Raw genomic sequence first — 90,218 nt, 5'->3', positions numbered from 1 at the left:
ATTACCGGATGATACATGATTCCCTGTTACAGACCGGGCATGAAAACCCCGTTGTCGAACTGAAATATACCAACCCTATGATACTGATGCAATATCCGCTGAATTACAGTCAGTCGATTAGCTCGGATTATACCTCTAAAGGTTTGTATTCTGGTACAGTGGCTATACAGACCCATGGCACAATGGTTACCGCAGCTGATGCTTATGGTAAGATGATACTGCCTTCGGGAGATACGTTAAGTCCTGTACTTCGGGTAAAGACAATACAAACCATCCTGAATACCCCTGTAGAAGGTTCATCTGGCATAGAGACGGGCGATCAGGGCAAACAGCTCGAGACCTGCCGCTGGTACAGTAAAGGCTATCGTTATCCGGTATTTGAGACAGTGAGGAATATTAACATAAATGACAGTACGGAAATCTTTTCTACTGCATTTTTCTATCCGCCACAAGATCATCTTTATCTGGATACTGATCCTGAAAATCTTGCTTTGCAGGAAGAGGTATGGGATATGGATAAGAAACAGGAGGAACTGCAAGAACAGGTAAAAACAATTTCTATGGAAGATATAATGACCTGTAAGATATATCTCAATCCTGTAATATCGGTTATGAATCTGGAATATGAGTTGAAGACGGACGCTAATGTGTCTTTCGAGCTATACTCGATCGATGGTATGCCTGTAAAGAAGATAAAGACACAAAAGAAGACAGTAGGGAATTATTATGAAACGATTGATTGCTCGGGTTTGTTTCCGAAGAATTATGTGTTGAGGATTACAGCAAATGGATTGAGTGTTAATGAAGTGATTATTAAGAAGTAAAAAGAAAGTGTTATGAAAAAATATAAATTGATAATTTTTATAATCTGCATTGCATATTATCAACTAAATGCGCAAACACCCACTCCGGAAGAAATACTTCGTTCATATTCCATTCAACCTGTAGAGCCGACAACATCGTCATTAGGAAGATACGGTGAATATCAGATGGATTATTCCAATGGATTACCTGACATTTCGATTCCGTTATATGAAATCAAGAGTGGGGATCTAATCGTTCCTATAACATTACGATATCAAGGTGGAGGTATCAAGGTGCAGCAGGAAGCTACCTGGGTCGGCTTGGGTTGGGACCTGTTTTATGGCGGACAGGTTACCCGTGTAGTGCATGGGTTTCCGGACGAAGATGAACCTGATGTATCGCAATGGCCTACGGCTAGTCAGATACGCGATTATATGGACCAATATAAATCAGATATGGACAATAGTTATCTCAAATATTTAGCAGAAGGTAAAACTGCGGGCTATTCCTTTATGCCGGATGAATATTATTATAATGCAGGTATGGAAAGTGGCAAATTTGTAGGAGAAGCAGAAAAAGTATTGATACCTTACAAACCCGTAAAAATAAAAGGAGGATCAACGGGTTGGAGTATCACTAATTCAGAAGGCATCACATACTCTTTCAAAAAAAATGAGACATCTACTTATACCGCTCAACATGTGATATCTCGTTATACATCGGCATGGGGCGTCGAAAAAATAACATCTCCTCATAATCACACCATTACTTATGAATATCAAACCGATGGTAATTATGTACCCGATAAGGCTTCGATGTATCAAGGTTATTATCATTCTTATATTGATATATCTGCACCTTGGTATTCAGAATCTAATATTAATCATACTATTCCTTTACAAAAAACAATCCTCGGGATGAAAATAGAAAGTACAAAGCCTCAATATATTTATTTTGAAGGAGGCCGGGCGACATTTATATTATCACCGCGAACTGATATAACAAACAATGACGGTTCGGCTCCAATTCAAAAACTGGATAGAATCCTTATAGAACGCATACAGGAAAATGGTTTATATGAACCAGTCAAATACTTTCAGCTCAATTATTTCTACAGAGAAAACCGGCTGTTTTTAAGTGGCGTTGATGAAGTCTCTAAGGGTGAAAGCAAACAGGTTGCTAAATTTGAATATGATACGACTCCTTTACCTGATAAGGGCAGCTATTCATATGATTATTGCGAATATTACAATGGTAGTATGAACATAACTCCAATACCACGCTATAATATTCTCACTAGAGGAGGAGAAATTATCTCATTTGGAGGAGCCAATAAAAATGTTGTGGAATCATATACAAAGGCCGGAACTCTTATCTCGGTAGTATACCCGACCAAAGGAAGAACAGTTTTTACATGGGAAAATCATCGTTACGGATCGGCACAGCCGATATATGACAGGCAATATACAAAAGAAGAATCGGTTAGGGTGGCTGGAAGTAGCGATATCACATGCTCCGACAATCATCCTCCCCATAAAGAAGATAATTATATAACTTTTACAAATTATGTGGATCAAAGTATAAATGTATCAGGGTTAATAAAGTTAATCAATACAACTGATTTCCAACATGAAAAATATGATTGGGGAAGTATCACGTTTACAGACCTAACTTCAGGAAGAGTATGGCTGAGTAAATCTTTAAGTAAATATACTACCATTTCTATTAATGAAGTAATTAGCCTACAAGCTAACCACACATATTCTGTAAGAGTTATGACTAATTGTTCTAATGTAACTGCCTATCTCGGATTTACTTATAACAATTACGATCCTAATACTGATAAGTATAATTATCCTTATGGCGGTTTGCGGATTAAGGCAATAACCAATTATGATGCAGATGGAAAGTTCCTGGATAGGAGCAAATTCACTTATACAATTCCGGATAATCCAAATAAATCCAGCGGATATATAACTAATACGGCAGATGTTTTGCTCTCAAAGCATACAAAAAGTGTAGGATGCGTCTATAAAAATCCAGGTTATCTCGATCCTGATTATACGAATGAATATACTGAAACTCATTTATATTATGATAATCCGACTACAGGAATCTATTCGAATAATCTGAGTTATCAATATGTACAGGTGCAAAAACTGGGACCGGATAATAAAAATAATGGGATTACCAAGTATGAATTTAAAACATATTTGGATCAACAATTGGATAGTGAATTACCTGTCATCTCCAATTCATCATTGCGCGGCCAATTATTAAAAGAAAGTATTTATGACAGTGAGAATAATCTAATAAATGAGACGACTAATTATTACAGTAATCACAGGGGAGTAAACCGATCGAGTCGCGGATTAAAAGTAAAACAGGGTACCCACATCTCATCAGTAGGGCTATGTCCGGCGGGTCATGAAGGAATATATTTATTAGAACATTTATATATTCCCTATGATTATACCTACTATTCCGAATGGTGTAAGATGGATAGTACCGTAAGTACCAACTATTACGGAGCCAGCCCAGTTCGGCAAAAAAGTGAATATGTTTATAATGACCTGGCCAGTTGTCGTCCTACCCAAATAACGACAGCACTGAACAATGGTAAGAAAAAGATAACTAATATCACCTATCCTCCCGCAATAACCAAGGAACTGCAATTTGATACGAAAGAAGAAAAAATAGATAATACTGTTATTTATAAACAAATAAATAAATATAGTAGCACTCCATCCGTACCTATAGGTTTTTCTTTTCTATCATTGGATAGTGTTCGTATAAAATATGGAACGTTGGCAGAAGAGACTGAAGTAAAGATGAAGCGTGATGCAAAATACAATATCGTTGAACTTTTAGCACGTTCAGTAAGCCCTACAGTCTTTCTTTGGTCTTACTCCGGCCAATACCCAATTGCCGAGATCAAAAATGCCACCTATCAGGATGTAGAAACAGTATTGGGTAAAGTTTTGATAGATCGAGTTTCCACTGCAATAATGCCATCCGAAGCTGACATGAAAGCTATAAATGATTTGCGGAAGAATACGGCAGTTCTTAAGAATGCCCATATCACCACCTATACCTATAAGCCCCTTGTCGGCATACTGACAACTACCGACCCATCTGGCTCCACCATTACTTATGAATACGATGCTTTCGACCGCTTGAAACGTGCCAACGATGTAGACGGGAAAACTGTTCAGGAATACGATTATCAATATAACGGGGGGATATCAATGCCTCCTATAGAACCACCAATATCGCCTGTGGAGCCACCTATAACTGAAGATGGCGCGATTCAATTCTCAGATATACAGACAAATAATACAACGGGGGTTGCAACAGCAAAGATATCTTTGTCTAAAACTCAGACGATCACTTTTAAAGCAGAACTATTTGGCGCCCTGCCTAGAGCTAGGATCGCTATACCTATAGATGGTTGTGGCGCAACCTTTAGAATTGGGAATCAAAGCTTTTCTTTATTAGGCAATCAAAATGAAGTAAAAACATCTGAAAAAACAATTACATTGGGTGCAGGGAATCATGATGTAGTGATTGGTTTAGATATTATGAAGCCTAATATTATGGGCGTGTCAGCTTCTATAGAAATAATAAGTGTGAACGATGTAAAAGCAGAGATAGGAAGTAATAAAAGTATATCTGTTTATATGATGCAATAAAAAATAAATGGCTATGAAGAAAATACTATTATATATATATTTATGTATAAGTCTGGGGACTTATTCCCAATCAGCAGATCAAAACTATGTTCGTACGCGTACTTATACCAAAGAAAATCAAAGTAATTATTTAGATCAGATCCAATACTTCGACGGCCTAGGCCGCCCCATGCAAACCGTAGAACGGGGTATCACTCCCAATGCCGCCGATCTGGTCACCTATCAGGAATATGATGCCTTCGGACGTGAAGCAAATAATTGGCTACCAGCAGTTGCGACTAGTAATAATGGAGCTTATATGCCTTTAGTCTCTTATAAAGCAAAAGCAATGGCTACTTACGCTAATGATTCGGCCTACAGCAAGCCTGTCTATGAAGCCTCACCACTTAACCGTGTACTGGAACAATATGGTCCGGGTAAAGAATGGAGAAGTGATAAAAAAGCTGTAAGAACCGGATACCTGACTAATAAAAGCCGTACTGGAACTACAATTTTCGTTGCTGCTGATTCCCTAGCATGTGGCTTATATAAAACTGTTGATGATGTAAAAACCATCAGTTTATCACGGACTGCCAACTATAATGCGAACGAGCTGTATGTTACTCGGTTGAGCGATGAAAATGGAAATATATCTTATGAGTTCAAAGATAAGTTAGGACAAGTAATATTGACACGTCAAATAAATGCGGGAGGCGTGTATGATACCAATTATATTTATGATAGCTACGGCAATCTCCGGGCAGTTCTTCCACCCGAAGCATCGGACAGACTGCTGAGTTCGTCAGCATGGTTGGAAACAGATGCGACTCTGAAGCAGTATGCCTACCTATATAAATACGACACCCGCAACCGCTGCATAGCAAAGAAAATACCGGGCTGCGAATGGGTATATTATGTCTACGACAAGGCTGACCGCCTGATATTCACTCAGGACGGCGAGCAACGTACCAAAGGAGAGTGGCTTTTTAGCATCCCTGATGCGCTCGGCAGAACAGTACTAACGGGTACTGCGAAGAATATATTTGATTATACAACGAATCCTTTGGGAACTATGGTTGTAAATGCGACGTGGGCGAAAGCCAACAATGCATATAAAGGTTATACTATTATAGGCGTGACCATAACTAATCCGACTATTTTATCTGCCAACTACTACGACAATTATGAGTTCATGGGTTTGAATACTATACCTGAAAATACAGATAACAATTTCAAATATATAGCTGAAGCAGGTTATGGCACATGGTATGGTACAGACTATACCGATGCTAATAAGTATAAAAACAAAGGGATGCTGACAGGCACATTGACAGCACAGATGAATTTTGACGGTACTGTATCAACGGCTTATCTCTATTCTGTGATGTACTATGATACTAAAAAACAACTGATTCAAACCAAATCGAACAGCCATCTGACGGGAGGAATTGAAAAGGAATACATTGCCTATAACTTCACAGGACAACCGACGCAAAGGAAGCATATACACTCCGCCACAGGCAAGAATACCCAGACAGAAGTCTATACTTATACTTATGACCATGCAGGCAGGTTATTGACCACTACCCACCAGCTGACAGACGGCACAACGGTAAAACCTCAGGTAACACTCGCGGAGAATACCTATGACGAATTGGGAAGGCTAAAGACCAATAAGAAAGGAGGAGTGGCTGGTACATTGGCAACCTATGCTTATAATGTGCGTTCGTGGACTAAATCCATAACTAGTCCATTATTTAGTCAAACATTGTATTACAACGAATCGTATGGCAGTAGTACCAAACAATATAACGGTAATATTTCGGCTATGAACTGGTTAGTGCAAGGAGAAACCATGCTAAGAGGTTATACTTTTACTTACGACAATCTATCGCGGCTGACGGTAGCTAACTATTTAATTAATGGTACAGCCAATACGAACTTCAAGGCAGCCTACATATACGACAAACATGGCAATATGAAGACACTGCAACGATACGGAAAAACGGCAGCTTCGACTTACGGGCTGATCGATAACTTGACCATGACCCATACAGGCAATCAGTTGCTGGCAGCTAATGATGCCGTTGCCAATATCACCCTGACCGAGTCTGCCGATTTCAAAAACTACAGCAATGTGGCTACCGAGTACACCTACAATGCCAATGGTGCGATGAATAAAGATTTGAACAAAGGTATATCGGAAATCCAGTATAATTCGTTAAATTTACCACGTCAGATGGTGATAAACAGTCCGATAGCCAAGGCCAAGAACTATTACACCTATTCGGCTTCAGGCGTGAAGTTGAAAACAGAGCAGCGTTATGATCCCAGCCTGAATGCTTCACCTATAGGCACTACCACTCCGATCAATGATGGACTAGCTGATTATAAGAATACCGATTATGTAGGTAATATCATTTATGAAACCACCAAGACAGGTTCTTCAGTAATCAATAAGACCCGTATACAGGTTGAGGGGGGATATATCGAAAACGGAGTATATTACTATTACCTGACCGATCATTTAGGAAACAACCGTGTTGTTATAAATGCAAGTGGAACGGTAATCCAACGTAATCATTACTATCCATTCGGTATGGCTTTTGCTGAGAATACGAAAGCTGAACAGGGTTTACAGCCTTACAAGTATAATGGTAAAGAGCTGGATCAGATGCATGGGTTGAATATGTATGATTATAGTGCGAGGTTTTATGAGCCGGGTATAGGGAGATTTAGTACGGTAGATCCATTGGCGGAGAAGTTCTATTCTTGGTCTCCATATACATATTGTTATAACAATCCTATAAAATTTATAGACCCTGATGGAGAATTTCCTATAGTTCCCATAATAATATTTGTTGCATTATTTCTCAATTCTGATGCGGTAGTAGCTCCTACGGGAAACCCTTCCGATGGATCCCAAATACAGGAAGCGAGAGATAATTACAATATGAATAATCTAGGTATTCTTGTTCCATTACCTGGAGGATCTGGAGCAAGTACGCTATCTGGTACGGTCGGAAAACAATTTATTAAAGAAACAGGAAAACAAGCTGAGAAGCAAGTAGCAAAAGAAGTCGAAAAACAAGTCGGGAAACAGATTGGGGATGAGATTATTAGTGCAGGTAAAAGAGTGGATCCAAAGACTGGACAAAAATTGGGACCTAGTGGCAAGCCGATGGTGCATACAATTCGTAAATCCTCACAAAAAGAGGCAAAAGATGCTGCCCGAAATGACAAATCAAATGGAGCAAAAGGAACTCCTCCTAAACATACAAAGGATCAAAAAGGAGGTAAACATTTTCATAATGGTTCTGGAGTGGAAGGAAAAGGTAAAAAATCAAAAGATTATGGTTCAAATGCGGGAAAAATAAGCAATAATGTACATTATGAATATCCAGAATAAAAAATTATGGCTAGCTCTTGCAACAGTAGCGCCATTTATAGATAATAATGATTTAAATGGAGCTAAAGGTGCTGTTTTCAATGTACTTTTTGTTGCAAAAACAAAAAAAGAATTTAAAGAAAAGGTAAGGTTTAAATTATTAGAATTTGGCTATGTTTTAGAGAATTTGGAGGATATAGAACCTTTTGACTTTAAAAAAACATATGGTGATAACTTAAATAATTTAGCAGAAATTGCTTTGCAGACAGAAAATATTCAATGGGGAACTTTCTATATATATGATTAATTGTTATTTCCTGTTGCCACGATTTTGTAAACTGTGTCTTGCATAGCAATATATAGATTATTTATCCTGCCGGTGTCATTATCGGCAGGATTGTTTATCTAATTTTCTTTTGGTCATAAGAGCCAATTCAAAATATTTTATTATTTCTGTTTTTTTAATATTTACCGATGAAAATAATTTTAACACTAACATTTGCAGTTTTACTTAATTCATGCATAGTCCTTGAATCTATGCTGGGTCTAGATAGGTGTAATTATACTGATTGTGATAGAAAATGTATTGACAATTGCGACTACTGTGTAATTCACTGCGATAAATTAATGTTCCTGAAGATTTCGATTCAAGAATAGGCAAGTCGATAGATAAACAAATAGACCTATACAAAGAACAAGAAAAGAAGCGTAATTAAAATATTAATTTCCTTTTTTTGTTAAATGATTATAGTGAAGTGGTAACAGTCCGAATATTTAAGAGGTTACTCATTATTATTTATCAGATTGTTGTCATTGAGTCCGTTTAAATTAATACTATCATGCATGTATAGGAAGTAGTGTATTTGAGAAATCACTTTTTTCTTAAATCTTTTCCTTCAAAGTTGCAAATAGCTTCTACCCAATCTTGTGGTACCGGCTTGGACTTATGCTGAATCAAGTCGTAAGTAACCATTGTTGACCGACAAAAACATTTTTCTTCCCCGGTACTAACATCAATAACACGTTGAGCCAGTTCAAAGCTTTTTGTACCAATAGCAGTTACCGCGGTTTGTGTTGCGATATGGTCGGTGCCAAATATCTGAGATTTAAACACTACATTGATTTCAACCACAACAATAGCTTCTTCTTCCCAATTCACATTCGGGCAAATAGTTTCAATATAATTAGTTTTTCCCAAATCGTAGAAAGTAAAATAAACTGCATTGTTGATATGTCCGAACCGATCAATGTCATTAGCTCTCAGTTGTAGTGGAATGGTATGCTTAAATGATATTTCATCCATAATATTCATCTTGTTTTTCTGCAAAGTTATGATATTATTATAAAATTGAACTCTCTTCAATAGCCTATGTTTAGGGAATTTTTAGAATGATACAAACTTACATTTATTAAAAAAATGTATCTTTGTCGGAGTTTTATATTATTGCACAAAGAAATAATCAATATATGTTGACATCTCTTTTAGAAAAATTGGGACGATATACGCTTCTGATGCAAAAGGTTTTTACCCGGCCTCAGAAGTGGAATGTGTTTTTCCGTCAGTTCTTTGCCGAAATGAGCAAGCTTGGGGTAAATTCCATCTGGATAGTTATCATTATCTCGTTCTTTATTGGAGCTGTAATCGTAGTACAGATTAAGTTGAATATAGATTCTCCTTTTATGCCACGATATACAGTGGGATATGTATCGCGTGAGATTCTGATTTTGGAATTCTCGTCCACTATCATGTGTCTTATACTAGCCGGAAAAGTAGGATCTAATATTGCCTCGGAAATAGGAACTATGCAGGTGACCGAACAGATCGACGCCCTTGAAATCATGGGGGTAAACTCCGCAAATTATATAATCCTTCCTAAAATCACAGCATTAATGGCTTTTATTCCTGTGCTGGTGGTATTAAGTATGGTATTTGGCGTTATTGGTGGTTTTGCAGTTTGTATAATAGGACAGATAATGCCCGCCGATACATTTCAATATGGTTTGCAATCATTCTTTAAAGAGTTCTATGTCTGGTATGCGATTGTAAAAACAATTGTGTTTGCTTTTATCATAGCATCTGTAGCGTCTTTTTATGGCTATGCTGCCAGAGGAGGTTCGCTGGATGTGGGTAAAGCCAGTACAGATTCTGTAGTTATGAGTAGCATACTTGTACTCGTGTCGGACTTGTTAATCACTCAATTGATGATGTCATGATAGAAGTAAAAAACTTAGATAAGTCGTTCGATGGGCGCGAAGTGCTGAAAGACATAAACATTGTATTTGAAGCAGGCAAAACAAATCTTATCATAGGCCGGAGTGGTTCGGGAAAAACTGTACTTCTCAAGAACTTAGTAGGTCTGATGCGCCCTACCAGCGGGCAGATTCTATATGATGGACGGGACCTTACAAAAATGAAAACTGCTGAAGTGAAAGCATTGCGTCAGGAAATGGGCATGATATTTCAGGGGTCTGCATTATTTGATTCTATGACAGTATTCGAAAATGTCAACTTTCCGTTGATGATGTTTTCTGATATGTCCAGAGCCGAACAGGCAAAGCGTACACAGTTTTGTCTCGAGAGGGTAAATCTGGCGGATTCGGGACATTTATATCCCTCCGAAATAAGTGGAGGAATGATGAAGCGTTCAGCTATTGCCCGTGCAATTGCCCTCAACCCGAAATATTTGTTTTGCGATGAGCCCAATTCAGGACTTGATCCCCAGACTTCATTGGTTATTGACGACCTGATACACGATATCACAAAAGAGTATAATATGACCACGATTATCAATACCCATGATATGAATTCGGTGATGGGAATCGGTGAACGGATCAATTATATCAAAGAGGGAAATCTGGAGTGGCAGGGGACCAGTGCCGATGTGATGTCTTCTACAAACGAAGATTTCAATGATTTTGTCTTTGCTTCGGATTTATTCAAGAAAGTCAAGGCTGCAGAAAACGAAGGTATAAAACTAACATAAAAATTGAGGAATTCGGAAATTAGTAAATTGAGATATAATGCTATTTACTAATTGATAAATAAGCCAATTCATTGGATCAATAAACTATGAAAATAATATCATACAACGTTAACGGTATACGTGCCGCTGTAAATAAAGGGTTATACGAATGGATGGAAAAAGAGTCGCCGGATATACTCTGTTTGCAGGAGATAAAGGCGATGGAAGAACAGATAGATGTATTGACCATTCAATCATTGGGGTATCATTATTATTTTCATTCCGCCGAGAAAAAAGGATATAGCGGAGTCGGTATTCTGACAAAAAAGAAACCGGACTTTGTGAAATCAGGTATGGATATGCCTGTGTATGATAGGGAGGGTAGGGTGCTACGTGCCGACTATGGTGATATGACAGTGATCTGTGTTTATATCCCTTCCGGAACAATGGGCGATATACGTCAGGATGTAAAAATGAAATTTCTCGCCGATTTCACCCATTTTATAAATGAACTTCGGAAAGAAAGGCCTCAGATACTTATCTGTGGCGATTATAATATTTGTCACAAACCAATTGATATCAGCCATCCGGAGCGTCATACCAAAGATTCGGGGTTCTTGCCTGAGGAACGCCAATGGTTCGACGAATATATTGCTACAGGATTGATAGATACTTTCCGTGTATATGACGAAAGTCCCGATAAATACAGTTGGTGGAGCTACCGGGCTGGAGCCAGAGGGAAGAATCTGGGCTGGCGCATCGACTATCATATCATATCGGAAGAAGCCAGACCCCGCCTTAATGGAGCGGCAATATTGAGCGATATAGATTTTTCGGATCATTGCCCGATAGTGGTGGAGATGGATTTTTAGAATAAATAATCTGAATTATATCTTTAGAGATATAGATTTAATAAATAACTAATAGCTTGTCATAAACAAGCTATTTTGCTTTTTATTTATTAATTTTGTGTCCGGAAGTCTTTACGACTTGAACATATATTATTTCTTAGTGTTAAAATGGTTAGTAAACACTAGGATTATTATTTTAAACAATATAAAATTTATAATGGCAAACTTATTAAACATAAAAGACTTGCACGCCAATGTTGAAGGCAAGGAGATACTGAAAGGATTAAACCTTGAAGTTAACGAAGGCGAAATTCATGCAATAATGGGACCTAACGGAGCAGGCAAAAGCACTTTGGCATCTGTACTTGTAGGTAACCCTAACTTTGAAGTAACAGAGGGAGAAATAGATTACAGAGGACACGACTTACTCGATATGGATCCGGAAGACAGGGCGCGTGAAGGCCTTTTCCTTAGCTTCCAGTATCCTGTGGAAATACCGGGTGTAAGTATGACTAATTTCATGCGTGCCTCTCTTAACGAAATTCGTAAGCACAGAGAACAAGAACCGATATCGGCTTCTGATTTTCTGAAAATGATAAAAGAAAAGAGAGAACTTGTAGAACTCGATAAGGATCTTGCCGGACGTTCGGTGAACGAAGGTTTTTCAGGAGGAGAGAAAAAACGTAACGAGATATTTCAGATGGCTATGCTTGAGCCGAAACTGGCAATCCTGGACGAAACCGATTCAGGGCTTGATATAGATGCACTCCGTATCGTTGCAGCCGGCGTAAACAAGCTGAGACGTAAAGATAACGCGACTGTGGTGATTACTCACTACCAACGCTTGCTGGATTATATCAAACCGGATTTTGTACATGTGCTTTACAAAGGACGTATTGTGAAAAGTGCCGGGGCTGAATTAGCTTTGGAGCTTGAAGAAAAAGGTTACGATTGGATTATTAAAGAATTTCAGGAATAATGATAGAGAATCAATATATAGACATATTCAATCAGTACAGGGATAAGATCGATGCCAAATCCGCGCCGGGGCTGAACAGCCAACGTGATAAAGCATTTGAAGCCTTTCGGAAGCAAGGTTTCCCTACAAAAAAGCTGGAGGATTACCTTTATCTGGATGTGGCGGCGGAGTTTATGCCTGATTTTGGGCTCAACTTGAACCGTGTTCCATTCCAGGGAAATCCATATGTGGCATTCAGATGTGAAATTCCTAATATGACAACGAATCTGTACTTTGTACTAAATGATTTGTTTCATCAAGAACATAGCCCTCAAGTAGAATATCCTAAGGGAGTATTTGTAGGTAGTCTAAAGCAATTTGCAGAGGAGAAACCCGAAGTTTGCAGTAAATATTACGGACAAATAGCAGATGTGAATAACAATGGTATCATTGCATTCAATACTATGTTTGCTCAGGATGGACTGGCAATATATGTACCTAAAGGAGTGATTGTTGAGGAACCGATACAGTTAATTAATATACTGAAAAGTGAGTTTAATTATCTCGTAAATCGACGTATATTGATTATTGCTGAGGACGATGCTCAGGTAAAATTGCTTATCTGTGACCATACGGTAGACGAATCCCACTTCCTGGCTACACAGGTAACCGAAATATACGCAGGACGGAATGCTGTCGTAGACTGTTACGACCTGGAAGAAAATTCGGATAAGGTAACCCGGCTGACAAATACATTTGTATTACAGGAGGGATCTTCAAACGTATTGGTGAACAATATGACATTGAATACAGGTGTGAGCCGTAACAATTACAATGTAAAGCTAAATGGTGAACATGCAGAAGCGTATGTATGTGGAATGGTTATTGCCGACAGGCAGCAATATGTAGATAACTTTGCATTCCTCGATCATGCTAAACCACACTGCACTAGTACGCAGTTGTTTAAATATGTATTGCAGGATGAGGCTAAAGGTTCTTTTTGCGGTCGTATTCTGGTAGAGAAAGATGCTCAGAAAACAATGGCATACCAGTCTAATAACAATCTTTGTATCTCGCCAAATGCAAAAATGTATGCTAAACCACAGCTCGAAATATATGCCGACGATGTAAAATGTTCTCACGGTCTCACAACAGGGCAACTGGACGAAGAAGCGCTGTTCTATCTCCGTTCGCGTGGTATAGGATATGATGCTGCGAAACTGATGTTGATGCAGGCCTTTACGGCGGGGGTTTTGGAGCATGTGCGTATCCCGCGTTTGAGAGAAAGATTGCAGGATCTGGTTGAAAAACGCTTCCGCGGAGAAAGTGCACGTTGTGGCAACTGCATGGTATGCAAATAAGATTAGTAGTTATAAACTTAAGTTATGAGTTATAAGTCGCAGGAGCTTATTCTGTTGACTGCTAACTGCTAACTGCTAACAAAAAAAAATGGATATTGAAAAAATAAGAGCCGATTTTCCTATTCTTTCCACTACCGTCTATGGTAAGCCACTTATCTATTTCGATAATGGTGCTACCACTCAAAAACCAAAATGCGTAGTAGAAGAAGTAGAAAAAGTATATTACACCACGAATGCAAATGTGCATCGTGGTGTACATCATTTAAGCCAACAGACTACAGATTTGGCAGAGGAATCCCGTGCTGTGGTGCAGCAATTCATTAATGCAAAGCATAGTAGGGAAATTATCTTTACCAAAGGTACTACAGAATCCATCAATCTGGTGGCACATAGCTTTTGCCAGCAGTTTTGCAAAGAAGGTGATGAAATTATCATTTCAGCAATGGAGCATCACGCTAATATTGTTTCCTGGCAATTGCAGGAAGAAATAAGAGGCATACGGCTAAAGGTTATCCCGATCAACGAAAAAGGTGAGCTGAGGATGGATGAGTTCAAAAAGCTCATATCACCAAAGACTCGCTTAGTATCGGTTATGCATATTTCGAATGTATTGGGTACGGTGAATCCGATAGAAGATATTATTGAGATTGCGCATGGCCACGATATTCCTGTACTAATAGATGCGGCACAGTCTGTGCAACACATGGAGGTAGATGTGCAAAAGCTCGATTGCGACTTTCTTGTTTTCTCGGCACATAAAGTATATGGCCCAAATGGAGTAGGGGTACTTTACGGAAAAGAGAAGTGGCTGAACCATATGCCCCCCTATCAGGGAGGTGGGGAAATGATAAGTCAGGTTTCATTTAAGAAGACGACATTCAATGAATTACCATTCAAATTTGAAGCCGGTACACCCAATTATCCGGATGTAATAGCCTTCGCGAAAGCTATAAACTATATAAAAAATATAGGACTGGACTCAATAAAAGAATACGAAGACCAGTTATTAAGCTATTGTACCGATGAATTGAAGAAAATAGAAAATATCCGTATTTTCGGCACTTCTGACAATAAGAGCAGTGTTATTTCGTTTCTTATAGGAAATATTCATCATTACGATATGGGAATGCTTTTGGATAAAATGGGAATAGCTGTTCGTACAGGTCACCATTGTGCCCAGCCGCTTATGGAAGAGCTTGGTATAGAAGGTACTGTAAGAATTTCGATTGCATTTTATAATACAAGGGAAGAGATAGATAAGCTCATCGAAGGCATAAAACGGGTAGTTACCATGTTTGACTAATGACAGCTATTAATCTCAAAAAAACATAATTGTAAAAGTTTATTTTCAAATTATAAAAGCTTTGTGTAAATTTGCAAACTAATTTTTGAGTAGAATGAAGATTAAAATTCTGTGTACACTATTATTGGCCTTATTATTAGCTTCGTGTGGAGAGTATAATAAAATACTGAAAAGCCGTGATGCCGAGCTGAAATATACATATGCCAAGAAATATTTCGATGAAAAAAAATATGGTAGGACTACTACCTTGTTGGACGAAATTCTTTCTACATACACAGGCTCCTCCAAAGAGCAGGAGATTTTGTTTCTTATGGCGCAGGCCTATTTCTATGATAAAGATTATACTACTGCTACTCAATATTATACAAGATACTATAACAAATTTCCTAAAGGGGACTATACCGAACTGGCAAGGTTTAACGCCGCGTACGGTCTGTATTTAGATTCTCCTGATGCCCGTTTGGATCAGACAAGTACGATAAGGGGGATTCAGGAATTCCAAAATTTCCTTGAGTATTTTCCTCAAAGTGAAAAGGCTCCCGAGGCTCAGGATTTGATGTTCAAACTGCAGGAAAAACTGTCTTATAAAGAGTTTTTGGCTGCCCGCCTTTATTTCAACTTAGGGTTGTATATGGGTAATAATTATGAATCTTGTATTGTTACATCACGTGAAGCGCTGAAGAATTACCCATTTTCGGAGTTCTCAGAAGAATTTCAGATACTTATTGTGAGATCAAGATATGAACTGGCATATTACAGTATTGAAGAAAAGAAACCTACCCGCTACCGTGAATTGATGGACGAACATTTCAACTATAAGAATATGTTTCCTAGCGGAAAATACCTCAAAGAAAGTGAAAGATACTACCGTCAGGCTTTAAAAGCGCTTGGACAGGAAGCCGATCAGATCACCAATGAGGCAGTACAACAAGAATTAAGTAAATAAGCAAAATATTCTACTAATATAAATTAAAGGATTAAAATGGATTACAGAAAATCAAATGCAGCCAGCAATACAGTTACCAGAGATATGATGACTTTGTCGGAAGATACAGGTAATGTATATGAAACTGTGAGAATCATAGCTAAACGTTCTAATCAGATTTCTGTTGAAATGAAACAGGATTTGGATAAAAAGCTGCAGGAATTTGCTTCATATAACGACAATCTGGAAGAAGTTTTCGAAAACAGAGAACAAATAGAAATTTCCCGTTATTATGAGAAGCTGCCTAAAGCAACGCTGATCGCTGCTCAGGAATATACAGAAGGTAAACTTTATTACAGGAATCCAAACAAAGATAAAGACAACTTCTAAAAAATACGAATGATACAACGTATACAGACAGTATTTCTACTTTTGGTGGTGATATTGATGGGAGCCACGGCTTTTTGCCCATTGGTCGAAATCGTAAACGGAACCCCTCAGTTGTCTACCGCTTTCCATTCTTACGGAATAGGAGTTGATTTCCCTACATGGGGAGTTCTGATTTTCGCTGTTGCAAGTGGATTATTGGCATTGGTCAATATCTTTCTTTATAAGAAAAGAAAGTTACAGATAAATATAGGCTATTTGACAGCTATCCTGATAGTTGTGTATTATATTACAGCACTGGTGTATATGAATGCTTTTTTAGGACAAATAGATAGTGCTTATAATATAAATCTCCAATTCGGCATTATATTTCCGGTTGTAGCGCTTATTTTTGATTTGTTGGCTATTTCCCGGATAAAGAAAGATGAAAAGCTGGTAAAATCGTTAGATCGTATACGGTAATAAATAAGAAATAATTAAAAAGGAGAAGATCGAAATCTTCTCCTTTTTTGTATTTATGTAAATGATGAGATATCATTATTTATTCCGGCTCTTCAGTATCGAGACAGAAAGGGTGTCCCGCAGGGTCAATCATCGTTCTTGATGTTCTGAAATATTGCTCTTCAGCAAGTTTAGCTCCATATTTTACAGCGGTTTGTACAGCTTCCTCCAAATTATCTACATAGAAGTCGAGATGTATCATTTGTCCTTGTTTTCCTTGTGTCCAAGGCCATACCGGTGCTTCATAGCCCTCTACTTCCTGAAATGCAATTACTGTACCTGATGGAGATGTAATTGCAGCCCATCCGTTTGCCTGTGGATGTGTCCATTCCCAATCCAATAGCTTACTATAAAAATCGGCCATGATACCTGCGTCAGCGCAATCTATTACAATATTGATCTTTTTTATTGATAACTTGTTTTCAAAACCTGTACTCATATATCCTTGCTTTAAAGTCACTGATATATGATTATTTTTTCTTTACATCTATCCAGGTCAGTTTTTTCCATACATATTCAAGCGGTCCATGTTTGTGGCTTTTCATCCACCAGTAACAGAAGAAATATTGCAATATAAATAGCACTATTCCCAGCAAGAGCGAATAAGTAATTCCCAGTTTATTATGCATACCCAATCCCCAGTTATAGAAAATAAATGAACCTACAACAGATTGCATAATATAATTAGTCAATGTCATTTTTCCATAAGGGCGAAGTTTATCCAACCAGTTATGTCCTTTAACGGTATGATAGTAAACAAGAATTATCAGGGATACCAGAAATGCCATAAAGCCCATATTAGCCAGCGATCTTATAATTAAGTGCAAAGGTGTTAATATTGCCTTGTTCTCTATAAATCCGGAAAGCATACTTACTAACCCGTTTAAAGGGAAAAAGCAAATAATTCCGACTACTAAAACTCTCATCCAGAAGCGGCTGTTCTTTTCATTGTGTAGCAATAGACCTGCTTTACCGATTACCATACCGAACATAAATAAGGCCGGAGTCTGGAAGAAGCGGGCGTTTTCCCATGCCCAAGCGAGGCTGGCTAGCTGCCCGTCCCAAAGATTCATCTTTACTGTTTCAAGGAAAGTTCCATTACTTTGTACCGGATATGCCTGAGCCCAGTAATAATTGGCTAAAGGTTCTGCCGGAATATAATCCGGATTGAATAAGGCGTAAAAGAGTTTACCCCATTCCATCGGCTGTAATATGAGTATTGTAGCAATGATAACGACAGTCTTAATCTTTAGCCGGGCCACAAAAATGAGGGATATGCCGACAATGGAATAAAGCACCAATATTTCCCCTGTGAAGAACATGGCATTAATATTTCCCCAAATGAATAAGAGGAACAGCCGCCACAGGAAACGCAGTCTGAAATCATTTCCTCTTTGCAACTGGTTGTTGTCCTGTATAAAGAAACTGAATCCAAACAAGAGGGCAAAAATGCCATAAGCTTTCCCTCCAAAAATAAAGAAAAGGGAATCCCATATAGATTTGTCAGTAAACTGTAACAAGGGACTGTCGGTCTCCGGAAATGAATAAAAATTGAAATGTTCAATACTGTGAAGGAGAAAAATTCCCATAATGGAGAATCCTCTCAGGGCATCTGCGACATCGATTCGCTGTTGTGTCTTAATCATGATAATCAGTTACAAAATTTAGAGATGCAAGATATTACTATTTTTTCTAAATAAATGTAGAATAATTATTCATTTTGGACCTACGGATTCGTCTTTTTAATATACGGACCCGTTTTACCCTATTATCTCCATCAAAGCCATACAAGCCGTCTCTACATTCGGAATATGCTGAATACTTACCGAGCGTTTACCGTTACGTTCTTTCAGTTCGCAACTGCGCGGATACTTCTGTATATAATCCAGTAGTTTATCAAAGGCTTTCGACTGATAGTAGGGTGACTCCGGATTGGAGATAAGGAACAGACTCATACGCCCGCCTTTCAGTACCACCTTTTCTATACCGAGTGTTTTTGCCAGTATCCGTAAACGAACGACCATGATTAGTTCGCGACCTTCGGGTGGTATTTTACCGAAGCGGTCTTCGAGCCGTAATATAAAGTTCTGCACGTCTGTTTCGCGTTCCATATTATCCAACTCGCGATAAAGTGTGATGCGTTCCGAATCATTCGGAATATATGTGGCAGGGAATAGTAATTCCAGATCGCTTTCTATCTGTACATCATCCACAAAATTATCTCCGGCTATTTTTTCATCGCCATCAGTTTCATGGTAAAGGTCAGCAAATTCATCATTTTTCAGTTCATTAACCGCTTCTGTCAATATTTTTTGATATACCTCATATCCTAAATCGGCGATAAATCCGCTTTGCTCTGCTCCGAGTAAATTTCCTGCACCCCGTATATCCAGGTCCTGCATCGCAATATGGAAGCCATGACCAAGCTCCGAAAAGTTCTCTATTGCCTGTAAACGTCTTCTGGCTTCGGGTGTCAATGTATGGAGGGGAGGAGCAAGGAGGTATGCAAAAGCCTTTTTATTGCTTCGCCCCACACGTCCGCGAAGCTGGTGCAAATCGCTCAACCCGAAGTTCTGCGCATTGTTTACGATGATTGTATTTGCATTCGGTATGTCTATTCCCGATTCTATGATAGATGTGGCGATAAGTACATCATATTCATGGTTTACGAAATCTATAATTACCGATTCCAGTTTGGCAGGGTCCATTTGTCCGTGACCGACTACTACGCGTGCATCAGGAACTTCGCGGCGGATAATATCCTCCAGTTCGTAAATGTTTTTTATACGATTGTTTATGAAGAAGACCTGCCCATTGCGGCTCATTTCAAATTCTATGGCTTCGCGTATGATATGCGGGTCGAATGTGTGCACTTCGGTCTGAATAGGATAGCGGTTTGGCGGTGGGGTAGTGATGGCAGATAAATCCCGTGCACCCATCAACGAGAACTGTAGTGTACGCGGAATAGGAGTGGCTGTCATCGTGAGTGTATCCACATTCGATTTCATCTGTTTCAGCTTTTCTTTTACTGCTACTCCGAATTTTTGTTCCTCGTCTATTATCAGTAGTCCAAGGTCTTTAAACTGTATGTCCTTACTCACTATGCGGTGAGTCCCTATCAGTACATCTACCTTACCCTCCTTCAGATCGTTCAGAGTTTCTTTTATCTGGTTTGCACTGCGAGCACGGCTGATGTATTCTACACGGCACGGAAAATCCTTCAGCCGTTCCCTGAATGTCTGGTAATGCTGATACGCCAGTACGGTAGTGGGTACTAGTACAGCTACTTGTTTGTTGTCTGATACAGCCTTGAAAGCCCCCCGGATAGCCACTTCCGTTTTACCGAAACCTACATCTCCGCATATGAGCCGGTCCATAGGTTTACTGTTTTCCATATCCTGCTTTACGTCGGCCGTTGCTTTCACCTGATCGGGAGTATCCTCATAGATAAAGGATGCTTCCAATTCATGCTGTAAGAATGAATCGGGAGAAAACTTGAATCCTTCTTCCTGACGTCGTTTAGCATATAATTGAATCAGGTCGCGGGCAATATCTTTTACTTTGCTTTTGGTTTTTTCCTTTATCTTGTTCCAGGCGCCGGTTCCCAGTTTATTGATGCGAGGCGGTTCGCCTTCTTTGCCTCTGTATTTAGATATTTTATGCAGGGCATGCAGGGATACAAAGATGGAATCGTTGTTGAGATATATCAGCTTGATAAGCTCCTGCATCTTCCCGTTCATATCGGAGCGGACAAGCCCGCCGAATTGTCCTACACCGTGGTCGATATGAACAATGTAGTCGCCTATCTGAAATTGTTGCAGTTCTTTGAGTGATAGGGCAAACTTACCGGAACGCACCCTGTCCGATTTCAGGTTATATTTATGATAGCGGTCGAATAACTGGTGGTCCGTAAAACAGCATATTTTTAATGTTTCGTCACTGAACCCTTCCGATAATGTCCTTTCTACCGGTATAAAGGTAATATCGTCGCCCCTGTCTTCGAAGATAGATTGCAGGCGCTTGTGCTGCTTTTCACTATCGCTCAGAATGTATATTCTGAAGCCTTTCCCTATATCCTTGTGGAAAGTCTCACTTATCAGGTCAAAGTTTTTATGGAAGGGTGGTTGGAGGTTTGTCTCAAACTCTATGGTTGCTTCAGGTATACCGCCCGCTCTTGCTCCGAAATGAATATGTCTGAATCCGTTTATCAGGTTTGCATATTCTTCCCTGTCGGATAATTTATTCTGTATGTCTTTTTCATATTCGGGATTGTCGAGAATTGCAGAGTCATTGTAGACAGATTCTACTTTTTCTTCGGCCCATGCAAAGTCTTTGAATCCGATTATGCTGTCTTTAGGAATCAGTTTTAATAATGAGTCCCTGTCCAGGTCGGATTTTTGCATATCAGGTATAATCTGTATCTGTTGCAAACGCTCTTTTGACAATTGTGTCTCTATATCGAATGTGCGTATTGTATTCACTTCATCGCCGAAAAAGTCGATACGGTACGGAAATTCGTAAGAGAATGAAAATACGTCGAGAATACTTCCGCGAATAGCATACTGCCCCGGCTCATAAACATAGTCTACATATTCGAATCCAAAGCTATCCAGCATTTCCGATACAAAGTTGCGGTCTACTTCTTCGTTAGCATTGATGTGTATTGTATTTTTTTCCAGGATACTTTTTGCTACAACTTTCTCTGCGAGCGCTTCCGGATATGTAATTATGATCAGATGCTTGTTGTCGGTCTGTAGTTTACCCATCACTTCGGTACGAAGTATTTCATTTGCAGCATCTATCTGTCCGTATTTGATCGCACGTTTATATGCTGACGGGAAGAACAGTACTTTGTCCGTATCGAGTATCTGTATCAGGTCGTGATAAAAATAGCCTGCACTTTCCAGGTCGTTCAGGATGTACAGGAAACAGTTGTCCGTTTTATGATAGATGGCTGCTGCAAACATCGCAGCAGATGAGCCTTGTAGTCCTTTTGCATAAAGACTTTTATGCTTTGGCAAAATATTAACAACAGCAGATATGTTTTTATGAGACTCGAAAACCTCTTGTAAAGCAGCTAATTTCAATGTAGTAAACTTATTTAATTTTCGGGATACAAAAATAGTAAAAACATACCACAAATTTTATACCAATATTTAGTTCTGATTTGAATTAACCAGCTGAATCAATAATAAAAGAGCGAGAACCATAAATTCTCACTCTTTCTACTGGATAAAATACGATATTATTTTCTTAATGTCAGTATTTCTTTTACTGTATCGGCTGTTATATTATGGCATTCGCCTAACTTCCAGCCACGTTCGGCAAGTCGTTTGCTTACCTTTTCCACAGCTTCGTCACCGAGGTTATAATCGGACAAATGTGTTTTAGCATCCATTGTTTCAAAGAAATTTTCTACAGCTTTTATTGTCTTTTCTATAGCTCCGTCACCTTGTATGCCGAATACTTCGCGGCCAAGACGGATTATTTTCTTCGACTTCTGTTCTTTCAGCACGGTCATTACTCCCGGCAATACGATCGCTAATGTTTGCGCATGGTCTAAGCCGTAGAATGCTGTAATCTCATGGCCTATCATATGTGTAGCCCAGTCCTGAGGTACACCGCAGTTTATCCATCCGTTCAGTGCCCATGTTGATGCCCACATCAGGTTTGCGCGTACATCATAATTATGGGGATCGCTCAACGCTTTCGGACCTTCTTCTACCAGTGTTTTAACGATGGCTTCGGCCATATTATCCTGGAGCAAGGAATTACTCTCATTATATGTGAGATATTGCTCCATCACATGTACAAATGCATCTACAACACCGTTCCCTACCTGACGTACAGGCAGACTGAATGTTACTGTAGGGTCGAGTACAGAAAATAACGGATAGGTGAAATCGGAAGAGAAGGCGAGCTTTTCCTCTGTAGATACACGGGTGATAACACCCCCATTATTCATTTCCGAGCCTGTGGCCGGCAAAGTAATAATATCGGCAAAAGGCATCGCCTTTTTTATCTCACTGCCTTTCGACAGGATATCCCAAGGTTCGCTGCCTTCGAAAAGGGCAGCCGCCGCAATAAATTTTGTAGCATCAAGCACCGAGCCTCCACCAACGGACAGAAGAAAGGTGATCCCTTTTTCCTTAATGAATTCCACGGCTTTCATGCAAGTCTCATAATGCGGATTAGGTTCTATTCCTGCGAATTCGTACCATTCAAAGCCTTTGAGGGCTTTCATAGTCTGGTCGTATACTCCGTTCTTTTTGATACTGCCGCCACCATAAGTAATCAATACTTTACTACCCTGTGGTATTTCGTTTGTTATTTCCTTGATTGTATCTTTCCCGAATATGATTTTTACGGGATTTGCATAAGTGAAGTTGTTCATAATTGTATCTTTTGTAATTGGAACAAAGGTATATCATTTGATAGAATATGTAATAGTTTAATTATTAAAGTTGTTAAAAAAACAGTCTAAATGGACACGGACAATACAATATATTTTATCAAAAGGAATAACCCCGATCTTTTTATTTACTTTTATCCATCAAAAAATAGAAGGATGAAAAAACTTTCGGTTTTAATATTTTTGTTGCTCAGCAGTGCCACTATTTTCGGACAAATCAATCCGGAAGATTCTACAGTGCAAGTCATAGCTTACTGGGATAAAGGGGAGACTCACAATTATAAGGTTATCAACAAGAAGACTCAGTTGAAAAATGAAGAAATTATTTCTTCAGATTCTGTAGTTTATAATGTGGAATTATCGGTATTAGATTCTACGGCAAATTCATATAGCATACAGTGGCTTTATAAGGATAATGTAAATAAAGACCTGAAAGTAATATATAAAACAAATGAACTGGGCGAATTTGAGGAAGTTCTGAACTGGGAAGAAATAAGGGATTTTGTAAACAGGACGACAAACAGTATTCTGCAAGGTTTAAAAAAAGGAGAAACGAGTGATGAGTCACTGGATAAGTTGGAAAAAGAAATTACATCAACTTTTTCAACTAAAGAGGCGATAGAGTCGGTAGGAGTGAACGAAATTGTTCAATATCATATGTTTCACGGTGTTACATATAAGTTAGGTGATTATATGGAGGGTGAAATTGAGGTGCCGAATGTATTGGGTTCTAAACCCTTCACAGCCAATACTTATTTCGGACTGGAAGAGATTATGTCGGATGAAGAATATTTGCTGAAATCGGTACAAAGCATAGATAAAGAACAACTGACGGTGGCTACACTTGAGTATTTAAAGAAGCTATCGGAATCGGTTGGTAAAAGTTTTGATACGGAAGCAGTCCGGAATATGCAATTTGAGAATGAAACCACCACTCATTCGGCCCTTCATGATTCGGGCTGGGTTATTTACAGTATTATGCAAAAGGTCGTTACCAATGGCGATATAACTGTAATAAACGAATGTTCCATAGAAATGGAGTAGGCTTTTAAAATTCTGCAAGTAACCTAACATTCAGTTGTCTTCCCGTCAAATAATTAGGTACGGCATGGTGTTGATTATTCACATCTGTTATCCAGTAATAAGTATTTGTATTCTGCATGTCGAAGATATTAAACGCATCCAGTCCCAGCCATATGTTTTTAAAGGCTTTGCAGAATGAATTCCTGTTGCGGATCGCAAAGTCTTCACCGAGTATCAGCCATGAGAAGCCGATGTCGATTCGTTTATAATTAGGCGTACGGAAATATCCGGTTTCATAGCCTTTGTATGGCGCAGATACGGGCAGCCCTTGCGACCATAGACCGCGCAGACTCATTTTTAAACGTTCATATCCTGGGAAATAGTCCTGATAGAAGAGAGCGAAATTGAATCGCTGATCGGTAGGCAGAGGTACTTTTATCCCGTTTATATCCTGTTCGGTCTTCATAAACGACAGGCTTATCCAACTATCTGCCCCGGGAATAAATTCACCGTATAATTTTACGTCAGCTCCCATCGAATAACCTTTGGAGGAGTTCTCGCCTGTGTATCTTATCTTTACATTGTTGACAGTATACGGTACAAGGTCGGATAATTTCTTGTAATATACTTCACCTGATAATTTGAATGGGGGAATATTCTTCTGTATATCCCGTCCGAAGTAATAATCGGCACCCAGTACAATATGTATCGACTTCTGTGACTTAATGTCTTTATTCAGCTCTGTGACATTATTACCATCTACATTAACAATGCGCTGAAATTCTTTATAAAAAGGAGCCTGGTAATACACTCCTCCCGCTACCCGCAACGAAAGATTATCCAGCCCTGCCGGCACAAAAGCCAATGCTCCGCGCGGACTTACAATCAGTTCTTCATTGAAAGTCCAGTAGCTGGCACGCACACCTGCATTGAGTATGAATAAGCCTGCATCTGTACTGAAATTGTAAGTATCTTGTATATATCCCGAAATACGGGTAGGGTTGATTTTGTTATCCGATTTCAGGTTCGAAAATACATTTACATCGGTTCCGGTACTCGGTAGGGAGTAGCCTGCCGAGTCGCGCATTTCCCATTCCTTTATCTTATCGTTTATTTTTTCCTTTTGGTAGCTGATACTCCATTTCAGCATGTTACGGTCTATCTTCAGATTGCCGGAATGAGTGAAAGTATATACATCCGACTTCAACTTATTGCGCGCATGTTCATGGTAGGTGCCTATAGCCAGTTGTGACCCGATATTTTCATCATCGCCTGTCAGACTTGACTCCTGTAAAAGATAGCGTCCGTCTATGTCGTATCGTTCCTGTTCGTCGGATGAAAAAGCGGAGGCTGTAAGCCCGATATTCAGATTGTCTGTGACCTTCCCTCTTAAAGTCAGTGCCCCCTGATAAGTAAGGAAGCTGTCATTTTCCCATCCATTGAAATGGACTGTAAATGTACGGGGAGACGTTAATGTGCCAAATGATGTTTCGCGGGTTTCGGGTGTAAATTCATATTTATTATAGGAATAATTCCCTAAGAAACCGGCTTCCCATTTAGAACCCAGTTTATAAGTGATATATGTCTGGAAGTCGAGAAAAGAAGGGTCATACTCGGCTTTTGTATCGGTAGTGCTCAACAGGGAGCGCAATGTTTTATACCTGACGCTGGTAACCTGTGAAAATTTTTCAGAGGAATTACCTACATATATCTCTCCACCGAGCAGTCCTGCCGAAACAGCGCCTTCGAATCGCTGCGGCCTTTTATAGGTAATATCCAGTACCGACGACATTTTATCTCCATACTCGGCGCTGAAACCTCCGGCAGAAAAGCCGACCGTCTGTACCATATTGGGATTGATAAAGCTCAGGCCTTCCTGTTGCGCCGACCGTACTAGCAGGGGGCGATATATCTCTATGCCGTTTACATAGACAATGTTTTCATCAAAGTTTCCTCCACGTACCGAATATTGGTTACTCAACTCATTTGTAGAGCTTACTCCTCCCATAGTGGCCAGGAGGGACTCTATGCTATTCCAAGGGTTTGAAGGGCGCCTGGCAGCTATATAGTCGATTCGTCCGATTACGGTCGTAACCATGCGTTCACCTTCCACTGTAACAGGAGCCAGGCTATTATCTTCTTCGTACAGTGTAACACTCAGATTGAAATCTTTTGCCAACTTAGGTATGACATAGAGGTGCTTCCGGTAGCCGATCAGTGAGAAAATAAGTTTGACAGAATCACCCGGCAATACCTCCAGTTCGTAGAATCCGTAGTTATTTGTATATACACCATTGCTTGTATTTTGTTGTGATACCGACACCTGTTCCAGCGGACGGAAATCCTTATCTGTAACTATTCCTGCAATTTTTACTTTCTGCGCATAGGAAGAAACCGAAATTAAAAAGAGTAATAAAAGGAATTGTTTTTTAGCCATTGTTTAGCGTTTGGTTTTTAAATAACAAATTTATGGATATATTTCCGGAGGACAAATAATTATTACAGATTATATTTATCTATATCTACGGGTATTAGCGAATATCCGTGATGTTTTTATGTTTGATGAGAGGGTAAAAGGAATAGCCGAAGACCTGTTACTTTTGTTACTTTTTAATGAAGGAGATTCGTACCACTTAGCATTGCAAAATAATTCTTAATTATTCATTCTTAATTATTCATTGTTTCCCGTTACTTCTGTTACCTTTTAACTATATATTGTGAATATAGGTTAAATTTAAGCGGTCTTTGATATATTGATTATTAAATATGAGTTATCCGTTATACCGGAAGGTGTTACTTTTTTTAGGTTTGTCGTATGGGGTAGTATTGCGACTGCTTTCTGTGGAAGGGACAGACATGATATTTGTTACCTTTGTTACTTTTTAAAAAGAATAGGTAGAAACTTATTGTGTGAAAATCAAAAAAGGCTACCCAATATTTGAGTAACCTTTTTAATTCACCTAAAAACCTAAATTAAAACCTATGTAGTTATTGTATTTCTATCTTTTTTACCTTCTCTTCGATAGCCTTATCTTGTTTCGGTAGTGTAATTTGCAGAATTCCATCTTTTTGTACGGCTGAAATATTATCAGTGTCTATATCTTCCGGAATAGTGAAGCTACGAGTAAAAGAAGATTTTTTGAATTCACGGCGAAGTACTTTTTCGTTTTCGTCTTTTTCTTCATTTTTCACTTCATTCTGAGCCGAAATTTTAAGCACATCTTTTTCTATTTCTATTTTAATGTCATCTTTGTCAAATCCCGGAACAGATAATTCAATGTTGAAAGCCTTTTCGTTTTCCGAAATATTAGTAGCCGGAAGATATGCACTTCCCAAGCTATTCAATACTTCATCATTGAAGTAATTAGAAAAGAATGTAGGGAAAAAACTTCCGTTTCTGTCGTACCTTCTAAGTTGATTTCTCATAATGTAGTCCTCCTTAAATTTATTTTAGTTTAGTCTTTATGTTATACATTTTTGTATCTGTAAAGTATATTGCAAAAAGTATGCAAAATGACTTAATGGCAGTTGTTGTCTGTGCTAAAATATTTTAAAAACTCAAATTATGATGATAAATATTTGTTTTATAATGTTTTGTTTTAGTATTTGAGTTTGACTGTTATTGTTTTTTTTATGACATAATGTCGTTTTTTTATTGAACATAATACAAAGGGGAGGCCTAAGGCTTACTGTTTCTTACATAAAAGTAATTGTATTTACTCTTTTATTTATTTGGGTCACCAAGTCTTCTATCCAATATTTGTATTCGTTTATAGGTCTCTCAGACTTTCGTTACATATTAACTTTATATGTAAGGTTAATATATGTAAAAAGGACACTACTCAAAACTTTTCCGATTTAATTATTGTTTATATACAAGCAAGAAAAACAGCTCATTCGGGAATTTTTATTTCAAGTTTCATTTTACAGATTACGACAAATTTTTAAGAGAAAAAAGCAAAATAATGATTAAACGATTATTTTTAACATGCATTGTTCTTGCATTTGTGAATATAGTACACGCCCAAGAAGAACGGAAGCAGGCTTATTTACCTACCTTTGCTTTGAAGACAAATGCCTTGTACTGGGCTACAACTACTCCGAACCTGAGTGTTGAATTCGGCTTATCCACTAAATTTACATTAGATATATCCGGTAATTATAATCCGTGGACGTTTTCCGATGATAAAAAACTAAAACATTGGCTTGTTCAACCTGAATTAAGATATTGGCCTTGCGAACGCTTCAATGGTCATTTCTTTGGTTTACATGGACACTATGGTGAGTATAGCGTAGGCGGTATTAAACAACTAGGATTAAAAGAATATCGCTACGAGGGTAACCTTTGGGGTGGGGGCATTTCGTACGGATACCATTGGATACTGAGTAATCATTGGAGTATAGAAGCTACTATAGGAGTCGGTTATGCCCATCTGGACTACGAAAAATATAAGTGTGAAAAGTGTGGGACAAAAATAAAAGATGATACGAGAGATTACTGGGGCCCTACAAAAGCCGGCTTAAGTATAATTTACGTTATCAAATAAAAGTAAAAGGAATGAAAAAGATATTTAATATCAGCATAATTTTTTTGTTGTCCGTATTGGCTATGCCCCTTATGGCACAACAGATCTATAATGGACAAATAAATATAGCTTCGGGAGAAATGACCCGCGAAGGTGATTTTCTGTATGTACATATGATCGTAGATATGTCGGATTTGAAACTGGATAAGAGCCGTTCTCTTACTCTAACTCCAATATTGACTAATGGTAGCCACGACATGGAATTGCCGGATATATTAATAAACGGTACTGCACGTCACAAGGCCTATCTGAGGTCGCAGGCTCTGGAAGGTGACCAGAATGTGAATAAGTCGTCTTATAGTGTAGTAAAACTGGATAAGAAGTCGAAAGGTCAGTTGCATTACAAACAAACAATCCCTTACGAAAAGTGGATGGATACGGCTCATCTGGATATAAAAGAAGACCTTTGCGGATGTGGTGGGCATGAGCAGGAGGTAGCCGTGGAGCAGGTAATAGAAAATGTGCCGCAGCTGCCGGTTACTCCATATGTAATGGTGCCTCAGCTGGCTTATATACAGCCTAAAGTAGAAGATGTGAAATTGCGTAAAGAACAGTGGGAGACATATTTAGACTTTCCGGTAAATAAAACCAATATACTGCCCGGTTATATGGGAAACCCTGTCGAATTATCTAAAATAGAGGAAATGCTTAAGGCTGTGAAAGCAGATAATAATTTGACTGTTACACGTATTCATATTATCGGATATGCTTCGCCCGAAGGTCTTATTGCAAATAATGAGAAATTGTCGCAAGGCAGAGCCGAATCATTTAAAGCATATCTGACCTCGAAACTCGATTATCCTGCCGATATGTACAAAGTGGAGTATGGTGGAGAAAACTGGTCGGGATTGCTTGCTGCCCTTGAGGCCTCGAATATGAAGGATAAAGACGCTGTGATAGATATAATAAGAAATACCGGAGAGCTGGCAACCCGAAAAACGAAACTGAAAAGCTTGGATAATGGAGAACCTTATCAGCAGATGCTGAAAGAAATATACCCTAAACTGCGTAAGGTCGAATCTCATGCTTTTTATAATGTGAAAGGATTTGATGTTGCTGAAGCGAAAGAAATAATAAAAACACGTCCACAACAGTTGAGCCTCGAAGAAATGTTTCGTATTGCGAATTCTTATCAGGCAGGTGGTAACGATTTCATAGATGTATTTGAAACAGCTGTAAGGATGTTCCCTGACGATGAAGTTGCTAATCTGAATGCTGCGGCTGCGGCTCTGTCGGCAAATAACCTTACCAATGCAGAGAAATATCTGAAGAGGTCGAATGTGAGTTCACCGGAATATGCGAATAATATAGGTGTGCTGTATCTTTTAAGTGGTGATATGGATAAGGCAAAAGCTCAGTTTAGTAAGGCTGCCGGAAGTGGTATAGAGGCAGCAAGATATAATTTAAAAGAAGTGGAAAAGAAAATCGAATATGATGCTCAGATTAAATAATCAGGTTAGTTTTTTAAATTAGTTATCAATAGTAAGACAGGATTCGGATGGTAAGTTCGAATCCTGCTTCATTCTATTGAGTAATAAGGATTCTATTTTCTTCACTGGGTATAATGTATTTTAATCAGGAAAAATTTCAGCATTTATTAATCTTTACCTATTTTCGCTAGTGCTTGCTTTAATGTAAGATTACTAATTAAAATCTATATATTATGCTGAAACATTTACTTTTGCCAATCCTAGCACTGCTTCTACCCATTTTATCCCTAACTGCACAAGAGCCAAAGGAGATAGTTTTGAAAACGGATGTATCTGAAGCAACGGTTTTTATAAATGGAGCACAGGTCTTAAGAAAAAAAACTGTTGACTTATTGCCGGGCAAGACCAAAATAAGGTTTACAAATCTTTCTCCCTACATTGACGCTAAAAGTGTACAGGTCAAAATGGATGGTGAAGTGATGGTTGTATCTGTAAATCATCAATCGAGTTTTCTCGATAGTTTGAAGAAGCCTGTTGTACCAAAAACTGCCGACCAGCAGGTAAAGGATATAGATGATAAGCTGGCTTCGGAGCAAATTTCTAGAGCAGTAATTCAGGATGAATTGAAATTTTTGGAAGAAAACAAGAAAATTGGCGGCACCAATACAGGTGTGAGTCTGCTGACATTAAAGGAGACCGCAAATTACTACAGGGAACGCATGACGGCCCTAAAAGTAAAAGACCTTGAAATATCAAATCGTATTAAAATGCTGGAAGCCGAAAAAAGAGCAATTCTCAGTGAGGGCAAACAAGATGGAAACACAACTAAACGCACGCCTATGGGGGAAGTTGTGGTGGAAGTGGATTGCAAAAGAGCCACCAGAGCTAATATGGAACTTATGTATTATGTCAGAAATGCAGGCTGGTATCCGACATATGACGTGCGGGCTATCAGTATAGACAAACCGATACAACTGATTTATAAGGCGAATATACATCAGAATACACAAGAAGAATGGAAAGACGTGAGGTTGAAAATATCATCGGCCGATCCGAATCAGGGAAATATAGCACCTAAACTTAAAACGTATTTCCTGAATTATTATACAGCTCCCCCGCGTTACGATACCCAGGTCGATAATAATCAGGTAAGCGGTGTTGTGTTTGAAAATTCGGGCGAGCCTCTTGTCGGAGTAACTGTCGTAGTGAAAGGTACGACTATAGGTACGGTAACAGATCTTGACGGTCGTTTTTCGCTTGCAATTCCTCAAAATGGCAAAGAATTAGTATTCTCATTTGTAGGTATGGTGTCGCAGACGCTACCTATCACAGGGTCAAGTATGCATATATATATGCAGGAAGATTCCAAAATGTTGGAGGAGGTAGTGGTCGTTGGTTATGGAACAGTGAAGAAGGAACTTGCAGGTGCTGTGGCAGGAGTTCAGGTTCAGAAATCAAAATCCGCTCCTCCTGCCGCTCCGGCATTTGAAAGAAAAGATGTAGCAATGCCGACCGCTCAGGTAGAAAATCAGACAGCGGTTGAATTCGAAATTAAGATACCTTATACAATTAAATCGGACAATAAAAATACGATTGTAGAGGTAGATCGTTATGAACTGCCTGCCGATTATGAATATTTCGCAATCCCTAAAATTAATAAAGATGCTTTTCTTCTTGCAAATATTACCGACTGGGAAAAGTATAACTTATTAGAAGGTGAAGCCAATATTTTCTTTGAGAATACCTATATAGGCAAGACGATACTTGATACACGTTATGTCTCGGATACCTTAAGTATATCCCTTGGACGCGACAAGAACATTCTGGTCAGCCGCGATAAGGTAAAGGACTTTAATACGAAGAAATTTTTAGGTTCAAAGAAGGAAGATACACGGGCTTGGAAGATTAGTGTAAGGAATAACAAGAGCCAGCCCATCAATTTTGTTATACTCGACCAGATACCCGTATCCACTACCACAGAGATAGAAGTTAATGCAGAGAATTTATCGGGTGCGGATCTGAATACCGATACAGGGGAGGTGAAGTGGAAAATGGAATTGAACCCGTCAGCAAAAAAAGAACTGGAACTCAAATATAAAGTGAAGTATCCAAAAGACCGGAATCTAACAATAGAATAATTACTTAACAGTAAAAGACAAATGCTACAAATGAAAAGCCATCTCAATACAAGGAGATGGCTTTTTATTCTAAGAAGATTGAATAATTATAATCAATGTGCGCTTTCGAACTGTTCTAAGAAACGTTTGTCATTCTCAGAGAACATGCGTAGGTCTTTTACCCTGTATTTGAGATTGGTAATACGTTCTATACCCATTCCTAAGGCATAACCGGTATATACTTTGCTGTCAATGCCGCAGTTTTCCAATACATTCGGGTCTACCATACCACAACCTAATATTTCTACCCAGCCTGTATGTTTGCAGAACGGACAACCTTTGCCTCCACAGATATTACATGATATATCCATTTCTGCACTAGGCTCTGTGAAAGGGAAGTAAGAAGGACGCAGGCGAATTTTAGTATCCGCGCCGAACATTTCTTTAGCAAAAAACAATAATGCTTGTTTAAGATCGGCAAATGACACATTTTTGTCAATATAAAGAGCTTCTACCTGATGGAAGAAACAATGTGCGCGGTATGAAATAGCCTCGTTGCGATATACACGTCCGGGACAGATGATACGGATGGGAGGTTGTTGTTTCTCCATCACACGGGTTTGCACGGACGATGTATGCGTACGGAGCACTATTTCGGGGCTGCGTGCAATGAAGAATGTATCCTGCATGTCACGTGCCGGATGGTCTTCGGCAAAGTTGAGGGATGAGAATACATGCCAGTCATCCTCTATTTCCGGTCCTTCGGCAATAGAAAATCCGAGACGGCGAAATATATCACAGATTTCTTTCTTAACAATTGATAAGGGATGACGGGTACCTAATGCTATTGGAGCCGCAGTGCGGGTAAGGTCTATAGAAGAATCGCCCGTTTGTGAGTTTTCGAGTGAATCTTTCAACTGGTTGATTTTCTCCTGCGCTTTTTCTTTCAGCTCGTTGAGTCTCATTCCTACCTCACGTTTCTGCTCGGCAGCAACGTTGCGAAAATCGTTCATCAACATTGAAACTTCACCTTTCTTACTCAGATACTTAATGCGCAGAGCTTCTATTTCCTCTGCCTTAGCGGCTTTCAGGTTATCTATTTCAGACAACAGCTGGTTAATTTTGTCAATCATATCTAGTTTTCGTATTTTCTAAGAAACGAGTACAAAAATACATTTTTCTTTCTTTATATCCGATAGATGCATTGCATTTTTAAGGCAAACTCACGAAATAGGCCACGTTTCAGTTAACAGTATTCTCTCGCAAAGACGCTAAGGCGCAAAATTCAGGTCATTACTTATAATTTACAGCCATATTTATATCTATTAACTATGGATTGTTAAAACCTGACACTTCTGACACTTTTTCATTATTTTTTCACCTGTAATATTTGCGTTAATTAACAATGTCTAATTAAAAGGTAACAAAAGTAACGGAAAACAATTGATAATTAAGAATGAACAATTAATAATTATTTTGTCATGCTAAATGGTGCGAAGCATCTCCTTCATTAAAAGGTAACAAAGGTAACACTATTTACAGTTAACAGTAAACAGTTAGCAGTAAACAGAAATGCAGGTCTTTCAACCTATTACTTAAAACTTACTACTTACTACTTACCACTTATTCCAATATTTCAAAGAACTGTAAGCTAACAGCTAAGGGTTATCGGCTCTAATTACATAGATAAACTTTTTCAGAAAAAACTAAATACTGTGCGGTTTTCCTGATATATTTCTGCTGATATAGCTCTTGACCTGACCAAATAAAAAAGGATGCCTCAAAAGACATCCTTTTCATATAACACTGTATTATATTTTTACTTAGTTACAGCTGTAAACACGACTACACGATTCCATTGGTCGGTAGGGAACAATTGTTCTTTGTCGCCACTGGCTTTTGTTGTGATACGGCTAGGAGCAATATCGTATTTGTCGATCAGTACTTTTGCTACTGCTTCGGCACGTTGTTCAGACAGCCTTTGGTTGATTGCAGCTGTACCGGTGCTCTTATCAGCATAACCTGTAACTACCACGTTAACACTAGGATTGTCTTTCAAATAGCGGGCAGCATTGAAGATATTGATATCCTGGTTTTGCTCAAGTTTAGCGCTACCAATGCGGAATACCACAACAGCATTCATCAATACTTCTGTCTGTTCTTTAATTTCTTTAGTTTCCTGTACTATTACCTGAGGTTCAGGTTTGTTAGCCAATTCTGTTTTCAGTCTGCTGATTTCAGAATCTTTGTTACCAAGTAAAGCTCTCTGATCATTTATTTGGTTATTCAAACGTTGTAGTTCTGCAGGGTCTGCTGCATCTACAATTTTGAAGCCGCCTTTCGATAATTTAAAAGAAACTCCCAGTAATGCATTTACTGTACCATCATAGTGTGAACCTTGTTCACGACCGTTAAAATCGTCACGCATAAGGTTACCTGCAACTTCCAGGTTGATACTTGCTATTTCGCTTACACGGAAATCAGCTTGCAAACCTGCACGTGGTACAATGCTATTTACAGTATGGATACCATTTTCAGAATCTTTGAATACATGTACATAACCAAGACCGGCAAAACCAATCAGATTGAACATTCTGTCTTCTTTGTAAGGAAGTACCAAATTGGTAAGGTTAAGTAATCCATCAGCATTGATTTGGAAATACTTCGATTTGTATGTACCATCTGTATTATTCAATTTATAATAGTTTTTGGATTCCCATCCGCCAACTTGTAGACGTGCACCTGTTTTCGGTGAAAAATATTTACCAAGAGATACTGCAGCATATGGAGTTACAACATCTCCGAAAGATGCATCTTTGTGATACTCACTGATTGTGTAGGATGCGCCGCCTTGTAATTGTAGAAACCAATTATCGCCAAATTTTGACGGAACAATAGCTTTTTCTTGTGCCAGTGCAGGAGCTGCAGATATAGCAACTGCTGCGATAGTTAAAAGAACCTTTTTCATTTTCTAAAATTTTGTTACTGTTTTATTTAAACGAATGTGAATATCACATTGTTCAAATGCAAAAGTAGAATAAATTGTTAACAAAATAATTTGTTAATTAATAAATATAAAAATCAACAGGCTAAACGCCTAGTTGACAGCAAAGAGGAAAGAATCTTAAAAAAGAGGCAAATTGATAAATTTTAATGACAATTTGATTTTTTATTTCTAAAATCATTTTTTTTTGTTACTTTTAAATGCCAAAAACATCTGTTGGTAACATCCTTTCTAGGAACAGAGAAAATATACACAAAAAATAGATTATTATAAATATATGGCGCATCTTCCAGATTTTATAAGTGACTTGGCTATAATACTTATTACAGCCGGGTTTATAACCATTGTATTTAAATGGTTGAAACAACCTGTTGTACTCGGGTACATTGTTGCAGGATTCATTGCGAGTCTTCATTTCAAAAAATTTATAGAAGACCTGGTTGTAAAAGTAACCGACATCCCCGAAGGGCAGGTTGCCGATGTGTTTAAGGTATTGCCGGAAATATCCGATATGGCTAATGTTAGCATCTGGGCTGAAATCGGGGTCATATTTCTTCTATTTGCGCTAGGGCTGGAATTCAGTTTCAAGAAACTGATAGATGTGGGGGGAAAGGCCTCGATAGCTACGCTCATCAATTTGGGATCGATGATAATAATCGGTTATCTGGCTGGTGAGCTATTTATTGTCAATCTTATCGATGACTGGACCTCAATGGATAGTATTTATCTCGGCTGTATGTTGTCCATGTCCTCCACTACTATTATTATAAAGGCATTTAACGATATGGGGCTGCAAAAGAAAAAGTTTGCAGGCATAGTATTCGGGATGCTTATCGTAGAAGATATTGCAGCCATTGTAATGATGGTATTGCTTACCACATTTGCTTCCAGCCAGCATTTCGAGAGCGGCGAAGTCGCAAATAGTGTGGTTAAACTGGTCTTCTTTATGCTTATCTGGTTTGTGGTGGGTATTTATATGATACCTACAATGCTAAAGAAACTGAAAAAATACCTGAATGACGAAACATTGCTTATTGTTGCTGTTGGTCTTTGCCTGGGCATGGTACTGTTTGCTACTAGTGTCGGTTTCTCTGCTGCCTTGGGCGCATTTATTATGGGATCAATTTTGGCCGAAACAATCGAGTCTAAACATATAGAACATCTTATCGAACCACTGAAGAACCTGTTTGGAGCCGTTTTCTTTGTATCGGTAGGTATGATGATAGATCCGGCTGTGATCGGAGAATATGCCGTGCTTATTCTGATACTGACATTAGTTATCCTTATCGGACGTACTATTTTTGCTACTGTCGGAGTATTGGCATCGGGGGAAGGCCTGAAGGTAGCCTTACAATCGGGTTTCAGTCTGGCTCAGATCGGTGAGTTTTCATTCATTATTGCTTCTCTGGGAATGGGACTGGGGGTTATTACCGAAACGCTTTACCCTATCATTGTTGCCGTATCGGTGATAACTACATTTACAACCCCATATTGTATCAAGGGAGCTGAACCTGCTTATAATTGGCTCGAAAAACGCATTCCTAAGAAATGGGATAAACTGATAGAGGGGTATGGTATGTCAAGCTATAATACCGTTAATAAACAAAACGACTGGAAGAAATTACTTCAAAGCATACTCAAATTAGTTGCTATATATACGACTATTTCTATTGCAATACTTCTTGTATTTCAGAATTTTATAAATCCATATATCGTTGAATATGTACCTGGAAGTATCTGGGGGAATATATTGGCGGCGGTGATTACCCTTACGCTGATGGCCCCATTCCTGCGTGCTGTCATGATGAAGAAAAACCGTTCGGAAGAATTCAAGAATCTGTGGAGAGACAACCGTTTCAACAGAGGGGCATTAATTTCTCTTATCGCTTTCCGCATCGTTATCTGTGTTGCATTGGTACTGATGGTTCTGATCCCGTTATTCCCAAGGCTGACAATACTGATGGTGATAATATCACTGGCTGTAGTTACATTGATTGTATTTTCTCAGGGATTCAAGAAGCAGTCGCGAAAAATAGAGGCTCGTTTCCTTGAGAATCTGAATCTGAAGCAAAAATACGATGAGAAAAAAGCGGCATTTCTACCTACAGTAGCTAATGATCTGCGTTCCAAGAGTATACATGTCGAAGAATTTGAAATCTCCCAATCGTCACCTAGTATAGGAAAGACATTGCGTGAACTTAATTTCAGGCAAAAGACGGGTGTGAATATTGTAACAATAATACGTGGAAGTAAAAAAATAAATATTCCTGATGGGAACGAACGTCTCTATCCCTTCGATAAGCTTGTAGTTTCAGGCTCTGATGAAGAGATGCAGACTTTGGCTCAATATCTTCACGATAAGCGGGAGCAGGCCTCGCAAATGGAAGAAGAAGCCCAACACCATGTGAGTTTGTCGCAATTCCTTGTGGAGCCGGATTCTCCGCTCGTGGGTAAGACCATAGCTAATGCCGCTATACGTGAGAAAACCGAATGTATGGTTATTGGCATAGACCGGAATGATGAATCTATTATACAGTTTACTCCTAACTTTATGTTTGAAGAAGGGGATATCATATGGCTTGCCGGAGAGAAGGAGAAACTGAATTCTTTTGAAGAAAATATTGATGATTTACAACCAATTATACCTTAATAGACTTCTTTAATCGTGGAATATAAATCTAGAGATCATGATTGAGATACCCGAATCAAATACAATCAGCCGTCAGGCCGAAACAATTCTGGCAGGGAAGCGGATAGTAAAGGTTGTACAGGCTACTAGTCCGCATAAGTTTACATGGTATAATGGCGATCCACTCTTGTATCCCGATATACTTGTCGGACGAGAGATTGAGGGGGTAAGAGGGTATGGAGCTTTTTTAGATATACTTTGCGACGAAGATGTGAAAATCTCCATAGGTGATGGCACAAATCTGAAATACTATCCTTCTTTCGAAAGCCATCCCGTCAAGCATCAGTTATTGATAGAGTTCGACGATAAAAGCTTTATGGCTTTCACCGTGTCTATGTATGGCGCCATCTATGCATATAAAGGAGAAATGGACAACTTCTATCATCGCAACAGCCTCAATAGTATTTCTCCTCTGGCAGATAAGTTTGACAGGCAGTATTTCGATAGCATATTCAGCAACGTGAAAAAAGATATGTCAGTAAAAGCCTTGCTGGCTACCGAACAACGCATACCGGGGCTGGGCAACGGCGTATTGCAGGATATACTGTTCAAGGCAGGGCTTCATCCGAAGCGAAAAATATCAACTATTTCCGATTTTGAAAGGGGAGACCTGTTTCATTGTCTGAAGGTTACATTGCAAAGTATGACCGATAAAGGAGGGCGCGATACAGAAAAGGACTTCTATGGCAATTTTGGAGGATATAAATGCCTTCTCTCCAAAAATACGTATAAGCGACCTTGTCCTAACTGTGGAGGCGAAATTGTGAAAGAAGCATATCTGGGGGGTACAGTGTATTATTGTCCATCTTGCCAGAAATAATAAATATCATTACGGTCATATAAATAAATCAAAGGGTTACCTAAGCGGGTAACCCTTTTTAGTATATGGTACAATATGAAAAGCTATTGCAGAAAAAGTAGTGTTTTTTATTATAGTGTTTTCAGCTTCAGATTGCGCCACAATACTTTAATTCCTCCACCATCGTGTATTTGGAGCGCAATACGCCCTTGTCCCTGTCCGATTTTTTCGTCCACGAGATTTACTATTTCTTCACCGTTGAGCCAGGTAGTAACTTTATCTCCCTGAACCAGAATGCGCATTGTGTTCCAGTCTCCGACTTTTAGCACATTATCTTTTTCTTTTGGAGCTTCTATGATCCATCCGCGTCCGTAAGATTCATAAATACCGCCTGTACCATGACCTTTAGGAGCTACTTCTACTTGCCATCCGTTTACTTTCACATCCTTTTCTATAAAAGAGCGGATAAATACGCCGGAGTTTCCGTCGGCTTCCTGCTTAAATTCGACAGTCAGGTCGAAATCATCATAATATTCGCGTGTGGCTAAGTAGCCGTATTGTTTGTCCGGGCCACTTTCGCAAACTAACAGCCCGTCCTGTACATACCATTTTTCGGTTCCGTATACATCCCATCCTGTAAGGTCTGTACCATTAAAGAGTGTCACCTCTTTTGTCTTGCGGGGAAGCTCTTTTATCTTGATATTGCGGAACGATGCCGGATATCCGTGATCTTGCAGGCATAGCACACCTTTTTTAGCCAGTCCGTATTCCGGTGCATTGTGCCATTTGCCGCTGTTCTTACGCGCATACCAGTCGTCGGTCCATGCCTCGAATTCAATTATCTTTACACCATTGAGCCAATGTTCAACATGCCCATTGTCGAATACAATTCTAGAATTGTTCCATTCTCCCTGTGGGTTTACTTTCATCAGAGATGTATCAGGAATATGCATCGCATAATCTGCACCCATATTTTGCCAGTCTTCCAGTTTGTCGGGGAAATTAGGGGCATCTATCAATTGGTATTCGGGGCCTGTAACATAAGGTACACTATATTGAGGGCGTTCTACCACATGGTACAACATACCGCTGTTGCCGCCTTTAGATAGCTTCCAGTCCCATGAAAGTTCGAAGTTTTCGTATTGCTTATCAGTTACAATATAACCGCTGGCATCGCTGCCATCGCCTTTGGCCTGGATACAACCTTCAACTACATGCCACGGCTGCGTAAGAGTTGTACCGTTATAGTCTTTCCATCCGGCCATTGTCTTTCCGTCAAATAGCAATTGCCATCCTTCGGCTTTTTCCTTTTCCGATAAAGTGTTTTCGGGTTGTGTACTGTTGCAGGAAGTCAATGCTATGGACAAGATAGCACATGATGTAATAAAGTTTTTAATTTTTGGTTTCATTAAATTAGGGCTTTGGTATTAAATAAAATAATTAACTATTTCAACAAAGATAATAAAAATGCTATAAAATAAAAGATTATTTGTCGATATAAGATATGTAAATATTGATATCTGTCTACTTTATTTATATAAATAATACTTTTTTGATAGCCGTTTGAAAGCCTCTGTGTCTTTATACCAAAAATCTTTAATATCGTCGAAGCTGTTATTTTTTGCGAAGGTCAATCTGATATAATCACTTCCCGCAACCTGGTCGAACATCCTGAAACGCTTTTGGTCAGCATTGTTGAATACAGCTTTGTCCGGATATAACTTAGCTACTTCCTGCATAACGTAGAATTGTATTTCGGACAATCTTGCCTTTTCGTAATCCATTATATGCACCTGCACCCCTTGATATAGTTTGCCTTGTCCTACCGAATAGAATGGTTTTAAGTGTATAGGTCGGAAATGTACACCGGGTAGTCGTAAACGATTCAGGTTTCCCGCTAAATCGTCAGCGTCGATCCACTCTGTTGCAAACATCTGAAAAGGGATTGTATACCCTACACCGATAGACATATATCCCAGTTCTCCCAATATGCCCGAAACCGGATAAAATATAGCAGAAACCGGCTGGGGAATGTGAGGTGATGATGGTATCCATTGCAGGCCTGTTTGGTCATAAGTCATTTTTCGTTTCCAGCCTTTCATTTTTACTACCTGTAGCTTGCATTTGCCTTTCAACATGTTTTCCCCATTGAGAAGCAATGCCAGTTCTCCGCAGGTTAGTCCATATACATATGGTATTTTGAACTGGCTCACAAATGATATAAAGCCGTCTTCTACCAGACAGCCTTCTACCTTTTGTCCGCCCAGAGGATTTGGTCTGTCCAGAACAACGAATTCGATATTGTTTTCTGCGGCTGCTTCCATAGCCAGCCCCATTGTGCTGATGTATGTGAATGAACGGCTGCCTATATCCTGTATGTCATATACAAGAACATCGATATCTTTCAGCATATCGGGTGTCGCTTTGCGTGTTTTACCATGAAGGGAATAAACCGTAAGCCCGGTTTTGGGGTCGGTGACGGTTTCTACATAGTCTCCGGCATGCCTGTCGCCTCGTACTCCATGTTCAGGAGCAAAAAGTGCTGTCAGATTTACATTCGGGGCCTCATAGAGTACATCAATAACAGACTTCATATTGTTATCGACTCCTGTAGGGTTTGTAATCAGACCTACGCGTTTTCCTTCCAGTATTTTAAAGTTTTGATCTTTCAGAACTTCAATGCCAGTTTTTATTCTTATTTTTTGAGCGAAACATAAGGCAGGGATTATTGATATAGCTGCCAATATCAGAAATATTTTTTTCATAATAGTAAATTAAATTATGAATACTTTGTTGATAGATGTTTACGAATGATAAAAGTAAAACGGCTTTATAAATAAAGGGAACGCCAAAAGCCGTTTTACTTATCAATCACCTATTAGAAAAAGGTTAACTCTATTATTATACTAATTCTTTTCTTTTACTTCGCCTTTTGCTTTTCCGTAGTTAGGATCTATTTTCAATAATGATACAGCGATAATAGGAATTATACTACATATCATTACCCAGATAAAGAAATGATTGTACCCTAACTGCTCCTGTAACCATCCGGCAAACATGCCCGGAAGCATCATTCCGGCAGCCATTAGTCCCGTACAGAATGCATAGTGTGCTGTTTTATGCTTCCCTTCGGAGAAATACATCAGATAAAGCATATATGCGGTAAATCCAAACCCGTAACCAAATTGCTCTATAAATACACATATGTTGATTATAAGCAGATTGTCCGTTTGCGAGAAACTAAGATACAGGAATGTTGCTATAGTCAGCAGCATACTTAGTGTCATAGGCCATAGCCATTTTTTAAGACCGCCACGCGCTGCAATAAAACCTCCGATTATCCCGCCCAGAGTAAGCCCTATGATGCCTACCGTACCATATACCAGACCGACTTCTCCTGTGGTGAGTCCGAGTCCTCCCACATCTTTAGGGTCGAGGAGAAACGGATTGATCAGTTTTATTACCTGTGCTTCCGAGAACCGGAATGTAAGCATGAAAAATATCGCTGTCCATACCTGCGGCTTTTTGAAAAAAGTGGCGAATGTGATACCGAATTCTTCAAATATTGATTTTGCAGTTACATGCGTATGCGGCTTATCCGAATCGGGTTTTGGCAGCATTATTTTATGATAGAAACCAAAGAAGACGAACAGGCCTGCCAGAACAAGGAATGTAATAGACCATGCAAACGGAATATTACCTGATAATCCTTTATATTCCACAGAACTGTTTGCTGCCAGCTTGGAGTCGACCTGAAATACCATATATGCAGGCTTATCCCAGTTATTTTCGTTGAAAGATAAACGGTCACCTTCTATAAGGGCGATACTTTTATCCCCTCTGTTCATCGTTGTATTCAACACCATATCCTTTCCTTGTTCAGGCTTTTGGGATAGGCTGACAATTGCAACAGCTACATTGCCTACATGTTCCGATTTGGCTACATATCTTTTCTCTCCAAATGTGTCTTTTATCCAGTTGCCAATAGGTTTGGATATATTCGTTTTCCACCATCCGTCATTATCCTTTTTTGTTTCTTCGTTTTTTGTAACAAAGCCATTATTCAGGTTCAGAGTAGATATGCTGTCGAGAAATATTTTCAGGCTGTCTTTGTTTACGCCATGTGTTCCTATTTGCAGATTGTCGTTGTGAACTATAAAGTGAATTTCTCCATCCTGAGGAGCAATATTCTGAATCTGGGGGATATATAATGTAGACTGAGTATACTGTGGGGATGCGTCTATATTTATTCTTACGGGTTCGCAGCCGGTGCTGCTTTCGAGGAAGCCGGCAAGAATGATCAGGATTCCCTGTCCGAATACCGTTGCTATGCGGTAGAAGGTACTTCTAATACCTACATATTTGGCCTGCTGATTCGTATCGAGTCCCAGCATATAAAAACCGTCGGCGGCAATATCGTGTGTGGCGGAACTGAATGCCAATAGGGCAAAGATGGCCAGAGTAGCCTGAAAGAAAAAAGGAACGGGGATAGTAAATGCAATGCCTGCAAATCCTGCACCGATGAGAAGTTGCATAGTTACAATCCACCAACGCTTTGTTTTTAACAAATCTACGAACGGACTCCATAGGAATTTTATAACCCACGGCAGATACAGCCAACTCGTGTAAAGTGCTATATCCGTGTTTGAAATACCCATCCGTTTGTACATAATGATGGATATCGTTTGCACGGCGACGTATGGCAATCCTTCGGCTAAGTATAGCGTCGGAATCCATGCCCAAGGCGATTTTTTGTTGTTTTTCATCTATATTCGGTTTCGTTTTTAACCTTCCTACTTCCTACTCATAGCTTTCTTCTATTTTTGCACCCACATAATAATGCAGTAATATTTTATCATAAGAATATCCTTCTTCTCCCATCACTGCCGCTCCTATCTGGCAAAGCCCCACACCATGACCCCAACCTGCACCTGTGAGGGTGAAACTATTGTCCGTTTTATCTACAATAAAAGCCGAACTGTAAAGATGCGAACTGGACAAAATACGGCGGATCTCCAGTTCTTTACCTATAATCATTGTCTTTTTAGACCCTACAATCTTCAGCTTTATCAGGCGGCCGGAAGTCCCTCTTTCGATAGGGATGAGTTCGTGAATAGTGCCGAAGTCGATACCGGAACGTTTATGAATCAGGGTTGATATTTCATCTTGTGAATATGTGACCTGCCAACGATAGAAGTCTGTCGTTTCCTGGTCATAATTATTCAATACCTGTCCCAGTATTTTTTTATCCTGTGTATTACAAAATGCGGTAGGGCGCGATTCTATCCATTTTACAGATTCTTGTTCGATGGCGAGATCGGGAATATCCGTACTATTTTCGCTATCCCGTAATTTTACCAGATAGGGATATTTTATATCCTCCCAGCAATTCTGGAATTCTTCCACCACTCCGCCGCAGCATTTCGAAAAGCGGGCATCACATATTTTATTTTCCGACATCAATACCTGTCCCCGTGTCTCAGTTATAGCCTCTCTGACAGTATCAATATTTGCCGAAGCGCGGGTTATACCCTGATATCGCTGACAATGGTCGTCGGCACATACATCAAAGTTTAGATGGTCTTCGCGGTCGTACCAGTGGATAATTTCATCTTCGGTTTCGGTAGATGTTGTATATTTTTCTTTGTTTGCTGCTATTTCCTTGTTCTTCTCGATCTGTGCTAATAGCCAGCTCCGGGATATAACTGCGTGGGCTTTTAGTAATTCCAGAGAAGCAGTCGCACTCATTTCAGACGAAATGACGCTGGTAAGATAATCTTCTATTTTGAGTATATTGATAGCTGTGATTTCATTGTTTTCCACTATCAGTTTCAATGCACCCTGAAACCGCTGGTCTTCTTTTCGTTCCCAGTGAAAGTTGATTCCGATAGTTACCTCTTTTAGCATGAATGATGCTTCGTTATCATTAGGAATAAAGAGTAATTCTCTGTAAAAACTGTCGTTCCAGGATATTAGTCCATACTTGCAAGATACGGATTGCTTGCCTGTAACTTCATTTTTCTGACAGATATATTGCCTGTCGAGTACGAAGGATATTTCCTTGTTCCACAAAATGCCCACACTTACTTCCGGTTCCATATCAGTTTAAAGTTATAAGTGAAAAGTGAAGAGTGAAAAATGCGCTGGCGACAGAGAGCAGCTAACTACTCGTATCTCATATAATTCTTCATTTTTCATTTTTCATTAATTTACATATAGCTTGCATCTTTTCATTACTGATGCATATTTCTTTCAGGATGCCTTCAATGTCTCTAGCGGTTATCTTGTCATAATCTTTTTCTAATGGCGTGATAAATACACCACCTAAATCTACAGCTGCCGGACTAATAAGTAAATTATCATCGCCTTCGGCAAAGAAACAGGCCGGGCGATGTTTTTCGCGCGGGAATACACAGCTATAATACTTATCCTCTTCGTGCCAGCAGAGGATATTCATCATAGGTTCTTTATCACCTTCGTTCCAATCGAGTAAAGCATATAGTTTTTTGAAAAAGATAACAGCATCGTCTTTATTTGTGGTCTCCAGCAAAAAGAAATTGCGAAGATACTCCTTTACAGCATATACGGTTAGGCCTTCCGATTTATATATCACCTCTTTGGCAATACTCCAAATGTCTTTCTCTATGGGGAGGAAACCTTTTATTCCTGCCTGAAAATGGGCATGGTCGGGAGCAGATGCACCACATTTAGGACCATTGTAAAACAAGGTATATTCACTGAGGCATTTAGCCAGATCGAGCATATCTCCATAGCGGTTCAGTATCAGTTGGTCTACATGGCTATATGTCGGAATGGTGAAATGTTCGGGAAAAATAGGGTAGGGGTTCACCAATATCTGATAGTCCGTGCCAAATGGAACGCCTTCTTGCTCTATAGGTAAATTCTGCGGGCAAAGAAAGCATTTTCTTTCCTGAATAGACTTTGCGTCTACTTTTGCTGCAGATGACAAGATGCGTGCGGGATTGAACTGTACCCTGACTGGAAAACAGCCAAAAGAAAAATCTTTGGACTTCACTTTTTCTAAAGCCTTATAATTTGTCCGGGCGAGTTCCCATTTTTCGAGTTGAGAATGGAATAACTCCCTTATCTTGAGAGAAGATGCAGTCATGTTTTTTATTTTTTATTCAAAGCTATACGTGCTTCCAGTTCCCATGTGCGGATCCTGTCTTTATAGGTATTGTGGTTATTCATCTTTACTATATCGAGCGAAGCATCTGAATTATCGTCCCAGCGGCGGCACAGATATAGAACGTCATAAATACGTCCAATCTGGTATTCCCGTGAAAAATGTAAGCCTAAGGCATAATCTTCTCCGTAGCTGGTGTTCGGTACCTTTATCTCCCTTAGTACAGGAGTATAGAATGCGCGGGGAGCGCCAAGTCCGTTGATACGCAATGCATTATTGCGGCCGTTTTCCGGAGTCCATTCCTTGTGATCGATAATACCCGGTGGTATCATCTTCATATCGAAGTCGGTGAGCATATATGTGCCTACTACCATCGCACAATTCTGTTCGTAGAAAGCATCCACTATTTTTTGCAAAGTATTCTCGTCCGAATATACATCATCACTGTCGAGCTGTATGGCGAATTTACCACATTTAGGGTGATGCACGCCTGCATTCCAGCAGCCGCCTATTCCCAATTCTTTATTTTCGGGTATAATATGTATCAAACGATTGTCGGAAGCAAATTTATCAATGGCATCAGTTGTTCCGTCTGTAGAGTAATTGTCTATAACGATGAGGTTAAATTTGAAGTTGGTCTTCTGATTCAGAACCGATTTTATAGCGTCTCCGATAGTTCGTATACGGTTACGGACCGGAATAATGACAGATGCTTCATATTCGAAATCAAATTTATTAAATTCAACTTTCCTGAATTTTGGAGCCAGATAGCCGCCGATTTTTTTCAGATGGTCTGTGCAGGCCTCTTCCATCTCTATTTGTACCTCACGGTTTTTAGGGTCTACGTAATCGAATATCTTTTCACCGCTTTTACGCGTGTCGTTCTCTATTTCGGTATATAAATATTCATTAATGTGGACCAGGTTGGCAGCTTGGGATACTTTCAGGCGTAAGTCGTAAATTCCGGCGAATTTGTATTCTTTATCCATCTTATCCACAGCTTTTTTCAATTCGCTTGTTTTATATAATATAAGGGATCCGAAATTGAAATCGTCCCTCAGACTACCCTTCTGATAAGCAATAAGAGGATTGTTTTTCTTTTCTTCGCCAATTACCTGATAATGGTCGGCATAAACAAATCCGGCATCTGAATCTTTGATTATCTGCAACATGCGGTCGAGAGCAAACATACCTAGGCGAAGGTCGGCTGATTTGGTGTAAATCAGTGTATAATCAGTATCCGCTTTTGCTGCAATCTTTTTTATTGTGGCCGTTGAACGTAGAGAATCAATGCCGATTGTTTCACAGCCATTTATTTTATCTTTGGTATCATTGTCTGTTAATAAATAAATCTTGTTTGACAGTGATGATTGTTTCAGGGTGATAACTGTATTTTTAGCCTGTTCGGCGCTTTGGAAAGGTATAAAACAATTGATTTTCATTTTTATGCCGGTTTTATTGTTATATATTAGTTACAAGTTATAATTTGATCTGTTGAAATTAGAATCCAGTGATACCAATGTTTTATATAACCGATAGACAGGTTGTTGTGTATATAGATTAATAAATCCTTTTCAGCATTCTTTTAAGGTCGTGAATCACATATCACAAATTTATATTCTATATCTCAAATAAGACGATGCGAGGTGTTAAATTATAATTCAATTAATATTTATTATATGTTAGATACATATTTTCACAAATATTTATCGCTCTTATGATATTCTATTAAGCCTTTGATAGGATTCTCGATTATTATATCTATATGAATATTAAGTTCGTCGGCTATCTCCCTGATAATATCTGCATACATATTGGCAATAGTCCCTACTACTCTGACAGGATACTCCGTGTAATCGTATTGCAGGATATTTCTTTCGAAGAAGGAACGTAGGTTGCGATATACCAGATTTTTTACATACGGGTCGTCCATATGATCGTATAAGAAATAAGACATGACGGACAGCAGTTTGTTTGGAAAGGGTTTTGTGTATACATAGTCTATTATTTCGTCGGGGGTGATTTTATATTTTTCGTAGAATAATTCCGCTAGCATTGCAGGAGCGAGCCCTTTCAGGCAATCGGCAACGAATGTTTTTCCCATCGAAGCGCCGCTACCTTCGTCGCCGAGAATATACCCAAGCGATTTGATGTTTTTTATTATGTCAGTCCCATCATAAAAACATGAATTGGAGCCTGTACCTAATATACAGGCTATTCCGGCCTTATCCTGAAATAATGCTCTGGCCGATCCCAAGAGGTCACTCTCTATCACGGCAGGAGTTCTGAATTGCGCCTCAAAAGATGCTTTTACAATACCTTTTTTTTCAGGGGAAGAGCACCCCGCGCCATAAAAATAAATGGTATTAAACTTCGCCCTGAAAAATATTTGGGGAAGCTGTATCCGAATCAGACGGCTAATCTCTTTCCGTGACTGAAAAAAGGGATTAATACCATCCGACAGGAAATGGGCTGCGATGCCTTCCCTGTCTACCAAACACCATTCGGTTTTTGTAGAGCCACTTTCTGCGATTAAGATCACAAGTTTGTTTATTTATTTCCTGCAAAGATATAAAAAATAGATATGCGGTTTAACTCTTTCTGCCCCTAACTATTTTATATTCCTTCAACTTATAAAATAGGAACGATGAATATGAAAAAAATAGGTGATGACCGTCCAATCAAAATAATGATTTTTAATAAATAAGTCGGAATTATACTGAATTATCACACAAATAAACACAATTATTAATAATGTGTAAACTTAGATTTATTGATTTCAAATTGATAAGTTAATTTAGAAAAGTATCTTACATTTGCGGAAATATATATTTCATTATTTACTTAAAACATCCACTATGAAACCTTTATTTTTTACATTATTCCTGCTTTTACCTTTGACTTTTTTTGCTCAAAGTAAACTTGCATATGTCAATGTTGACGAAGTTTTTTCTAAAATGCCGGAATTAAAAGATGTAGAGACAAAACTATCGACAAAAAACGAGGCTGTAAAAAAGAGCCTGACTGCTATGCAAACCGAATACAATCAGATGCTTGAAAGGTATGGAAAGACCCCTACCGATAGTATAACGCAGGCAATTGCTGAAGACAGACAAAAACAAATGATGGATTTTCAGGAAAGATATCGTGTGTTTTCAAATAATAGCCAACAGGAACTGGAAAAAGAACAACAAACACTTCTGGCTCCATTGCAACAGAAATTGATGAAAGCAATAAAAGATGTTGGAGAAGAAAATGGTTATACTTATATCTTCAACTCAGGCGCTTTACTCCATATAGGAGCTGATGCTAAAGATGCTAACGGGCAGGTGAAGGCTAAATTGGGAATTACAAATTGATATTGTTCATATTGAACAATTAATTACTTATTTACAAACAGAAGAAAGGCTTCGAATGAAACATTCGAAGCCTTTCTTGTATCTATATAATATCTGGCTTGTCAGATATTTTCCATATTTCTTTTCACAAAGTTATTTAATGCTTCCCCTTTGAGCATACCGTTAGATAAGAGGGCAAGATCTATCAGTTGACGTATATTTGTGCTCTGGGTAGCGTACAAACTTACAGCTTCCTTGTCTTTGCCATCAATATCAACCATGATTTTTTTGATTAACGGATGTTCTACATTCAATACCAGATTGTAGCTGTTAGGCATCTCTCCATAAAATCCCATACCGGTTTGCATAGCGGACATTTCTTTCATCCGGCGCATAAATTCGTTTTGAGTTATCTGGATTGGCTGATCCTTTTCATCCAAAGCCTTATAATCTACGATAAATTCAGTTTTCTCTATCTTTGGAAGTTGGGATGTGAAGGCTTCGTTCAACTCTTCTTTCTGCTTGTCGGTCAGATTAACCTCTTTGCTGTCTTCTTTCTGAATAAGGTTGTCGATAGTGTCGGCATCTACCCTGACAAACTTACTTTTTTCGAATTTTTGTTCCAGCATACCGGCCATATGCACATCGAGTTGCCCGTCGAAAAGAATCACATCATAACCTTTGTCTTTAGCCGTATTGATATAAGAATATTGTTCGTCCTTATTGCTTGCATATAAATATATAAGGTTACCGTCTTTATCTGTTTGGCTAGATGAGATCAATGTCTTGTATTCTTCGAATGTAAATGCTTTGGCATCCGTATTCTTTAATAGGCATATTTTCTGTGCACGTTCATAGAACTTATCGTCTGTGAGCATGCCATATTCTATAAATATTTTCAGGCTATCCCATCTTTCTTCAAACCGTGAGCGATCATTTTTGAATATTTCTTCAAGGCGATCAGCTACTTTTTTAGTAATATGATTCGATATTTTCTTCACATTCTGGTCACTTTGCAGGTAAGAACGTGAAACGTTGAGCGGAATATCCGGAGAATCAAGAACCCCGTGCATCAATGTTAGAAATTCCGGAACAATACCTTCTACCGAATCGGTAACGAATACCTGATTGCTATAAAGCTGAATCTTGTTACGGTTCATGTCCACATTGCTCTTTATTTGCGGAAAATAAAGCACACCTGTCAGTTTGAACGGGTAGTCTACATTCAGGTGTATCCAGAACATAGGCTCGTCAGAAAATGGATAAAGTTCCTGATAGAATTTTTTATAATCTTCGTCTTTCAGATCTGCAGGTTTGCGTGTCCAAAGCGGATTGGTATCATTTATTATATTATCTTCTTCCGTTTCGACTGATTTTCCGTCTTTCCATTCTGTTTTTTTACCAAAAACAATTGGTACAGGTAGGAAACGGCAATATTTTTTTAGTAATTTATCAATCTCTCCCTGTTCAAGGAAATTTTTGTTTTCGTCATCTATATATAATATTATGTCTGTACCCCGCTCAGCTTTTTCTATAGCTTCTATAGTGTATTCCGGCGAGCCGTCGCAACTCCATTTAACAGCTTCTGCTCCTTCTTTAAATGATCTGGTGATAATCTCCACTTTTTTGGACACCATAAAAGACGAATAGAACCCAAGGCCAAAATGCCCAATTATGGAATTGGCATCTTTCTTATATTTATCAAGGAATTCGTTTGCTGAAGAGAACGCAATTTGATTTATATACTTATCTATCTCTTCATTTGTCATACCAATACCATTGTCGGATATTGTAAGTGTTCCGTTATCCTTATCTATTTTAACTTTTACTGAAAGATTTCCTAGCTCACCTTTGAATTCTCCTAAAGAAGCGTATGTTTTTAACTTTTGGGAGGCATCTACGGCATTAGAAACTAGTTCACGAAGAAAAATTTCATGATCACTATATAAAAATTTCTTTATAATTGGGAAAATATTCTCAGTTGTAACCCCAATTTTACCATTTTGTTGCATATTATTAATATTTAAATTCGTATATTTGTTTTTGTAGTATGAGGGGACAAAATAAGTGCCAAAAATTTTCGTAGTGACATTTTGTCGGAGGCCTAAAAGTATTATTTATATACATTTTTAGTTAATAGAAATTATTTATAATACATAAACTCTCTCAGATTGTTTTTTAGTTTTCTGATTATCAAATAATTAAAAATGTAAATTTTAGTAATTAACATTTTTATTTAACAAATAAACTAATTTTTAACTAAGATGAAAAAAAGTATTTACCTTTGTTTTAACAACAGGAAAATATGAAATGCCTGCTGCAACTATAAAATAAATTAGACTATATTTCGCCAACTTAATACTTAATAAACGATGGCAACACTAGATAAAAATAATAAAGGTTTTGAAGATAAGTTGATAGACTTACAGAACAATATGATGAATTTTGCGCTAACCCTTACATCAAATAGAGAAGAAGCTAAAGATCTGTTGCAGGAAACAACTCTGAGGGCTTTGGATAACAGGGAGAAGTATTACGAAAATGTTAATTTTAAAGGTTGGGTGTTTACTATAATGCATAATATATTTGTAAACAACTATCGCCGTGTGGTTCGCAGCCAAACAATGATCGATCAAACAGAGAATTTATATCATCTGAATATGCCTCAGGATTCGGGATTCGATACACCGGAAGGTGCGTATACTGTATCTGAAATATCCAGAGTAATAAACAGCTTTTCAGATGAGTATAAAGTTCCTTTCTCAATGCATGTTACAGGATTTAAATACGAAGAAATAGCTCAGCAATTAAGCCTGCCTATAGGTACTGTAAAGAGCCGTATTTTCTTCGCCAGAAAACGCCTTCAGGAATTATTAGCTGACTATAAATTCCAGGACAGGGAATAATATTGTTCCTACTTTGATAATACAGCCTGCAAGTATTTTGCAGGCTTTTTTTATATTTTAGCTTCCCATTTCAGAGGGCAGGGTAAACTCTATATAATCGAAAATATGTCGAAAGATTATGTCCGGTAAATTATTTTATTCTGCACAATAGTCATATTCCACAATTGTTTCCCATCCGTTTTTAACATACTTGGAATCAACAGAGAATTCAGCCGCACCTATATCCAGGTCATCGGAACAAGGAATCCTGTAATGCCCCCATGCACAACGTTTCGACGATTTTATGGCAGGATTATAGCTGGTCCATGTACCAAGGAACTGGTTGTTACAATAACCGTCAGCATCGGACATCAGATCGTCATACAAAAGATTTCCATCTTCATCTATATACCAGTAAGTAACTAGCTTACCTGAAAATATACCACTGTTTTTTTGTTCCTTATTTTCGCTGAAAGAAAAATCAGCCATAATATATCCTTGACTGACAGGTTGTGTTTCCTCTTCTTCGTCCACGTCCACATCAATGTTGCTGTATTCCCTGACACCTGTAATTTTTATTGTACCTTCAAAGTCGCAAATGTTTGTTTTTACTTTCGAATTGCCTTTAACATGATAGGTGTTTGCCGAGGTGCGTTCTATATCTGTAAAATTGATATACAAACGTTGATAGTCATTCCCTATATATCCCAGATAACATGTCTGACTATCGAGCCACAAGGGAGAAAAATCAAGATCGTCAAGGAAACCCGGCTCCGGAGAAACGGTTTCGGCTTCCAATACAAAATCCTTTATCCATTCATCTGCGCTACAATTAGTCTGTGCATGCACAGACAGCGCTATACTCATCAAAAACACACACAAGACCTTTTTCATTTATATAATATTTTTTTTAATTCCTCGTCAGTCAGATTTTCACCCACTTCATCGAATGTCAGCCTGAATGTACATCCGGCTTTCCATTCCGAACAGCCATAAGCCGTTTTTCCTTTCAATACCGTCCCTTTTTTACATAAAGGACAAAGAAGTGGCTGCTGTACGGATTCTGTTTGAACTGCTTTTTCCGTTTTTTCCTTTTTTACTCTCGGTTTTCGTTCCGAAGCAGGCTTTTTCTCTTTTGGTGCTTTTTGTTTCGGTTTCTCGGCTTCCTCTTTCACTGCCGCTTCTATTGTTATCCGGCTACCCCAGTCACTTTTTACATTGGTTACAATCTCGGTAAGCATCTGTTTCAGTTCGTCGATAAACTGGCGAGGATCGTATTCACTCTTCTCTATTTGACGGAGTTTCTTTTCCCAAAGTCCGGTAAGCTCTGCCGATTTCAACAGTTCTTCCTTAATTGTGCCTATCAGTTCCACACCAGTCTGCGTAGCATAGAGGTTTTTCCGTTCCTTACGGATATAGTTGCGTTTAAATAATGTTTCTATTATAGCGGCACGGGTCGACGGGCGTCCTATACCGTTTTCTTTCAGGGCATCACGCAGTTCATCGTCTTCTACCAGCTTACCTGCGGTTTCCATCGCCCGTAGCAGCGTTGCTTCGGTGTAATACTTGGGCGGTTGTGTCCACTTTTCGTTCAGTGCAGGCTCATGCGGGCCTTTTTCACCTTTTACGAACGGAGGGAGTATATTATCATCTTCCTTGTCTGTTTCCTCTTCTTCCTGATTAGGGTTATTCAGGTTATTGGCAGGCCTTTCGAATACCACACGCCATCCGGGTTCTAGTATTTGCTTACCGGTTACCTTAAATTCCACTTTGGCAGCTTCGCCCAATACGGTAGTGGTGGAAATCTTACAATTCGGGTAGAATGCCGCAATAAAACGACGGGTAATAAGGTCGTACACTTTGCGCTCTTCGGCCGATATGGAGTTGGCCCTTACTCCTGTAGGTATGATGGCATGGTGGTCGGTGACCTTGCTGTTATCGAATACCTTTTTTGATTTTGGTATTTTAGGTAATGCCAGTACCGGCTTAACCAATTCCTCATATCCCGCTAAGCCTCTCAGTATAGCAGGTACCTTCGGATACATATCGTCGCTCAGATAAGTGGTGTCGACGCGGGGGTAAGTGGTTAGTTTCTTCTCATATAGCGATTGTATCGTTTTCAACGTATCTTCTGCCGAGAAAGCGAATTTCTTATTGCATTCCACCTGTAAAGCTGTGAGATCGAACAGGCGGGGAGCCAACTCTTCACCGTTCTTTGTGGTAACGTCCGTTACTTCAAATTCAGACAATTTTATTTCTTCAAGAAACTTTTCTCCTTCTTCCTTCGAAGTAAAACGACCTTTAGTTGCTGAAAATGTCGTTTCCCTATATACCGTTTTCAGTTCCCAATACGGTTCGGGTTTGAAGTTTTCTATTTCAAGCTGACGGTTTACAATCAATGCCAGGGTAGGGGTTTGTACCCTTCCTATGGACAATACGGAGCGGTTTTGACCGTATTTTACAGTATATAGCCGTGTTGCGTTCATTCCCAGTAGCCAGTCACCGATGGCCCGGGACAATCCTGCTTCATAAAGTTTATCGAATGCGGTCTGATCTTTCAGATTATTGAACCCTTCGCGAATAGAGTCTTCTGTCAGTGAAGATATCCACAAACGCTTTACCGGAGCTTTATTCTGCGCTTTCTGCATTACCCATCGCTGAATAAGTTCACCTTCTTGTCCGGCATCACCGCAGTTGATTACTTCATCTGCTTCAGACATCAGTTTTTCTATTACGGCAAACTGTTTTTTTACCCCTTCGTTTTCGATAAGCCTGATACCAAAACGGGGTGGAATCATAGGCAATAAGTCCAGTGACCACTGTTTCCACTGCGGGGCATATTCGTGCGGTTCTTTGAGCGTACAGAAATGTCCGAACGTCCATGTTACCTGATAGCCATTGCCCTCAAAATATCCGTCCTTGCGGGCATTTGCCCCCAGTATTCCGGCTATTTCACGTGCTACGCTTGGTTTTTCGGCTATGCAGACTTTCATGTTTTATAGAGTTACAAGAAAAAAAATAGTGTTTATTAACTGTATATAGTTAAAAAGTAACAGAAGTAACGGAAAACAATTAATAATTATTTTGTCATGCTAAGTGTTGTGAAGCATCTCCTTCTTTAAAAAGTAACAAAGGTAACACCTTTTTCTACTTGTTATTTTCTCAAAACTTGACAAACCTGACACTTTTTAGACTATTTTTATTTGTAAGTTTTTTCTTATTACTTTAACTTAATACGTGCAAGAACTACCAACTGACAACCAAAGACAGCCAGCTGATATATAGATAAAATTTAATAACTTTCGTTATCGTTAGGGAAATCGGTAGACTTCACATCCTTTATATATCCCTGCACGGCCTCTGTCATCACTGTATGCAGGTCGGCATAACGGCGTAGGAATTTAGGAGAGAAATTTTTATTGATACCCAGCATGTCGTGTACTACAAGTACCTGTCCGTCTGCATATGGACCCGCGCCAATACCTATAGTTGGTATTGTAAGTTGTGAACTTACTGTTTTGGTCAATTCGGCTGGTATTTTCTCCAATACCATGCCAAAACAGCCTACTTCCTGAAGAAGGAGGGCATCTTTTATAAGCTTGTCCGCTTCTGCATTGTCTTTTGCCCGTACATTGTATGTGCCGTATTTATTAATAGATTGCGGCATCAGACCGAGATGTCCCATTACAGGGATACCCGCATCTATAATCTTCTTTATGTCGGGGATCACTTCTTCACCTCCTTCGATTTTCAAAGCATCTGCTCCTGTCTCTTTCATCATCCTGATAGCATATTCCAGTGATTTAAGCGGATTACCCGATACAGTACCGAAAGGCATGTCGACGATAACCAAAGCACGTTTTGCGCCGTTCATCACCGACCGTCCATGGTATATCATCTGATCGATTGTCATAGGTAAAGTGGTAATATTACCCACCATTACGTTGGAAGCTGAGTCGCCTACAAGAATAACATCCAGTCCGGCCTGATCCAGAATAGATGCCATAGAGTAATCGTAAGCTGTGAGCATTGAAATCTTTTCACCACGTTGTTTCATTTCTATCAGGCGGCGTGTTGTAACCTTGCGGTTATCCTCGGTGTATGTAGACATATCTTTTGTTTTTTAATTAATAAAAATCAGGGCAAAGTTATAAAATAAATGTAAGAATGAACCTAAAAAAAACCTTGCCAATATTACGGCATTATATATCAGTGTATTGTTATTATACTAAATGAAAATTTGCCTAAATATCAGACATAAATATTGCATTCTTCATAAAATGGATTATATTTGTTCATCAGTAATATTTTACTGATATAAAACTTTATTAACAAACTAAATTAAAAACTATGGGTTTATTTGACAAGGTGTTTAAATCAGCACCGAGCGGAGATGAGAAATTTACACAACAAGAGTCTTTCGCAGCAGTAGCATTAGCAGTGGCAGGCGCCGACGGTTCAGTATCTACACAAGAATGGAACAGTATCGTAACTTACATCAGACGTCTTCGTATCTATGACAATTTTTCGGGTCCGGCATTCGATAAATTATTCGACAAATTGTTTTCCAAGCTAAAAAAAGAAGGTCCCGGAGCATTAGTTGATGCTGCAAAAGATGGCCTGGGTGATGATCTGAAAATGACAGCGTTCGCATGTGCGGTAGATATCGCTCTTGCCGACGGGGTACTCGAAGATGATGAAAAGGATATCATTAATCAACTTGCCGAAGCATTAGCAGTAGACGAGAAAACAGCTATTTCTATCATTGAAGTAATGATTATTAAAAATAAATGTTAACCGGATTCCGGTTGCCATGAAAAAAGGATACTCTTCGATAGAGCATCCTTTTTTTATATTTATAAGTAATAATTTACTTTTTCACCTGATAACCTGCTTCTGCTGCATATTGTGCCTGAGCTACAGCTAATTCCTGGAATGATTTTGAATATTCATCCACTTTTGTCTGATATGTTTCCTGCAATTTATTTACATCTTCGATTGCGGATTCCTTGGTCAAAGTCGCAAAACCTTTTCCGGCTTCTACAACCCCTCTGAGGCTCTCATATGTTTTCAGAGCGGCTTCTTTAAATTTGTCACCACCTTTTGGAACATCCAGCGCTTTTACAATTGTTATCTCTGCATCTATTTTAGCCAAGGCACTGTCGGTTTTTGCTGCAATGGAGGCAAAGTCCTCATTATTAACTGCATTAGTCAGGTCTCCGTCATAAGAAACACTCACCTCTGTGATTGCCACATTTGCTTTGGCAATAGCGTCGTTGAATTTTACAGCATCAGGACCGCAAGAAGTCAGAACGAACAGTACAGTTAGTAAAGAAAATAAGATTCTTTTCATGTTAAGTTAAAATTTAGTAGTTTTAGAAAAAATTGACTTTGAGCAAAAATAAATAAAATAGTCCGAAATACAACAGTTTAAGATGTTAAAGCCTTTTTCTTCGCCAGAAAATCTTTTATACCTCCGATATGCTCCCTTACCTTCTTATCCGAAAATTCAAATACTTTGGTCACCAGTCCGTCAAGAAAATCACGGTCGTGCGAAACTAATATAACTGTACCATCATAGTCCAATAATGCATTTTTCAAAACCTCTTTGGTCTTCAGATCCAGATGGTTGGTTGGTTCGTCGAGAATAAGTAGGTTAACAGGCTCCAGCAATAATTTTATCATAGCTAACCGTGTACGTTCTCCCCCCGAAAGTACTTTGACTTTTTTCTCGGAATCGTCCCTGTTGAACATAAATGCACCTAGTATATTGCGTATCTGTGTGCGGATATCCCCCTCGGCAACACGGTCTATAGTCTCAAAAACGGTAAGGTCTTCATCCAATAGATCAGCTTGATTCTGAGCAAAGTATCCGATTTCTACATTGTGGCCCAGCATAATGTTACCTTCATACGGTGTTTCTCCCATTACGCATTTTACAAATGTTGATTTACCTTCTCCGTTCTTCCCGGCCAGAGCTATTTTTTCACCTCGTTCTATCATCAGGTTGGTATTTTCGAATACCAGATAATCGTCGTATTTCTTTGTCATCATATCCACCGTGAGCGGGTAATTACCTGAGCGTGTAGCCGGTTGAAAACGGATGCGTATCTGAGATTTATCTTCTTCGTCAATCTCTACCCGCTCCATTTTTTCCAATTGGCGGATACGGCTCTGAACCAAAACGGCTTTAGCTGCCTGCGCACGGAAGCGTTCGATAAATTCCTCTATTTCGGCAATCTGCTTTTGCTGGGCTTCCCAAGCATGTATTTGTTGTTGGCGGCGTTCCTGACGAAGTTCCACATATTTGGAGTAATTGACTTTATAGTCGTAAATACGCCCCATCGTAAGCTCGATGGTACGGGTGGTAACGGCATCTATAAACGCCCTGTCGTGAGAGATAAGTACAACAGCTTTAGCCTGAGTATTGATAAAGTCTTCGAGCCACCCGATAGATTCTATATCGAGATGGTTGGTAGGCTCATCTAGCAACATTACATCAGGATTCCGTAACAGAAGTTTCGCCAGTTCGATACGCATACGCCATCCGCCACTGAATTCACTCGTCATACGGTCCAGGTCGGTACGCTTAAAGCCAAGCCCAAGCAATGCCTTCTCCACTTCCCCTTCGAAGCTGATACCCTCTACCATAGCCAGACGTTCATGCGCATGGGTAAAGTCGTCGATCAGTTTGGCATAATCATCTGATTCGTAGTCGGTACGGGTTTCCAATTGCCTGTTCATATCTTCTATATTGGCTTGCAAATCGAAAATGTGAGAGAATGCCAAAGAGGCTTCCTCCCTTACCGTGCGCTCATCGGTGATTTTCATGACCTGAGGTAAATACCCTACCGTTACCCCGTCGGGGCCTGTTACCGAGCCTTTATAATGTGTATTCACTCCGGCCAGTATTTTGAGCATAGTGCTTTTCCCTGCTCCGTTTTTACCGACTAAAGCTATTTTATCTTTATCGTTTATTATATAGCTGATATTATCGAATAATACCCTGTCGCCTAATTCTACCTTTAAACTATCTACAATTAACATCTAAATTTACCTTTTTATTTTTTAGAGCTGCAAAGGTAGGAAAAAGAAACAAACAATTAGTGACAGAGAGATATAGCAGGAGAAATATTTATTATCACCACAAAGTCATTATATATTTATTAAAAATATTTACATTATTCATAAAAATAAATGCATTGTATCTAAAATATTTTCCTGTTTCATTCGTCTAAATAAATAGATGATTTAACATTTGAAATAATACGAAGATGAGTGACGATAAATATAAAAAAGACAATAAAAGACAAGATAACAAGAAAAACCTGAAAATGAAGTCCTCCGAAAAAATGGACAGTCCATATGTAAAATTAGCTATTGCTCTCGAAGAATTATGTGCCGATGATTTTCAATTTGAAGAAGATGATGCATAAAACTGATTTAACTCTTTCTTTTTCATTATAAGATTTATACATTTGTTTCTGTTGCGATTATAATAGTATTATTTATGCGGAAAGAAACTGGTGAAAAAATACAGACAGGTATCATGTGCGGGTCATTCAACCCTTTACATATGGGACATATTATGATCGCCGATTATATGTGTGCATTCGAGAACCTGGATGAAGTCTGGATGGTTGTTACTCCGCGTTGCCCCTCTGAAAAGAGTTCCGATATGGCAGATGTTGCAATACGATTGGATATTTTAACGCGTTTTTGTTTCCGGTATCAACATATACGCCCTTGTGATATAGAGTTACAATTATCCCCGCCTTATTATACGATAAATACAATAATCGCATTGAAAGAGCAGCATTCCGACCGTGAATTTGTTTTATTATTAGGTGAAGATAATTGGACAAACTTTCATTATTGGTATCGGAGCGAACAGATAAAGAAGGAAGTTCCTATATTGATTTATCCAAGAAAAGATAGTAAATCTGATGATAATCTGCCCGAAAATGTACGAAAAGTAAATGCCCCGTTGATTGAAATATCTTCTACCTTTATTAGAAATGCAATAAAGGAAAATAAAGATATCCGTAGTTTTTTACCAGTTGGAGAATATGAATATCTGATTGAAAATAAGATTTATAATAAATAAAAAACAGGATGCTGAAGTGATCTTCAGCATCCTGCAATATATCTGTACTTTCAATTAAATCAGGATAATGCTGCGATGGCCGATCCTATCAGGTTGGCATTCTTCATCTTACTGATATGAACATGTACATCGCTTAGGTTAAATTCTATCAACAGTTTGCGAAGTTCTTCCGACACCAGGTCTTTGTAGTTCTTCCCTTTACGGTCTTCACTCCAGAAGAGGCTGCCTTCAGCTACCAGATGAATTTTCTTTATAGATTTGTCATGCGATACAAGTACCATCACCAATCCGGCAAGCGACGCGGCTACCAATTGAGCCGAGCGTTTATATATCCAGCGCGATACGTCTACATATCTTTTCTTATGGATATCAGGATAATTCATGATGTTGGTCAGTTTCTGAGCATCAAATCTTTCTTCAAATTCATCACAAGGAAAAACCGATTTAAGGATTTCACCCAAATACATGCCTGATACAGCCTTTTCGAAGCGTTGCGCTCCCTTGCTGTCCGAACAGGCATCTACTTTATCATCTATCACTGTCAGGTGCGGCGGATAGAAATTGCCTGATTCCAGATTTACAGGAATCAAGCCCTCTCCCTTATATTCAGGATTCAGTTTCTTTATTTTATCAGGACGGATAAATGTAGCCATATTTGTACCCGTACCTACTATCAATCCGATATAGGCATCGTAGCTACTGTCGGTAAGACCGGCAAAAAGACTGGCGACAGTATCGTTTATTACTTTTACTTCGGTAAACTTATCACCGTTTTCCTTGTTTAGATAATCACGAAGTGGCTGACCTACAGGTTTTCCCAGCATTTCTTTGATGTCCACTCCTTTGGTCCAACGGATAAGGGAAGCATCTCCATTGAGCATAGATTCAGCCGGGTATGAGAAGCAATAGCCGATGGGCATCTTTCCTTCCATTTTTATTTCACCGATTGGATCAGCCTGCTCTTTGAACAGGTCTGCTTCAGTGAAGCCCGGAGTTTTCATTACGGACAAATCTTTTTTCCATCCGTTTTCGGGATGTATAGATGCCTTTCCGTCTACAAAATCAATTGTGGCAACACGATAGTTGGTTCCTCCTAAGTCGAGTACCAATGCCGAACCTTCTATTCCCGATGTTTTGGGATTGATGTAAGTAGGAATACATTGTATTTCGGTATTGTCTTTACCAAGACCGTTTTCTACTTTGGTTTGGAGTGATTGGGCAATTTCTTTCAGTTGCTTTGTTTTCAGTTTAAAAATGTTTTTCTTCATAGGGTATATTTATCGTTAAATTAGGCAGATTAAAATTGTTTTACAAAAATATAAATCTATCTTGAATATTGGTTATTTATATAAACATATTGACATCTGAATAACTAATTTTATTACGTCTTAACACCATGCACATTCATTTTTTTGTAAAAATGAAAATATGTTCCTACTATTTTTTAGGGCAAACCCGAGAATTGGCAACGTTTCAGTGAACAGTATTCTCACGCTAAGGTGTAAAATTCAGCTCATCACTCATTATTGTCGTATTTACGTTTATTAACTATATTTGGTTAAAACCTGACACATCTGACAGTTTTTTCATTGTTTTCATCTTGTGTATTTTATATTTGTTAACTGTATTTGGTTAAAAAGTAATAGAAGTAACGGATTTTATGGCTTTTGTAGGGGCGAATAAACATTCGCCCACAATGACTAACGGATGAAAGATGTTTCGCCCCTACAGTTTTCCCAAAAAGTAACAAAGGTAACACAGAAAACAATTAAGAATTAAGAATGAATAATTAATGCGAATCAGTAGTTGGATTTTAATGTTCTATTCTTTTCAGCTCCACTTCGTTTCGCTTAAACGTTCATTTTGGCATTGCCCAAAACGAACCAAAAGGCTAGCGCTCCGCTCCTCGGCGACCCAAAACCGTTTTGCCGTCTGAATCAAACACACGGGCTATCGCCCCGTTTGATTCTACGCCGCCTGCAACGGATTGGGTACCCCGCCTGCGTCACTAATGCGCGAGGGCTGACGCACGTGGAGCTAAAGCATGAAGATACACTGTCTTGTCGCCGCATCGCGATAACGGCCTCATTCCGCAGGCGGGGTACCCAATCCGTAAAGCGGAGGTGTAGGGCAAAATACGGTAGCTGCTGTACACGGCTGATAATCCGGCTATGGATGATTCCGTATTATTTTGCCCCACCGGAGCTGCGGTTTTGGGTCGCCGAAGGGATGCAGCCTTGATTTTTTGTTTCGTTTTGCATCAAGGCAAAATGAATTGGAGCGAAGCGGAAATCGGCGGAGCCAAATACAAGCCGGCTGGCGCGTTAGAAAAAAACGAACGTTAAAATGTTTCAATAAATATTTTGCAATACTTACTTGTTAAAAGGTAACAAAAGTAACAGATATTTCAACTATTAGCTGATAGCTTCTAGTCGTTAGCGGTGCGAAGCGACAAAACTCGTAATTTATTATATTGTTTACGTTTATTAACCATGTTTAGTTAAAACCTGACACATCTGACAACTTTGTTACAAGATATACCGCCCCTACAGTTTTTCCAAAAAGTAACAAAGGTTACACATATATCAGTTAACAACTTGTATCTCGTATAATTTTTCGTTCTTCACTTATTCCAATATTTCAAAGAGCTGTAAGCTAACAGCTAAAGGCTAATAGCTTACTATATAGATAAACTTTTTCAAAAAAATAATTTTCGGGTTTACCCTGATATTTATTATACCCTAATGTCTTGATTTAAAAAATATTGCTATATTTGCGATAACCTATTTAATCACAAGATACACATTCTGGCACATATATTCAAACCTTAAAATATTCAACTACAAACATGGAAAAGAAAGGTGTTAACAGAAGAGATTTCCTCCGGCTTTCGGCAACAGTGGGTGCCGGTGCCCTGATTGTTCCCGGAACTACTGCGTCTACGTTAAGTAAGACAACACAGGCAAAAATGAATGAAATACCTTTGCGTACATTGGGGCGTACAGGTGTTAAACTACCTATTTTGAGTATGGGAGTTATGCGTGCCGATAATCCGAATGTAGTGAGAGCTGCTTATAATTCGGGTATTTTTCATTTCGATACGGCACATGGTTATCAGAATGGGCGTAACGAAGAGATGTTGGGTAATTTCTTCGAAGGTAAACCGCGCGAAAGCTATTTTCTGGGGACAAAAGTTAAAATTGACTACCCATTGAAGCCTGATTTTGAGCAAGACCTGAATACTAAACTGGAACTAAGCCTCAAGCGCCTCAAAATGGAATATGTGGATATCTTCTATGCACATGCCTACAGCGATGTGGAAGAAGTTTCGGACGAGAGGATAATTGCAGCTCTCAGTAAAATAAAAGAAGAAGGCAAAGCCCGTTTTATAGGTTTTTCCACTCACGCTCATAAACCGGAACTAATAGATGCAGCTATAAAGGCAGGAATATATGATGTATTACTCATCAGTTATAATTTTAAGCTGAATAACCTGAAAGAAACGGACGACGCTGTCAAACGTGCTGCCGAAGCCGGTATCGGTATAGTGGCAATGAAAACAATGACAGGTGGAGTGGAGGATGCCGATGGCAAGAAAAAAATCAATGCTCAGGCTTGCCTGAAATGGGCATGGAAAAACGAACACATAACAACGGCTATCCCCGGATTTTCCAATTATGACGAGTTCGATGAATGCCTTGCTGCTGCGCAAAGTCCGGAACTCACATCGGGCGAACAGGAATATCTGGCAGCCCTATGCGATAAGGAAATGATGTTCTGCCAGCAATGTAATAAATGTGTGGCTCAATGTACCGAACATCTCCCTATCCCCGACATTATGCGTGCGTATATGTACACCTACGGATATAAATATTCACAACTGTCGAAGGAGACGCTTACAGAGCTAAATCTGGCAGAAAATGTCTGTTCCGGCTGTAACTCATGCGCTGTAGACTGTCCATCGGGTTTTAATGTGTCGCAAAAGATAGCGGCGATTACACCTGTGATGCGTGTGCCCAACGAATTCTTAACTTAATTACGAGATAATATATGAAAATCTTAAAGTGTATTATTGTCTTCCTTTTCTGTATGGTATATTCCCTTTCGGCTCAGACACCTGCTGAGTTGAAAGCGTGGCTTCCAGCAACTGAAGGTTGGACAATTTCGGATAAAGTTGAAGTTTTCAGTCCTGAGAATCTGTTCGACCGCATCAACGGTGCGGCGCCTTTATATTTGGAGAATAATTTCAGGGAAATGACACAAATGGAATACACCAAAGGTGACGACTATATCTCTATACAGGCATACCGTCATGCGAGCCCGGAAGATGCATTCGGAATGTATGCATCGGAACGTTCGTCCGAACTGACATTTTTTCCTATCGGGGGAGAAGCACAGGGGGACGATTCAGGTATTTTCTTTTTTGCAGGCAATATATATGTGAAAATGTGGAGCAGTGCACAGGAAAATGTTTCGGAAACGATGAGAGCGATAGCTGCACATTTGGCCGGAAATATCGATGCTACAGTTGGTTATCCACCTGTTGTAAACGCTTTTCCTAAAGAAGATATGATTCCGCATACCGAAACATATGTCACAGCTAATTATATAGGTCATACTTTTCTCAATATGGTTTATACGGCTAAATACAAGATAGATAACAAAACATTTCAGGCGTTTGTTGTCGATGCTAAGTCGGCAGACGGGGCAAAAGATATTTTGAATAAATATTTTACCTTTACAAAACAGCCTTTAGACTTTGTTGAGGGAAATCTGATAATAAAAGATCGCTATAATGGCGATATACCTGCTGTCTGGAAAGGCCAGTATATAATAGGTGTATTTTCCGAAAATGGAGATAAGATAGCCGGAGTGGATATTATTCTGGGAAAAATAGCCGGAGCGCTTTAAATATGAAATACATTTAAGAAGCTGTTTGAGTTATATTGCCTGCCTGTTTTGAGCTGATTTAAGATAGATTTTTAGCATTTTTATCGCGGGTTTAGCGGGCTAAACCAAGAGAAAAAGGTTAAAAAGATGCTTAAAACGGCCAAACAGAGGCTGGCAAAGGTTGTTAAAAGTTTATTTTTATTTATTCCGGTATAATTCAAACAGCTTCTAACAATCATAGAATAAAAGCTTAATGAAAAACTTCATTGAGCTTTTATATTTTTCAGAGAAAACCCTTTGTGTAATTTTTTGTTTACCAATGTGAATAAAGACTAAAATTACGCTTCACTATTAAACCTTTTTATTTACTTATCGTCACATTTTCCGAGAGTAGAATTTAGAGGCCCGAAATAGAAAACGTTTTCATTAAGCAATGAGAAGAAGCAAATTTACATTGATTATGACATTGCGAAAAAAAACGACAGATGAAATTGAATATTTACTATGAATAGAAAAACGAAAATAGCACTTGTCGTTGTCATTGTGCTACTTATTGCCGGAATGGCATTTTATCCTAAAATAAAGGAAATCGTATCGCCTGGAGAAGAAATAAGCCCTACTATACAAGACAGTAGTCCGGGTGGAAACAGGCTACGGAATACTTTGAATGTAAACGCGATGATATTGAAGCCGGATAATCTCACCGAAACGATTCGGGAAAAGGGCTTGCTTATACCTGACGAAGAAGTAGATTTGTCGTTTGAAACTTCAGGAAAAATCACGGAAATACATTTCAATGAAGGATCCAATGTGCGAAAAGGGCAATTACTGGCTAAAGTAAATGATAAACCACTACAGGCCGAGTTAAAAAAACTGAAGGCGCAAGTTCCTCTGGCACAAGACCGTGTGTTCCGTCAAAAAGCCCTGTTGGCAAAAGATGCCGTGAGCCAGGAAGCGTATGAGTCTGTGAATACGGAACTGGATAAGTTGATGGCTGATATCGAACTTACCGAATCACGAATTGCACAAACCGAACTCCGTGCTCCATTCGATGGCATTGTTGGTTTACGTCTGGTCAGTGAAGGTACATATGCCTCTCCGTCCACGATTGTGACGCGCCTTACCAAAATATCACCGCTGAAAGTCGAGTTCTCGGTGGGTGAAGCCTATGTAAACAATATAAAAGCCGGCACACCCATCACTTTTACATTCGACAACGACCTCAGTACATACGGGGCCACTGTATATGCGGTGGAGTCGAATCTCGACAAAGTCACACTGACACTAAAAGCACGTGCTTTATATCCCAATGTAGGCGGACGCCTCAAACCGGGTTTATCTACAAATATAGAAATAAGACTACAGGAAATAAAGAATACCATCGTTGTTCCCAGTTTATCCACTATTGCAGAAATGGGGCGCGATATAGCCTATATATATAAAGAAGGAAAGGCTCATCAGGTAACATTGAAAAAAGGAATGCGGACAGCAGCTTCGGTTCAGGTACTCAATGGCTTGAGCGTAGGCGACACTTTGCTTGTTACGGGAGTGATGCAATTGAGAGACGGACTACCTGTGACAATAGATAATTTTGTGGACAATAATTAAATATAATTTCAAGATTTCAAATTCTTAGATTTTATAATTTAAATAAATCTTGATATTGGAAATCCTGAAATCAGAAATCAATAACTGATGACAATATCCGAAATAAGTATTAAACGCCCGGTGCTGGCAACAGTATTTGTATTGGTCATATTCCTGTTGGGTATGATTGGATATACATATTTGGGCGTACGTGAATATCCCAATATAGACAATCCCATTATCTCGGTTAACGTTACCTATCCCGGTGCAAACGCTGAAATTATAGAGAACCAGATAACCGAACCACTTGAACAGAACATTAATGGTATCCCTGGCATCAGGTCACTGACCAGTAGTAGTAGTCAGGGCTCGTGCCGTATAACGGTGGAGTTTGAACTTTCGGTGGATTTGGAGACAGCAGCGAATGATGTGCGAGACAAAGTATCACGTGCGCAGCGATATCTGCCCCGTGATTGCGATCCGCCTACTGTATCGAAGGCAGATGCCGACGCCAATCCGATTATTCAGATCAGTATTCAGAGTGAAAAACGTTCTTTGCTGGAACTTAGTGAAATAGCAGAACTGACAGTAAAAGAACGTTTACAGACAATACCAAATGTGAGTGCCGTGGAAATATGGGGGCAAAACCGTTATTCGATGCGTCTTTGGCTCGATCCTGTAAAAATGGCCGCGTATGGTATTACTCCTATGGATGTAAAAAATGCCGTTGATCGTGAAAACGTGGAACTGCCTTCGGGAAGTATAGAGGGCGATGCCCTGGAGCTTACTATCCGCACATTAGGTCTGATGCAGACACCGGAAGAATTTAACAATATGATTATCAAAGAAGATAATTTTAATGTGGTACGTTTCAAAGATGTAGGTACAGCCGAACTGGGCACGGAAGATCAGCGCAGTCTCATGCGCCGTAATGGGGTACCGGCCGTAAGTACCGTCATCATTCCTCAACCGGGTGCAAATCAGATAGAAATATCGGACGAAGCAATGATACGTCTCGAACAATTGAGAAAAGACTTGCCTGAAGATGTATTTATCGATGTGGCTTTTGATAATACTAAATTTATACGCGCATCGATAGCCGAAGTGGAAGAAACCGTATATATTGCCTTTGCTCTTGTGGTTATCATAATCTTTCTCTTCCTGCGCGACTGGCGTGTAACTCTTGTGCCATGCGTGGTAATACCCGTATCGCTGGTAGGTGCGTTTTTTGTAATGTATGTAGCCGGATTCTCCATTAATGTGCTATCCATGCTTGCTGTGGTACTTGCTGTGGGGCTGGTGGTCGACGATGCCATTGTGGTCACGGAGAACATATATCTGAAAATAGAAGAAGGAATGTCCCCTAAAGAGGCTGGGATAGAAGGCTCGAAAGAAATATTCTTTGCTGTGATATCAACTACTATTAGCGTAGTAGCCGTATTTTTTCCTATCGTATTCCTTGAAGGAATGACAGGGCGGCTTTTCCGCGAATTTAGCTTCGTAATTGCCGGAGCCGTGCTCATATCAGCCTTTGTAGCCCTGACATTTACCCCGATGCTCTCTACCAAATTGTTGAAAAAAGAAGAAAAGCCTAATTGGTTTTATAGAAAGACCGAGCCGTTTTTCAACGGATTGATGAACGGATATCATAACGCCCTGCATAAGTTTTTGAGCATAAAAGTGATCATATGGCCTATTATTATCATTACATTGGTGTCAATTGTATATCTGATGAAGGTTATCCCGTCCGAAATGGCACCGTTGGAAGACCGCTCACAGATAACAATCAGAACCAGCGGGCCTGAAGGTTCTACTTATGAATATATGAGGAATTATACCGAAAAAATAGCAGTCATAGCCGATTCTGTAGCTCCCGAAAGACTCATAAATACGATGCGTGTATGGACTGGGGGAGGTAACGTGAACCTCAATTTATCCGGTATTAAAGAAAGGGACAGGAGCCAGATGCAAATAGCTGATGAACTCTCCAAAGCTGTAAGAAAGGAAACGGGGGCCCGTACCTTTGTTCAGCAGCAATCTACATTCGGAGGACGGCGTTCCAGTATGCCTATACAATATGTGTTGCAGGCGCCTAATATTGCTAAACTGGAGGAATTTATCCCGCTGTTTATGCAGAAAGTGCAGGAAAGTCCCTTATTCCAAATGGCAGATGTAAACCTCAAATTCACCAAGCCTGAAACGCGGATAATCATCGACCGCAATAAGGCCGCCGTATTGGGTGTCAGCACGAGAGATATCGGGCAAACACTCCAGTATGCGCTCAGCGGGCAGCGTATGGGCTATTTCTACATGAACGGAAAACAATACCAGATACTAGGTGAGATAAACCGTCAGCAACGGAATACACCGGTCGATTTGAAATCGATATACCTTAAAAATCTTACGGGTAGTATGATTCAGTTAGGTAATCTGGTAAAATTGGAAGAAAGCGTGGCTCCTCCGCAGCTTTATCGTTACAATCGCTTCAACTCGGCTACAATATCCGCCGGACTCTCTCCGGGTGTGACTATAGGTGCCGGACTCAACGAAATGGACCGCATAGCCAAAGAAACACTCGATGATACTTTCCGTACAGCATTGGCCGGAGACTCGAAAGATTTCAGGGAAAGCTCATCCAGTCTGATGTTTGCATTTGTACTGGCTATATTGCTTATATTCCTTATTTTGGCCGCGCAGTTCGAAAGTTTCAAAGATCCGTTCGTTATCATGCTTACCGTTCCGTTGGCTATTGCAGGGGCGTTGCTGTTTATGTACATAAAAGACATCTCGATGAATATTTTCAGCCAGATCGGGATTATCATGCTCATTGGTCTGGTAGCCAAAAATGGTATTCTTATCGTTGAATTTGCCAACCAGCGGCAGGAAGCCGGAATGAGTAAGCTTGAAGCCATACAGGGTGCGTCAGTACAGCGTCTGCGTCCAATCCTTATGACAAGTTTCTGTACCGTGCTGGGGCTGTTGCCTCTTGTATTTGCAAGTGCTGAAGGTGCAAACGGACGTATGGCAATGGGAGTGGCTGTTATCGGTGGGATGATGGTATCTACCTTGCTGACAATATTTATTGTACCTGCCATGTATTTGTATATTTCGACAGATAGAGGAAAGAAGAAAGAAAAAGAAGACGCAAAGATTGCTGTTAATGGTTAATGTATTATATCACAATATTATATGAAAAAATATTTATTCGCTATATTACTGTTATTTATATTACCTACCGTATCTCAAGCTCAAAATATTTATGACCTGAGCAGGTGTATACAGGAGGGATTAATGAATAACTATGACATTCGTATATCGAGAAATAATGAGCAAGTATCCGATAATAATATGACTATCGGGAATGCCGGATATTTACCTACGGTAGATCTTACAAGCGGCTACTCGGGTACATCGAACAATGTAAAGCAGAAACTGGAGTCGGGAGAGACGAGTACAAACAATGGCGTGAATAATCAGAATCTCAATGCAGGTATAAATCTTAACTGGACTATTTTTGACGGATTTAATATACAGACAAATTACAACCGGCTGAAAGAGTTGCAGCAAATGGGTAAACTGGATACACAGCTTACTATCGAAACCTTTATCGCAGATATTACTTCCGAATATTATAATTATATACAGCAAACCATCCGCCTGAAAAACCTGAAATCGGCAGTGAAATTATCGAAAGAGCGCTTGCGGATAGTAGAAGCCCGTTATGAAATAGGAGCAGGTTCACGGCTGGATATGCAGCAGGCGCGTGTAGACTTCAACAGTGACAGTTCACAGTTAATCAAGCAATATGAAGTGCTGTACACGTCCCGTGTATTGCTGAATAAGCTGATGGCTCAGAAGAAGATAGACCAGATGATAGAAACTAAGGATTCGGTTATTATATACAACGAGTTTCTCGACCAGAACGATATAATGCAGGGTATGCTTTCTAACAATACATTCTTGCTGTTATCCGACAAAAATAAGAAACTAAGTGTATTGGATCTGAAGACTGTCCAGAGTGAGAATTATCCATATCTGAAGTTCAATGCAGGATATGGCATCACAAAGAATATTTACAATACAGGAACCATAGATAATCAGCGCACATTGGGACTTAATTATGGATTTACAGTAGGGCTTAACTTATTCAGTGGTTTCAACCGTAAGAGAAAACAACGAAATGCCAAAATCGAAATAGAAAACAGGCAACTGGAATATGAACAAACCACTCTGTCGCTGAAAGCTGATCTGGCCAATATGTGGATGGCTTACCGTAACAATATAGAGTTGACCAATCTGGAAAAGGAGAATGTGGAAACTGCCCGTGAAAACCACGAAATAGCGATAGAACGCTATAAACTTGGTGACCTGTCGGGTATAGAACTCCGGGAGGCGCAAAACAGTTTACTGGAAGCGGAAGAACGTCTCGTGCAAGCTGAATTTAATACAAAACTGTGTGAAATTTCCCTGATGCAAATCAGTGGTCAGGTTTTGAAGTATATGGATGCTGATAATTGATTTTAAAGGAGTATTCTATATCCTGAGCGCTTTGAAATTGGATTTACGGATGTGAGAATCATTGTTTCTCGGTCAGATATTTCCAAAAGCGTTTTGGCATATGCTGACGTTGCAGTTTCAGATTGATCCGCTCTTTTATTGTCATCGATTTGAAGTATCCTTTCCATAATTCCTGAAACATCTTCTCGTCTTCTGCCATCAGGTTCTCATCTAATTTACCGCTCAGCAGATGTTCATCGTTATCGAGAGTCATTTCCACTACTGTGTGCAGATCGTAGTAAAAGCCATATCTGCGCTTTAGATCATAAATAACCCATTTCTGGTCCGAAAAACGGTCCCTGAAATGTTCTATCGCCAGAGGCAGTGCATTATGACGGGGTGATATAGCCGAGAAGAAAATATCATCGGCTGCTTTCTGAAAGCGTACGAATTGTTTTATATATAATTCCTCATGGGAAACCTTTCTGGCCAGTTGGTGCAGTTTGAGTACATCCTCATCCCCAAAATTGGTTTCGATAGATATTTTACTGTCAAATGATTTCCTGATAAACCGGAACAGTAGTTCGTCACTTCCTTCTTCTTCCGATAACCATGCATATGTCACCATATTCTGCGCTCCTTTACTTAGTTTATTTTGAAGGGAAGTCCATACCCGGGTAGCTTTATCTTCCTGAGTGGTTATGGTATGACTGTCTTCCATAAACATAGGTGCAATCTCTCCTTCACCTAATAGTCTGTCGGGAAAAGTTTTCCGGCTATAAGCGTCGAAGATTGCGGTAAGTAAACCTTCAAATGTTTTATCGTAAAAAAAGACAAGCAATGTTTTAATAAGGAATTAAGAATGAATAATTAAGGATTCAGGCTCTTAATCGGGGAAAAGGATTGATAGCTGTTTGTCGTCTATTTTCTTTTTCTTCGGTTCTGTAAGAATTTTGCGAACATATTCCGGGGTTGCTTCATTGACAGTGTACATTGGCAGCTCATTGCATGTAATGAAATATTGCGCCTTCTTCATTACCACACCTATCTTTTTCAGTTGCGATGCATTTATCCGGCCATGCCTGCGTGACATCACGATAAATTGCGCGGACTTTACGCCAATACCCGGCACACGAAGGATCATTGCATAATCCGCCTTATTTATATCTATCGGGAATGCTTCGGGATGCCGGAGCGCCCAAGCCAGTTTTGGATCGATTTCTAAGTCGAGGTCGGGATAAGCATCATCTACAATTTCATCGGCACGGTATTGATAAAACCGCATAAGCCAGTCAGCCTGATAGAGACGGTTCTCTCTCACCAAGGGAGCTTGTTTCAGGGCAGGTAAACGGTTGTCATAACTATTCACCGGAATGAACCCCGAATAATAAACCCTCCGCATCTGCGTTTGCTGATAGAGGATCGACGATACCCGTAGAATGTCCTTATCCTTTTCGTTTGTGGCACCCACAATCATCTGTGTGCTTTGTCCTGCCGGAACAAAACGGGGTGCAGAACGGAATTTGCGACGGTCTTCGATACTCTGCTGCATACCTATTTGTATATAGCGCATCGGTTTATATACGCTGCGGTGATCTTTTTCGGGAGCCAGCAGTTTCAGTTTCGCTTCGGTGGGTATTTCCAGATTCACACTCATACGATCTGCATAAAGTCCGGCTTCACTTATCAGTTCCTGACTCGCTCCGGGAATACTTTTCATATGTATGTACCCGTTGAAGCGGTATACCGTGCGCAGGTCTTTGACTACCCGCACCATACGCTCCATTGTATAGTCGGGATTATTGATGACACCCGAACTAAGGAAAAGCCCCTCTATGTAATTGCGACGGTAGAATTCGATGGTGAGTTCCACCAATTCCTGTACGGTAAACGTTGCCCGGCGAATGTCGTTTGTTCTGCGGTTTATGCAGTATGCACAATCATAGATGCAAAAGTTTGTAAGCATGATTTTAAGCAGGGAAACACATCGTCCATCTTCTGTAAAACTATGACAAATACCCATTCCGCCGACAGTATTTCCCAGCCCGCCCGCTTTGTTTTTACGGACAGTACCACTGGAAGAGCAGGAAACATCGTACTTCGCTGACTCTGCCAATACTTTTAGTTTTTCGAGTACATTATCATTCATCTTATTACAAAGGAAAGCATTTAAGATGACAGATTTGTATCAAATAATATTAAAATTTGATATGATGTTGAAAAGTAAACAGGCTTATATTATTGTCGAGAATTATATGTATTTTTAACCTGAAATTTTAACATTATATATTCAAATCTATAAAAAACTGGTTGTCTAAATATAAAGCAATATGAGATATATATTCCATATAGTTTTTCTTTGTATATTCCTTTTATCTTGTACCAGAGGCGGGCAATCGGTATCTGAGGATGATATGTTTATAAGCCAATTGGATAGTGCGATATCTAAATACATGAACGATTCTATTTATTATACGAACTGGGTATACCCGGTAGAAAAGAATATATGGACAGGTACTTTCAAAGGAGAAAGCGGCTACTTGAAGAAGCTGGACGCATTGGAATTAATTAAACTTGCGGGAGGGAACGGTGTTATACGTTCCGAATCATCGTACATTGACTTTACTCGTTGGGATGAAGTGAAAGAAAGTGAAGTAATGGCTAAGTATTATAAGGACAAACATGTGGGACGCTATATGGTGTATGTCGATAACAAAGCATGTTCTTTTCCTGATAATATGGTACTTCAGGTAGATATAATAAATAAAACGATTGACCGAAAGACATTTCCATCCGGCAATTATAATTGTTGCTGGCAGGGACAATTCGATGGGTTCAAAAAAGTTGGCGAATACTATTATATTCGGTCATGTGGTACAGGTAGCGGATATTGCGCTGCAGATATTCATCTTTTTAGAGACCTGAAAAAAGTGCCGGAGAATCCTATTGCTGAATACACATGGTCATCCGGCTTTGGTGACTTTCCGTATTTGTGGTTAACCACCACTGAAATGGAATTAACATTAGACGGAGTGAAATTTAAATACAAGTATGAAGAGGGAGAAATTGTAGATGTCGATACTACAACAAGCGTTTTGAAAGCAATAAAAACACTCCGTTTTACTATAGATTATATACTCGTCGATAACAGATGGACAGCAAAAGATAGTACGATGTTGAAAGCTATAAATTTACCTTTTTGATAGATGAAAGTTCAATAATTGTAGAAATTTATCAGATTTAAGCCTTAAAAGTTTATCTTTGTGGCTTCAAAAATTTAACTGAAAAATATTTATTATGAAACCTACTTTGTATGTACTAGCTGCCGGTATGGGAAGCCGCTATGGCAGTCTTAAACAAATGGACGGGCTTGGACCTAACGGTGAAACGATCATGGACTATTCCATTTATGACGCCCTTAGAGCAGGGTTCGGAAAAGTTGTTTTTGTTATCCGTAAATCATTTGATAAGGACTTCCGTGAAAAAATCGTTTCCAAATATGAAAACCATATTCCGGTAGAAGTAGTTTATCAGGAACTGGATAATCTGCCAGAAGGATTTGAACTGCATCCCGACAGACAAAAACCATGGGGGACAAATCATGCCGTAATGATGGCGAAAGATGTTATCAAAGAACCATTTGCTGTTATCAATGCCGACGACTTTTACGGCCGTGAGAGCTACGCTATCCTGGCTGAGCAACTAAATAAAATGAATGGTACCGAAAACCATTATTGTATGGTAGGCTATCGTTTGAGCAATACATTGTCTGAAAGCGGGGCAGTAGCCAGAGGTGTTTGCGAAACAGATGACAATCATTTTCTGAAAAGCGTGGTTGAACGTACGCACATCGAACGCAAAGATGGAAAGATACAATATAAAGATGCTGAAAATTACTGGTTCGAGATTCCGGAAAACGCTCCGGTATCGATGAATATGTGGGGATTTACTCCTGATTATTTCGAGCATTCTGAAAAGTATTTTGTCAAATTCCTTGAACAAAATGCAGGTAATCACAAGGCTGAATACTTTATCCCATTGATGGTAGACCACCTTATAATAAATAAAACAGCCGATGTGAAAGTTTTGGATACTCCTTCCAAATGGTTTGGTGTTACATATGCCGAAGACAGGGCAGGAGTAGTGGAGAAATTACAAAAGCTGGTAGAAAAAGGAGAGTATCCAAGCCCATTGTGGAAATAATGCGGATTAGGTTATTTTATCTTTTTTAGGCACTTAATATCGTATAAATTTGTTACTTTTGTAACGATTAAAGGATTTATTCTATTCATAATTATTATAAATAAAAAATTCAAAAACAATGGTAAGTTACAAAGACTTGGGATTAGTAAACACTAAAGAAATGTTTGCTAAAGCAGTAAAAGGCGGATATGCAATTCCTGCGTTCAATGTTAACAACATGGAGCAGTTGCAGGCTATCGTTCAGGCTGCTGCTGAAACAAAGTCACCGGTTATCGTACAGGCATCTAAAGGTGCTCGTCAATATGCAAACCCTATCTTGTTGCGTTATATGCTTCAAGGTGCTGTAGAATATGCAAAAAGCTTAGGTTGGGAAAAGCCGCAAATCGTACTTCACTTAGACCATGGCGATACTTTCGAAACTTGTAAAGACTGTATCGATTCAGGATTCTCTTCTGTGATGATCGACGGTTCTCACCTTCCATATGATGAAAATGTAGCTCTTACTAAAAAAGTAGTGGAATATGCTCATCAGTTCGATGTGACAGTTGAAGGTGAACTAGGTGTATTGGCAGGTGTAGAAGACGAAGTGTCTGCAGAACACCACACTTATACAAAACCTGAAGAAGTAGTGGATTTCGTTACAAAAACAGGATGTGATTCTTTGGCTATTTCTATCGGTACTTCTCACGGAGCAAACAAATTTACTCCGGAACAATGTACAAGAGATGCTAACGGTCACCTTGTTCCGCCTCCATTGCGTTTCGACGTGTTGGAAGGATGTGAAAAAGAACTTCCGGGATTCCCTATCGTACTTCACGGAGCATCTTCTGTACCACAGGAGGAAGTTGAAACTATTAACAAATACGGCGGCGCACTAAAAGATGCAATCGGTATTCCTGAAGAGCAACTTCGTAAAGCTGCAAAATCAGCAGTGTGCAAAATCAATATCGACTCTGACAGCCGTCTTGCAATGACTGCTGCGGTACGTGAAGTATTTGCTACTAAACCGGGCGAATTCGATCCTCGTAAATATCTTGGACCAGCTCGCGATAACATGAAGAAACTATACAAGCATAAAATTGAAGCAGTGCTTGGTAGTGCAGGAAAAGCTTAATACTAATAAGCCTAGATAATAGAAAGAAGCTGTCCCGGTGGGGCAGCTTCTTTTGTTATAATAAGTAATCATTTCAATCTGTAGCTGAGATTATTATTGTCGTATAAAATTGTTGGATTTTTTTCAGCTCCACTTCGTTGCGCTTAAACGTTCATTTTGGCATTGCCCAAAAGTAAGCAAAAGGCTAGCGCTTCGCTCCTTGGCGACCCAAAACCGTTTTGCCGTCTGAATCAAACACACGGGCTATCGCCCCGTTTGATTCTACGCCGTCTGCAACGGATTGGGTACCCCGCCTGCGTCACTAATGCGCAAGGGCTGACGCACGTAGGGCTAAAGCATGAAGATACACTGTCTTGTCGCCGCATTGCGGTAACGGACTCGTCCCGCAGGCGGGGTACCCAATCCGTAAAGCGGAGGTGTAGGGCAAAATAGGGTAGCTGCTATACACGGCTGATAGTCCGGCTAAAGATGATTCCGTATTATTTTGCCCCACCGGAGCTGCGGTTTTGGGTCGCCGGAGGGATGCAGCCTTGATTTTTCGTTTCGTTTTGCATCAACGCAAAATGAAAAACAAGCCGGATGGCGCGTTAGAAAAAACAGAACGTTTAAATACAACTATTTAATCTCTATAATAAACCGCAGAATGATTTATGATATTTCTTTTTGGTTATCTATACATAGGAATTATATGCTGAAGGTTCTTTGAAATGATTATGCCGGAATTTTATTGTGGTGTTTTGATAACGAAAAAAGTAACAAACAGAAAAGTTAGAAAAACTGTTACATCTGTTACCTTTTAACTATATATTGAAAACAAAGGTTAATTAAATGAGGGGTTCAGTTGATATTTAGTTAAAATTTAATTGCGTCAATGCTTGAGATGTTACTTTCTGAGAGTAATAGTAATGGGTGCTAAGATATAGGCCTTTCATTTATACATTCGAATTTCGGATAAATCAGTTTTTATAAGTATTTTTGTTTGCGAAACTTAAAACTAAAGCAGATTTGAAGCAGCTATAGTTGAAGAGCTTAATGATAAATGTTTTACAATACTTATTTACTAAAAAAACGAGTAATTCTATTTCACAAAAGATATGACAACATTCGATAAAGCGGTTGAATTACTACCAGTAAAAGGCTATCTGAGTATGGAAATACCAAAAGGAATAGACCTGATAGAAGAGATCAACCGTATGCGGAAAGAGAAGAATGCTATTATTCTCGCGCACTACTATCAGACAGGTGATATTCAGGATATAGCCGATTTTCTTGGCGACAGCCTGCAACTGGCACGTGCAGCCGAGAAGACGGATGCCGATATGATTGTTTTCTGTGGTGTTCATTTCATGGCAGAAACAGCTAAAATACTTAATCCGACCAAGAAAGTCGTATTGCCCGATTTACTGGCCGGGTGTTCATTAGCAGATTCCTGTTCGGGCGAAGGCTTAAGGGAGTTAAAAAAGAAGCATCCCGGGGCTATTGTGGTAAGCTATATCAACTGTGATTCGGGAGTAAAAGCCGAAAGTGACATCATAGTAACTTCATCCAATGCCGAACATATTATAAATTCGCTGCCTGAAGAGCAAAAAATAATATTTGCTCCGGATAAGAATCTGGGACGATATATCAATCAGGTGACAGGCCGTAATATGATACTTTGGGATGGTGCCTGCATTGTCCACGAAGCATTTTCTTTGGAACGGATAGCAGAGCAAATGCTGAAACATCCGAAGGCGAAGTTGATAGCACACCCTGAAGCTCAGAAACCTGTATTACAGGTAGCACATTATATCGGTTCTACCGCAAATCTGCTTAATTATGTAGTAAATGATGTGGCAGAGGAATTTATAGTAGCCACCGAAGAAGGTATATTGCATGAAATGCGTAAACGGGCACCCGGAAAAAAACTTATTCCGGCACTTACTATCGATGATAAATGTAATTGCAGTGAATGTCATTTTATGAAACTGAATACAATGGAAAAATTGTATCTGTGTATGAAGTATGAGCTTCCTGAAATCCTGATGGATGAAGAAATACGAATTAAAGCACTGCGTCCGATAAATAAGATGCTGGAACTTTCGAAAGCAATTAAATAGATAATAGGAAATTAAGAATTAAGAATGAAAAATGGCACAGATGCTTAGTAATTCATAATTCTTCATTCATAATTTTTTAATTTATAGAATGATATATACAGATGTTCTGGTAATCGGCTCTGGCATATCCGGACTCTCTTATGCGATGAAAATAGCGCAGCAGAAATCTGATGCTAAAGTTACAGTCATAACCAAATCGGACGATGAGGAGTCTAATACAAAGTATGCCCAGGGTGGTGTAGCTGTTGTAACGGATTTTACAAAAGACAGCTTCGAAAAACATATTGAAGATACCCTGCGTGCCGGAGACGGATTATGCAAGAGAGAAGCTGTGGAAGCAGTGGTAACAGAAGGCCCTGAGCGTATCCGCGAAATAGTGGAGTGGGGGGCTAACTTCGATAAGAATGAGTTTCAGACATACGATCTGGGACGTGAAGGCGGCCATACAGAAAATAGAGTAGTACATTATAAAGATATTACCGGAGCAGAGATAGAAAGAGCTTTATTAAAAGCCATAGAGCGGCTGCCGAATGTGGAACTACTCAATCATCACTATGTGATTGACCTTATTACGGAACATCATATACCCGGCGAATCATTCGATAAATATAACCTGAATTGTTATGGGGCTTACGTCCTCGATCTGAAGACGCAACGCATAAAGAAGATGTCGGCCAAAATAACGCTTATGGCAACAGGTGGTTGCGGGCATGTATACAAGAATACAACCAATCCGATAATCGCTACGGGTGATGGCATAGGTCTGGCGCACAGGGCAAAGGCCAGGATCAGCAATATGCAGTTCATCCAGTTTCATCCTACAGCGTTTTATAGCCTTACTACCGGACAGTTGCCGTTAATTTCGGAAGCTGTAAGAGGATTCGGGGCAAAGCTGTGTACAGCATCGGGAGAACTCTTTATGCACAAATACGATGACCGGGAAGAGCTTGCCTCACGCGATATTGTAGCCCGTGCTATCGATAGCGAAATGAAGTTGCGGGGAGATGATTATGTATGTCTCGATTGCCGTCATCTCGACCAGCGTAAGTTTATGGAACATTTTCCTAATATTTACAAGCAATGTAAAGATGCCGGGCTGGATATGTTCAGAGATTTGATACCTGTTGTCCCGGCCAGTCATTATCTGTGCGGAGGTATAGACGTAGACTTATTCGGACAAAGCACAATTAAAAATATGTTTGCTGTAGGCGAATGTTCCAATACGGGATTGCACGGGGCAAACCGTTTGGCTTCAAATTCCCTGCTCGAGGCATTGGTTTTTGGACATCGTGCAGCCGTAAAAACGCTGGAACGGCTCGGAGAGGACAACTTTAACTATGAACAACTTCATAAAATACCGGAATGGGATCAGGAAGGAATGATGGTAAATGAGGAAATGGTATTACTGAATTATCTGCGCAAAGAACTACAGACATTGATGAGTGACCTTGTGGGCATAGTTCGCAGTAACAGACGCCTAAAGTTGGCAAAACAGAAAGAGGAAGAGATATACAGGTCGGTGAAAGAAATATATAACTTTTCCATATTGTCACCTCAGTTATCAGAACTACGTAATCTGGTAAGTGTCGCCTTTCTGATAATAACCCAAAGTATGGAACAAACAGAAAACAGAGGCACATTTTATAATAAAGATTTGGATAAGAAATGAATAGACCACCTTATGTAACGGATGAAAGACTATATCATTTTATAGATGAAGCTATAAAAGAGGATATCGGTGACGGTGACCACTCTACTTTAGCCAGTGTTCCTGCCGGATTGAAGCAGAGAGCACGACTACTAATCAAGCATGACTGTATTCTGGCCGGAGTAGACCTTGCTCAGGAGATATTTCATTATTATGATAAAACCCTGGAAATAGAAGTATATAAAAATGACGGGGATAGTGTAAAAGAAGGTGATATCGCTTTCGTTGTATCCGGTTCGGCACGTTCTATCCTTACAATGGAACGACTGGTACTCAACTGTATGCAACGCATGAGTGGCATAGCGACTTATACGCACGAAATGGTGGAACTATTGGCCGATACCAATACCCGCATACTCGATACCCGCAAAACATCTCCTATCTTCCGTATGTGCGAAAAATGGGCAGTGTATATCGGCGGGGGAAAGAATCATCGTTACGGGCTTTTTGATATGATAATGCTGAAAGATAATCATAATGATTATGCCGGAAGTATAACCAAAGCCGTGGAAGCTACAGTAAAATATTTGAAAGAGATAGGAAAAGATCTGCAAATAGAAGTGGAGACCCGTAATCTTAAAGAAGTGAAAGAAGCGTTGGCTACAAACGCAGTGGATGTGATTATGCTAGATAATATGTCCCTGTTTGAAATGGCAGCGGCGGTACAGCTCATTGATGGTGCAGTTAAGGTAGAGGCATCGGGCGGAATCACGAAAGAATCAGTGCATGCAATAGCCGAAACGGGTGTGGACTATATCTCTTCGGGAGCGATAATATATGCTGCTCCGAATATTGACCTGAGCCTGAAAGCTTTCTAAGTAACTAATCTCGCTTTATCTTATTGCTGAACTTTTCATTGTTTTGGATCATCATTATGGTTTTGGCTATCCGGTCTATTTTAGTCTGTTCGGTCTTGGCTGAATAGATCCAATTGACGAACGCCTTTTTTTCGCCATCGCTATAGAATTGGAACTTATCCATGACTCCATCCTCGAAATTCATGCACAGAGCTAGTTCTTCGGGAATCATGGTTGGCAGATCATCGTTATAAATAACGATATGTACGGTGTCGCCGGCATGCTTGTCTATCATTCTTCTTAATTGTAAATTAACAGCCATAAATAAATGGCCATTTCCAAGAGGAAGTAAACGGACATCCGAAAACTCGTAATTATCTATCTTTCCCTTTACTTTCAGCATTCCGAAAGATGTTTTAGGCATTGGGATTTCAGGGATTTCAGCGAAAGTCCAGCCTCCTTTTCCTTCAAATTTCTGTAATAAGTAGTTCTTGTCTACCAATGGTTTCAGGGTTTTCATATACTGAAAGATTTATAAAAATAGCTGCGCAGCCTATTTTACACAGCTATTTTCATATTATAATGTAGTTAAGACTATTTCATCGGGATGCATAAATCTACCTTCCAAGGAGTATCAGCATCCTGAGGCTCTTCGGTACAAATACCATAAAGCTCGTAATGATCTCGCATATCATATTCATATCCTTTTTCGTTAAATGCAGCATATGCTTTATTCCAAGCTTCAACATACTCTGACATGGTTAATTCAAATTGCATCACAAAGTATTTACCTCCACTTATCGTATAGTGATGCATACCTTCACCGGGTTCAATCCCTGAAATATCTTCCAGGCAAGCCTCGGAGCGTAGTTCTTCGATCGGTGTATTGGAGGGATCATCATGGTAGACGCCCGCTACTCTCGGAGAAGCTGCCCATAGGTTATTTGCCTCTGCCCATGTTGCGAGTTTTTCAAATGTCTTCTCAATACGGGTATAATCTCCAACATGAGAAAATGCAATCGTTTTGATTGGTTCCAGGTTTTTAATCTCTGTACTGTTAATTTTCATAAGTCTAAATTTTTAACGATTAGTTTTATAATATCTTTTACTTCAATAGGACTAATTACTGTCGTTGTGTCAGCATTTGCCAGAACCCATCTGGCTAAAGGTTCTAGAGAATAAGCCATATAAGTTTGCTCTACTTGTCCGGTCACAAGTTCTTTTTCTTCGGCCAATCCCATAGCGTAACATCTATCTGCATGGTATCTGGCCACTACTTTGCTTGTGTGCAAGACTACTTTTTGAAGATATTGAGAATCTTCACATCCTGGAAGCGATCTCAATGGCGGGTGTTCTTTCGAGTGTCCGTTAGATGTTATTTTTATATTCTCGATACGATCAAACCTGAATACCCGGTATTCCTTTCGTAAGTGACACCAGGCCACAAGATACCAGTTTGGATGTGTATAAGTGATACCGATAGCTTCCAGAGCTCTCAGGCTCTTATTCTCATCTATATCGGAGTAATTGACCTCTACGATTAACTTATCATTAATACTGCTAAGTATTGTTTGTAACAAGTTGGGTAAACTTTCCCGTGTATTTCTACTTTTGTATACAGCTATGGAATCGCCCATATCGTGGAGGTATTTTTTATCGACAGCTCTCAGTGCAGCACGGATTTTATCCATTCCCTGACGAAAGAAGTTGCTGTTCTGGGTATCGGTAAGTTGCTCGATAATTTTTTCTGCGGTAAGAAACGCCATAGCCTCTTCCTTTGTGAACATAAGAGAAGGCAATCTGTAACCTTCAACCAGGGAGTAGCCGACTCCCGAATTACCACAGATAGGTACTCCGGCTTTTGATAAGGTATGCATATCCCGATAAATGGTTCGCAGGCTCACTCCAAAGCGTTCTGCCATTTCAGAAGCCTTGACAACTGGTCGCGATTGTAGCTGTACCAGTAATGCCGATATGCGGTCGAGCCGGTTTAAGTCTTTGTTCACTCTGTTTTATTGTTTAAAAATCCGAATCGATGAGGGCAAATTTCGCGGCATTTAGAGTCTTTTTATCCATTTGGTTTTCTTCCTTTTAGTTATATAGTGCGATGATTGTACTCGTAGTTGCATAAGCAATGTGAATATATAGTAGAGTTGCTCCAGTTCGTTTGTTACTTATTCAAGTATTAATCCCCATAGTACACCGAATTTATCGAGAACTTCAGAATATAGTTTTGAAAAACTTGGATTACAAAGTTCACATTTTATTTGTCCTCCGAAAGATAATTTTGTATAAATATCATTAAGTTGCTGTTCCGTATCACAAAATATTGCAGTTGCATGTCCCAAAGAACCAAAATCAGCTTTCATACTAGGTAAAGTATCTGCCATACCAATCGTGCAACCATTAAAGTTAAGATTGGAGAGGACTATTTTATTTTCGTAGCCAACAGGGGTTTCTTCATCCGGACAGTCTTTATAACGTAGGATATCACTTTTCGTCCCATTAAATACTTCTGCGTAAAAATTTAAAGCTTCTTCTGCATTACCGTTAAATACTAAGTAAGATTTAAGTTTCATATTCTAATGTTTTGGTTTCGACTATTGATGCAAAAATATTATACAAGGTTGACAACAGTATGTCAGTAAGTTTTTAAAAGTTATGAATGATTTCGAAAATCAGGAATCCCATTATACTTTTTTATTCGTGACTTTGGATTGTTGAGGAATTTGTATCAGATATCTGAAGATTGATATGATAAGAGATGTGGATTATTTCCATATCTAAATTTAGTGAAAATTTCTATATAAAAAATAACAAGCAATTATTATAGACTTTCCTGATAAACAACTCTTACGACATCGGGGTTTTATCTTTATAGAGGATTTTAAACAGATAATACTTATGCTTTATGAATAAGATACCTATCCCAATAATCGAATCGGTACTGCGTAAAAAGCCGATTAAAATGCCGGAAGAAATATATAATGCGAGTGGTATTAATATTTTTGGTAAGCGATTGAAATCATTGGTCTTTTCTACTGATCTGGCCATTATTAAGAATAATAATGCAGACGGAGTTATTGCCGTTTATCCTTTTACTCCTCAGATTGCGATCAATCAGGCAATTATAGAAATATCTCCCACACCTGTATTCTGCGGTGTAGGAGGGGGGATTACAGGAGGTCAGCGATCTATCGATATTGCAATTAATGCAGAGTTAAACGGAGCTTATGGCGTAGTACTGAATGCGCCCACCCCCAATAGCCTGATTTCCGAAATGAAGGAGAGACTGGATATTCCTATTGTTATAACAGTGGTATCTGAAAAAGAAGACTTCGAATCGAGAATTGAGGCAGGAGTATCCATATTTAATGTTTCAGGAGGTTCAAATACTGCAAATATTGTTCGTAATATAAGAAAAAAATATCCCGAATTTCCCATAATAGCAACAGGAGGACCCACTCCGGAAAGTATTCTTAGTACAATAGAAGCCGGAGCAAATTTGATAACTTACACGCCGCCCACAACCGGGAAGTTATTCTCTGCGATTATGGATGATTACAGAGAAAGATTGTAGTTAAAAGGAGGGTGCCTCTCCGAACACCCTCTTTATCCTACTCTTTTTATTGAGAAGTATTTCTTATAGACTTATTTCTCGTGATTTTCGGTTTCTGCTTTTACCCATTCGTCATTATTATTGCAGTACCCGCACTTATTACTTTCACCTTCCTTCATAGTTTTTGTAAATCCACAATAAGTGCAGGCATATACGCCGGGGTACTTTATTTGTTTGGTCTTCTTCTCCAGATAATGCGGCCATATCGGTAATCCCGCTTTTATATCCGGAGGATTATAACATAAAATACTTAATTCGCCGGTTGTTTCTAATATGGCACTTTCCACTTGTCCCAAATGAAAAATATGCTGGGTTCGAAGTTCTGAAAAAAATTCATCCATTGCCAATTCTTTATGTTGTAATGATTCTTTCGACGCTTTCCCTTCATGTATAATACAATATGGTTTTCCCTCAAGAATCGTTTCCATTCTTTCCGAATATTCGATCAATTTAGTAATAAGCCAATAGGAAAGAAAAATAATAATAAAAACCACTAAAGCATATACAATGCCGATCTCTTTATAGATCATAGGGTCGCCAGCGGCAGAGCCCAGCGCGATAATGATCAGCAATTCAAATATAGACAGTTGTTTCACAGCACGTTTTCCTATAATGCGTAGGCCTGCAAAAAGGAGAAAGAACATTATTAAAGTACGGAAAGCAATTTCCAGAAGAAAAATAGAATCTTCAGCACCAAATAAAATATCTTGCCAATTCATAATTACTGTCTTTTTAGTCTAACAACTATAATACATCACTTCTAACAATAGAAAATAAAATATTGTTTAATGCTGAACTAAATGGATAAAATTATGACTGAACTAAGATGTGTTCAAGTATGTTCTATATTAGAATAATCAGGCTTATTTTGAATAAATTATCTATGCAACAACCAGAGAGGGCAGACAAAATTATTCAGAAAATATCGTCCGCGAGAATAGCGGATATACTCCATGACCCTCAAAAAACAGCGAAGGCCGTCGCTCTTGTATATATTTCTGATAATCAACAGGGGATAGTTCGAAAAAAACAAGGGAAAACGTTTCGTTATTTTTTGAAAGGAAAAGAAGTGAAAGATAAAGAGGTGTTGGAAAGGATTAAGAAACTGGTTATTCCTCCTGCTTGGGAAGGTGTATGGATCTGCGAGTTGGCAAACGGGCATCTTCAGGCTACAGGTTTTGACTCTAAGAATAGAAAGCAGTACCGGTATCATCCTATATGGGTATCATTAAGAAAACGCAGCAAATACTACCGTATGATACAATTTGCCCATGCTTTACCTCAAATCAGGTTGAATGTGGAAAGGGATCTGGCACTCCGAGGATTGCCACAGGAAAAAGTATTAGCCGCAGTGGTTAGCCTGATGGAACGTACTCATATAAGAGTAGGTAATAGTAGCTATGAAAAACTTTATGGCTCGTTTGGGCTTACAACACTGAAAAACAAACACACAGAGATAAAAGGAAATAAAATAAGGTTTTCTTTTAAAGGTAAAAAAGGTATTTACCACGATATAAGTCTGCGAAATTCGAAATTGGCAAGGATCATTCAACGATGCAAGGAAATCCCAGGCAAAGAGTTGTTTCAGTATTATGATGAGGACGGGAAACGTAAAGCCATTGATTCGGGAATGGTGAATGATTATATAAAAGAAATTGCCGGAGAAGATTTTACCTCGAAAGATTTTCGTACGTGGGGCGGAACAGTAAATGCTTTTCTGGCACTCAGAGAATCGGATTGGAGTGATTCGCAAACAGAGCAAAAGAAAAAAGTGGTAGAGGCTCTGGATAAAGTTGCAGCGCATCTGGGGAATACACGTGCAGTCTGTAAAAAATATTATGTGCATCCACTTATTATAAGCCTCTATGAAAGCGGTTCCCTTCAAGAATATTTTGACCCGCCCTGTAAGGTCGGAGAACCCGATAACCGGACAGCCTTGACAAAAGAAGAGAAAATTATTCTTTCTATTTTGGAAAAAGGATAATCTTCCATATTTACTGCATCTCGTTTAATAATGCAGAAGCTGAAAAATCCCCTTGATATGCTATAAGGGGATTTTCCTAAATGTTAATTGTTATAGATTGTCCAATTAATATTTCAAAGAATCGTTGCTACTTTTATTTATCAGCGTAGAATCTTTTACTTCTACAGGATCACTTGGCGTCTCAACTTTTTTGTTATTGGTACAACTCAAAGAAAAGGCAGCTATAACTACGAGCGAGAGAATTATTATTTTCTTCATAACGTTAATATTTAGTACGATATTATTACTCAGGTAATTCCTCTTTTGGAACTTTTTGTTTAATGATAGTTAGCCAGTCATTTTTCTTTTCACTCCATATTGTATATTGTTCATCATTGAGTACTCCTTTCAAATTGGTATCCAATGTCGAATCAAACTCTTTCACCATGTCATCGGATAATGGCGTGGTAGTGAAGAGAACCATAGTGTAGGCTGTATTATACTTGGCAACAGCCTCTTTCTGATCCTGAGTGAGATCAAGACTCTCTGCCATTGTATTCGTCAGTAGAGTTGCTGCTTCTTTAGCTGCTTCCGTTCGCTTGTCATTTTGGGCGAATGCTGCCATTGAGGATAGTAATATCGTGAAAACTAACACGACACTTTTTCTTAAATCAACTGCTTTCATGATGAATATTTATTTAGTTAATAAAACACTTAATGTCGGCTTATATTTAAAAAACATGTCAAACATCTAAGCTGTTTCAATAAAGATGATTTATTAATTTATATTATAAATCCTGGACAGAATTATACATACCCAGACCATATGGAGTATAAAAGGTTAAGAGATACAGTAAAAATGAAAAATCGCTCTATATTTGTATGTGTGATGATTCACTTTATTTAGCCTGAACAGAATATCTACAAAAGGTCAAGTATGAGTAGTAAGAAAATGAATAGAGTAGGGTCGTGGAAGAATAAATAAACAATAAGAAAAAGTGTAATAGATAAATTTTAAATGAGAAAAATAAATCAAACATCAGATAAAATATTTTTTACGTCAGATCACCACTTTGGGCACGATGGAATTATAAAGTTTGCTAACCGGCCATTTAAGGATATCGAAGAAATGAATGAAACCTTTATCTATAATTGGAACAAGGTTGTTCCATCAGATGGATTAACTTTCGTTTTAGGAGATATCGGTTTTTGTGATAAGAGCAGTATTGTGGATATCTTTACCCGGCTAAATGGTCGCAAAATATTAATAAGGGGAAATCACGACAGCAATTATTCAGAAAATATATTATTATCCATTTTCGACGAAATTCATGACTTACTATATGTCAGAATACAGGATAATATCACATTAAAGTATGTGTATATGGTATTGTGCCATTATCCTCTATTGGACTGGCAAGGTTCATTCAAGGGCTCGTGGCAGCTTTTCGGACATTTACATACAAGAGATCTGATTGAGTTTACCACGCTGAAGACCAGATTGTTTGCTTCACAATATGATGTTGGAGTGGATAATAATAATTTCGAACCAATATCTTTCCATGATCTGAAAGATATAATGAGGGTTCAGTCGGAAAATCAGATGTTTAAGAAAACTAATTACTACTAAAGTCAGGTGTAAACATCCGGGCTATTTCTTTTTAGTATCTTTGACATAATGAATTATTTAACTCACACATAATAGACATACAGATATGACTCCTGTAAAAGATATTGAAAATATAAATGATATTAAGAGAATGGTTAATACATTTTATGGTAAAGTCCGGAAAGATAATTTGATAGGACCTATATTTAATGATAAAATACAAAACCATTGGGATGAACATCTCTCTAAACTACATTCTTTTTGGCAAAGCATTTTGCTCAAGGAACAGACGTATTTCGGATATCCGTTTCCTCCTCATGCGCAACTACCTATCAATAAAACGCATTTCGACAGATGGCTATCTCTTTTTACTGAGACAGTAGACGATTTGTTTTCCGGACCTGTGGCAGATGAAGCTAAGAATAGAGCCTATAGTATCGCCGATATATTTCAAGGAAAACTGGATTACCTTCAAAAAAAGCCCGGAAATAAGTTTCGTAGTACAGAATAAATAGGAAGAACTGTTTTATGTTCAATAACAGGCTATACTAGTTAATATTAACTTCTCCGGTAAAGTATAAAATACATTTTAACTATTTGCTAAGTGATTATTTCATAGCTTTACATCAAAATTGAACATAGTGGAGCAAATTAGTATTAAGATAAAAGCTTTAAACCCTGTAATTAAATCCAAAACGTCTCTCATCATTGAAGAAACTTCAAAATTTGCAGGTATCTCGTTAATTGAACTGAATGATGAAGACCCATACGCTTTCATATTCACTGTTACTGCTGAAGCAGATTATGATATTGCGAAATTAACTGATAATATAAGAGCGTTACTTCGGTTTCATGGTTCTACCATTCTTTCATTAAGTAAAGAATAAGTAAGATGTTAAGGCTTTGATATTATATAGTTTATAGATGTTTTCTCCGCAGGGTTTATTTGAAAGTAAATAGATTTTTCGATATGTTTCCGCCCGGGTATCAGTGCTTTTTCTTATGATCTGCGCTGGTGAAAGGTTGTAATCTCTTTTTACCACACTTTTTCATCATAGATATAATGTTTTGCTAACCTTTCTGAGATGGGATTACTTTTTATTTCCGTTTTCGGTTGAACCCAAAGATATTCTCTCTTTCGTCCCTGATGCCCTTCAATTTGTTTTTTATAAGTTGGGCCGCTATCATACTGAACGTAATTCCATTCCCGCCATAGCCCAATGCATAAAACATTCTGTTTGCCCCCGGCCATGCACCTATATATGGCAGGCCATCGTCGGTAGTACTGAAAGTACCGCACCAGGCCATGTCTGTCTTGAAAGGGATATCAGGAAATAATTTTTTAAATTTCTTTTCAAGGACAGATACTTTCTTTCTCAATAAACTATCTCTTTTTACAGGATCTTTAAACTCTTCGTCTTCTCCCCCTACAATAATACGGTTTTCATTGTCGGTCCGGATGTATATATATGGTTCTTTTGTT

75 protein-coding genes (1 of these 75 only partly in view) are annotated in these 90,218 nt (G+C 39.0%); 42 read left to right on the top strand and 33 right to left on the bottom strand.

Translation table 11 applies throughout. The annotated features are described in order from the left end of the window. The 4 genes from HMPREF9455_RS09005 to HMPREF9455_RS08990 all read left to right on the top strand — a co-directional run. The coding region (locus HMPREF9455_RS09005) for a T9SS type A sorting domain-containing protein (protein ID WP_006799344.1) at positions 1-824 on the top strand (824 nt) is incomplete at its 5' end. 12 nt (positions 825-836) lie between these two features. Then, entirely contained in the window at positions 837-4,496 is a 3,660-nt protein-coding gene (locus HMPREF9455_RS09000) for an RHS repeat domain-containing protein (RefSeq protein ID WP_006799343.1), read from the top strand. A 13-nt stretch (positions 4,497-4,509) separates the two neighbouring features. After that, a complete protein-coding gene (locus tag HMPREF9455_RS08995) occupies positions 4,510-7,884 on the top strand; it encodes a DUF6443 domain-containing protein (RefSeq protein WP_006799342.1) in 3,375 nt (1,124 codons plus the stop codon). Next, complete coding sequence (locus HMPREF9455_RS08990; protein ID WP_006799341.1) at positions 7,868-8,170, top strand: hypothetical protein; 303 nt, start codon at positions 7,868-7,870, stop codon at positions 8,168-8,170. The genes HMPREF9455_RS08995 and HMPREF9455_RS08990 overlap by 17 nt, the downstream gene beginning before the upstream one ends. Positions 8,171-8,734: 564 nt before the next feature. Here HMPREF9455_RS08990 and HMPREF9455_RS08985 read toward each other — a convergent pair. Then, complete coding sequence (locus tag HMPREF9455_RS08985) at positions 8,735-9,166, bottom strand: acyl-CoA thioesterase (RefSeq protein WP_044215910.1); 432 nt, start codon at positions 9,164-9,166, stop codon at positions 8,735-8,737. A gap of 167 nt (positions 9,167-9,333) precedes the next feature. Here HMPREF9455_RS08985 and HMPREF9455_RS08980 point away from each other — a divergent pair, with 167 nt between their 5' ends. The 9 genes from HMPREF9455_RS08980 (at position 9,334) to HMPREF9455_RS08940 (ending at position 17,073) form a co-directional block, all read left to right on the top strand. Further along, the gene (locus HMPREF9455_RS08980) at positions 9,334-10,077 is read left to right on the top strand and encodes an MlaE family ABC transporter permease (RefSeq protein WP_395858103.1); all 744 of its coding nucleotides are present in this window, start codon (positions 9,334-9,336) and stop codon (positions 10,075-10,077) included. Next, complete coding sequence (locus HMPREF9455_RS08975; RefSeq protein WP_006799338.1) at positions 10,074-10,847, top strand: ABC transporter ATP-binding protein; 774 nt, start codon at positions 10,074-10,076, stop codon at positions 10,845-10,847. The genes HMPREF9455_RS08980 and HMPREF9455_RS08975 overlap by 4 nt, the downstream gene beginning before the upstream one ends. A gap of 86 nt (positions 10,848-10,933) precedes the next feature. Then, a complete protein-coding gene (locus tag HMPREF9455_RS08970; RefSeq protein ID WP_006799337.1) occupies positions 10,934-11,698 on the top strand; it encodes an exodeoxyribonuclease III in 765 nt (254 codons plus the stop codon). Positions 11,699-11,894: 196 nt separating this feature from the next. Continuing rightward, the gene (gene sufC, locus HMPREF9455_RS08965; protein WP_006799336.1) at positions 11,895-12,656 is read left to right on the top strand and encodes a Fe-S cluster assembly ATPase SufC; all 762 of its coding nucleotides are present in this window, start codon (positions 11,895-11,897) and stop codon (positions 12,654-12,656) included. Beyond that, the gene (sufD, locus tag HMPREF9455_RS08960; protein ID WP_006799335.1) at positions 12,656-13,996 is read left to right on the top strand and encodes a Fe-S cluster assembly protein SufD; all 1,341 of its coding nucleotides are present in this window, start codon (positions 12,656-12,658) and stop codon (positions 13,994-13,996) included. The genes sufC and sufD overlap by 1 nt, the downstream gene beginning before the upstream one ends. 88 nt (positions 13,997-14,084) lie before the next feature. Beyond that, positions 14,085-15,299: an aminotransferase class V-fold PLP-dependent enzyme gene (locus HMPREF9455_RS08955; RefSeq protein WP_006799334.1), complete on the top strand. Its 1,215-nt coding sequence runs from the start codon at positions 14,085-14,087 to the stop codon at positions 15,297-15,299. Between the two features lie 94 nt (positions 15,300-15,393). Then, on the top strand, positions 15,394-16,245 hold the full coding sequence (locus tag HMPREF9455_RS08950) for an outer membrane protein assembly factor BamD (RefSeq protein WP_006799333.1): 852 nt from the start codon (positions 15,394-15,396) through the stop codon (positions 16,243-16,245). Positions 16,246-16,281: 36 nt separating this feature from the next. Then, positions 16,282-16,614 carry a DNA-directed RNA polymerase subunit omega gene (locus tag HMPREF9455_RS08945; protein WP_006799332.1) on the top strand — a complete coding sequence of 111 codons (333 nt, stop codon included), beginning with the start codon at positions 16,282-16,284 and terminating at the stop codon, positions 16,612-16,614. A gap of 9 nt (positions 16,615-16,623) precedes the next feature. Next, a complete protein-coding gene (locus HMPREF9455_RS08940) occupies positions 16,624-17,073 on the top strand; it encodes a DUF4293 domain-containing protein (RefSeq protein WP_006799331.1) in 450 nt (149 codons plus the stop codon). A 79-nt stretch (positions 17,074-17,152) separates the two neighbouring features. Here HMPREF9455_RS08940 and HMPREF9455_RS08935 read toward each other — a convergent pair whose 3' ends face one another. The 4 genes from HMPREF9455_RS08935 to HMPREF9455_RS08920 all read right to left on the bottom strand — a co-directional run bounded on the left by HMPREF9455_RS08935 (position 17,153) and on the right by HMPREF9455_RS08920 (position 23,506). Further along, positions 17,153-17,551: a VOC family protein gene (locus HMPREF9455_RS08935; protein ID WP_006799330.1), complete on the bottom strand. Its 399-nt coding sequence runs from the start codon at positions 17,549-17,551 to the stop codon at positions 17,153-17,155. Between the two features lie 31 nt (positions 17,552-17,582). Next, a complete protein-coding gene (locus HMPREF9455_RS08930; protein WP_006799329.1) occupies positions 17,583-18,758 on the bottom strand; it encodes a DUF418 domain-containing protein in 1,176 nt (391 codons plus the stop codon). Between the two features lie 114 nt (positions 18,759-18,872). Next, positions 18,873-22,199, bottom strand: a complete 3,327-nt coding sequence (gene mfd / locus HMPREF9455_RS08925; RefSeq protein ID WP_006799328.1) for a transcription-repair coupling factor — start codon at positions 22,197-22,199, stop codon at positions 18,873-18,875. Between the two features lie 158 nt (positions 22,200-22,357). Continuing rightward, positions 22,358-23,506 carry an iron-containing alcohol dehydrogenase gene (locus tag HMPREF9455_RS08920; protein ID WP_006799327.1) on the bottom strand — a complete coding sequence of 383 codons (1,149 nt, stop codon included), beginning with the start codon at positions 23,504-23,506 and terminating at the stop codon, positions 22,358-22,360. A gap of 174 nt (positions 23,507-23,680) precedes the next feature. On the opposite strand from HMPREF9455_RS08920, the gene HMPREF9455_RS08915 reads away from it, so the two are divergent. Continuing rightward, on the top strand, positions 23,681-24,568 hold the full coding sequence (locus HMPREF9455_RS08915) for a hypothetical protein (protein ID WP_148401868.1): 888 nt from the start codon (positions 23,681-23,683) through the stop codon (positions 24,566-24,568). A 4-nt stretch (positions 24,569-24,572) separates the two neighbouring features. Here HMPREF9455_RS08915 and HMPREF9455_RS08910 read toward each other — a convergent pair whose 3' ends face one another. Together HMPREF9455_RS08910 and HMPREF9455_RS08905 are read right to left on the bottom strand one after the other, a co-directional pair. Continuing rightward, positions 24,573-26,984: a TonB-dependent receptor gene (locus HMPREF9455_RS08910; RefSeq protein ID WP_006799325.1), complete on the bottom strand. Its 2,412-nt coding sequence runs from the start codon at positions 26,982-26,984 to the stop codon at positions 24,573-24,575. Positions 26,985-27,535: 551 nt separating this feature from the next. After that, the gene (locus HMPREF9455_RS08905; protein WP_006799324.1) at positions 27,536-27,973 is read right to left on the bottom strand and encodes an Hsp20/alpha crystallin family protein; all 438 of its coding nucleotides are present in this window, start codon (positions 27,971-27,973) and stop codon (positions 27,536-27,538) included. 539 nt (positions 27,974-28,512) lie between these two features. Here HMPREF9455_RS08905 and HMPREF9455_RS08900 point away from each other — a divergent pair. The 3 genes from HMPREF9455_RS08900 (at position 28,513) to HMPREF9455_RS08890 (ending at position 32,701) form a co-directional block, all read left to right on the top strand. Next, the gene (locus HMPREF9455_RS08900; RefSeq protein WP_006799323.1) at positions 28,513-29,094 is read left to right on the top strand and encodes a DUF3575 domain-containing protein; all 582 of its coding nucleotides are present in this window, start codon (positions 28,513-28,515) and stop codon (positions 29,092-29,094) included. Between the two features lie 11 nt (positions 29,095-29,105). Beyond that, positions 29,106-30,584 (top strand): DUF3868 domain-containing protein, encoded by a 1,479-nt coding sequence (locus HMPREF9455_RS08895; RefSeq protein WP_006799322.1) that lies wholly within the window; start codon positions 29,106-29,108, stop codon positions 30,582-30,584. Positions 30,585-30,796: 212 nt separating this feature from the next. After that, a complete protein-coding gene (locus HMPREF9455_RS08890; RefSeq protein ID WP_006799321.1) occupies positions 30,797-32,701 on the top strand; it encodes a DUF4139 domain-containing protein in 1,905 nt (634 codons plus the stop codon). Between the two features lie 92 nt (positions 32,702-32,793). Here HMPREF9455_RS08890 and pheS read toward each other — a convergent pair whose 3' ends face one another. Both pheS and HMPREF9455_RS08880 read right to left on the bottom strand, forming a co-directional pair. After that, complete coding sequence (gene pheS / locus HMPREF9455_RS08885) at positions 32,794-33,813, bottom strand: phenylalanine--tRNA ligase subunit alpha (RefSeq protein ID WP_006799320.1); 1,020 nt, start codon at positions 33,811-33,813, stop codon at positions 32,794-32,796. 686 nt (positions 33,814-34,499) lie between these two features. Continuing rightward, positions 34,500-35,648, bottom strand: a complete 1,149-nt coding sequence (locus tag HMPREF9455_RS08880; protein WP_006799319.1) for an OmpA family protein — start codon at positions 35,646-35,648, stop codon at positions 34,500-34,502. Positions 35,649-35,961: 313 nt separating this feature from the next. On the opposite strand from HMPREF9455_RS08880, the gene HMPREF9455_RS08875 reads away from it, so the two are divergent. Both HMPREF9455_RS08875 and HMPREF9455_RS08870 read left to right on the top strand, forming a co-directional pair. Beyond that, entirely contained in the window at positions 35,962-38,334 is a 2,373-nt protein-coding gene (locus tag HMPREF9455_RS08875; RefSeq protein ID WP_006799318.1) for a monovalent cation:proton antiporter family protein, read from the top strand. A gap of 37 nt (positions 38,335-38,371) precedes the next feature. Beyond that, positions 38,372-39,193: a formamidopyrimidine-DNA glycosylase gene (locus tag HMPREF9455_RS08870; protein WP_006799317.1), complete on the top strand. Its 822-nt coding sequence runs from the start codon at positions 38,372-38,374 to the stop codon at positions 39,191-39,193. 110 nt (positions 39,194-39,303) lie between these two features. Here HMPREF9455_RS08870 and HMPREF9455_RS08865 read toward each other — a convergent pair whose 3' ends face one another. The 7 genes from HMPREF9455_RS08865 to HMPREF9455_RS08835 form a co-directional block, all read right to left on the bottom strand. Continuing rightward, on the bottom strand, positions 39,304-40,581 hold the full coding sequence (locus tag HMPREF9455_RS08865; protein ID WP_006799316.1) for a 3-keto-disaccharide hydrolase: 1,278 nt from the start codon (positions 40,579-40,581) through the stop codon (positions 39,304-39,306). A 120-nt stretch (positions 40,582-40,701) separates the two neighbouring features. Then, complete coding sequence (locus HMPREF9455_RS08860) at positions 40,702-41,937, bottom strand: exo-beta-N-acetylmuramidase NamZ family protein (RefSeq protein ID WP_006799315.1); 1,236 nt, start codon at positions 41,935-41,937, stop codon at positions 40,702-40,704. Between the two features lie 141 nt (positions 41,938-42,078). Continuing rightward, positions 42,079-43,938, bottom strand: coding sequence for an MFS transporter (locus HMPREF9455_RS08855; RefSeq protein ID WP_006799314.1), 1,860 nt, complete (start codon positions 43,936-43,938; stop codon positions 42,079-42,081). 34 nt (positions 43,939-43,972) lie between these two features. Further along, positions 43,973-45,271: a SpoIID/LytB domain-containing protein gene (locus HMPREF9455_RS08850; RefSeq protein ID WP_006799313.1), complete on the bottom strand. Its 1,299-nt coding sequence runs from the start codon at positions 45,269-45,271 to the stop codon at positions 43,973-43,975. Between the two features lie 88 nt (positions 45,272-45,359). Beyond that, on the bottom strand, positions 45,360-46,301 hold the full coding sequence (locus HMPREF9455_RS08845; protein ID WP_006799312.1) for a DUF4922 domain-containing protein: 942 nt from the start codon (positions 46,299-46,301) through the stop codon (positions 45,360-45,362). 5 nt (positions 46,302-46,306) lie between these two features. After that, complete coding sequence (locus HMPREF9455_RS08840; RefSeq protein ID WP_006799311.1) at positions 46,307-47,761, bottom strand: glycosyltransferase family 2 protein; 1,455 nt, start codon at positions 47,759-47,761, stop codon at positions 46,307-46,309. A 254-nt stretch (positions 47,762-48,015) separates the two neighbouring features. After that, on the bottom strand, positions 48,016-48,861 hold the full coding sequence (locus tag HMPREF9455_RS08835) for a hypothetical protein (protein WP_006799310.1): 846 nt from the start codon (positions 48,859-48,861) through the stop codon (positions 48,016-48,018). Positions 48,862-49,177: 316 nt separating this feature from the next. Between HMPREF9455_RS08835 and HMPREF9455_RS08830 the strand changes: the two genes are divergently transcribed. Continuing rightward, the gene (locus HMPREF9455_RS08830; protein WP_006799309.1) at positions 49,178-49,678 is read left to right on the top strand and encodes an OmpH/Skp family outer membrane protein; all 501 of its coding nucleotides are present in this window, start codon (positions 49,178-49,180) and stop codon (positions 49,676-49,678) included. Positions 49,679-49,779: 101 nt separating this feature from the next. On the opposite strand, the gene htpG is transcribed toward HMPREF9455_RS08830, so the two are convergent. Continuing rightward, complete coding sequence (htpG, locus tag HMPREF9455_RS08825) at positions 49,780-51,669, bottom strand: molecular chaperone HtpG (RefSeq protein WP_006799308.1); 1,890 nt, start codon at positions 51,667-51,669, stop codon at positions 49,780-49,782. 360 nt (positions 51,670-52,029) lie between these two features. Here htpG and HMPREF9455_RS08820 point away from each other — a divergent pair, with 360 nt between their 5' ends. After that, positions 52,030-52,563, top strand: a complete 534-nt coding sequence (locus HMPREF9455_RS08820) for an RNA polymerase sigma factor (RefSeq protein WP_006799307.1) — start codon at positions 52,030-52,032, stop codon at positions 52,561-52,563. Positions 52,564-52,698: 135 nt separating this feature from the next. Here the strand turns inward: HMPREF9455_RS08820 and HMPREF9455_RS08815 are convergent, their stop codons facing one another. The 3 genes from HMPREF9455_RS08815 to panB form a co-directional block, all read right to left on the bottom strand. Next, entirely contained in the window at positions 52,699-53,436 is a 738-nt protein-coding gene (locus HMPREF9455_RS08815) for a hypothetical protein (RefSeq protein ID WP_006799306.1), read from the bottom strand. Then, positions 53,433-55,535, bottom strand: a complete 2,103-nt coding sequence (locus HMPREF9455_RS08810) for a DNA topoisomerase 3 (RefSeq protein ID WP_006799305.1) — start codon at positions 55,533-55,535, stop codon at positions 53,433-53,435. Before HMPREF9455_RS08810 ends, HMPREF9455_RS08815 begins: the two co-directional genes overlap by 4 nt. Positions 55,536-55,834: 299 nt before the next feature. After that, positions 55,835-56,653, bottom strand: coding sequence for a 3-methyl-2-oxobutanoate hydroxymethyltransferase (gene panB, locus HMPREF9455_RS08805; RefSeq protein WP_006799304.1), 819 nt, complete (start codon positions 56,651-56,653; stop codon positions 55,835-55,837). A gap of 239 nt (positions 56,654-56,892) precedes the next feature. Here panB and HMPREF9455_RS08800 point away from each other — a divergent pair, with 239 nt between their 5' ends. Next, positions 56,893-57,339: a tellurite resistance TerB family protein gene (locus HMPREF9455_RS08800; RefSeq protein ID WP_006799303.1), complete on the top strand. Its 447-nt coding sequence runs from the start codon at positions 56,893-56,895 to the stop codon at positions 57,337-57,339. 73 nt (positions 57,340-57,412) lie between these two features. On the opposite strand, the gene HMPREF9455_RS08795 is transcribed toward HMPREF9455_RS08800, so the two are convergent. After that, complete coding sequence (locus tag HMPREF9455_RS08795; protein WP_006799302.1) at positions 57,413-57,895, bottom strand: hypothetical protein; 483 nt, start codon at positions 57,893-57,895, stop codon at positions 57,413-57,415. A gap of 77 nt (positions 57,896-57,972) precedes the next feature. Then, on the bottom strand, positions 57,973-59,589 hold the full coding sequence (locus tag HMPREF9455_RS08790) for an ABC-F family ATP-binding cassette domain-containing protein (protein WP_006799301.1): 1,617 nt from the start codon (positions 59,587-59,589) through the stop codon (positions 57,973-57,975). Between the two features lie 227 nt (positions 59,590-59,816). Between HMPREF9455_RS08790 and HMPREF9455_RS21365 the strand changes: the two genes are divergently transcribed. Both HMPREF9455_RS21365 and nadD read left to right on the top strand, forming a co-directional pair. Then, positions 59,817-59,978, top strand: a complete 162-nt coding sequence (locus HMPREF9455_RS21365; protein WP_006799300.1) for a hypothetical protein — start codon at positions 59,817-59,819, stop codon at positions 59,976-59,978. A gap of 74 nt (positions 59,979-60,052) precedes the next feature. Then, positions 60,053-60,649: a nicotinate (nicotinamide) nucleotide adenylyltransferase gene (nadD, locus tag HMPREF9455_RS08785; protein ID WP_006799299.1), complete on the top strand. Its 597-nt coding sequence runs from the start codon at positions 60,053-60,055 to the stop codon at positions 60,647-60,649. A 59-nt stretch (positions 60,650-60,708) separates the two neighbouring features. Here nadD and HMPREF9455_RS08780 read toward each other — a convergent pair whose 3' ends face one another. Next, complete coding sequence (locus HMPREF9455_RS08780) at positions 60,709-61,917, bottom strand: hexokinase family protein (protein ID WP_006799298.1); 1,209 nt, start codon at positions 61,915-61,917, stop codon at positions 60,709-60,711. 903 nt (positions 61,918-62,820) lie between these two features. Here HMPREF9455_RS08780 and HMPREF9455_RS21360 point away from each other — a divergent pair. The 6 genes from HMPREF9455_RS21360 (at position 62,821) to HMPREF9455_RS08755 (ending at position 71,644) form a co-directional block, all read left to right on the top strand. After that, positions 62,821-62,994 (top strand): hypothetical protein, encoded by a 174-nt coding sequence (locus HMPREF9455_RS21360; protein ID WP_157256596.1) that lies wholly within the window; start codon positions 62,821-62,823, stop codon positions 62,992-62,994. Between the two features lie 503 nt (positions 62,995-63,497). Beyond that, positions 63,498-64,685 carry an aldo/keto reductase gene (locus tag HMPREF9455_RS08775; RefSeq protein ID WP_006799297.1) on the top strand — a complete coding sequence of 396 codons (1,188 nt, stop codon included), beginning with the start codon at positions 63,498-63,500 and terminating at the stop codon, positions 64,683-64,685. A 14-nt stretch (positions 64,686-64,699) separates the two neighbouring features. Further along, complete coding sequence (locus HMPREF9455_RS08770) at positions 64,700-65,560, top strand: DUF6599 family protein (protein ID WP_006799296.1); 861 nt, start codon at positions 64,700-64,702, stop codon at positions 65,558-65,560. Between the two features lie 483 nt (positions 65,561-66,043). Beyond that, complete coding sequence (locus HMPREF9455_RS08765; protein WP_006799295.1) at positions 66,044-67,147, top strand: efflux RND transporter periplasmic adaptor subunit; 1,104 nt, start codon at positions 66,044-66,046, stop codon at positions 67,145-67,147. Between the two features lie 87 nt (positions 67,148-67,234). Further along, positions 67,235-70,294, top strand: coding sequence for an efflux RND transporter permease subunit (locus HMPREF9455_RS08760; RefSeq protein ID WP_006799294.1), 3,060 nt, complete (start codon positions 67,235-67,237; stop codon positions 70,292-70,294). A 21-nt stretch (positions 70,295-70,315) separates the two neighbouring features. Then, positions 70,316-71,644 carry a TolC family protein gene (locus tag HMPREF9455_RS08755; RefSeq protein ID WP_006799293.1) on the top strand — a complete coding sequence of 443 codons (1,329 nt, stop codon included), beginning with the start codon at positions 70,316-70,318 and terminating at the stop codon, positions 71,642-71,644. A gap of 58 nt (positions 71,645-71,702) precedes the next feature. On the opposite strand, the gene HMPREF9455_RS08750 is transcribed toward HMPREF9455_RS08755, so the two are convergent. After that, positions 71,703-72,464 (bottom strand): TIGR03915 family putative DNA repair protein, encoded by a 762-nt coding sequence (locus HMPREF9455_RS08750; RefSeq protein ID WP_006799292.1) that lies wholly within the window; start codon positions 72,462-72,464, stop codon positions 71,703-71,705. Positions 72,465-72,509: 45 nt separating this feature from the next. Beyond that, on the bottom strand, positions 72,510-73,772 hold the full coding sequence (locus tag HMPREF9455_RS08745; RefSeq protein WP_006799291.1) for a putative DNA modification/repair radical SAM protein: 1,263 nt from the start codon (positions 73,770-73,772) through the stop codon (positions 72,510-72,512). A 181-nt stretch (positions 73,773-73,953) separates the two neighbouring features. On the opposite strand from HMPREF9455_RS08745, the gene HMPREF9455_RS08740 reads away from it, so the two are divergent. The 7 genes from HMPREF9455_RS08740 to nadC all read left to right on the top strand — a co-directional run bounded on the left by HMPREF9455_RS08740 (position 73,954) and on the right by nadC (position 81,565). Then, a complete protein-coding gene (locus HMPREF9455_RS08740; RefSeq protein WP_006799290.1) occupies positions 73,954-74,826 on the top strand; it encodes a hypothetical protein in 873 nt (290 codons plus the stop codon). Positions 74,827-74,920: 94 nt separating this feature from the next. Beyond that, entirely contained in the window at positions 74,921-75,826 is a 906-nt protein-coding gene (locus HMPREF9455_RS08735; RefSeq protein WP_006799289.1) for a sugar phosphate nucleotidyltransferase, read from the top strand. A gap of 118 nt (positions 75,827-75,944) precedes the next feature. Continuing rightward, entirely contained in the window at positions 75,945-76,940 is a 996-nt protein-coding gene (locus HMPREF9455_RS08730; RefSeq protein ID WP_006799288.1) for a class II fructose-bisphosphate aldolase, read from the top strand. Positions 76,941-77,096: 156 nt separating this feature from the next. Then, on the top strand, positions 77,097-77,372 hold the full coding sequence (locus HMPREF9455_RS21355) for a hypothetical protein (RefSeq protein WP_148401867.1): 276 nt from the start codon (positions 77,097-77,099) through the stop codon (positions 77,370-77,372). Positions 77,373-78,034: 662 nt separating this feature from the next. After that, a complete protein-coding gene (gene nadA, locus HMPREF9455_RS08725; protein WP_006799287.1) occupies positions 78,035-79,039 on the top strand; it encodes a quinolinate synthase NadA in 1,005 nt (334 codons plus the stop codon). 88 nt (positions 79,040-79,127) lie between these two features. After that, positions 79,128-80,708 (top strand): L-aspartate oxidase, encoded by a 1,581-nt coding sequence (nadB, locus tag HMPREF9455_RS08720; RefSeq protein ID WP_006799286.1) that lies wholly within the window; start codon positions 79,128-79,130, stop codon positions 80,706-80,708. Beyond that, positions 80,705-81,565: a carboxylating nicotinate-nucleotide diphosphorylase gene (gene nadC / locus HMPREF9455_RS08715; RefSeq protein ID WP_006799285.1), complete on the top strand. Its 861-nt coding sequence runs from the start codon at positions 80,705-80,707 to the stop codon at positions 81,563-81,565. The genes nadB and nadC overlap by 4 nt, the downstream gene beginning before the upstream one ends. 4 nt (positions 81,566-81,569) lie before the next feature. Here the strand turns inward: nadC and HMPREF9455_RS08710 are convergent, their stop codons facing one another. From HMPREF9455_RS08710 to HMPREF9455_RS08695, 4 genes are all read right to left on the bottom strand, one after another. Further along, the gene (locus tag HMPREF9455_RS08710; RefSeq protein ID WP_006799284.1) at positions 81,570-82,064 is read right to left on the bottom strand and encodes a YdeI/OmpD-associated family protein; all 495 of its coding nucleotides are present in this window, start codon (positions 82,062-82,064) and stop codon (positions 81,570-81,572) included. Positions 82,065-82,138: 74 nt separating this feature from the next. Continuing rightward, positions 82,139-82,612: an AraC family transcriptional regulator gene (locus HMPREF9455_RS08705; protein ID WP_006799283.1), complete on the bottom strand. Its 474-nt coding sequence runs from the start codon at positions 82,610-82,612 to the stop codon at positions 82,139-82,141. After that, entirely contained in the window at positions 82,609-83,550 is a 942-nt protein-coding gene (locus HMPREF9455_RS08700) for a helix-turn-helix transcriptional regulator (RefSeq protein ID WP_006799282.1), read from the bottom strand. Before HMPREF9455_RS08700 ends, HMPREF9455_RS08705 begins: the two co-directional genes overlap by 4 nt. A 168-nt stretch (positions 83,551-83,718) precedes the next feature. Continuing rightward, on the bottom strand, positions 83,719-84,123 hold the full coding sequence (locus HMPREF9455_RS08695; protein WP_006799281.1) for a VOC family protein: 405 nt from the start codon (positions 84,121-84,123) through the stop codon (positions 83,719-83,721). 332 nt (positions 84,124-84,455) lie between these two features. Between HMPREF9455_RS08695 and HMPREF9455_RS08690 the strand changes: the two genes are divergently transcribed. Further along, complete coding sequence (locus tag HMPREF9455_RS08690) at positions 84,456-85,124, top strand: beta/alpha barrel domain-containing protein (protein WP_006799280.1); 669 nt, start codon at positions 84,456-84,458, stop codon at positions 85,122-85,124. Between the two features lie 71 nt (positions 85,125-85,195). Here HMPREF9455_RS08690 and HMPREF9455_RS08685 read toward each other — a convergent pair whose 3' ends face one another. Beyond that, positions 85,196-85,882, bottom strand: coding sequence for a YetF domain-containing protein (locus HMPREF9455_RS08685; protein WP_006799279.1), 687 nt, complete (start codon positions 85,880-85,882; stop codon positions 85,196-85,198). Between the two features lie 164 nt (positions 85,883-86,046). On the opposite strand from HMPREF9455_RS08685, the gene HMPREF9455_RS08680 reads away from it, so the two are divergent. Beyond that, entirely contained in the window at positions 86,047-87,147 is a 1,101-nt protein-coding gene (locus HMPREF9455_RS08680; protein WP_006799278.1) for a DNA topoisomerase IB, read from the top strand. 105 nt (positions 87,148-87,252) lie between these two features. Here HMPREF9455_RS08680 and HMPREF9455_RS21530 read toward each other — a convergent pair whose 3' ends face one another. Both HMPREF9455_RS21530 and HMPREF9455_RS08675 read right to left on the bottom strand, forming a co-directional pair. Then, the gene (locus HMPREF9455_RS21530; RefSeq protein WP_006799277.1) at positions 87,253-87,405 is read right to left on the bottom strand and encodes a hypothetical protein; all 153 of its coding nucleotides are present in this window, start codon (positions 87,403-87,405) and stop codon (positions 87,253-87,255) included. A gap of 25 nt (positions 87,406-87,430) precedes the next feature. Next, positions 87,431-87,811 carry a hypothetical protein gene (locus HMPREF9455_RS08675; protein ID WP_006799276.1) on the bottom strand — a complete coding sequence of 127 codons (381 nt, stop codon included), beginning with the start codon at positions 87,809-87,811 and terminating at the stop codon, positions 87,431-87,433. Between the two features lie 333 nt (positions 87,812-88,144). On the opposite strand from HMPREF9455_RS08675, the gene HMPREF9455_RS08670 reads away from it, so the two are divergent. From HMPREF9455_RS08670 to HMPREF9455_RS08660, 3 genes are all read left to right on the top strand, one after another. Beyond that, complete coding sequence (locus HMPREF9455_RS08670; protein WP_006799275.1) at positions 88,145-88,756, top strand: hypothetical protein; 612 nt, start codon at positions 88,145-88,147, stop codon at positions 88,754-88,756. Positions 88,757-88,841: 85 nt separating this feature from the next. After that, a complete protein-coding gene (locus HMPREF9455_RS08665; protein WP_006799274.1) occupies positions 88,842-89,246 on the top strand; it encodes a group III truncated hemoglobin in 405 nt (134 codons plus the stop codon). Between the two features lie 130 nt (positions 89,247-89,376). After that, positions 89,377-89,622 (top strand): hypothetical protein, encoded by a 246-nt coding sequence (locus HMPREF9455_RS08660; protein ID WP_006799273.1) that lies wholly within the window; start codon positions 89,377-89,379, stop codon positions 89,620-89,622. Positions 89,623-89,833: 211 nt separating this feature from the next. Here HMPREF9455_RS08660 and HMPREF9455_RS08655 read toward each other — a convergent pair whose 3' ends face one another. Further along, a protein-coding gene (locus HMPREF9455_RS08655) for an NAD(P)/FAD-dependent oxidoreductase (protein WP_006799272.1) crosses the window boundary here: on the bottom strand, positions 89,834-90,218 show its 3' end. The gene runs 830 nt beyond the window's last position; the window shows 385 of its 1,215 coding nt (coding positions 831-1,215); its start codon lies beyond the right edge, outside the window; it ends in the stop codon at positions 89,834-89,836.

The sequence above is a fragment of the Dysgonomonas gadei ATCC BAA-286 genome (assembly GCF_000213555.1).
Lineage (GTDB): Bacteria > Bacteroidota > Bacteroidia > Bacteroidales > Dysgonomonadaceae > Dysgonomonas > Dysgonomonas gadei.
Note: the sequence above shows the minus strand (reverse complement) of the source record. Positions and strands in the feature narration are given on the sequence as shown.

Excerpts from the sequence above, each read along its gene's own strand:
- HMPREF9455_RS09000 (WP_006799343.1), top strand. The coding sequence starts at position 837 with ATGAAAAAATATAAATTGATAATTTTTATAATCTGCATTGCATATTAT.
- HMPREF9455_RS08995 (WP_006799342.1), top strand. The coding sequence starts at position 4,510 with ATGAAGAAAATACTATTATATATATATTTATGTATAAGTCTGGGGACT.
- HMPREF9455_RS08990 (WP_006799341.1), top strand. The coding sequence starts at position 7,868 with ATGAATATCCAGAATAAAAAATTATGGCTAGCTCTTGCAACAGTAGCG.
- HMPREF9455_RS08985 (WP_044215910.1), bottom strand. The coding sequence starts at position 9,166 with ATGGATGAAATATCATTTAAGCATACCATTCCACTACAACTGAGAGCT.
- HMPREF9455_RS08975 (WP_006799338.1), top strand. The coding sequence starts at position 10,074 with ATGATAGAAGTAAAAAACTTAGATAAGTCGTTCGATGGGCGCGAAGTG.
- HMPREF9455_RS08970 (WP_006799337.1), top strand. The coding sequence starts at position 10,934 with ATGAAAATAATATCATACAACGTTAACGGTATACGTGCCGCTGTAAAT.
- sufC (WP_006799336.1), top strand. The coding sequence starts at position 11,895 with ATGGCAAACTTATTAAACATAAAAGACTTGCACGCCAATGTTGAAGGC.
- sufD (WP_006799335.1), top strand. The coding sequence starts at position 12,656 with ATGATAGAGAATCAATATATAGACATATTCAATCAGTACAGGGATAAG.
- HMPREF9455_RS08955 (WP_006799334.1), top strand. The coding sequence starts at position 14,085 with ATGGATATTGAAAAAATAAGAGCCGATTTTCCTATTCTTTCCACTACC.
- HMPREF9455_RS08950 (WP_006799333.1), top strand. The coding sequence starts at position 15,394 with ATGAAGATTAAAATTCTGTGTACACTATTATTGGCCTTATTATTAGCT.
- HMPREF9455_RS08945 (WP_006799332.1), top strand. The coding sequence starts at position 16,282 with ATGGATTACAGAAAATCAAATGCAGCCAGCAATACAGTTACCAGAGAT.
- HMPREF9455_RS08940 (WP_006799331.1), top strand. The coding sequence starts at position 16,624 with ATGATACAACGTATACAGACAGTATTTCTACTTTTGGTGGTGATATTG.
- HMPREF9455_RS08935 (WP_006799330.1), bottom strand. The coding sequence starts at position 17,551 with ATGAGTACAGGTTTTGAAAACAAGTTATCAATAAAAAAGATCAATATT.
- HMPREF9455_RS08930 (WP_006799329.1), bottom strand. The coding sequence starts at position 18,758 with ATGATTAAGACACAACAGCGAATCGATGTCGCAGATGCCCTGAGAGGA.
- HMPREF9455_RS08920 (WP_006799327.1), bottom strand. The coding sequence starts at position 23,506 with ATGAACAACTTCACTTATGCAAATCCCGTAAAAATCATATTCGGGAAA.
- HMPREF9455_RS08915 (WP_148401868.1), top strand. The coding sequence starts at position 23,681 with ATGAAAAAACTTTCGGTTTTAATATTTTTGTTGCTCAGCAGTGCCACT.
- HMPREF9455_RS08910 (WP_006799325.1), bottom strand. The coding sequence starts at position 26,984 with ATGGCTAAAAAACAATTCCTTTTATTACTCTTTTTAATTTCGGTTTCT.
- HMPREF9455_RS08905 (WP_006799324.1), bottom strand. The coding sequence starts at position 27,973 with ATGAGAAATCAACTTAGAAGGTACGACAGAAACGGAAGTTTTTTCCCT.
- HMPREF9455_RS08900 (WP_006799323.1), top strand. The coding sequence starts at position 28,513 with ATGATTAAACGATTATTTTTAACATGCATTGTTCTTGCATTTGTGAAT.
- HMPREF9455_RS08895 (WP_006799322.1), top strand. The coding sequence starts at position 29,106 with ATGAAAAAGATATTTAATATCAGCATAATTTTTTTGTTGTCCGTATTG.
- HMPREF9455_RS08890 (WP_006799321.1), top strand. The coding sequence starts at position 30,797 with ATGCTGAAACATTTACTTTTGCCAATCCTAGCACTGCTTCTACCCATT.
- pheS (WP_006799320.1), bottom strand. The coding sequence starts at position 33,813 with ATGATTGACAAAATTAACCAGCTGTTGTCTGAAATAGATAACCTGAAA.
- HMPREF9455_RS08880 (WP_006799319.1), bottom strand. The coding sequence starts at position 35,648 with ATGAAAAAGGTTCTTTTAACTATCGCAGCAGTTGCTATATCTGCAGCT.
- HMPREF9455_RS08875 (WP_006799318.1), top strand. The coding sequence starts at position 35,962 with ATGGCGCATCTTCCAGATTTTATAAGTGACTTGGCTATAATACTTATT.
- HMPREF9455_RS08870 (WP_006799317.1), top strand. The coding sequence starts at position 38,372 with ATGATTGAGATACCCGAATCAAATACAATCAGCCGTCAGGCCGAAACA.
- HMPREF9455_RS08865 (WP_006799316.1), bottom strand. The coding sequence starts at position 40,581 with ATGAAACCAAAAATTAAAAACTTTATTACATCATGTGCTATCTTGTCC.
- HMPREF9455_RS08860 (WP_006799315.1), bottom strand. The coding sequence starts at position 41,937 with ATGAAAAAAATATTTCTGATATTGGCAGCTATATCAATAATCCCTGCC.
- HMPREF9455_RS08855 (WP_006799314.1), bottom strand. The coding sequence starts at position 43,938 with ATGAAAAACAACAAAAAATCGCCTTGGGCATGGATTCCGACGCTATAC.
- HMPREF9455_RS08850 (WP_006799313.1), bottom strand. The coding sequence starts at position 45,271 with ATGGAACCGGAAGTAAGTGTGGGCATTTTGTGGAACAAGGAAATATCC.
- HMPREF9455_RS08845 (WP_006799312.1), bottom strand. The coding sequence starts at position 46,301 with ATGACTGCATCTTCTCTCAAGATAAGGGAGTTATTCCATTCTCAACTC.
- HMPREF9455_RS08840 (WP_006799311.1), bottom strand. The coding sequence starts at position 47,761 with ATGAAAATCAATTGTTTTATACCTTTCCAAAGCGCCGAACAGGCTAAA.
- HMPREF9455_RS08830 (WP_006799309.1), top strand. The coding sequence starts at position 49,178 with ATGAAACCTTTATTTTTTACATTATTCCTGCTTTTACCTTTGACTTTT.
- htpG (WP_006799308.1), bottom strand. The coding sequence starts at position 51,669 with ATGCAACAAAATGGTAAAATTGGGGTTACAACTGAGAATATTTTCCCA.
- HMPREF9455_RS08820 (WP_006799307.1), top strand. The coding sequence starts at position 52,030 with ATGGCAACACTAGATAAAAATAATAAAGGTTTTGAAGATAAGTTGATA.
- HMPREF9455_RS08815 (WP_006799306.1), bottom strand. The coding sequence starts at position 53,436 with ATGAAAAAGGTCTTGTGTGTGTTTTTGATGAGTATAGCGCTGTCTGTG.
- HMPREF9455_RS08810 (WP_006799305.1), bottom strand. The coding sequence starts at position 55,535 with ATGAAAGTCTGCATAGCCGAAAAACCAAGCGTAGCACGTGAAATAGCC.
- panB (WP_006799304.1), bottom strand. The coding sequence starts at position 56,653 with ATGTCTACATACACCGAGGATAACCGCAAGGTTACAACACGCCGCCTG.
- HMPREF9455_RS08800 (WP_006799303.1), top strand. The coding sequence starts at position 56,893 with ATGGGTTTATTTGACAAGGTGTTTAAATCAGCACCGAGCGGAGATGAG.
- HMPREF9455_RS08795 (WP_006799302.1), bottom strand. The coding sequence starts at position 57,895 with ATGAAAAGAATCTTATTTTCTTTACTAACTGTACTGTTCGTTCTGACT.
- HMPREF9455_RS08790 (WP_006799301.1), bottom strand. The coding sequence starts at position 59,589 with ATGTTAATTGTAGATAGTTTAAAGGTAGAATTAGGCGACAGGGTATTA.
- HMPREF9455_RS21365 (WP_006799300.1), top strand. The coding sequence starts at position 59,817 with ATGAGTGACGATAAATATAAAAAAGACAATAAAAGACAAGATAACAAG.
- nadD (WP_006799299.1), top strand. The coding sequence starts at position 60,053 with ATGCGGAAAGAAACTGGTGAAAAAATACAGACAGGTATCATGTGCGGG.
- HMPREF9455_RS08780 (WP_006799298.1), bottom strand. The coding sequence starts at position 61,917 with ATGAAGAAAAACATTTTTAAACTGAAAACAAAGCAACTGAAAGAAATT.
- HMPREF9455_RS21360 (WP_157256596.1), top strand. The coding sequence starts at position 62,821 with ATGGATGATTCCGTATTATTTTGCCCCACCGGAGCTGCGGTTTTGGGT.
- HMPREF9455_RS08775 (WP_006799297.1), top strand. The coding sequence starts at position 63,498 with ATGGAAAAGAAAGGTGTTAACAGAAGAGATTTCCTCCGGCTTTCGGCA.
- HMPREF9455_RS08770 (WP_006799296.1), top strand. The coding sequence starts at position 64,700 with ATGAAAATCTTAAAGTGTATTATTGTCTTCCTTTTCTGTATGGTATAT.
- HMPREF9455_RS08765 (WP_006799295.1), top strand. The coding sequence starts at position 66,044 with ATGAATAGAAAAACGAAAATAGCACTTGTCGTTGTCATTGTGCTACTT.
- HMPREF9455_RS08760 (WP_006799294.1), top strand. The coding sequence starts at position 67,235 with ATGACAATATCCGAAATAAGTATTAAACGCCCGGTGCTGGCAACAGTA.
- HMPREF9455_RS08755 (WP_006799293.1), top strand. The coding sequence starts at position 70,316 with ATGAAAAAATATTTATTCGCTATATTACTGTTATTTATATTACCTACC.
- HMPREF9455_RS08745 (WP_006799291.1), bottom strand. The coding sequence starts at position 73,772 with ATGAATGATAATGTACTCGAAAAACTAAAAGTATTGGCAGAGTCAGCG.
- HMPREF9455_RS08740 (WP_006799290.1), top strand. The coding sequence starts at position 73,954 with ATGAGATATATATTCCATATAGTTTTTCTTTGTATATTCCTTTTATCT.
- HMPREF9455_RS08735 (WP_006799289.1), top strand. The coding sequence starts at position 74,921 with ATGAAACCTACTTTGTATGTACTAGCTGCCGGTATGGGAAGCCGCTAT.
- HMPREF9455_RS08730 (WP_006799288.1), top strand. The coding sequence starts at position 75,945 with ATGGTAAGTTACAAAGACTTGGGATTAGTAAACACTAAAGAAATGTTT.
- nadA (WP_006799287.1), top strand. The coding sequence starts at position 78,035 with ATGACAACATTCGATAAAGCGGTTGAATTACTACCAGTAAAAGGCTAT.
- nadB (WP_006799286.1), top strand. The coding sequence starts at position 79,128 with ATGATATATACAGATGTTCTGGTAATCGGCTCTGGCATATCCGGACTC.
- nadC (WP_006799285.1), top strand. The coding sequence starts at position 80,705 with ATGAATAGACCACCTTATGTAACGGATGAAAGACTATATCATTTTATA.
- HMPREF9455_RS08710 (WP_006799284.1), bottom strand. The coding sequence starts at position 82,064 with ATGAAAACCCTGAAACCATTGGTAGACAAGAACTACTTATTACAGAAA.
- HMPREF9455_RS08705 (WP_006799283.1), bottom strand. The coding sequence starts at position 82,612 with ATGAAAATTAACAGTACAGAGATTAAAAACCTGGAACCAATCAAAACG.
- HMPREF9455_RS08695 (WP_006799281.1), bottom strand. The coding sequence starts at position 84,123 with ATGAAACTTAAATCTTACTTAGTATTTAACGGTAATGCAGAAGAAGCT.
- HMPREF9455_RS08690 (WP_006799280.1), top strand. The coding sequence starts at position 84,456 with ATGAATAAGATACCTATCCCAATAATCGAATCGGTACTGCGTAAAAAG.
- HMPREF9455_RS08685 (WP_006799279.1), bottom strand. The coding sequence starts at position 85,882 with ATGAATTGGCAAGATATTTTATTTGGTGCTGAAGATTCTATTTTTCTT.
- HMPREF9455_RS08680 (WP_006799278.1), top strand. The coding sequence starts at position 86,047 with ATGCAACAACCAGAGAGGGCAGACAAAATTATTCAGAAAATATCGTCC.
- HMPREF9455_RS21530 (WP_006799277.1), bottom strand. The coding sequence starts at position 87,405 with ATGAAGAAAATAATAATTCTCTCGCTCGTAGTTATAGCTGCCTTTTCT.
- HMPREF9455_RS08675 (WP_006799276.1), bottom strand. The coding sequence starts at position 87,811 with ATGAAAGCAGTTGATTTAAGAAAAAGTGTCGTGTTAGTTTTCACGATA.
- HMPREF9455_RS08670 (WP_006799275.1), top strand. The coding sequence starts at position 88,145 with ATGAGAAAAATAAATCAAACATCAGATAAAATATTTTTTACGTCAGAT.
- HMPREF9455_RS08665 (WP_006799274.1), top strand. The coding sequence starts at position 88,842 with ATGACTCCTGTAAAAGATATTGAAAATATAAATGATATTAAGAGAATG.